The following is a 115,343-nucleotide window of genomic DNA, read 5'->3' on the forward strand; positions in this document are numbered from 1 at the left end:
ACTCTTTTGGAGAAATTATAACCAAATCATAGCTTGAAGAAGATGTAAGCTTAGAGGGCTTATCATATCTTATTTTTATTTCAAAATTGCTTGCAAAATATATTTTGCTTTCTGATGGCTTATATTTTACTGGGAATAAATGAACTGTAACAAAAGTTACACGCTCCATTTTATCATTCAGCCCGCATCCAATGCGATAGGAATACCATGAGCTTGGATAAATTTCATTGCTTGAATAAAATTCGGAATTCTTGGGATAGAAAGCATTTTCTAATGATAAAGGCAGGAGGGGCGGGGAAGGACGGATTTCATTCTCTATTCTATATTCTTCTATATTTCTGGCGAACACATCTATGCTTTTAACATTTGCACCAAATTCTATTTCGAATGTCTTGCTTATTTTTGGTAAGACAGGATAGCCATCATTCATCAGATAAGAAGAGCCATCGATTTTTAATTCAATGTATTCTTCATCGTATTTTTCAATAGCAAGCTCTGGCACTGAAAAGCTATAGCTAATCATCTTTTCTCCGCCCTTCGCTATTGTTAAGCTCGCGAAGCAGAATAAAAATACAATTCCTGTAGCAATTATCTTCCTCTTCATTTTCATCCCTTTGGTAAATAGTTTATGTTTTTATATATTTTACTAATACAAATAGCAAATTTTTTAAGTATATCAAACATTATAAACAAATGAAAAAAATAAAGCCCGCAAGAAATACATTAATACTTTTCCTAGGTATAATTTTGATAATTTTTGTTATTTTAGTAGCCCCATCTATTTATAAGAGTTATAAGGAAATATTGAACCCCAATCCAGATAGTGATGGTGATGGTATACCAGATAAGAATGATGCTTTTCCACATGACCCAAAGGAATGGAAGGATAGCGACGGAGACGGCATAGGAGATAATGCGGACTCCGACGATGATAATGATGGCGTGCTTGATGTATTTGATTATCTTCCATATGATGATGCAAAGATAAAAGTTGAGATAAGTAAGATAAGAATAAAAGATTATCCTCTTATTGGAGATAAGGCGGAAATATTTCTAAAGATATTTATAAATAATAAGGAATATAGATTTCCAGAAAAAGGTTATACTACTTTTGATATAGATAAGGATACTTATGTGGAGTGGAACGTAACTCAAGATGTGGATGACAGCATCGGTTATCATCAGGTAAGGATAGAAATGTATTATAAAACAATAATTGGAACAGATAAAAAAATTGATATAAATCCAAAAAGGGAAGAGGATATCATAAACATTTCGTACTATATAGGAAATAAAGTTGGGTATCAATATCCTGAGGGCAAAGATTATGCATGCTTTGATGGAAGCGACGATGGTTTAAAGGAGAGAGATGCAATGATTTGCTTCAGAATAATAACTGTAAGTTAATTATATATTCATGCTAATATTTGGAAGCGTGTTTGGAAGAGATAATCCAATATCCTTCAGCTTAGCTATTCTTAGAGAGAAAATTGAGGTTTTTCGAAAAAGTATTTGTTTTAATCTTTTTTATTCCAGAAAATTTTTCTAAAATAATGCTTTCCACCACTGACATTACTATATTTTGTGATATGTCTTTCGACATAAATGTAAGAAATGTTGCAATGGGAACAGTAACAGGCATAAATAGAATTTGCAAAAAATTTAGGGCTAAGTGAAGAAGACTGCTTTTTGGAAACATGATTGCAAACCTTTTACTGATTTCCTTACAAATTTCAATTTTGCTTCTCATTGAGATATATGTTTTTAAATTAACTATTGTTGGCTCAACGGTGTTAGCAACACTTTTTATTATAATTGGATTTTTTTAATGATCGGAATTAGTTTTCTAATCTCCTTACTTTCAAGAACACAGGAAGAGGCAAGCCAAATCGGATGCTGATTAATTTTCCAATGATGTTTCTGGGGTATTTTTCCCAATTACCGGAGGATGGCTTTATTATGTTTCAAGAATTTTCCCATTAACATATATAAATGAGGCTTTAAGAAAAATAATGATTGAGGGAGCAAGCTTTTAGGAAAAAATACGGAAAACTAACAGCGGTAGATGAACTCTCATTTGAAGTAGAGGAAGGAGAAATTTTTGGCTTCCTTGGCCCGAATGGGGCGGGAAAAACAACAACGATAAAAATGCCCACATGCCAAATTTTGCCCACGAGCGGGAAAGCAAAAATTTTTGACTATGACACAATGAAGGATAGAGATAAGATTAAGAAAATTATAGGTATTTTGCCTCAGGAAGGAAAATTAAATGAATTGCTGACTGCGGAGCAGAACATATATTTTTATGGAATGCTATATGAAATGAGCAGAGCGGAAATAAAAGAAAGAGCAAAAGAATTGCTATCACTAATGGAACTTGAAAATAGAAGAAAGGATCTTGTAAAAAATTTTTCTGGGGGTATGAAACAAAGATTAAATTTTATCCTTTCAATCATTCACAGCCCAAAAATAGTATTCCTCGATGAGCCAACCCTTGGGCTGGATCCGCAAGCAAAGAGTGGCAATAATCGATGAAGGAAAAATACTGGCGATAGGTAACCCCTCTGAAATTAAAAAAATTGTTGAAAAAGAGAAGATAGTAGAAATATACATAGATTATGAACCTCACCTTATAGAGGATATTAAAAGCATTAAAGATGTGAAGCATCTGGCTTATAAGAATGAAAAACTTGTTGTAACGGTAAAAGACAGGAAAGGGCTTTTGAGAGATATAACTGAAAAACTTTCAGATAGAAATATAAAGGCAATTGCTACAGTTGAACCAACTCTTGAAGATGTTTTCATTTATTTGACAGGAAAAAAACTAAGAGATTAATATATTGAATTCTTATAATTGTATGCGAGTTATAGATGGAAAGGCACTGGCAAAAAAAATTGAAGAAAAAATAAAGGAAAAAATAAAGGAAAAAGTAAAAGATAAGGAAATAAAAATTGTGACTTTTGTCATTGGCAATAATGAAGAATCACTCCTTTTTGCAAATTTAAAAGATAATGCCTGCAAAAGAGTTGGAATCGATCATGAAATCATAGGGTTTGATTTTATAAAGCAAGATGATTTTGAAAAAGAAATTGAGAAATTGAATAAGGACGGGAGGGTGAGTGGAATAAATATCCAGCTTCCATTGCCTCCGAAGCTGGATTATAATAAATTGATAAGCAAAATTGATTATAGGAAGGATATAGAAGGAATGCATCCTTTAAATATAGGAAAAATTATTCTCGGGGAAGAAGATATTTTGCCATCCACACCAAAGGCAATTTTGAAGATAATAGAAAATGAAAAGATACTTTTAAAGGGAAAAAATGTTGTTATAGTAAATCATAGCAAAATAATTGGAAAACCCCTTGCAATTTTGTTGCTTAACAGGGATGCAACTGTAAGCGTGTGTCATGTTTATACAGATGATTTAAAAAAATACACCAGGAAAGCGGATTTGCTTATAACCGCAACAGGTGTAAAAGGACTTATAAAAGAGGAGCACATAAAGGAGGATTGTATAATAATTGATGCGGGCATAAAAAAAGAAAACGGGAAAATATATGGAGATGTTGATGAGGGCGCGGCAAAAAAAGCGATTGCATTCACGCCTGTGCCGGGCGGGGTGGGGCCTGTTACAATTGCGTGCATGCTTGAAAATGCGGTAATTGCTTATGAAAAAATTCATAAATAGTTTGGTGTTTTCCAGCGATGAGGGCCTATTATTCTTTCTATGAAATGCCTGCGGTAAAGCCGAAAATGAGTTTTAGCAAGGAGGAGATAAAGCATCTTTTGATTTCAATATTTTTGCTCGGCTTAGCATTTTCCATTGCAAATTCATTTCCAATCCATAAAAATTTTTCGCTTTTTGTCCGTCTTTTGCCTTTTTCATTCCTTGCAGTTTTAACCGCATTTGCCTTTCATGAAATAGCTCATAAATATGCGGGAATAAGATATGGCTATTGGTCGGAATATAGAATGTTTCCTTTTGGATTACTTCTTGCAATTCTTTTCAGTTTCCTAGGCTTTGTTTTTGCAGCTCCGGGAGCGGTGCAAATATTTGGCTTTCCTACAAGAGAGCAATCGGGTAAAATTTCAATGGCGGGCCCTCTTTCAAACATATTGGTTTCCGCTTTATTCCTAGCAATTTCTAAAGTAACTAAAATAGAGTTGCTAATTCTTATAGCTTCAATAAATGCGTTTCTTGCGATTTTCAATCTTATACCTATTCCCCCTCTCGATGGCATAAAAATTTTGTCATGGAATATGCCTGTATGGGTTGCAATGTTAGCATCTTCAGCAATCCTCCTTTTCCTCTCCTTCCCTTTTTAACCGCAAAAAATAAAAAAGTTTTAGCCCTTATATTCAGGCCGCCTTGGCTCAGCCGGGTTAGAGCGATTCCTTGGTAAGGAATAGGTCCCGGGTTCGAATCCCGGAGGCGGCTTTTAACTTTAATAAGTTTTAAAATAATAAATTATTTTTCTGCCAACCTAAAGAAAAAAAATTTTTGCTGTGACTGAAATAGGAGATACAAAATTGGTGCAATAAAAGAAGTTTTAGGAGGATGGAAGTAGGAAAAATTTCTTGACAACAAAAATATAGAAAACTATTTATACCTATCTAAGACCCCTCCCCTCATTTATATACCACATGAAGGATTATTATCAAGAGCATGTAAATAAAGCGCCCTAATGCGGGCACATGCGTTTCAATCCCCCTCCCTCCCTCTTTTTTAATGTTTTGGTTTAGGCTATAGTTTAAAGTTTTCTATTTTTTATCCTGCCCTTCAGTAGTCTATCATTTATATGCTCCGCTATTTTTACTGCATCTTCTTTTCATCTCCACCGATCCCATGCGATACTGCTCCTACCTATTGCTCGCATTCTCGTCTTTTATCTCATTTATTAGGTTAAAAGCTTCTTCAAATCCGCCGATTCTAATTCATCGGACAATAAATCTCTTCTTCATCCAGTAATCAAAATTCAACATACCTTTCTGATAGCAATTGAGAAAATCTCTCCTCAACTCTTTCCCTCTCCTTTATCATTTCCATTATTCATCATATTCAAGCATAACAAATATAAGGAATGCAAGCCATTCTTTGATCAATATCTTCCAGCATTTCCCAAATTCTCCATAAAAGAAGCAATCTTTGCCATTGAGCAAAACCCTTTCATAACTATCTTTTCCTTCATTGTCAATCCAAAATGCTTTTTCAGCAAGTCAAAATACCTCTTTTTATTTGCAATATTAGCCAGGGATAGAGCTTCATATCTCTTTTCCTTTATATTTTTTATTTCTTTCATTGCATGTTTCAAAAGTTTCATGGCTTCTTCTCTTTCATTAACCTCGTACACCATTTCCTCCGCTTCTTTAAGCAATTTATTTGCCTCCTCGGTTTTTCTCAGGCACCATCATGCGGAGTGCGAGAAAATAAAGGAGAATAACTCCTATCCTTTTTCCTTCAGTATTTCGCGTTACCTTTCCAGTAATTCAAGGGCTTCTTTTCTGTTTTCTTCTCTTTCAAAGCCATTTTTCTCAGGCAAATCTTGGCTATATCATCAAAATTTATCATCTCAAAAACTTTCACCAATTTTATCACACAGGAATGAGGGAAAATCTTGAATATATACTTTGCAGTTAAGTTAGAATTTTTAAGGTTCTTTAATCAGTTCAAATAAGTTAAAGTAGTGATATGGTGTTGAAGAAGCTATTTTATCTCTTTCTGCAAAACTTACAACAAAATCCCCTGTTTCAGGGCATGCAATCCACATATTCCATGCTCTATTGAAACTTGTTCCTTCCGCAAGCCATATCAATATTTTTAAAAGCAAATCACTATCTCCTCTATAAGTGCTCTGGAAAATTTCCATGGAATTGTTTAAACCAAACCTTCCGTAATTATCCTCTACCATTTTGCTTACCACTTTGTAGCTCCTCCATATCACAAAAAACGGGTCATTCTCTGTAAATATTCTTATAAATCCTTTCAGCCCAGAAGGATCATAATGCTTCCTTTGAGTTTTTGCAATCTCAGGGTAGATGAAAAAATTTGTCCTCCTCACAACTTCCTTAATTTGCCAGAAAGGAGGAATTGCTTCTGTGGCATCATCATATGTTCCAACATAATAATGGCCTGCACTCACCTCAACCGCATAGCCAACTGGTATTTTCGCATCAGATAAAATAAAGTTCCATCCCGCGGTATTATTTTTTACTAAATATCCTATCGCCTCCTCTATGGATGAAACATGGTCAAGCACCATTGCAACTTTTATTACCTCAGGAGTGCCATAGAAGGTTGAATCATTGCTCCAGCATACTTGCATTCCAACAGCAATTCCTCTCTCATTAAATCCGCCTCCTCCGTGCAATGAGCCAGCAAAAGAAGGAGAAACAGATGCGTATCCATTTTTCGGTTTCCTTACTATAAGAACAGAATTTTCATGCACATATTTCCCGGTTACTGGATCCTTTATATCCATCGGTAAATCGAAGCTTCTAAAATGATATAGTTTTCCATCGGAAGTAGCATTTCCCCATGCAGAAATACCAAAGCAGCCCATTCCCCAGGTAGCAACTGACATATAAGCAACAATCACATCATTAAACTCTACTCCCGACCCATCTGCAATACCCCTCAGCTCCTCAATATATTCTTCTGGTATGTAATTTTTTGTAATATTCCACATTTCAAGTAAATACTCATAGTTTGAGCATTGACTCAAAAAAGCTCTTATATTTTCCCTTATCTCATTTCTCAATAGAAAGCCATGCTGATAACCCATTTCATAATTTGTTCCACCTATATGTAAAATTTTAACCCCTTCTCTTTCTTCAAGCCATCCGCCACAATTGCTCCTAGCAAAAAGGGGCGAGGCAAGAAGTATAACAAGCATAAATGTTATCAACTTTCTCTCACTCATGAGAGGGCATATAAAAATAATATTTAATTTTTTTCAGAAACTCAAAGGAGTTATGGAATTAAAAGCGCAAATTCTTTTAACCAATTTTCTATTATTGGTATGCCGAAATATATTGGAATAACCGGAGGGGTTTTATCAGGCTTGGGAAAAGGAATAATCACTTCTTCAATTGGCTTACTCTTAAAAAGCAGGGGCTATAATGTTACAGCAATAAAAATAGATCCTTATATAAATTGTGATGCGGGAACAATGAATCCCTATCAGCATGGAGAAGTTTTTGTTCTCTCGGATGGGGGAGAAGTTGATCTTGATCTGGGCAATTATGAAAGATTTTTGGATATAAATCTTAAAAGAGATAACAATATCACTACAGGGAAAATATATAAAAATGTTATTGAAAAAGAGAGAAAGGGAGAATATTTAGGAAAAACTGTTCAAATTGTTCCTCACATTACCGATGAAATAAAGGGGTGGATAAGAAGGGTTGCGAAAGAAAGCGGGGCGGATTTTTGCCTTATTGAAATAGGTGGCACAGTAGGAGATATAGAATCAATGCCTTTCCTTGAATCAATGAGACAGCTTTATATAGAAGAGGGGCGTGAAAATGTTCTATTTGTTCATACAACCCTTGTCCCTGTTTTGCAAGTTGTTGGAGAGCAGAAAACAAAACCAACACAGCATAGCGTTAAGGAGCTGAGAGCAATAGGAATAAATCCAGATATTATAGTCGGGAGAAGCATTAAAGAGCTGAGCAAGGAAACAAAGGAAAAAATTTCTCTTTTCTGCAATGTGCCAGTTGAAGGAGTATTTTCCTCTCCAGATGTTGGAAACATATATGAAATACCTCTTCTTTTAGAAAAACAGGGCTTATCCCATTATATAATGAAGAGATTCAACATTCCTTACAAGGAAGCAGATCTGGAAGAATGGAAAAATTTTGTTGAGCGAATGAACAATGTGAAGAAAGAGGTAAGCATAGCAATTGTTGGAAAATATACTCATCTTGCAGATTCATATCTGAGCATAATAGAAGCCTTTCATCATGCGGGCTCTAAAAATAGGACAAAAGTAAATATTGTATGGGTTGAGGCGGAAGAGCTAGAAAGAGGAAAAACAAACGCCCTTGAAGGAGTGGATGGAATTCTTGTGCCAGGGGGCTTTGGCGTGAGGGGGGCGGAGGGAAAGATAAGGGCGATTAATTTTGCGAGAGAGAAGGAGAAGCCATTTTTGGGTATATGCTTTGGGTTTCAGCTGGCAATTGTTGAGTATGGAAGGAATGTGATAGGGCTTGATTGCAATTCACTGGAAATGGATAATAAAACGAGGCATCCGATAATAACATTATTGCCGGAGCAGAGAGGAATTGATAAGATGGGAGGGACAATGAGGCTTGGAGAAGATGAAATAGTAATAAAAGAAAATACCCTCGCCCACAGGCTTTATGGAAAGGAAAAAATTTATGAAAGGCACCGCCACCGCTATGAAGTAAATCCGGATTATTTTGAAATACTTGAGAAAAATGGGATTGTTTTCTCTGGATTTTCTGGAAAAAGAGTTGAAATAATTGAGTTGCCATCTCATCCTTACTTTATAGCTTCTCAATTTCATCCTGAATTCACATCTCGCCCGTTGAAGCCATCTCCTCTTTTTGATGGCCTTGTAAGAGCATCTAATAAACAGTTACTCCCATAACCCCTCTTGCTTTCCTCAATTTTTTTATCAGCTTTGCTGGAACTGGCTTTTCTGTTACAATAAAAAGCTTTGGCTCTTCACTAATCATATAGTCATCTACATTTGCCTGCCTTATGCTTATTCCTTCTCCTGCAATTATCTCAGAAACACTTGCAAGTATTCCGGGCATTGAAGCATCTTTTGGTATTATCTCTATAACACCCCATCCCATTTTTGGAGCAAGCAATTTAAAACTGCATGTTGGCATCAGATTTGAAAAAATTTTTCTCAGCTCCCTGTTTTTTTCAATTATTTCAACGGTATTCATTACAACTCTTCTATCAACATTTATTGCTCTCGCAATTTTTGAAAAAGAAAGCTCTATGTTTCCACAATAAACTTTTCCTTTTATAACACTCAGCCCATATGAAAGAAATAGTTGAATAACCTTTTGCTGTGCTTGTCCTCCAAAATAAGAGATAATTTTTTTCCACATGCTAATAATGTCTAATAAATTAAAATAATTTGCTACCATGAACAAAAATTTTCTATTATGAACAAAAATATACTTTAATGAACAAATTTATACAAAAATGTTAAATATTACTATTTAATTCATTTTTATGAAAAAGATAATAATTGATGAGGAAGAAATGCCTGATAGATGGTATAATTTGCAGTCGGAAATTAAAGCTCCTCCTCCACTAAATCCATCAACTCTTGAGCCAGTGAAAGCGAGCGATTTAGAAAAAATTTTTCCAAGAGAGCTAATAAGGCAAGAGTTAAGTGAGGAAAAATGGATTTCTATACCTCAGGAAGTTAGGGAAATATATAGGATATGGAGGCCAACTCCTCTTTACAGAGCGGAAAGACTTGAAAAATTTTTAAAAACTCCAGCAAAAATATATTACAAATGGGAAGGAACAAGCCCTCCTGGAAGTCATAAGCCAAATACTGCGGTTGCACAGGCATATTATAATTCAAGAGAAGGAATTGAAAGGTTGACAACTGAAACCGGGGCGGGGCAGTGGGGCTCCGCGCTGGCATTTGCTTGTTCTGTTTTTGGGCTGAAATGCACAGTTTATATGGTTAAATGCAGTTTTGAGCAGAAGCCTTACAGGAGGATACTTATGGAGACATGGGGTGCGGAAGTGATAGCGAGTCCGAGCGGAAATACAGATTTTGGGAGGAAAGTTCTAGAGGAAGATCCAGATAGCTCTGGAAGCCTTGGAATAGCAATAAGTGAGGCAATTGAGGATGCTATAACTCATGAAAATACTAAATATTCTCTTGGCTCGGTTCTGAATCATGTATTACTTCATCAGACAATAATAGGGCTTGAGTTGAAAAAACAATTTGAGAAAATAGATTCCTATCCAGATATGATTTTTGGATGTGTTGGAGGGGGTAGCAACTTTTCTGGTGGAATATTTCCATTTATCCCAGATAAAATAAAAGGCAATGAAATCAGATTTATAGCTTGCGAGCCAACCGCATGCCCGAGCTTAACAAAAGGAATTTATACATACGATTATGGCGACACTGCAAAAATGACACCTCTTTTGAAAATGTTTACCCTCGGCCACTCTTTTATTCCTCCCGCAATTCACGCGGGTGGCCTCCGCTACCATGGGGATGCACCTTTATTATGTAAAATTGTGAAGGATGGAATTGTTGAAAAAAGAGCTTATAGCCAAAAAGAGGTGTTTGAGGCGGCGAAAATATTTGCAAAGAGTGAGGGATTTTTAATTGCTCCAGAAAGTGCTCATGCATTAAAAGGTGTTATAGATGAGGCAATTAAATGCAAAAAAGAAAATGAGGAAAAAACAATTTGTTTTTTAAATAGTGGTCATGGAGCTTTTGATCTATCTGCATATGATATTTACAATAGAGGAGCATTGCAAAACTATGAGCTATCTGATAAAGAAATATTTAATGCATTGAAGAAATCAAATATAAATATTGATAAATTATATACTTAGAAAACATAGTATATATACTTAATAAACTATGTATCTCAATTTAATAAACTCAATTTTACCGCGTCTACATATTCCGCAAGGAAATAAGGAAATGGTTTTTCCCATGGATTTTTTGCTATATGCGGAATTGCATTTGAAATGGTTGCAATAATGGCTATATTATCTTTTTCTATATCTGGAAATGTTAAGTTTCCATGAACTTTTTTACCATCCCATATCTTTACTTTTTCATATTTTTCCCTTATAAAAACATATTCATTGAAAGCATAGTCAAGAAAAGCATATCTAAATGGCTTGCCCGCATAGTCATTCCATCTCGAATTTATCTCCGCTATATAAACACGCAAATGCCCAAAATATGGCTTGCCTTCCTTGTTTACTAATTTTATTCCCACTTCAATTTCCGCTTCCCCCAGCCATTTAGCATTTATTTCAATTTCAACATTTCTCACAGCCCTTTTACTAGCATTCTCTATAGCATTTTTATAGTCACTATAAACTGTGCCTGGATTATAATCAACAACTTCATACCCACCATCAATATAAAGCATTGGAGCATATGCATCTCTGAGCCAAGAGCCTCGCAAACTCGCAATTTCGCTTTTATCATAAACAAGGGTAACATAGCAAAAATCAAGCTCACCTGACAGAGCCTGCAAGGCATCACTTGCCTTGGGGCAATGCGGGCACCAGCTCAGCGTGCCGAGCTCCGCAAAAACCTTCCTCGAGCTAACTTCTCCTTTTGCTGGAAAAAATAATGCAATGAATAGAATAGCAACAATTGCGATTGTTTTAAGCCTCATGTTAATAAATGCATTTTAGGTTAAAAATTTTATGATGGCCTCAGCAAATATGATTTTATAAGATCCCTTCTTTTATGATATGATATTACTTCAAAGCCGTCTGGCAATTCTCTTTTTCCAAATATCGTATCGAGGAAATCCCATTGTTTCCTGCAGATTATTTTTGCATTTTTTTTGCAATCCCTTCTTATCCTTTCAAAAACTTCATTTCTCGGCTCAACTCCAAAAGAAACAATTATTATATCAAAATCGCTTATTGGATAGCTGAGTGCATTTCCCTCCTCTACTTTTATATCAAGATTGTATTCAGAAATTATTTTTCTTGCAATCTCAATTGCTTCTCTATCTTTATCTATGCCTGTATAAATCGCTTTAATATTTTTTGCAAGAGAAATAAGTGTATTTGGCAAAGGACCGCATCCAATATGAAGAATCTTATCCTTTTCCTTTATTTTTACCATTTCAAATTCCTCAACAATCGCTCTTTCAAAAAAATTGATATATGCTTTTGCAAAAAATTTTGATAATAGCTTTTCAATGAAAATAAACATGCGGTCATGCATTCTTTTTGTTTCCATGCTTCGTAAAATTTAGCAAAATTTATATTTTTAGTGGCTATCGGTAATCCGTGAGCCACCATGAGAGTGGCAATATATGCAAGAGTTAGCACTGAAGATCAAGCAAAGGAAGGGTTTAGCCTGAGCAATCAGCTTGAAAAATTGAGAAGCTATTGCATGGCAAGGGGCTGGGAAATAGTTGGCGAGTATGTTGATGATGGATACAGCGGGAGGGATATAAGAAGGCCCGCCTACCAAAAAATGATGGAAGAAATTGATAAATGGGATGCATTGCTTGTAATAAAAATGGATCGCATCCATAGAAATACTAAAAATTTCATGCTGATGATGGAAAAGTTGAAGTCAAAAGGAAAAGAATTTGTTTCAATGACAGAAAGCCTCGATACAAGCACCGCAATGGGAAGGTTTGTAATGGACATAATCCAGCGAATAGCCCAGCTCGAAAGCGAGCAGATCGGCGAGAGGGTATATGACGGCATGCGCCAGAAGGCGAAGGAGGGAGCGGGTTTGCTTGGCTCCCCATCACCATATGGGTATGAATACAGGGAGGGGAAGCTTGTGGGGATTGGGGAGGAGATGAGGGTTGTTAAGGAAATTTACAGGAGATATTTGGAAGGGATGAGTTTGAGGGAAATATGTATTTGGCTGGAGGAAAATGCGAGGAGTAAGTATAATGGGAAGTGGGATAAGAAAACTGTTTCTAGAATCCTTTCGAATCCTGTATATTGCGGGCTGGTTGAATGGGATGATATTCTTTTCCCAGGGGAGCATGAGAAAATTGTTGATATTGAAGATTTTAATCTTGTTCAAATTTTAAAGGCGAAAAAGGCAAGGAGGAAAGGAAAAATTTTTGTTATTGAGGGAATGAAAAAAAAGTATATATGATTTATTTTCTTAGTATATTGTTTATATATACTAAATTATCTCAGTAAATGTTTTTTATATACTAAAATAGTTTTGCCTGCTGTGGAAAAATTTTTTATCAGAAAAATAGATACTTAGTAAATTCAGTATATATACTTCATTTACTCTGTAATCTTTTATTATAAACTTCCTCTGCTATCCTTCTTATTATCTCAACTTTTTTTCCTTTTTTATCAACAACTATCCTTCCTTCTTTTCTCCACCATTTTTTTGGATAACTTTTTTCCTCCTTTAATGGATTTAACCCAATTTTCTTTGCAGCCTGAAAAATCTCATCTATTGTAGGATTTTTGATGGCAAGGCTTTTTTTAACCTTCCTCCCTTCCTTTCTGCTAAACTCAATATCAAAATAAGAAGGCCATATCACCCATTTATCCTTCATTCTTTTCTTCAATCAAAACCGCATTTATGCAACCATGCTGGCCCGGGCGGGAAGTAACTTTTGCCTTTCCAATTTCTGTAAGAATTATTGCCCCCTTTGTTATTATATCTCTCCTTACATAGTGAGGATTTGCGGGATTTTCAACAACATCTTTTATCTCAACTCTTTTTGTTTCTCCTGTCTTTGGATTTGTAACATTTGCATGCTTTGCGGATATAACCATCACTTTTTGATTTCCTCCTCTTACCCTTATCTTCTTTAATTTATCCTCTCCTATTAATGGTAAAATTGGATCCCTACCCATTTCATATTTTCTTTTCTTCCTTGCGGGTCTGTAAATACCTCCTGTTTCTTTTCTTCTGCTTCTTCCATGCCACTGCATAGTTGGAATATAAAAGGTATAAATAATTTTTGCTTTTAAAAAATTAAAAAGAGGTAAAGAAAGAAGCTAAAATTATAATGTAGCTCCTAGGTTGTTATATTCATCAAGCTCTTCCGCTAAGCTAAGAATATCATCGCGATTTTCTGTATCAAGTGCGTCATTTACCATTGAAATTATTTCTTCTTCTGTTAGTGGATAGTTAATGTCTGGATGAGCAGCATTTAGTAATGCAGCAACCGCCTGGCGCAGTAAAATTCCCGCTGCATCTTGAATATCATCTCCGCCTTTGTAATTAAGAACTTGTAAGAGAGTTAGTTCGCCTATATTTGTGTATGGTGAAGAAGCGGTTCTATCAAAGATACTATTTATTTTATCATCGGGATTGTAGTCAATCCATGAGTATATATGATTCTTCCAGTAACCATGGCTTAATCCTTCATATGGCTCTGGCTCATCTGGCTCACTTCCATAAGATTCAAAAACAGTTATAGTTACGCTTGCGGTATCTGTTCTTATTTCATTGGTGTCTTTTTCTGTAAGAGTTGCGGTGGTATCCAAGTAATAAGTGCCAGGACCGGCATTATCATTAGTTATATGCTTCTCAAAGATTATAGTATCAGAATCAGTAAGTGTTACTGGGAAAGTTTGATCTGTATAAGCAGTGAAACCATCTGGTATAGTTTGCACGTCATAAATCTCTGCTTCTTCATGGATATAAAATGATTTCGGGTGGTTTAACTGTAATATAAATATAAACTGTTGCAATATTCGAGTAAGCGATTCCATTATATGCTTTATATGTGAATGAATCTTTTCCATAGTAGTTTGCCTGAGGTGTATAAATAAATGAGCCATCTAAATTTAAAACAATGCTTCCATTATTTGGACCGCTAAAAAGAATTGCATATAAAGTATTTCCATCTTCATCAAAGTCATTCATCAACACACCTGGCGCATCCACAATTAAAGATGCATCCTCATTTATTAAATAATAATCATCATTTGCATGTATTTTTCCAGTTGAGCTTATTATATTAAAGCTTGAAGTTGCGGGAGTATAATCAGGTATGCCTGCTTTATCCTTTGCCCTCACTTTGAATGTATAATTTCCATCTGGAAGATTATAATAAGTTTTTGATGTATAGCTTGTCCATTCGCTCCAGCTCGAATCATATCCTTCAAGAATGTATGAATAAACTAAATATTGTGTTGGAGTATTTCCATCTGTGCCATCCCAAGTGAAGGTTACATTATTATAATCTATTACTCCAGATGGGCCAATGGTGATAAATGTATCTGGGGCGGTTGATGAATAATTTACCCATACAACATCCCCTTCAATATTGCATTCTCCATATGCAATTCCGAAAAATCCATTACCCCATGGTCCCCATTTTGCTCCCCAGCTATTCTTGCAAATCCAATAGCCCGCATAATTTGGATTTCCTGGAGTATCTTTATATCCAACACATACAACCTGATGCCCTCCTCTATAGGAGCCACTTTGATGCTTATAGACACCATTGCTATCAAAACTTGGGCTTCCCTGATAAAAATCTGTATATACATCAAAACTTAAGCAAACTGGTCCATGATTTATGATGAGATTTTTTATTGTGTTTATATCATTTGTATAGGTATATCCATACCCACTTATTGGAACAAGTTTATATTGCCAATCAGAGCATTTATTGCTACATGGAGTAGTATCATAGCCAGTATAAGGGAAGCATGATTCTGGTATTGCTCCTCCATTGTTATAAATGTATTGGAAAGCATAATAAGCATTATTTCCATTGCATCCTGTTCCATAGCTATAGCATGATAAAATATATTGCTCAGATAAATCTAAGTCAAGATTTGCATCTCCTTCAAAAATATTGATCATTGCTTCAAGTGCTCCCATTGCTGCAAAGTCCCAGCAACTTCCACATGCTCCTTGATTTTTTGCGGGAGTTGTGTAATCTTTTCCATTTACATTTCTCCAGTCCCATTCAGAAAGCAAGGAAGCAGAGAAATATTTTTCATTTTTTGAAAAATCATTCTGAGAATTTTTTACAACTATCTCTTCCTTTACGCCTGTTAAGAGTTTAAAGCCAAGAGGAAAAATATATTCAGGATTTTCATTTGAAAGATAATATCCCTTCTCTTTCCATGCATTTATTCCCCCTTCAATATATTTCACATTTATGAAATTATTTTCAAGCAAAAGCTTTATTGCCTCTTTGCTTTTTGATCCATCTTTGCAATATAATATTATTTCTTTTCCTTTGAAATTTTCCATATTATTTATGAAACAAGAGCTACATCCTCCATATGGAACAGAAATCGCTCCTTTAATGTGTGCAATGCTATATTCTTCAGAGCTTCTTATATCTATTATTATTGCATTTCTTCCAAAAATTTCATCCGCTTTTATTGTATATGAATTTTCATTTCCTTTTCCGTGTAAAATGAAAGTAAAGCCCGCTATTATTATTCCTACTAAGAGAGCAAAAACGAATCTTTTATATTGATTTAAGATTTTTGTTTTCATCTATGCTCTCAGAAAACAATTATTAACAATTTCTGCTTTAGCAATATGGTTCCAAAGAGCCATCCTCGCTACAAAAGTTTGATGATAAGAAATCTAATTGCGGAAGGGTATGAAAAAGGAATTGTGCATGTTACCGGCCTAATTGCTCATGGAAGAGGAGAGGCATTTGATTATCTTCTTGGAGAAAAAACCCGCAAGTTTGCGGAGGAGGCATCGCTTGCTGCGGCTGCTTTCCTTGCGGTGGCGAGAAGGCCGGTTATATCTGTTAATGGAAATACCGCGGTGCTTGCTGGAAAAGAAGTTGTGAAGCTGGCAAAAGAAAGCGGGGCGAGAATAGAGGTAAATCTTTTTCATAGAAGCGAGGAGAGGATAAGGAAAATAATAGAATTGCTTGAAGAAGGAGGAGAGGAGATTTTAGGGCTTGAAGGAGATGCAAAAATAAATGGACTGGAGCATGCAAGGGGGATATGCAGTTATGAAGGAATTTATACAAGCGATGTTGTTCTTGTTCCTCTTGAAGATGGAGATAGATGTAATGCATTGAAAAAAATGGGGAAAATTGTTATTACAGTTGACTTAAATCCTCTATCAAGAACCGCGAGATGTGCAGATGTAACAATAGTTGATAATATCACAAGGGCAATTCCAAATATAAGAAAAAAATACAGAAAGATTGAGAATCCGGAAAAAATAATAAAGGAATGGGATAATAAGAAAAATTTGCAAAATGCCCTAAATTTCATCTGCAGAAGATTAAGATATATTTATAAAAGCTGAGCATTTTAGCATAGATGAAAATTGCCTGGTTTACTGATACATGGCTTCCAACGAGGGATGGGGTTGTAACTTCATTGCTTGCATTCAAAAAAGAGATTGAAAAGAAGGGTAATGAAGTTTATATTTTTGCTCCAGGAAAAGAAAATTGCGAGAATGATAATGTTTTCTACTACAAATCGAGACCATTTAAAAAATATGAAAATTATAGATTTGTTTCATTTCCATCATTTTTTTCAAAAAGAACAGAGAGGATAATAGAAAAAATAAAGCCTGGCATAATACATTCACATTCCCCAGGCTTCATGGGTGTGCATGCATTAATCGCATCATATAAAAAAGAGATTCCTCTTTTCTTCACCTACCATACATTTATAGATGATTCAGCTTATTTAATAATCAGAGACAAAAATTTTCAGAATTTTGCAAAAAAGTTGCTGTATCAATGGCTCAGATATTATATGAAGAGATGTTCATGCATTATTGCTCCGAGCAATTATACCGCTAGATATATAAATGAAAAAATAATTGAAAAAAACATAGAGGTTATTCCAACAGGAATAGATTTAAAAAGATTTGAAACCAAAAAAAACAGAAGCGGAATTAAGAAAGAAGATGGCAATAAAATAATTCTTCATGTTGGAAGGATAGTAAAGGAAAAAAATATTGATTTAATAATTGAGTCTGCTCCATATATACTCAAAAAAATTGATGCAATTTTCCTTATTGTTGGAGAAGGACCCGCAAGGAAAGAATATGAAGAAAAAGTAAAGGAGAAGGGATTGCAGAATAGCTTCATATTTACCGGTTTTGTTGACGATGAAAAACTCCTCCACTATTATGCGTCCTCTGATGTTTTTGTTTTTCCATCAATATATGAAACCCAGGGAATTGTTGCTCTTGAAGCGATGGCATCCGGCCTGCCTGTTGTGGCTGCGAGGGCGAAGGCTCTGCCAGATTTTATAAGGGATGGGGAAAACGGTTATCTTTTTGACCCGCAGAATGTGAAGGAGTTTGCGGAAAAAGTGATTAAGGCGATTGAGGACAAAAAAATTGCGGAAAGAGGTATGGAGTATGTTAAAAATTTTAGTATAGAAAAAATGGCGGAGAAACTGGTGAGCTTGTATGAAAGTAAAATGCGAGCTTAGAATTGAGTTTAAAAGTGAGGAAGAGGCAAAATGCATAAATGACGCAATAAAAATAGATAATGAAGGATATATATCTACAAGGGTGAGGGGAAAATTTATTGAAGCGGAAATTGAAGCGGATGAAATAATGTCAATAGTCCATACCTTAGAAGATTTCTTTTCCTGCTTAAAAGAAGCGATGGAGATTTTTAATCAAATATAAGGCTTTTCTTTTCAAGCTCTACTTTTGGCATCTTATATGTTTTTCTAACGCTCTTATCATATTCTTCTTCGCCTATTTCCTGCAATATTTTTCTTCCTTTTTCATCCAATGCAAGAACATTATTATTTATTTTTGCAACTGTTGCGGGCGACACCTTTAGCAGTAAATTCATTCCAGTTGCAAGCCCTAGTGGAATTGACTCTGTTTTCATTATTCCTCCAGGAATTGCCTCAAACCATATTCCAATTGAATCCTCTCCAAACTTTGTTATTGGTATTCCAGTCGCAGCCTGCCTCTCTGGAAGAGGACCAACATCCGCAACAACCCATTTTCCATCTACAAATGCCTCTCCCTCTCCATGGAAAAGGAAATTTCCCATTGCATCGTACCATTCCACCATCAGTGGATCAGGGGCAATAAATGTATCATACCATTGAGGAATCATTGAAAGAGCATATAGCTTATATCTTGCCTTTATCCCCGCAACCCTACATAGGGCTATGAAAAGAGATATTTTATGGATGCATGTTCCATATCCTCTTCTTAAAGTTTCCTCAACCCCCCAGAAAGGAACTATTTGAAGAATAACTTTCCTTTTAACAAATTCAAAAACATCATTTGCATATTCATATGGCTCTTTTTCAAAAGCTCCAAGCTCATTTGCCATTGCAATGATTTCTTTTGAGTAGGGATTGCAGAATAAAGTGGGGCGAAGATATTTTTCATCTGATTTAACAAATTTCATATTTTGGTGGTAGGAAGGTAACTCATAGACTCTTTTTGGAGGAGTATAGTTTATCCCTTCTCCTTTCCTAATTTTTTTCAATTTAAAGAAGTTTTTCAATAAAACTTTACTCAAAGAAAAGCTACCTCTTATGAACAATTTAACCATTTGCTTTTTTGGAATATATTCCTTATCTTTCCATTCTCTAAACATTTCCACCACTCATATCCATTGCAAAAACCCTTCTCATTTCTTCCGCACATCCCCTCATTTCCTCTCCTTTTGCTCTACTTACTTCAGCTTCAAGAACAGGGCTATTTCTGCTGCAAACAGGACATTCTTCAAGCATTCTTACTTCATCCCCAGAAATTATAAAGCCTGGATAGCTGAATGCAAGACCATCAATAAATGCAAATCTTCCTTTCTCACCATAAGAAACTTCTTCTCCATTCTCATCCAGCACCATTGCATGATAATAGCTTTTCGGTATATGAAGATAATGCCCTTCCCTGCAATGCACCATCCACCCATTTCCCTCAACCATTCCATATAAATCCAGGCAATTTTCTTGGGGTATTCCAAAAAATTCCTCAACCTTCTTCCTAAATTCCTTCACAGGCATCCTCTTTCCTTCATATATCTTCCATCCCCCGCCAGTAAGCACTGCCCCATTATCGCCAAAATCAAATTTCTGATCGCTGTTTTCCAATTCTTCAAGTACAAAATTTATGAGAAATGGCAGGCCGACAAGAGCAATTTTTTTCTTTTCCTTCTCTTTTTTTCTCATCCATTCAATTACCCTATTAACAAGTTTTTTTGTTTCTCTTTGAACCGCATATCTTATTATTCTTCCCTTTAAGCTGTTTTTCATTGCTTCCTGAATAACTTCAGCGGATATTTCTCTATCAAGAGCAACTTCAACACTTTTTATTGCATCAAAAAATACCTTACAGACCTTTCCTGCAAAAACATTTGTTTTCATTGGATTTGGCATAAAAAGATACCCTTCCATTTCATATTCCCATATAGGATATCCCATTCCTATAACTGATTTTGCAATTGCATATTCAGAAGCATTAAATGTTCTTATGTCGCGAGGGATGAATGTGTGGCGCCCGCTTGTCCCACTGCTATAGGAGATGACAAGTCCCGCCTCGTTGAATTTGTTTATTATTTCGTCGTAACCGTAGCTTTTCTTGATTAGTATGTTTGGTAAGTCTCCAGTGTAAATTGTAGCAAGCCACATTGCAAATTCCTGGCCAGAAGGATATGCTTTAAAAAATTTATCTGGAAGCAATGGTATTTTTTTGAAATCATCTATACTTTTTATATCATCTGGTGTGACATTTTTTTCTTTGCAATATTTTTTATAAAAGGAATTTTTTTCATAATGAATCTTGAAAGCATATTTGATTGCCTTGAATTTATAATTATTTGCTTCTTTATCCGGTATATTGAACAAATCATATGGTTTAAAAACGCTTTCTTCTCCAGGGTTTAGTTCATTTGGTATATAATTTTTTAGCCTTTTATTCATTTCATCAATGTATTCCTCATATTTTTTCATTGGTTAAAATTTAGAAATTTTATTATATTCTTTATTTAAATTTTGGTTTAACTCAGTTAAAGAAAAATTTAACTTTTCCTTATCCTCCTTACCCCTTTTTTTGTTCCCACTATGACTTCATCTGCAAGTCCAGCAAATAAGCCATGTTCAACAACCCCTGTGATTGCTTTCACCTCATCGCATATTTCCTCATCTATGGCTTCATATACGCAATCAACTATAATGTTTCCATTATCTGTTAAAAAATTTTTTCTCAACTCAGGAACTAAGCCCAATTTTTTTATCTTTTCAGAAGTTTTTTTCCATCCAAACTTTACAATTTCTACAGGCAATGGAAATGAAAATTTATCAACAATTTTGCTCTCATCAACAACAATTATCTCCTTTTTGCTACATTTTGCGACAATTTTTTCCCTGAGCAGTGCTCCTCCTCCTCCCTTTATCAGATTTAATTTCCTATCCACTTGATCCGCTCCATCAATTGTAAGATCTATTTCCTCATAATCATTTATATCTCCAATTTTTATTCCGCAATTTTTTGCAATTTCCTCACTTTCCAGAGATGTGGCTATTCCAACTATTTCAAGCCCTTCCTTAACTCTTTTCCCAATCTCAATTATTGCATATTTTGCAGTTGAACCGCTTCCAAGCCCAACAACCATTCCATCTTTTATTTCCTTAACCGCTTCCCTTGCCGCCTTCTTCTTCAAATCTTCTACAGAAATCTTTAAATCTTCCACAAAAAATATTTATAAGGCATATATATAGATTGATGGTCAGGAGTGGAAGGGCGGCCAACGGTGCTTTGCACCGAGGAAATACCCCCCTCATTCCCGGACCAGGGGCGTAAAAGCCAGGGCGAGAGCCCTGATAGAGGCGCAGAAAAGCCACAGCCAGAGGTGAGGATGATTCCCTGAGGATGACGTTGCTTCTGGATTTGGTGAGACTGCTTCTACCCTGGAGCAAGTCCAAGCACCAGGATCGGCTGCCCGGGACCGCCTGGGGGTAGGACGCTGAGACGAATGCCGCCGAAACAGAAGGGGGATTACTCTCCACACCTGACCAAAAATTTTTATTTCAAAATGGAATTAATAGCATGAAAGTTTTAGCTCTGCTGATTGCTTCTTTGCTAATCTTTCCAACTTTTAATTTTAAAGAAGAGGAAATGAGCTTTTCTTTTTATTTCAAGCCAGAATTTACAGGAAAGGAAGAGGTTGAAATAGCGATTGAAGGATGCAATAAGTATGAATATAATGGGCTCATTATTCCTGTAAAAAACCTTTTCATTCTTCTGCCCTATAAAAAAGATGTTAAGGATATTGAAGTAAATGTAAAGGAAAGGTATGCGGGAGAATATAAGATAAAGGAGGGAAAGCCAGTTATTGTTGCGAATAAAAAAATTTTGCGAGAAGGAAAAGAGATCAATGAGAAATATGAAGTTGTTGGAATTTATTATGCGAGAGGATACAAAATTCTTATTATTAATTTGATTCCTGTTTCATATAGAAATGGAAAGGTTTATTATTATGAAGAAATGGAATTGAAAATAAAGCTAAAGGAAGGAAATGAAAATGAGCTTTATAGGGGAATTGAAGAGGATAGGGATTATGTTAAGAAGATTGTTATAAATCCATGGATTGCGGAAACTTATCCGAAAAAGGAAATAAATGCACAGTATGAATATCTGATAATAACAAAGAGCGATTTTGTTCAAGCATTTGAAGAATATGTGGATTATAAGGAAAGCAAGGGAATAAAAACAAAAATAGTTAGTGTTGAGGAAATAGAAAAAAATAAGGAATTCTGGGGAGAAAAAGAAATTTTTAATGACACACAGGCAAAAATAAGGAATTTTATAAGGTATGCATATTCTGAATGGGGGATAAAATATCTCTTGCTTGGAGGAGATGCGGATATAAATAATAGCAGAGAAAATATTATTCCCGCCCGCTACTTATATGCGAGTTGCGTCGGCCTGCCTCTGGGGGAGGAGATTGAGGCGCAGATACCTTCTGATGTTTATTATGCTTGCCTTGATGGAAATTTTAATGAGGATGAAGATGATAGATGGGGAGAAAATTCCACGGACAATGAGCATGGGGTTGAGGAAGCGGATCTTTTCAGTGAGGTATGGGTTGGAAGGGTTTGTGCAGATAGCGATGAGGAGATAAAAAATTTCATCAGGAAGAGCATTTCATATCAGGAAAGCAAAGGTAATATTGAAGTGCTTCTTGTAGGAGAATTTCTTGGATTCGGGGGAATTGCGGATTGGGGAGGAAATTATATGGATGAGATAAAGCAATTGATTCCTCCTTATTTCAACATTACAACTCTTTATGAAAGGGATAAATATTGGCATAAGGAAGATTTAATTTCATTGCTGAATAGAGGTTGCAACATAGTTAATCATCTCGGCCATGGATGGACAACACATGCTTTGAAAATGAGCAACAGCGATTTGGATAATTTGCAAAACAAAGAATACTTCTTTTTATATTCCCAGACATGTCTCGCTGGATCATTTGATAATGCATATCCTTATGGAGATAGCTATGCCTACTATAATGATGACTGCTTTGCGGAGCATCTCACCCTTGCCCAAAATGGAGCATTTGCATGCATAATGAATTCAAGATATGGTCTTGGAATGGAAAACAGCACGGATTCACCTGGACAGAGATATAATATTGCATTCTATAAAGCAATTTTTGAAGAAAATATTAATGAAATGGGAAGGGCAAATCACTATTCAAAAGAGAAAATTGCATGGAGAATAAATGAAAATGGAATGAGATGGACACATTATGAAACAAATCTTTTTGGTGATCCTCAGATAAGAATAAAGCATCCTGAAGAAAAGATAAATATCAGTATAGAGATTTTGAAGCCTCTGAAAGGCATCTACTTCCTTGATTTTGGTCCTTTGCTTGGTTTTATAAATAGAACAATAATAATTGGAGCAATTTCAATTCATGTAAATGTAATTAGCGAGCCAGAGGGAAAAATAAGGGAAGTTAGATTTTATATAAATAATGAAACAAAGTTAAGCTTCGAAAATCCACCATATAAATGGCTATGGGATGAAAAATGCTATGGAAAATATAAAATAGTCATTGAAGCAATAGCAACAAATGGAAAAATAGAAAGAAGAAGCATTGATGTTTTTATTTTTAATTTTTAGCCATCATATCTTATGCCCTTCTCCTTCAAGAAGTTTTTTGGAATTTCTCTCTACTGGATACATTTCTTCTCTCCTTGCTCCTTCCGCCTCTGCAGAAATGCGAGCAAAAATTCCTGTTGTTAACTGGCGTGTAATTGTGGCATTGTGCTTTTTGACAAGAATTGCTCTTATTTCGTTAATTGTAATTAGCTTTCTCTCAGTAACTTTTTTCATAATTTCATTTACTTCAGATGGAGAAGGAATTAGCAGTTTATCTCCTTCCTTTGCTCCCCATTTCCTCGCTATTTTTCCATTTTGTTTTATTTGGGGGACTTTCTTCAAAATCTTTCACAGCTCTGTTTTCATCTCCTCTTAAAAGTTATAGATTATTCTTCTAAGGAAGGCATTTGAGGAATCAAAAGATTTGAAAGAGTGCGTTGTTTTTATATCTCTGCTTATCTTTTGCTAAAAAGTAATTCTTTTATCTTTTCCTGTCTTCTTATATTCATTATATCTTTCCGTACATTGATCATAAATTCTATCCCTTAAATTTTCGAAAAAGGATTTAAAAGCGATAAGGAAATTTTATCTATCAGCAAATGCTTGGAATGAAATGCATGTAGGTATAGGATATAGAAGAGTAATGGAAATTGTAAATAAATTTGGACAAGAACCCCAATGCTATAAATTTTTTAGCAATTGATTAAACGCCTGGTAATTTTCCAAAAATCTTAATATGATCATCCAAATTATTTTTACTCTATTTTTAGGTATACTCATTTGCAGTGTCGCCCAGTCACTTTCAGCGCCATAATAATCTATAGCCCGAACCTTTATTAGATAACTTCCTTTATCTTTCCAGCTATGACTCACGTTCTGGGATTCGTTAGATTCGAGGTATGATGTGAAATCAGAAAATCCATCTCCCCAGTGGATCTCATAAATGGTGTCGTGATTACTGGAATCTAATGATATTATTGAGTAATTGTAAATAATATTTGGTGACCCTGAATTAGGCCCGGTGACAGTTGGGACGGTTGGTACCCCATTTTGCCAAATATTTATTAACGGTTGGTTATCTTTGTTATTACCTCCCAAGATCATGTAAGGTGTGTCCCCAATACCATCACCATTTTCATCTGCTCCTTTGTAATCGTCCCAATAGTTTCCATAATAAAACTCCGAATCCCATTGATTTATACTATAATCCTTCGCATGAAAACCTTTGCTTCCAATGAAATTATTATTAAAAAGGTAATTATTACCACAATCGTGCATAATAAAGATACCCCACTGATTATTTTGAACAGTGTTTTCAAATATTATATTATACCCGGATGACTCATGTATATAAAAGGCATTTTGATTATTTTTAACAATGTTTCCAAATATAGTATTGCTATCAGATCGAATATCTAAACCCGCATCCTCCTCATATTTTCCGCTATTTTGTATTACAAAACCATGTAAAGTTACCGTGTTTGCATCAATTGTGATCACGCTTCCTCTTCCTCCACCATCAATTACGGGATGTTCATAGGTTAATGAAACCACACCAATACAACATTTGTTGATAACAATATTTTCCTCATAAACCCCGGGAAAAACAAATACTGTATCACCTTTTTTAGACGCATTAATTCCATCCTGTATCTTGTTGTATGGGTGGTCATAAGTTCCATCCCACGGGCCTTGGGTATTGTTATCATCGACAAAATGGTGCCGTTTATCATCCCAAGGAGGCAAACCTTTTTCAGGTTTTGGCAAACGAGATGGATCAACTTTATTTGATGACTTATAATCAAAATGGAAATACCATCCATCACCTCCCGCCGGAGACATCCCGTCTATATGATAAGTTTTCCATGGTTTTTTCATCTTTGGTTCTTTCCATTCGATAGTCACGAAGTCGCATATATCCATTACCTTTGTTGGTGGAGTTTTGGTATCTATAATTTGTCGGATCACACCTTTTCGACCGTCACTAGTGTTAAATTCACGTCCTATCAAATCTTCCTCACCAATTGGATTTAAAAAGAAATGGGTAAAATCATCATTCTCATCTAGATGTATTGATGTTTGTTTAGATTGCGTTGCATCTAAAAGAGGAAATGCTAAAAATATTGTTACAATAAAAATCGCTACAAATCTTTTTATTTTTTTCTCATTCGAGAGCATGATTCCTTAACAGATTCTTATTAATAAAGTTTTGTATGGAATTGTAGAATAAGAAGGAGTAAGCCTTTTCTATACCAGTTTCATTAATAGCAGTGGTTCCATTTTTCACAGAGCTATCCTCGCTCTAAAATTTTCCAATAAAGTTAAATACATAAAGGTGTTATAGGCGGGTGATAAAATGGAAGGAATAGTTAAAAGATGGGTAACCTCTTATGGATTCATAGAGGTAGAAGGAAGAAAAGATGTTTTTGTGCATCAGTCGGATGTAAAAGGAAACCAGCCACTAAAAGTTGGACAGAAAGTAAAGTTTGAGATTAAGAAGGGGGATAAAGGAGAAAGAGCGGTAAACGTTGAATTGATATAAAATTTTATATACAGCATTTTTCTATAATAAGAAATGTTGCCAATAGATGAATGGATAGAAAGCAAAAATTTTAACACAACCGCAGAAATAAGCATTCCAAAATTGCTTATAGAACAGGTAATAGGGCAGGATCATGTAGTAGAAGTAGTGAGGCAGGCAGCTCGCCAGAAAAGACATATAATGCTTATTGGTGAGCCAGGAACAGGTAAGTCAATGCTCGCAAGAGCGATGACCGAATTTTTACCAAAAGAAGAGCTAGAAGATATTTTAGTATATCCAAATAAAGATGACCCAAATACTCCCCTTATAAGAGTTGTTCCCGCTGAAAAAGGAAAGGAAATTGTAGAAAAAATGAAAATAGAAGCGAGGAGGAGGGAGCAACAGCAGAGCCAATTTGTTACAATTATTGTATCTTTCATAATAATTCTCTCCATATTTGGAGCAATATACTATGATTTAACGCTTGCATTTTTTGGATTGATAGCAGCTGCAATGATTTATCTTATAGCGGGGAGGGGAAGCATTATTCAAAGGAGAGAGGAGGCAAATATACCAAAAATACTTGTTTCCCACACAAAAGATGATACCCCTCCATTCATTGATGCAACCGCCGCCCATTCTGGCGCCCTGCTGGGAGATGTGCGCCACGACCCATTTCAGGCGGGAGGGCTTGAAACTCCTCCTCACCTCAGAGTTGAGGCGGGAGCAATTCATAGAGCGCATAAAGGAGTGCTTTATATTGATGAAATAAACACGCTTAGCCTTCAATCCCAACAGCATTTACTCACCGCCATCCAGGAGAAGAAATTTTCAATAACAGGACAATCTGAAAGAAGTGCGGGAGCAATGGTAAAAACCGAGTCTGTTCCCTGTGATTTTATTCTCGTATGTGCTGGAAATCTTGATGCAGTTGCTGGTATGCATCCTGCTTTGAGGAGTAGAATAAGGGGCTACGGATATGAAGTTTATATGAACAATGTGATGGATGATAATGAAGAAAACAGGGAAAAACTCATAAGATTTGTGGCTCAGGAAGTAGCTAAGGATGGAAAAATACCTCATTTTGACAAAAAAGCGGTCGCTGAGATAATAAGAGAAGCACAGAGGAGAGCGGGGCAGAAAGGAAAATTATCTCTAAGGCTTCGTGAATTAGGAGGACTTATAAGAGTTGCGGGGGATATTGCAATAAAAGAAGGAAAAAATGTTGTTACACAGGAGCATGTCCTTAAAGCAAAGGAAATTGCAAGGAGCCTCGAACAGCAGGTTGCAGATCGCTATATAGAGAAGAAGAAAACATATAAATATTTTGAAACAGAAGGAGCAAAAATTGGAACAGTTAATGGGCTTGCGGTTATGTCAGCGGATCCTTCAATGAGTGAATATTCTGGCTTAATTCTTCCTATAGCTGCAGAAGTAACTCCCGCTGGCTCGCAGGCGGAAGGAAAGGTGGTTGCAACTGGCAAGCTGGGAATAATAGCAAGGGAAGCGGTTCAAAATGTTTCCGCAATAATAAAGAAATACATAGGCGAGGATATATCTAAGAAGGATATTCATATTCAGTTTATAGGGACATATGAAGGCGTTGAAGGCGATTCCGCTTCAATATCAGTTGCCACTGCGGTTATTTCTGCAATGGAAAGAGTTCCAGTTAGCCAGGAAGTTGCAATGACTGGGTCATTGAGCATTCATGGAACAGTATTGCCAGTAGGAGGAGTAACCGCAAAAATAGAAGCTGCTGCAAAAGCGGGAATAAAAAAAGTTATAATACCAAAGGCAAACTTGCAGGATGTTCTGATTGAGGATAAATACAAAGATATGATAGAAATCATACCTGTATCAACACTTAAAGAAGTGCTTGAGCATGCTCTCGTCGGAAAAAAGAAAAAAGATTTGATAAAGAAACTTGCTTCCTTAGAGTAACTTTTATTCAAGAATAATTATTCAACCCATCCCGGCCCTACCTGAGCATAAACTTTTGCTATATTTATTGCAAATTCAACATCATTAAATCTAAACTCTCCAGAGCTTTCAATATATTCATATTCAATTCCACTTTCATTAAATGTTTTATTTAAAAATCTATTCCATGAATAGTTATAATTGCTTTCAACCTTTATTGTCACATTTCCAAAATATTTATAGCTTGCGGAACTTGAATAATTTACCCTCACAAGATATGTTCCATAGCCCGCCACCCCCGCCTTCCCTGGCATTGCAATAACATCAATTAATGTAAGATTAACTATGCGGGATGAATTCTCTATCTCCAAGGAAGGAGGGAATAGAATTGTGTTTCCATCATGCTGGCTCAAGAAAACTGCCCCTCCTTCATATACGTAGCTCTGGTCAACAAAATAGGCATTATCCGCTTTATATATTATTGTTCCAAGAGGGAAAGATAATTTCTTATTTTCTGTAATATATCCTTCATAGATAATGCAAAAGTTGCCATTTGAAACCGAAAATGTTGCATTAAATGGCCTCGCCATATAGGGGAAAACTTTTTTTGAAAATGCGTAGTTTTCATTCATTAAATCTATAAAGAATGAGCTTCCTATATCAAGCCCAGAAAATATTGTTTGGTTCAAAATTATTTCATTTCCTCCTTTTACTGTTAAATTTATTCTGCAATAATCACCATATTCATCTACCTTTATGGATATGGATGAATTGTCTGAAAATGAAATATTGTAATAGTCTCCGATATTGAGTTTGTTTATATTCAATTCCAGGGATTTTACTGAAATTATATTTGATAGAGTTCCATTGCCATATGTTACATTTTTTTCTTCATATCCATAACCATTTATTTCTAACACGAAAGTAAAATTACTGCCATGGCTTGATAAAATTTGTAAAGAGTCAAAGGAGCGGGAGGAAAGAAAATATGGCAATTCTTTGCTTCCTAGAGTAATTGAATTTGTTATAGGCGAGGAAATTTTTCCTATTGAGATTAAATCAACTGCATATTTCAGATTTGCAAATTGATTTGTAACAACATCCATATGCTCCGCTTCTCTTTCCTCCATCCATCTTGGCACATAGTGGAGCTGGATAACTGCGAGAACTGAAACTAATAAAACAACAACGAGTATTGCAACAACGACTCCTACCTGTCCCTTATTTTGCATCATTTGATATATTCACCTTTTATTAAATAACTTTGCGATATTTTCTGATTATAAGTATTACTATTGCTGATATTGCCAGTCCTAAAATTATATATGGATAGATGGGCTTTTTCTCTATCTTTACTATTTCTATTTTTACATAATCTTCTTCACTATAATCAATTCCATCAAAGCTTCTTACATAAATTAAATGCTCCCCTTCCGCAAACTCGCTGATATTTAGCAAATAACTCCATGAAATTTTACCTTCAGCATCCTGCCAATGCCCACTATCAACTCTTATTTCCACCTTTTGTATTGTTTCATTTCCATCTTCATCGCTTGCAAATCCCTGAATAATTATATTTTCGGATGTTTTTGTGCCATTTTCTGGGCTAATAATTTTTATAATTGGTTTATGATTTTGAATTACCTTTATCATTACACTTGATTCCGCTTTTGCTCCTTTATCATCAGTAACAGTCAATTTTGCAGTATAATTTCCAGTATTATTATAAGAATGCTGCTTTGTTGAAGGAGGGGAGCCAGAGCCATTATATTCTGTAATTCCATCATTATCTATATCAAGCTCCCAGTAAGCTATGTAGCCATCTTCATCACTTGCATTAATTATGAAATTAACCACAAGAGGAGCATATCCCTCGCTGATATTTACTTGAAGTGAGCATTTTGGTGGTTTATTTTCTGGAGGAGGTGGAAAAGGAGGAGATGGAGGTGGAGAAGGAGGAGAAGGTGGAGTATATACAATAGTTGTAAATATCCATGTGTCAGATGAATTTTCATATTGTCCATCACTTGCAACTATTCTCCAATAGTATGTAGTGGAATAAGCTAACTGCAAGGTATAGGTTGTTGAATTAGTTGTTGCTAATTTTGGTGGATCTGGTGATTTTCCAAGATAAACATCATAAGTTAAAGCGGATCCATCTGGATCAGAGCAACTCCATGAGAGAGTTAATGTTATGGCAACATCTGTTGCCCCATTTGTTGGATATATCAATGCTGGCTTATTTGGAGGATGATTTACAAGAGATTTAGTTGTAAATCTCCATATATCAGATGAAGTTTCTGCTATGCTATCATTTGCAATTGCATACCATTCATATGTTGTGTTATAAGCCAAATTATACCATGTTATTGAAGTATCTGTATTATTTGCAACATTTGTTTTTGTTCCTATTAATTGCCATGTTACATTTCCTAATTTACGGCCATAGAAACTAACATTCATCAAATTTCCATCTATATCAACAACATGAACAGTAAGATTTGCATTTGTGCTTAAATTTAGAGAGTTATTTGCTGGAGTCACTAGCAAAGGCTTGTTTGGCACATCATTTACCGGTGTTATATTGATATAAACTGTTGCAACATTTGAGTAATCTTTTCCATCATATGCTTTGTATTTGAATGAATCTGTTCCATGATAATTTAGAAATGGTGTATAGATGAATGAACCATTTGAATTCAATGTTAAGCTTCCATGGATTGGATTGCTTACAAGAATTGCAGCTAAAGTATCATTATCAGCATCGCTATCATTTGATAATATTCCAGGAGCATTTACAATTAAAGCAATATCTTCATCTGTGCTATAATAATCATCATTTGCAATGGGTGGATTATTTAATTTACTAACATTTATTTGCTTTAATATGCTACTTTTTGTCCCTAAATTATCTGTAACTGTTAGATTTACATCATATGTTCCAACACTACTATATTGATGAGTTGTATTTTCTTCATAAGCAAAGCTTCCATCTCCAAAATTCCATGTCCAATTTACTATGTTTCCATCTACATCATAAGAAGTGCTGTTGAAATAGATTGTTTGCCCTATAACTGGATTTAGTGGTTCATATATAAAGTTTGCAACAGGAGCATCATTTATGCTATTTATTGTAATATGAACTGTTGCAATGTTTGAATAATCTTTTCCATCATATGCTTGATATGTGAATGAATCTGAGCCATGGTAGTTTGCTTGAGGCACATAAACAAATGAGCCATCTTCATTTAGTGTTAATGTTCCATGAGATGGATTGCTTACTAAAACAGCAGTTAAAGTATCTCCGTCTGCATCATAATCATTTTCTAATACTCCAGGTGCCTCTATAATTAAAGAAATATCTTCATCTGTTGTGTAATAATCATCAATTGCAACAGGTGAGGAAGAACTTATCAAAATTGTTTTATTAACTAAATATACAAATATTTCCTCCCCGTAAAAATTACTTATTGTAACATTTGACATATTTATGCTAGTTGGCCCTAAATTTATTCCCTTAAATTTTATTTTTGCCATGCACCCGCTTCCGCTCGCATTTGTAAGAGCAACTATTTTTATTCCATCTTCAATTTCCGAAAAATACAAATTAACCCCGCTTCCTTCAATAGAGCCATTTTCAATTTCAACAAATTCAACAAAATATTTATCAAAAAGAAGATCAAAGGTTATTGCATTCAAAAAGCTCACATTCGAAATATTAAGAAAAGCATAAAATTCCCCGCTCGCTCTGTCGGGTGCCTCCACCCGCAGGCAAGTGGAAGTGGAAACTATTTTCATTCCATTCCATGAAATGTTTATTTCATTTCCATCAATGTCGCTTATGTTGCCCTGAATTGAGATATATGAAGAGCCATTGGTTAAGCTTTTAAATTTTATTTTTGTGAGATAGCCAGAGCCATTTACAGCATTAAGAGCCATAATATCATTTACAATTTTTATCTCCCCTTCTTTTAAGGAATAAATGCAAGGAATTTCAGTCCCATTTATACTTCCATTTTCTAATGATTCAAACATGAAAATTGATGAATTATAAAATATGGAGTAGTCCGCTGAATTAAACCACCCAACATTTTCAACATTTACATATATAAAGAAGCTATCTTCAACTAAAACCACTGGAGGGGCGGATATAAATACATATCCTCTTGCAAGAATTGGAATAAAAAGCAGAGCAAGAAAGATTATTTTCTTCATTTTCCCAATATCTTATTTATCAGCAGTTGCAAGTCCTCCAAATCTACTGTTCCATCTAAATTTAAGTCAGCTGGCGGGGTTTTTTCATCCAGCAGTGCAATTATCCTTCTTATTTTTGTTATATCAAGTGCATTTATTTTTCCATCCATATTTGCATCTCCTCTTGAAAAAACATTTATTATCTTTTCTTTTGAAGCACTTTCCCCATATATATCAGTTACTGTAAGAGTTACAATATAACTCCCAGCCTTATCATATACATGGCTTGCATTTTTTTCATAACTGAAACTTCCATCTCCGAAATCCCATAGCCATGAAATTATTTCTCCAGAAGAAGAATCATTGAAATATGCTATCTCTTTTTCAAATACAAAAGAATTTGTAAAATTTGCTTCAATAGCACTCTTTGTGCTGAAATAATAAATTTCTGATGAAATATTTGCCTTTCCATCACTTACTTCCGCATACCATGAATAATTTTTTCCATGTTCGAGAGTTAAATTAATGCTAACCACTCCATTTCTAGAGCTTATAACAAAAACATTCCCATTTAAATAGAATTTTACGCTCATCACATCATTGTCTTCATCATATATCTCTGCCATTAGAGAAGTCCTTACATCAACCACTGAGCCATTTTCAGGATAAATGATAGTTATGCTTGGCTCATGATTTTCTTTTTCAGGAGTTGAGAAATTCTTTCTTTCTCCATATGCTATTCCTCCATCTGAACCAACCGCAATTGCTCTGTAAGAATAATTTCTACCGCTTTCAAGCCCCTCAACTGTACAATTTACCACTCCATCTTCTTCAACAAGCATAACCTCAGATGTAATATTTTTTCCATTCCCTACCTCAAACCACAGATAACAGAATTCATTGCTACCAAGCGAAACATTACACTCAAGCTTAACACTGTTGAATGAAGGAATTGCGGAACTCTCGCCAAGCACTGGAGCAAGAGGCGCAGAGCTTGTTAAAAAGGAGAGATTTGTTCCATATGAAATTCCTTGGCTATTCCTTACAACCGCCCTGTAATAATATCTTGTATTCTCTTCTAAGCCAGATATAGTTTCCTCAAAAATTCCTGGTAAGCTCATCATTTTTTCATCTGTTCTATAAATTGTTTCATTTCCTTCTTTCCAGTATTCGAAGCATACATAGCATGCCTCCCCTCCTGTATCAACCAGGTTTGCCCTCAATATTATTGCATAATTTGCAAAAGAAGTTTCAATGCTTGCTTTTGTAGAATTTGTTTTAAATGTTTTATCCATTCCATAAGAAATTCCCTTGCTATTTTTTGCAACCGCTCTGAAATGATATGTTTTTCCAGATGTTAAATTTTCAATTTTAATTGAAAATTCTTCATTTTTATTTATTGTTAAAATGCCCGTAGCAAATCCATATGAAGTTGTTTCTCCATATTCAAACCATACCTGGCAGTATTCATCCCCCCCTCTATCATCCAGTTTTCCTTTAAGATATGCGGAATTGCTCGTTATATTTTCAGCTGAAAGAGTTGAAACAGATGGAAGAATAACTTTAGTTGTGAAATTTTTTTCCTCTCCATATGCAATACCCTGTAAATTTTTTGCAACCGCTCTGAAATAATATGTTTTATTCACTTCCAGCCCGCTTATCTTTGAAGAGAATGAGGAAGGAGATGTTTTTACAATATGAGAAGTGTTATATCTGTAATCTTCAATTTTATCATGCGGGGCATCATCATAAACAAACCACACCTCGCAACTGCTCGCCCCCACCTTGCTCAAATAGCCATTTAAATTTGCCTGATTATATGAAACATCGCTTGCATCATTTGTTGCTACCTCTGGAGGAGATGGAGATGTTTTAAATGTGACATCGTTTCCATAAAATGTTTTTCTTGAGTTTTTTGCAACAACCCTGAAATGGTAAGTGGTGTCTGGTTTAAGTCCGCTCAATGTTGCGGAGAAATTTGCTGGGCCATAATAAGTGTTTTTAGTTGTTGAATTTCCATAAGAAATTGTTTCTCCATATTCAAACCATACTTGGCAGGAAGTATCGTTTAAATGAATCAACTCTCCATTGATTTTTGCTGAAGAGCTTGTTATATTTTCCGCACTCAATGTTTTTGCATATGGCACACCAACAAGGTTAAAGCTAACATTTTTTGAAGTAAGAGATAAATCAAGCACAAATGTTCTGTTGTTATCTTCATTATTGTAATAGCAATATACTTCTATAGTATCACCACTCTGGCATTCTGGTAAATTGCTGAGATCAGCCTGATAATATCCTTGCTCATTTGTATAAACAACTATTTGTGTTAATCTTGTTAAATCCTTTATAATTACTTGAGCTCCGGAAACAGCATTTCCTTTCGAATCCTTTATGTAGCCATATACTGGGAATGGCTGGTCCAATCCAACGCTACTCATTGCGGTCATTATCATCAAAAAACACACTACTATACTTTTTATTTTTCTCATTTTCTCACCTCAATTAAAAATTCACCACTTTTCTCAACTCTTAAAACAACCGCATCTCCTGGATAAACCATAAAATCATAAGAAGGAGGAGAGATTCCAACTACATAGCTATCAAAACCTCCTTTGCTAACATTCCATTTAGCTATTACACTTCCAACAGGCATTATATCACTCCCTATAATCTCAGCAATTTGGGAAGCATTTATGGAATAGAAAGCACTCCAACAAAAATGATTAACAACATTTTTTTCATTTTTTGTAACATTTACAAATCTATTTTCTATAGGAAAAGCTTTTTCAATAAAATATCCGCTTTTTGCCACTCTTAAAACAATTACATCATATGGAGAAACCATAAAATCATAAGAGGGAGGAGAGATTCCAACTACATAGCTATCAAAACCTCCTTTGCTAACATTCCATTTAGCTATTACACTTCCAACAGGCATTATATCACTCCCTATAATCTCAGCAATTTGGGAAGCATTTTTTTCTTCTCCAAACCAGGGCAAATAATTGACAACATTTTTTTCATTTTTTACTATTTCTATTTTTGTTGCTACTTGAATTATTTTTGATACACTTGCATTTTTGCTTCCATCAGATACAATTAGAGTTACATTGTAATAGCTCCCTATTTGATAAATATGTTTTGGATTTCTTTCATAGCTAATGCTTCCATCTCCGAAATCCCATAGCCATGATGTTGTTCCCTGTGAGAGATCAACAAAAATTATTTCTTCTTTTGAGCAGGGATTTTCATTTATCACCATAAATTCCGCAAATAAAACTTCTCCTACATAAATTTCTTTTGAAATTGTAGAATTTTTTCCTTCATTATCAATTACCTTCAAAATCACATTATATTCGCCACTTTCATTATATTTATGACTTGCATTTTTTTCATAAGCAATGCTTCCGTCTCCAAAATTCCATGTCCAATTAACAACGAACCCATCTACATCATAGCTTAGATCTATGAAAAGGACTGTTTCATTAACTTTTGGGTTTGAAGGTGTGCATTCAAAATCCGCAAATGGCTCATCATTTACTGAACTTATTGTTATATTTACCCATGCTTCATTGCTCCAAGCGTTGCTATTATCCTTTACTTTATATTTGAATGAATCTGAGCCATGATAATTTGCGGATGGTATGTATGTTACTGTTCCATTTGCATTTACTGTTACATTTCCATAAGATGGATTTTGGGTTATTGTTACACTGCTTGCATTTATTGTTCCATCTATATCATAATCATTTGCCAATATTGCTATTATAACAGGTGTATCTTCATCTGTTGTTGCATAATCATCAATTGCAACCGGAAAATATGTAACAATAAAATTGAATGGAGTGGTTTGATTTGTGTTATTCGATAAATCTTCTGCCAGAATATAAAAAGTATAATTTCCGCTCGATAGATTTTCTTTTATGTAAAATGTATTTCCATAATTGCTCATAATTCTTTCCACTCCATTTATATTTATCCTTACTTCTCTTACCCCTCTATTATCAAAAACACTGCATGAGACATTTACTTCTCCAGCCTCAACAATTTCCTCAAAACCTATATTTTCTATTTCAGGAGGTAAAGTATCGACAATTTCAAATGAATAATTTCCAGATATGTTAAAGAAGTCATTTACATCTACCGCATATATGAAAAAAGTATGCAGTCCTATATCAAACGTTGAGTTATAGTAATAAATTCCATTTCCCTTATCATCAGTAATCCCGCTCATTGAGAAGTTCCCAAATGAAAAAACTATTTTCACTTCCTTAACCTCCACATTATCATGCACAAAACAGGAAATATTTAATGGCAATCCATACTGCCCGCTGGCTGGAAAAGTAACATTCTCCATGCTCGGCGGCTCGGGCTGGACAATTATTGTAAAGGTTAATATCTCTGAGGTATTTGAGTTATTGCTCGCATCCTTTGTAAAGATGAAGAAGGTATGATTTCCTGGCTGATGGCATTGAATTTTGTAATAATATTTTTCTCCTGAAAGCATGCTTTCATTTATGTAGCCCCCGTTTGGAAAAGTTATATTTATCTTTGCTTCCACTACTTCAACATCATCAAAAATGTTGCAGGAAATGTTTACTTCTTCTCCCACTTCTTGAGGATTTGGATAAGCGAATAAATTTTCTATTGAGGGAGAGGAAAAATCATTAACTGTTATTTGCTTAATTGTTGTGTTTTTTGCATAGTCATCATCATAAACAGTTAAAGTAACATTGAAAATTCCATTTCTTCTGTAAGAATGCTTTGGGTTCTTATGCTCCTCCTTTCCGCCAGATATATTTGTTCCATCTCCAAAGTCCCATTCCCATATTTTTATGCTTCCATCTAAATCATAGGATAAATCATAGAATCTAATCTCTTCCCATACTGTTGGGCTATCTGGCTCAAATGTGAAATTTACAAAAGGAATTATGTTTGAGACATTTATTTCCTTTTCAATAATTGAAAAAGCACCATCATTATCATACACAGTAAGCTTTACTTTATATTTTCCATCATCGCTGTATCTATGCTCAACAAATTTGCCATATCCAACACTTCCATCTCCAAAATTCCATGTATAATTAACTATGTAGCCATCTATATCATAACTATTGCTTGCATTAAAAGTAATATTATCTAAATCTGTTGGCTCCTCTGGCTGGAAAGTGAAATTTGCAGATGGAGGAAAAGCTATTATAAAATTTTTTATTGATGACTTTCTTGAATTATTGTTAACATCTTCTGTCCATACATAATAATTATATACACCCTTTTTCTCAAAAGAAATTACAAAATAATAGGCATTAGTTGAATTTATATTTATTAAGCTTTCATTTATATAATTTCCTTCTGGAGTAGTTATATTTATAATGGCTGAGCTGACTCCTTCCTTGTCCAGAATATTGCATGTGATATTCACTTCTTTTCCTGGTTCTTGAATTAATGGAATTGCCCGCAGATCAACTATATCAGGGGGAAATATATCTATACCTCCATATTCTTCCATAAGTGGATAAAAATCAAAATTTCCTTTAATAGGTGGCTCTATTGGATATGGCGCATCCCCTATTCCATCTCCATCAGCATCTGCCCCGCTGTATTTATCCCAATAATTTCCAACATTTAAATGGCTCCAGTTATTCATGATGCTCTCATCATATGCATCTTGCAAATTAGAAATAAATGTGTTATAAAATATTGTATTGTTTATGGTATTCGCACCAAGTAATATCCCTTTCCTATTCCCTATAAAATAATTTTCTTTTATTATACTATCTCTAAAACCAACTCCAGATATTGCATATGAATTATTGTAGAATATATTTTCTGCTACAAGTATATTTTTCCCTCTAAAGATATATACTCCTCCATATAAAAAAGAAAAGTTGCAATTTTTTATTTCACAATTATCTCTGTTAGGCAGATATATTCCAAAATAACCATCGCTTGAACCAACTATAGTAAACCCTTCTATACTCACTGAATCAGAATTAATAATTATAGCATGATTTCCATTCTGACAATTTATTATTGTTCCATTTCTTTCACCAATCAATTTTATATTTTTATCTATAGCTATACTTTCATTATATACACCCTCGTATACATAAACCGTATCGCCCGGCGAAGCAGCAGAAATTGCATCGCTTATTCTTGTGAAATCACCGCCTCCATCATCATCTACATAGATAGTTTCTGGGTTTGCTTTTTCAATTCTAAACAAACCTAACAGTAGCAAAAGTATAATGAAGATAATTCTTTTCAATTTTACAGCCACCATTCTCTTACACTACTCAATGGATATCTGTCCTGTGCAGAATATGGAGGAATATTATAATATGTTTGCTCAGGTGGTCTATCACTCCAGTAGTTTCCTTCTGTTCCTGCATACCAGGAATTGTTTCCTTCATCCCATGCCTGGAGAGTATTATTTAAGAAATTGTTATGATATATTTCATTGAAATTGCAATCAGATGATGAGATGTTAATTCCAGCAGAATTTTCTGTTATATTTGTTTCATATATTTTGTTGTTTGTAGATGTTCTATTTATTAAAATTCCATAAATATTTTTCTCAATTATGCTATATCTTATTTCGTTATTCCTCGATGAATTATTTACAATTATCCCATACGTATTATTCCATATTTTATTTGGTGTACTTTTTTCTCCTAAATAATTGCTTTCTGACGAATCCATGATTATTCCACATAATGTGTTATTCCATATTAAATTCCCCCTTATAGGATATGAATCCCCCTGCGATGATTGCATCATATATATTCCATTTTTATTAAAAGAAATGTTGTTGCTCTGCAGGTAGTTGCTATTTGACGCAACCATATAAATTCCATTGCCATTATTTGAATATATATTATTTTGCTTGATTGAGTTTGTATTTGATGCAAATAGATAAATTCCATTGCCATTATTTGAATATATTGAATTCTGCTGTATGGAATTGATATTTGATAACTTAAGGAATACAGCATCCATTCCATTAGAATAGATTTTATTTTTAATTATCTGATTATTTCCTGCTATATCTATTTTTGAATTTTCCATATATATTCCATATTCAATACTGGAAAATATTTCATTTTCCTCTAGGTTGTTGCCTGTTCCTCCACAATCAAATAAATAAATACCATTTTTATTATTTCCAACTATATTTTCATCAATAATGTTTGCATCGCCCCAGATAATATATATTCCATAGCCATTTGCATTTGAAGAAATGTTATTTCTATAAATCTTGTTGTTATATCCATAAGAAATATTTATTCCATCTTCATTGAAAATTATTGAATTGTTTGATACATTATTGTTATTTGAATATATTATTTCTAATCCTTTCTTATTTTGTTTTATTGTGTTTAAGTAAAGAGTATTTTGGGAAGAATAGTCCAGCATGTATATTCCACTTTCACTGCTATTTATTATTGTATTATTTTCCAGTATATTATAGCTGCTCATTTGAATAGATATACCATATTCATTTCCATCTATTAAATTGTTTGAGATATTATTCAGATCCGACCTTGATTTTAGCTTTATTCCTTCCATTGAATTGTTATAAATCTGGTTATTAAACAGTATATTTCCACTCGCTGAATAGATAAATATTCCGCATTCAGAATTTGAATAAATAGAATTGTTCATAAGAGTATTATTATCACATACATCCTCATTTGGTCTTTCAAGATAAATTCCGCTATTTCTGTTTTTATACAATGTATTGTTTTCTATTATATTTTCTCTTGATTCACTAATTCTTATGCCATGGGTAGCATTATAAATTACATTTTCAGAGATGAAATTTAAATCAGAAGATATGATGTGAAATCCTTCATTTGTAATAGATGAAATGGTGTTATTAAAAATTATATTTGTACCGCTCGACTTTAAATAAATTCCATTATTTTTGCATAAAGTAATATTGTTTGAAGAAATGTAATTATTGCTCGAAGAGGAAAGATATATTCCAAAATTATTATTCCATATCTCATTGAACCAGATTGTATTCTGAGAAGAGCCTGAAACTAAATAAATACCATCATTTGTATTTGAATAAATATCATTTCCTTGAATTATATTTCTTGTTGAAAGATCAAGATAAATCCCATATCCATTTTCATGGATAGCATTATTGGCAATATAGTTATTTTTTGGGGTTGATATCATTTTTATCCCAAAATTTGTGTTTGAATAAATATTGTTATCTCTTATGATACTGTTATCAGATTTGTAAAAATGCAATCCCTCGCTGTTTGAATTTATTTCATTTCTTCTTATATTAACTCTAACAACATTTTCTGCCCATATTCCATAAATATTTTCATGAATTTCATTATCAACTATGTCTATAAATGAAGAATATCGGATGATTATTCCATAAGTGTTATTGGATATGGTTGTATTTGATATACTGCTATTATAAGAGCCATAAAAACTTATTCCATATGTTGCGTTTGATATAGAGCAATTGTTTACATAAATTCTTGAACAATTATCTATAAATATTCCACTTGTAGCATTTATTTTAAAGCCCTCTATTATTACCCAGTCAGCAGTGATTCTTAACCCACCCATGCTTATTTTTGGGTTGCCCATTCCAACAAGATTAACTGATTTGTTTATTAAAGCTCCATTATAATTTCCTGAATATACATAAACTGTTCCTCCGACACATACCGCATCTACTCCTTCTTGAATTGTCCTTAAATGCTTTTCATCGTACCATTCAAGAGGGGCATCATCATCAACCCATACTACTGTTGTATATCCAACTCCCTCAGCCATCCAATTTAGAACATTTCTCAAATATGCTTCTCTGCTTTCATTTGTTATAGCATTAGAATTGAGATCAAAACCAAGAACAATTGAGCGGTTTGCACCTCTTAAGGCGTCTATCGCATACTCACCTACAGGAACATATCTTGAATAAACTTTAATGTCATCAACCGCCCACTCTGCGCCGTCTCCTCCCTTATAAACAAATGCAATACAAACATTTTGTCCGGCATAATAGCTTAAATCAATTGTTCTTTTTACCCAATTCTGGTTTGTTGAAACACTCATCTCTGCTAATTCAACAAAGTCTGTTGGAGGAACTCTGCTTCCTGTTGAAATCCATACTCCATGATAAGTATAATAGCTCATATATCTATTCCATTCATAAAATTCTAATATGCCGTTGCTTGGAACCACAAAAGATGGGCTTACAAGCCAGTCATTGCAATTCTGCCACCAGTGCACTGTCTCATCATGATATGCACATTTTCTACCACTCAAAGTAAGTGATTGCCATCCAGGATTGCTAAAACCAAGAATGTATTCTTCCCATCCATTTGGTGGAAAACTGCTCTCAAAACTTTCATTTATTACCTCATTTTTTCCTTCAGAAATAAGAGAATAATTAAACAGAGCTGAGCTATTTTTATTCAGTTCATAAATTTTCATAGGCGAAGTTATGACAATATTTGCTAGTCCATAAGTAGAGGAGTATGAAGATGTTCCAATTACTCCTTTTAATATTCCTCCAGATATATTCATAGGGCCATATGAAAAAGTTCCTGGATTTGGATAATAATCATTTGCAAAGTATCCTGTTATACCTGAATGATATCCTGAATTTATTCCTCCAATTGGTTCAATCAGACCAAGAGTTTCTCCAAGCCATATTTCATGCTCATTTACTCTATTTCCAGAATAATTCTGTAAATCCCTGACAACATAAGTTCCAGTTAAAAGAATTGTTCCATTGTGATTTAAATGCTCTTTTATTTCATAAACATGGTCTGAAGTATCATCTGCTCCTTCTGTCATTGAAGTGCTCCATGTATTGTTTATTCCGTCATTAATTGCCTTTCCTCCATCCCCGGGAAAATCTCCGCAACTCCATATAACTATGTCATACTCATCAAGCAATGTTGCTGTTATATTTTTCCCTTTTTCAGAGCCGCCTACAAATTTCCAGCTATCTATTGCCTTACCTGTAGAGTAATCCACTCCTAATCTTGAAAGAGCTACAAGTATATTACTAATTCCATCCCAGTTTCTTGGGCTTGCTGGCGTGTTATCAACAACAAGAACACTTCTATAAGTAAATGGAGAAGATATAACAATTGTTTTGTTTGCTATTCCTATTCCTCCCTCATTATCCATCACTTTCAGCTTTACAGTATAGTTTCCTGAGCTGCTGAACATATGATATGGATTTACACCAATTGCATCATCAAACTCGCCATCATTATCAAAATCCCATGAATAGCTTACAATTTCACCATCTCTATCATATGAGCCAGATGCATCAAAAAATACATAATTTTTTGTTGTTGGCTGCTGAGGAAAATAAGAAAATATTGCAAATGGCAATATATTTGGAACAATTATATTATAGCTTGTTGAATTTGTAGCACCATTATTATCTGTTACAACTAAGGTTACAGTATATGTTCCACTTCTGTTGTAATAATGAACTGGATTTTGCTCTGTGGAGGTTGCTCCATCTCCAAAATTCCAGTAACAGCTAACTATATACCCATCTGTATCAAATGAACTATCAAGAAAAGATACAATTCCTTCGCCACTATTGTTATCCCAGCTGAAATTTGCTACCGGTTTTTGATTTTCTGTAACATTTACTGGTGGATTTTCAAAACCATATCCACTTGTTGCTGTTGCTGTTTGATATTCATCGTCAGTAACAGTTAAAGTAATGTTGTATATCCCACTGCTTGAATACCTGTGCAAAACAACTTTCCCATAACCAATGTTTCCATCTCCAAAATCCCATCTATAAGAAATTATTTCTCCACCATCCGGGTCATAACTTTGGCTTGCATTGAACTCAACAATTTCCAGAGTTTTAGGACTTAGAGGGGCATATCTAAATTTTGCAACAGGGGGAACATAATTTACAATGCCTTCTCTTAATATCCCAGCAAAAATAATTGAATTGCTTTCTTCATCAACAATAATTGCACTTATCTGCCAAAATGTTATATTCCCGAATATCGCATTTCCATTTATATCTATATATTCACCTATATTCCATCTATCATTTCCATCTCCTTTAAAGGTTGCATTTTCCCCTATCAAATTTCCTTCCGAGTTAAAGGAGTATTGCTTGCTTTTAATCTCTCCTTTCCATATCACTATTTTTAATTTATCAAGATTTAATTCACTCCCTCCTCTATGCTCTATTATTATATGTTCTGCTTCATTTATATAGCCAACAAAAGTAACATTTGGAGTATTTTCTGGCTGATTTATTGAAAAAACATATATTCCAACAACTGAAAATGTGCTTATTGCTATTGCAAGAAGTAATATAGTTCCAACTACCTCCGATACTCCACTATCCCCGAGCCAAACAAACTTTTTATTCCTCATTTTTCCACCATTTGCTAACTTTTTGCTAACAATATATATTTAACAAATATATAAAGATTTTGCTGGATAGATTAATCGTAAACCTGAATAAAGCCTGAAACAACCATAAATTATATAATTCATTTTTTAATAAGGGAATGTGAAAATGAAGTTAAAAACATTTATTGTTGTTATGCTGTTAGCATTACCAACTACATTGCCACTTATAAACGCACAGGGAAAACCTGATCTCTATATTGTCAGATACCGTTATTCCCCGGAAAAAATATATGAAGGAGACCAGTTAAGAATAAATATTACAGTTGGAAATAGAGGGAATGAAAAGGCGGAAAGCATTGCAATCGCTCTTTTTGTAGACAATTCAACAAATAAAGTAGATGAAGCAACAATTCCATTGCTGAATGCAAGCGAAGAAAAGGAAAAAGCATTATACTGGCTCACACAAAAAGGACAACATACTCTCTACATCTTCCTTGATTACACCTCAACAATAGACGAGCTCGACGAGGACAACAACATCTTAACCCTCCAAATAGAGGTGCATGAGCCCCAGTACCCGCAATTCCCGCCCGCGCCTGAGCGGGCGGAATGGTGGGATGGGAGATGGCATTACAGGGTGCCAGTTATTTTTTCGATGATCGGGGAAAGGGAAAATTATCCTTTTGAAAATAAGATGGTTTTCTGCGAGGTGAATTTTACATATCTGATGGATAAGATATATGAACTGCAGGCGGGTAGCTTTTCAAAGAGGACTTTTTATCCCAACTCCATAAGAGTTGTTGAATATGAGCTGAAAAATGATACATGGGTTGTTAAAAGGGTTGTGGGCAGAGAGGTTATTTTTAGCGATGAGTATGACGCATATAAAAATGCAAAAGTGAAAATAGCATGGGTTATGGAAGGGGAGGCGAGGCCACATGAAAGAAGATTCTATTATATTTACTGGGATACTGTTGAAAATGGATTTAAGGAAGGAGATTTTGGAAAAATATATTCTGGAATAAAAAATTGTGAGTTTGAGGAGCAAACTTCATGGAAAAATGTTACTGAAGGAACAATAAAATGGAATATGAGTTATTATGTTGACCCTGTTGAAGGAGATGGTTGCTACAGGATATATGCAAAGGGAATTTATGGAGCGGGCTATTTATGGAGTCCGAGCTATTCAAAATTATATCAGGATTTTAGAATTCCGGATGGAGGACTGAGTTATTATATCCTTCATTCCAAAATTTACTTTTCATCAGATATGGATGTAATGTGGAAAATAACAATTGATGGACAAACGATTGAAGCTGGCTACTCTACAGGGGGATGGAAAGAAATAACAAAAAATATTACAAGCTATTTAAAAGGAAAAAGCTATGCAACTCTTTCTTTCATAATAGATGTCCCATCCACAATATTTGATACAAAAGAGCATGAAATTTTAGCTTATATCGATGCTTGCTGGATAGAAACTCAAAATTTGGAATATGAATTATTTGAAAATAAATCCTATGGATGGAGTGGAAAAGTAAAAGAAATAAAGAAAAATTATGTAATAGGAGTAGCTGGAAATGATACAATAGATAGAATAGAAGTAGAAAGTGATGCGGAGCTTGATGAGGTTGTAGCAATTCTTTACTCACCAGAAGGAAAAATTGAATCATATTCAATGCCAATAAGTGATGCAAGCTTTGAAAGAGACGGCTCAACATCTCTTTTCTCAAATAATGAATGGACCTCAAGCTCAAGAACAACAAATATTGCCCACTCTGGAACAAGAGCAATCGAATTAAAATTGAAGAATTATATAGGAAAATGGGAATTCCAGAATAGAAAAGTTAATTCAAATGATTCTTGCGGGCTCAGGCAAAATATTACCTATGAAATACCCTTATCAAATATCCCTTCCCTCTATTTCTGGTATAGAATTGATAAATATAATTCAAAAAGCTCCCTGATATACACCCTCTATATATATGGCTCATCTCCTAAATCAATTGAAATACCAATAAGCTCACTAACTGCAGATAAAGAATGGCACAAATATGAAATACCAAAAGAAAAAATAGATGAATGGCGCCAGAGTGGCGGATCAGTGAGCGCAATAGAAATAAAAATTGTTGCGAGGGCGGAGGAGGCGGAAAATACAATTTATATCGATGATCTGGGCTATTCTTTTGTTCCATCAGATGGCAGGAGAGCATGGTATATAGAAAACTTCTATAGATTTGTTAATAACCCAGGGAAATGGAGAATTGATATAATATTGGTAGATGGCTCAGATTATAGAATTGAGAAAAATATCTTCATTGATGTTGATACCGCTCCTGATTTGACAATAACAAAAATTGATTGCCCCAAAAATGTTAAAGAAGGGGAAAAAGTAAATTTTGCTGTTTATGCGAAAAATAGCGGGGTAAAAGATATAAATGAAAGTGTTCCTATAAATGTTTCCCTATTGGTATATCAGGGAAATAGTTCATATAGATTTGTTAAATCAATAAATGGGCTAAGGGTAAATGAGATAAAGAAAATAGATTTTGAATGGAGTGCAATATATGGAATGGAAGAATATAATGGTAGATGGGAAGTGGTTGCAAGGATAAATGAGAAAGGAGAAATTCTTGAAAAGGATATGAGCAATAACTGGTGGCATACTTACCTAATTGTTGAACCAATGCCTGATTTAGAGATAAACATGGATGATGTTCTTTTTGAACCTTCGAATCCATCGGAAAATTCAACATTTAATGTATCAATAATTGTTCATAATGTTGGATACAAAAATGCAACCGCAAAAATATCTCTGTATTCAAAAAAGATTGGAGATGAAAAATTCATTTTAATTCAAAATACAACAATTGAGAAATTTGTAGAAAAGAAAAAGTGGGAGAGAGTAATTATACCCTGCAAAATGGGGGGAGGAAAATATAATATAATGGTTGAAATAGCTTGTGAGGGAGAGGTAAATCTAGAAAACAATTTTGTTATAAAAGATATAAAAATAGGAATAGTGGAAGATTTTAATTCGCCATTAATAGAAGGAGTAAGAGCGGAGCCAGAATTGCAGGGAATTGGAAAATATGTAAATATTTCCGCAAGAATATATGACAATGAAACATCCGTGGATAGAGCATATGTTGTTTTAGGAGAAAATGAATATATAATGAAAAGATTCGGTTGCACAGATATATATTATGCAAACCTGAGATTTAATGAAATCGGTTTTTACGAGTTCTTTATAATGGCTTTTGATACTTCAAGCGAGGAAAATTATGCGGAAAGCAAAGAGCTAAAATTCAGAATCATCTATGAAGGAATAGAAACATCTCCGCCGAATATAACAGGTATAGCAATAAATCCGCCGACCGCCAGGCAACTTATCGGGGAAAAGGTGAATATTTCCGCATATATAGAAGATGAAAGTGGAATTAAGGATGCTTTTATTGTTATAGATGGCTCGGAATATAATTTATCAAAGGGAGCGGGGAAAATATATTATTATGAAGGATCCTTTAATAAATGTGGTAGATATTCATTCTTCATAAAGGCAATTGATAATTCTGCAAATTTAAATACCGCAATCTCTGAAACATATTATTTTGAAATTCCTTATGACTATGATTTAGATGATGTTCCTGATGAAATAGAAATCTCCATAGGTGGAAATCCAAAGAATGCGAGCCAGACGATAAATGTGAGCGATGGAAATGTGAATGGCTATCTTATATGGATAGAAAGTGAAGGAACATACATTTATTGGAATAAAGATAGAAACGAGACATATAAAACAAAAGAAGTTGATGTTGATGGAGATGGATTGCCTGACTATGTTTTTGATAGAGATGGGGATGGAGAAATAGATTCATGCTATAATAGAATAATTAATTCTTTAACTCCATATAAAGAGATAAAGGAAGAGAAAGTTAAAACAAACCCTTCATGGCTTATCCTTCCTTTACTGCTATTTCTGGTTGTTTGCGCACTTTTTATCTTCATAAAGAAGAGAAAATAAGGCGAATATAGGGAACAAATATAATCGACAAAATCATGAATAAAATCAGTATGGATACAAATTTTGATGCTATAGAAGAAATTTTTTCCGCTTTTTTACTCCTTGAAAATAAAAAAGAGATACTATCTTTAAGTATATAACCTCCATCAAGAGGTAGCAGGGGCAATGAATTAAATGCCCCAAGGGCAAAATTGAGCCAGAAAATCCAGTAAATTAGATTATATGAAATCCAGAATACTGGGGTGCAGGAAAAGGCTTTTGCCAGATCTTCTGGAAAAGGAGATAAGCCATAAAAGGGAAAAGTAATGAAATTTAGAAATTTGTTCAAGTATGAACCAAAATTACTTTTTGTCAGAGGATTCAAAAGATTTTTGTAATAATTTGGTTCAATAACAATATCATTTAACCCTAAAACTGAAATTCCTAAAAATCCTTTTCCTTCATCCTCGCTTTTGTGGGTATAATTATATTTGTTTTCAAGAATTACGATTGCATTTCTGAAATCATTCAAAAAATATTTAATTTCTATCTCTTGATATGCCTTTGTTTCATTCATTACCCTATAAAAATCACTCCAATTTTTTATCTTATTTCCATTTATTTCATAAATTATGCTTCCTTCAACAATTCCATATTTTTCCGCTGGATAATTTTTTTCCACCCTATTTATATATGCACCAAAAACTATTTTTTTGTTGGAAATGTTGTAAAAATTTCCAGGTACCATTTCTTTCTCTATTTCCTGAAAATCTTTCAAACTCTTTATCTTGCTCCCCTCTATATTGGTTATTATATCTCCTCTTTCCATTCCAAATGCGGGGTTGCTTACAATCAATCCTTCTTCCTTAGCAACAATATTCATTGATAAAAATGAGAGCAGGATTATGCAAACTATTGCAACAATTATATTTGAAGTGGGCCCAGATGCAAAAACCCTGCCCCTCTTTATTTTTTTAGCTCTCTTCAACCTTTCTTCATCTGGTTCAACAAATGCCCCGATTGGAAGAATAAGGAAGATAAGGCCAAGAGATTTTATTTTTATCCCCCCATACCTTGCAAGTATCCCGTGGGAAAATTCGTGTATTACCATCGCAATTGCTAGCGCTATTACTCCATAACCAACAGGTATAATTGGATTTATTCCAGGTATCCCAAGCATCAGCCGGGGGGATGGCGCCCTCTCCACGGGGAGAGAAAAAGAAATAATTGCGTTTCTTAAGATAAGATAAGTGGTTATTGTCATGGCAAGGATGCATATTAAGATTGAGATATTTCCATAATATTTCCAGTCAAATTTTTTTGATATTCTGTCAATTAAATTTTTACCCTTTTCTGTTTTCCATATTAAGAGGGGAAAAGATGCTTCCAGGCCATATTTTTTACCAATTTTTTTCAACATGTAAAGTAAGATAAACCAGGAGGCAAATACGACGAGAATATAAAAAATTATTTCACTCCTTTCCATAGATATCCTCTAAAATATGATATAGCACGCTTCCTATAAAAGCAACTAATATTCCAGCGGTTATTTTTGCAAGAAATGGAACTGATAAAACATATTCAGTAAATATTGACTGTATTGATTTTTCTCTTATTATTTCAAGCAGGATTGTAAGGGATGCGGAGAAAATTAATCCAAATGCTGCAAGCGAGAATGGAACTATTGAATAACTCCATAAAACTCTCTTTTCTTTAAAATAAACATCTATAAATCTTCCCAAAGCAATGTTTAATATAGCTATGATGATCCACCATATTATATCATTTAAAAATTTTATAACATATTCAGAAGTTTTTAAGTTAGCATTTTTAAGCAATTCTATTTCAGATATAACCGCAAGGATTATTATAAAAAAGGAAAGTATTGTGGAAAAAACTGTCATTCTTCCTATCTTTAAGCCCAAAATAAATTCTTTAAAAGCTTTTAAAATGGTTTCTTCAATATGTAGAACTCTTATGAGTAAATATACTCCAAGAACAATAAATATGGAAGAAAGGCCAAGAGAAAAGGAGCCAAATATTATTGCAAATCCCCAGATGAGCAATATTATTGCAATCGGTAACATAATTCTTCTTTGCAATTTTTCCTCCCTCAGTAGTTTAGTGAGCAGATAATATGTTCCTTCGAGTGTCTCACTTTGTTTAACAACAACCCTTTTTAAAGAATCTATTTTTACTCTTGAACTTATTATAGGGATTATATATTCATCCTCCGCCCCATCTGTAACAAGAATTACTTTATCCGGCTTCACTTTTTCAAGAACTTCATCTAATTGCTTTGCAATAATTGAATCTGATATAACACCCACTCTCTTATCTCCACATATTGTTGCAATTTCCGCATTTTCCATGCTTTCATAAGTAGCAATAGCGGAAAAAAGGCAATTGGAATCCGTATCCTCAGGATCTTTAAGTGCCAGTTTTTGCGCAGCTTCCAGATTTGCTTTTTTACCTACTATAGGCGAATTTACGCCCGCCTTTTCTCCGAAGTCATTGTCCCTGTCTATGCATAGGATAAGTGTTTTCATCTGAATAAAATTCATTTACTAATAAATAACCTTTTCCATAATTTTAACTTTTTATTTTTCAAAAAATTAAACCACTAAATATATTTAAGTATCGTTAAAAGGTATACTTAACTCAAAAATTGATTGTGGGCTATCAAACCAGTATCTCTTGTAACCTTCAGCTAGAAGGTTTTTATCGTCGGTAAATAAGCACAAGTAAGCTCTAATCTTAAGATTTTCGAATTCAAATATTTTTGGTGAATCAAATTTACCAAAAATTCTTACAAATCCATCAACCTTATACTCAAAGTCAGTATGTTTTATACCTTTAGGATCAACAAACACAATAAAGTAATCATCGCCTCTCTTTAGCCAGAATATGAAATCTGGTTTGAAGCTTCTAATAATGTTACTTTCTGGATCATAATATGGTATATAAACCTCATCCAAATATTCGTCTATTTTACTGAATATCCACCAATCTACTCCTAATTTATCTCTGTTATTTTCAAGAAAATTCTCCAAATTATTAATGAAATTAATTTCGCTCTTTGTCTTAATTACATGCTTGATATAATCTATTTTTTCCTTTGTTGAAAGAATCAATGGTGTAAAGTAATGCTCTGCGACATACTTTATTCTTAAATCTTTAAAAGTTTCTTCTTTCGAATATTTTTTAGAAATCTCTTCATATAATTTACTATACTCTTCTGGAGAAACTTTCCCGTATATATCCTTCAACTTCTTTTCTTCTTTCTGCTTTTCTGGATAATTTGCTACTTTCCTTATCTTCTCATCTAATTCTTTCTGTTCTTCTGGCTTTTCGAAGAAAACTCTAATTTTCTTGAAGTGGATTATTTCATCCTCTAAACATTTGAATTTATCCAAGTCTTTGAGATTCAGGTTGAAATGACTTATAATTTTGGATATGATTGTTTTAAACTGTAAACCTTCAATCGCAGATAATTTATAGTATTTATCCTGATTTTCGAAGCTCTTTTTTATATGTTGTAAAAGTTCTGGAGAGATATCGTGTGAAACAACAATTACTCTATCGTCTGTACTATTAAAATACTCCCTCAGAACATCCAAATGATTTTCTGAGATTGGAAATTTTTGTGGTTCTCTTTCCAAGTATAATTTTCTTGACTCTTTGTATACAGGAATAAGTAATGTATAACTCTGAACATTTTCGTTTATAGTTAAATCCAAAACACCTTTTAATTCTTTTTCAACTCTCAGTGTATTTATGACCTCCTTCAAAGCGTTTCTATTTGTGCCAAAAACAAATAGAGTTTCTAATGGCTGAATTGCCGTATCACTACCAAATTTACGTAATATGCCATCATCTTCATTTTTATTGGATAGATTTTTTAACCGTTTTCTTTTGTTCTTAAGAGGTTCTATTCTTATTCCTCTACCTATTGATTGTATGACAAATTTTTTGGCGTCTGTTCCTGTCCCTATGTTAATAAATAAAATCAAATTTGGTCTGTTAGAGTCCCAGCCCTCATAAAAAGCTCTAGAACCCATCAAAATGCTAATTTCTCCCCTTTCTTCTATCCTTTCAAAAATACTTTTATTTTCATAGCTTTCATTAACCTCATAACCCTTTAGATTATCTTTTATCCACTTTACAGCATCCCCTATTTTTATTAGAGCAAATGGTTTATCACTAGTTTTAAGTTTGAATATTACCTCCTGACGTTTTTCAGGAATAGTTAAAGCTTCAATACTGCCAAAACTATCGGAATTGTAGATAGTGCTAAGAATACTCTTTAATGTAATTGATTTGAGCAGGTTTTCATCGATGGTTACAGGAATATTTTCATAAACAAATGATGGATTCTCAGAAAATTCTTTTAATAGCTCTTCTATTGATTTTTTTAGCAAGTTTTCGTCTACATCACCCTTTCCAATACTTTCTAATTCATTGAAGAATAACTTTAGGTCAGGTTCTTCCTCTTTCACTTCAGAAAGATTTACGGTATTGACTAAAGTTAACATCAATGGTTCATGGTAAATACCCTTTACAATTCCAACTGCATTTTCATGAACCTTCTTTATGTAGGTTAATAGAACCAATGATTTTAAAACAATCTTTTTCTTTTCTATACTATTGTAATCTTCTTTTTCTTTGAAAGCTCTGATTTCTTGCTTGAGAATATGGATATGTTTTCCGTAACCTTCTGAAACAAATCTTTCTAGGTTGAAATTGAAAACAGTTGTTATTATATCACTATTATCAACAAAGGTAGCTGAAAAATTAAATAAGAACCCGTTTCTTGCCATGATAGAATAAAGCATCTGCCTTTTTGACTCTTCCTTATCTCCTTTGTGTGCCTCATCAAGAATTATGTACCAATTACCACCATTCTCATAGTTTCTGAAATCAATTATTTTCTCCTTTTGTTCATCACTTATCAAGTCTGATCTATAATAGAAGACTGTTATTTCATTAGAGAAAGGCACCAAGCTCTCTCTTTTCACTGTTTCGTATTCTGTTAATTCTATCAGTTTAATTCCTAAATCCCTTTTTGCTAATTCATTAAATTCATTAACATGCTTTTTGAATTGAGCAATCAAATCTTCTCTATGTGTGAGAAAAAGAATATCTCGTTTTGGAATCTCTCCAGCATCCATCAGTTTTTTCAAAATTTCAATTAGCTTTATTAATACCAAAGATTTTCCTGAGCCAGTAGCCATCCAGAAAGCGGATCTGTTGATAAAATTTTCAAAATTTATGATATCATTTTCAGAAGGATAATATTGTTGTAGTATATCTGCAACTTTTCCTTTAAGTTTAGAAAGCTTAATGCTAACATTCTTTTCTAAATTTTTCTCTAATCCATTGGCAATATACCTTTGATAAAATTTAGATTTATCTGCATTATCAATTTTGAAAAACAAGTATAAGCATTTAATAGCATTTTTTAAAGCATCTTCTTGAAAATCCCATAACCTCTTGCTATTTGAAAAACTTTTTGTATCTAAAGAGCTCCAATTGTAAGGCAATTCTTCGAATTTAATATCTTCAACTATTGATTCTAGAATTGGTCTAACTATCATGCTGTCCACCAAATCAGAGGTTTAACTAATTTATAATCTAAATCCTTTAGGTTAACCTTTTCTCCATCTTCAAATTCAACTTCATCAACACTTATTCTTTTAATCCATTTTCCAAGAAAGCAAGATAGAGTTTCAGCAATATCTATGTTCTTGTAAAGCTTAGACAAATCAACTTTTACTTTATTTTTCTCATAATCAACTTCTAAAGCCTCCAACAACTTCAAATCTTTCATAAAAATGTATTGATTGTATGGATCTTCACCTGGAGCTAAGAAAGGATCAGAATCCTGATATTTTACATTTCTTAATGTTTGTTCGAATTGCTCTAATTCAAAATATTTGAAAAAGCCACCTGCATTATTTTCATTGTATTTTTCTTTCACATCTTTTTCCTTTGAAATCCCTGTTTTATCATAAGCCAATACCTTTTTCATTCTCGGCAAAACCACAGTGTAAAAATGCTCTCCCATCTCAATGCCAATCCATTTTCTTTTAAGCTTGTGTGCTACCGCAGTTGTAGTGCCTGAGCCAAGGAAGAAATCCATAACTAAATCTCCTTCATTGGATGTAGATTCTATGACACGCTTTAAGAGGATTTCGGAGTTTTCGGTGATAAATCCCCAACTTCGTGAATATCCCGGAATATCTGTCCAATTATTCTTTAAAGTAGTCCATAATGGTGCATATAATATTTTTTCCTTTTCTATCTTTATTCTTCCACTATTTTCTAATTCCTTAATTTGTTCTTGTTTTAACCCCCATATTCTTCCTTCGGGGGCCTCTATTTTCTTACCGAAAATAATTCGATATTTATCTTCTTCTCTTCTCCCTTTTCCAGGTAAAAATGGTTCCCACCATTTTTCAATTTCTCTTTTTATTCTAATTTCATTAAATAATGCTTTATCTGTTTTAGCATAAAAAAATAGAGTATCAATATCAACCATAAATTTATTCAATCCTTTAGCATATTTAAAAAATTCTTGTGTTCTATTTACAACAATCTCATTCCTAAAATTCTCCTCACCAAAAATTTCATTCATCAAAAGCCGGACATACATATTGCCGTTGTAATCGCATCTTACAAAGATACTTCCTTTTTCATTTAATAATTCTTTTTCTTTCACCAATCTCAATCTATTTTCTAAAATTGTAATCCAAGTAGCATCTTTGAATTTTACATTATAGAAATAGTCAGCATCTTGCTCTTTGTTGAAAGGAGGATCAATGTAAATTGTTTGTATTTTTTCTTTGAATTTTGGGAGGATTGTGTTTAATGCTTGGTAGTTTTCGCTTTTGATTAGCCAACCATCTAAAGCTTCATCTAAGTTATCAAACAAAGAGAGAATTTCCAATTCCAAATCTTTGAAGTATTTTGTATCTATTGGCAAGAAATTGTATTTAGAATTAAGAGTCTTTCCATCCAAAGTATTAGTGAAGAAATCCTCTGTTTTGAAGTTTTCATCAACAATACCTAAATCTTTCCATTCTTTTACTTGCTTTTCAAAATTTTTGTGTTTCAAAATCTTTTCAATTACTTTAATTCCTTTCTTTGCTATCCTATCTAGAGTTACAACATAATTTGAATTCAATACAAACTTTGGCTTATTCCAAATTCTTACCAACTCATCTTCAAACTGGGAAATGAAATCAATTATCTTATAAGCAATCTCTTGTAGCACTTTCAATTGCTTTATTCTTTTCTCACTAAATTCGCTTTTATCCGAGAATTCATACTGATAAAGCCACAAATCAAATTGTTCTTTCAGAAATTTCTTAGCATTTTTGGTTATGAAATAGTCCACTTCGCTTTGTTTTTCAAATATTCTAAAAGCTTTCTCTAAAATCTCCTCATCTAATTTTATGCCTTTTTCTTTAAGCTTCTTTATGATTTCATTTAGTTTTGTTTCTCTTCCTCTTTCTGAATACATAACATAGAAAGAAATTGTACCGTCTTTTCTTACCTCTTTTAATTCATAAATGATCTCTCTTTTCTCCCATGCTTTTTTGTGTTCTAACTTTGAAACATCAAAGAAGAACTTGAAACCATCAGTTTCAATATTTATGCTGTTGAATATTCTATCAGTCTTAACATAATAAAGCATATTAGTTTTCCAGAACAAGCTTACATCTTTCCTATCAGTATAAACTTTTTCATAAATTCTTTCAGAAAATGGAGTACTAACAAAATAAACCGAGCCACTCTCGCTGAAGTATCGCTTGAAGAAACTATAAAGTTTGTAATATAATTCTTCTTTAAATTCTGGGAATTCCTTAAGTTTTTCTTCAATTTCTTTTTTCAATAAAATAAATATCTTGTCGAAGTATCTAGATTTAATCTTCATTAAGTTAATGTAACCAGAAAATCCTTCGATTTTTGCCCCTATAAAAATACCTTTAAGAGATTCATAAAACCTGCTTTCTGAATTATTTTTAGCTTCCATTTTATCAACCTTTGGAATTTTTATGTTTTCCAAACATGAATAGAGCAAACACCACTAAAGAAAATAAGAAAAAAGAGAATTTAAATCTTTTCCTGAAGAATGGCTATTGCAGTTTAGAGAAGTGCAAACTTGGCTAAAAACTGTTAGCGATAGCTTTTGTTCTAAAGAAAGACAGCGAATTGATTGGTGAAAGGATAACACCAGAGAGTTCACTATTCGTTGGTAGAAAAGAGAGGAGTTAAACCAATAATTGCACAAAGATTTAATGAAACAATTAATATGGAATTATGAGAGTTCATTGCCTTAGAAATTTCATCAAAGAAGTTTTTAGCGAAGAAATGAAAAATAAAATATCATCAAAACAATATGAAAGCAAGATAGTTTTAACTGAAGAAGTAATTGAACTTAGTAATCTTGGCTATGAATGCCAACCTTTAGTAAAAGGGGTGGCTGATGAGGCGAAAGGCAAATATAATGTTAAAAGGTAGTTAAATATATATTCTTTTATTTAATCCACATCCATGATTTCAGTATCCAACAGGGTAAAAAATATATCATATGCGATAAGAGAGGTAGTTGTTTATGCCCGTGGGCTGGAGAAGAAGGGTATAAAAGTTCTTAAAATGAATATCGGTGATCCAATAGCATATGATTTTGACACACCTTTGCATATAAAAGAAGCTCTTTATAAAGCGGTTTTAAACAAAAACAATGGCTATGCTCCATCTGAGGGCTATGTAGAGTTAAGAGAAGAAATTGCAAAAAGAGAAAAAAGAAGGAATGGAATGAGCTATAATGTGGATGATATTTGCATAACTACAGGTGTAACTGAGGGTTTGCAAATTTTCCTTTCCGCATGCCTTAATGAAGGAGATGAGCTTCTTGTTCCTGGCCCAACTTATCCTCCCTATAATTTAATCACATCTTTTAATGGAGCAAAACCTATTCCTTACGCTACATTAGAAGAGCACAATTGGCAGCCAGATGTTGATGATATAAGGAAAAAAATAAATGATAGAACAAAAGGAATTGTTGTTATAAATCCAAATAATCCAACAGGAGCCCTCTATTCCAAAAAAACTTTAAAGGAAATAATTGATGTTGCGGGGGAGCATAATGTGCTTGTTGTTTCAGATGAAATATACGATGACATACTTTTCGATGCCCCTCACACCTCCACCGCTTCTCTTGCAAAAGATGTTCCTGTGCTCACGCTTAATGGTTTTTCAAAAGTTTATCTTGTGCCTGGATGGAGAGTAGGTTATGCTCTTTTCCATAATCCAAATGGTGAGCTCAATGAGCTTAAAGATGCTTTCTTAAGAATTGCTAGGGCAAGGCTCTGTGCAAATTCTGTATGCCAGCTTGCAATGGTTGAGGCATTGAGGGGAAGCCAGGAGCATATAAAGGAAATGGTCGAAAAATTGAAGAAAAGAAGAGATTTTGCATATAAAAGGATAAATGAAATAGAGGGCCTCTCAACAAGGAAGCCGGAGGGCGCATTTTACATATTTCCAAAAATAGAAAAGAATGCATGGAAGAGCGATAAAGAATTTGTCCTTGATGTTCTCAACGAAGCGCATGTTCTTTTCGTTCATGGCTCTGGCTTTTGCGAGAAATATGGGAAAAATCATTTCAGGGCGGTAATATTGCCTCCAATAGAAATGATGGAGGAAGTTTTTAATAGGTTAGAAGCATTTATGAAAAAAAGGTGAAATAAATGAAAGAAATAACAAAAGGAATAGTTGCTCTTGTAGCCATTTTAGCGATAATATCGGGGATTTATGGATATACTCTCATAGAGAAAAGCTATTTAAGAGAAGGAGATTTTGCGGAAATTTATTATATTGGCTATTTTGAAAATGGAACTGTTTTTGCATCCTCTTTCAATGAAAATGTGAGCTTCGATACTCCTTTTGATGATAAAAATTATAATTTAACTCCCTTAAAAATATATATGGGAGACACAACTAATCTTTCAGAAAAAATAAAATATCCAGAGGGATGGAGCTATACGTCTTTAGGAAATATAAAGGACTGGAAAATTAATGAAATAGAAGGATTGTATGAAGCATTGAAGGGAATGAAGAAAGGAGAGGAAAAAATAATAGAGCTTGAGCCAGGTAAAGCATTTAAAAATAAAGTTGTAAATGGGACAATTTTCATTTCATCCTTGGCCTTTGGATTTGATACAAAATTCAAGATTTCAAACATAAGCGATGATGCCGTGGATATAGAATGGATGCCAGAAATAGGAGAAAAATTCACTTTCCCGGATTATCCCCATTTACTATGGGAAAATTGTACTGAAGTAGTTTCTTACAATAACACAACTGTAATATTGAAAACAACACCTGACAGGCTGGATAATTTAACTCTTTATCCATGGTGGGAAAATGCGAGCACCGCAAGCTATAATGATACGCATATATTTATAACAACTACTCCTCCTTTAGGAAATTTTACCGCTATTATATATGGAATGGAAATAAGTGGAAGTGTAAAAAATATAACAGATGAAAAAATATATCTCGAATTTTATTATGGCGGGCAGACATTCAGCGAAGAAGTAAACAGGACAGAAACCTTCAATAGGACAGCGGAATATCCAAAAGTTTTTGAGGGAATCCAAAAAGCGGTTTTGGAAGAAGAATTGCTGAAAAATGGATATAGCTTCCATGAGCTTGCGGGAGAGAAAGTTATTTTCAGAGTAAAGGTGGTGAATGTCTATAAAGCGAGTTGATTCCTGATCTCTATTTCAAAAGCATACAGGAAATCATTTTCTCTTCCTTTTGGAATAATTGCTCCTGCCGCTGAGCAATGGCCTCCTCCTCTTCCCCCCAGTGAAATTGCTACTTTTTGGATTGCCTCAGATAAATTAATTTTTTTTGCAAGAATCAAAGGAAGCCTCGCAGATACTTTTATTCCATCATTTGTTGCTGCAAAGCCAATAAGGGGGGATTTTATTTCCTCTTCTTTTAATAATAGCCCAGTCACTGTACCGATTAAATTTTCATTTATATGGCCATCTCCATGAAAATAGAGTAATTTTCCATATTCTTCAATCTTGTTTTTTGCAAATGAAATGCATTTGTATAAATTTCTCCTGTATTTTTCCAGTATTTCATCGCATTTTTCATAATTTCTTTTCATGCATATATCAACCGCGAAATTTGCTTCTCCATTTCTTGCCATTGCATTTAAAATTGTTGTAATATCTCTTAAATCTTTTCCATCTATTTCATATACTTCTCCAAATATCCTGCTTATTTGCTCGTATGTGAAACCCTGGCTAATTAGTAACTTTATTAGAGAGGATAACAATATTTTCTTCTCTTCCCTACTTAGCTCATTCCAACTTTTTTCATGATTAATTCCAATTTTTTTAAGAAATGAAATTGAGCTACCTATTCTTTTAAATAATCCTGGAATAAAAGGGTCTGATGCATAGGCAAGCATTTTATAAAGAGGCTTTTCTCTTCCATAAATCCTTATATCCTTTTTTATTTCAACTCTTGAACTGGCTAAAAGTTCTCTATTCATTCCAACAATCCTGCAGTATTTCAAATCCTGCAAATCACCTATTGCACCAACAATTGCTAAATCTGAAGTACAACTGAAAAAATTTGATGAAATTAGGTAGGATAAGCCCGCAGCGGAAATTTCCACTTCTCCATCTATTCCATAAAAAAAGGGATTTATAGAATTCTCATGAAACTTTTTGCTAAAATGATGGTCAGAAATAACACAGGAAATATTCTTTTCCTTTATTTCTTCAATGCTTCCATTCCCCAAATCAATAAACCATACGAAATTATCTTTATTCTCTTCAATTACTTTTTCATCGAGATAATTAACAAATTTAACCTCATTTTTTATTCCTCTCTCCTCTAAAGCATTACTTGCGATAGCGGCGCCTGCAACCCCATCCGCATCGTTATGGCTCAAAATAGTAATCATATCCTGCTTTTCTATTAACTTTGAAATCTCTTTTGCCTTATTTTTTATTCCCATCCCCGCTGAGAAATGAAAAGGGAGTAATAAATTTTTTCAAATTTTTAGGGCCTTATTTGCAATTACAGCCTGACCAAATGAAATTCCCCCATCTCCACATGGAACAAGAGTATTGATGAAGAATCTATATCCTTCCTTGATTACTCTTTTTTCTATTTCTGTAACTATATGCTCATTATAGGCACATCCTCCCGCAATAACAATATTTTTTGTGCCAACTTCATCCGCTTTTTCAATTGCAAGAGATGCAAAAGAGTCAGCTAAGTATTGCTCCGCAGAATAAGCCAGATCCTCTTTCCTTTTTTTAATATTATCCAGAATATTTACAAAAATTTCCTTCGTTTCTATAATCCCGTTTTTAATAACCGGCTCGATCTCTAAAACATTATTTCCTCTTCTTGCTAGGCTTTCAAGCTTCATTGCTGGTTCCCCTTCATATCTCATAACATGGCACACATCAAGCAATGCAGAAATCGCATCTAAAACTCTTCCACAACTACTTGTCTTTATTGAGCCTTTTCTCTGTCTAAAAATTATCTCTATCTCCTCTTCACCGTGAGGGAAGAATTTCTTTCTCTCATAAACAAAATCCTTTATTTTCTCTCCTAAAATCCCACACAGCATTCTCAAAGGATATTTAGTTGCCAAATCCCCGCCAGGCATCGGATAATAGCGGAGATGCCCCAGCCTCTTATATTCATCTATTGTTGAATATATTACCTCTCCTCCCCATGCATTTCTATCTTCGCCATACCCAAATCCATCAATTGCTATTCCTATCGCTTCATCAAGATTATTCTCCTCCATCGCCTTTGCAGTATGTGCATGATGATGCTGTATCTTAAAAACAGGAATATTTTCAGCCAGCTCTTCAGCATATCTTGTTGTAATAAAATCTGGGTGTAAATCACATGCTATTCCATCTGGTTTAAATTTCAGAATTTTTGAAAAATGTTCTATCGTTTCTTTTAAAAATTCAAAAGTTTCATAGTGAGTTAAATTTCCTATATGCTGGGTAAGAAAAGCATATTTATCTTTTAAAAAGCAGGCGGTAACATTTTCCTCTGCCCCAAGAGCAAGTATATTTTTTACTTTAAATTTTAAATTTATTGGAACTGGAGTATATCCTCTGCTCCTCCTTATCAAAACTGGCCTTTTACCAATAAATTTCACTATTGAATCATCGCTCCTCTGGTAAATTTTCCTGTTATAATAGAGAATGAAATCCGCTCCAATTTTCATTATTTCCCAATCATCCTTTATTATTGGTTTTCCGGGAAGATTTGCAGAGGTCATTATCAAAGGGTGATCAACTTTTTTGAATAAAAGATGATGAAGGCCAGTATAAGGTAACATTACTCCATAGTTATGCAATCCTGGAGCAACATAAGGCAATTCTTTTTTCTTTTCAAGCAATAAAATAGGGTGGATATAACTTTTCAAAATTTCTCTCTCTTCTTTCTTTAAATAGCATATCTCCTCTGCCATCTTCTCATCTTTTACCATCAACGCAAAAGGCTTTTCATCTCTTCCCAGCAATTTTCTCAATCTTTTTACCGCATTTTCCTTTGCAACACATGAAAGATGATATCCTCCAAGCCCTTTTATCGCAACTATTTTTCCATCTAAAAGCATCTTACAAGCCACCCAAATTGCTTTTTCTCCCTTTTCAACAATCTTGTCTCCCTTCAAAAATATTTTTGGACCACATTTTTTGCACGCATTTGTTTGAGCGTGAAATCTTCTATCCGCAGGATTTTTATATTCTTTTCTGCATTCCTCGCACATTTCAAATTCATCCATTGTTGTATTTGTCCTATCATAGGGTAATTTTCTTGTGATTGTAAATCTTGGCCCGCAATTCGTACATGTTGTAAAAAAATAGTTTTTCCTCCTCTCATCTTTTTCTATATCTGAAACACATTCATCGCATATTGCAATATCTGGAGGAAGTGAGGATAATCCCTTTCCTTCTCCCTTGCTTTTCTTTATTTCAAAGGTTCTGTAATTTTTTTCCTTACCATATTTGATTTTAATTGAATCAATTTTCGCCATCGGAGGCTTTTTTTCCTTTAAAAGCAAAATAAATTCATCGATTTTCTCTTTTTCTCCTTCTACTTCTATTTCAACCCCCGCCTGCCCTAAATTTAAAACATATCCATTAAGCCCGCAAATCTTTGCAATTCTATAAACAAATGGCCTGAAGCCGACGCCCTGCACAACCCCCTGAACAATTATTCTGGCGAGCACAAGAAAAAATAAATGGCATATAATAATTTTGATTGGGATAAAGTTATTTATTTGAAAAACATTATTCTTGATGGAGGAATTTCCTGTTGTTACTATAAAAAGAGGGAAAATTAAGAGGGAAAATAAAATATGGAGGAAAAAGGAAAGAATTGATTTGATAGATGGTTTGATAGAAAAACATGGTATGGTTTATATAATCGATATGGATGGTAAAGAAAAGGGCTCGCCGAATTTAAAACTTTATAAATCAATCGGGAAAAATATATGGGCGGATACATTTCCAAGAAGCATAGATGATGTGATTGACCTGTTTGTATGTGGAGTGGAAAGAATAACAGTTCGTTCTATTAGAGAGGAATTTTTTGAAGAAATAAAGAGCATAAGTGAAAACGAGATTTTTGTTTTTGAGAATATAGAGAAAGCGGAAAAATATAAACTGGCTGGAGTTGTTACTGAAAAAGAGCTAAACTTTGATAGCAGATTTCAGATATGGAAAATTGATAAGGAGAACGAGGTTATAAGGAGGTTAAAATAATGGATGATTTAAAAATACTATTTGCTTTCTTGTTCAATAAAAAGGGGGATAAAATAAGAGAAGAGGATGTTTTCAATGTTCTTTCATTTGAAATGGGATGGATGACCCCAAAAGAAGGCAAGAAAATAATAGAGAAAGGGCTGGAAAAAAATTATATAAAAATAGAGGAAAATTTAATAAAACCAAATTTTGATTATAAAGAAGTAGAAATACCTCTTGGCTTCAAATTCGATGAGAGTAAAATCAGTGAATATGAAAAAGATATATTTTCTAGAATTGTCAGCAGAATAGAAAAAAGTTTAAATATAGGGAATAAAAGGATAATGGAGGAAATAGAAGAAATGAGTAAAAATATGGAAGTCTATCCAGAAGTAGCAGCTCTTCTATATGCAAAGAAAAGAGGAATTGAGATAGATGATTTCGTAGAAGAAATAGAAAGAATGATATTTTCAAAGAAGTGATATTATAACTGGAATCATTAAAAATCCCATGCAAACACTTCTCCTTACTCTTAGTTCAAGGCATAATATTCCAATAAGAGAGGAAGTTAATAATATCAGCAGTCCCACTGGCCCATTTGATATTATAACCATTACTATTATTATCAGTAGGGAAATTTTCAGAATTAATTTATAAGAAATTTTGGATATGTTAATTGCAATTTTTTTCCCTATATAAATTGTAGCAAAATATGAAAAGATGGCGGAGATTATTACCGCAATCATAAAAAGATTCAGAGGATATGGAAAAATAATTCCTTCCCATCTTTCAATATAAATTAATTCCTTTATTGCAATTGCAAAACCACTTCTTGCTTTTAAAATAATAAAAAGAGCAATTATAACAAAGAAACTTGTTGCGGTGTTTGTTGCAGAAAGAATAGATATAACCTCTTCATTGCTTCTTTCTTTTTTGATTGTCATTACAATTGTTGTTGCAATTGCAGAGCTTATTCCTGGCAAAATCGAAACTATTCCTCCTGCGACTGCGCCCTCGCAAATAGCCCTTTTGCTCAAATCTCTCTTCTTGCTTTCCACTAATTGCTCAGGGATATCTGTTTTATAGGAGTAAATCAATGCGGGCAAGCCGAACAAACCAGTAAGGGCGGGGAAGATCGGCGAGGATTTTATAAGAAATGAAGAGCTCATGTCCCAAACCGCAAGCCCCAGCAAGCCGGAAATAAAAAATATCAGCAATGCGGAAAGAAAGTTTTTGTTTGTGAAAATCACTAATATTGAGATGCATATAAGAATCCATGGAACAACTTTCTCTATTGTGTAATAAAGATTAAGAGGACTTGTTAGGATAAATTTGAAAGGATAGAGAAGAATCATGCATATTATAACTGATAGCAAACTTGAATATGCGGATATTTCAACCGCTTCATATCCCCTTCCCTCCATAACCATTGAATGAGCGGGCAATGCAATCAAAGCTTTATCCTCATCTGGAGCTCCTATGAAAGTAGATGGTATAATATTTAAAAAAGTGTGAGCAATTGCAGCTGATATAATTAGGATGCATAAATAAATGGCAAATTCATTTGAAATAATAGAAGAGATAAAAATCATAAGGATGGCTATATTGTTTGTATGCAATCCTGGCAATAGTCCAGTTATTATGCCTATAAAAGAGCCAATTAGGGAAAAAAGAACTGCAAGAAAAAAATCAATCATATTTTTCTACCCCGTGATATGGTTTATTCACTTTTATGAAAAATGATGCCTGATAAGAATCATAATAGAAAAATCCTTTTACAAAAACCTTATCTCCTTTATTCACTGATATATTTTCAAAATATACTTTTATTTTGTAATCAAGATATTCATCTGTTAGATAAAAATAGCTTTTAGAAGTTGAATAGATATATCCAGTAACATTCACATCCAATCCAACGTATTTTTCATAGTTCTCCAGCAAATAGGGCAAGGAGATTGATTCTTCATACCATTTCCTACAAATTTTTAAAGAGCTTGCATAAAGAACAAATTCATCTTTATATTCCCCGATTTTCCCAATTGCTTCTATCTCATCTCCATAATTAATTTCTTCATTTTTTTCATAAAAAATCTTCCCTATTGCATTATAACTTGTAATCTCTATTAAGCTACCTATCTTATTTCTGACAATACCCCTCACCCTCACCTTTTCTCCATTATATTTATAAAATTCGTCAAGGTTTATTTCAGCGGGCTTATCCATAAAAGAAATGAAATATAAACATAATATCCCTAGCATGGCAAATGAAAACAATAAAATTTTCCTCATAAAATTAAATATTTGAAAATAAAATAAATTTTTCTATTCAATCCCATCTGGCGTTATAAGGAAGGTGGCGCTTTTCCCCTCCGGCAGGCTCCTGTGCTTCATTATCGTTGCCTTTCTTATCTCTTTCCCGTCTCTGTTGCCGACTTTCTCGAGCATTATTATTGTTTTTGCTATATGGTCCATGCTTCTTCCCGCAAATGGCTTTACTTCTTCACCAACAGAATAAACCTGGCTTGTTATTATAACCGGTATATCTCTCTTTCTTGCTTCAATCTGCAGTTTTATCAATTGGTTTGTTAAATAACGGGTTGCTTTTGCCTCATCCTCTATCATTTCAAGCCTGTAGAAGAGGTTTGCGCTATCAAGAATTATTAACCCTGAATCTATTTTTATAGCTTTTGAAACCATTTCATCCTGCTCTTTCAGAGAAAATGGAGAAAATAAGAGAAGTTTTTCAAGAAGTTTTTTTTCTTTAATAACCTGTGCAATTCTTTCCCTTGATATTCCTTCCGTATCTATATAAACAACTTTTTTCCCCTCCATGGCACAGCTTTTTGATGCTTGGATGCAAATATTTGTTTTTCCAGTACCTCCTTCACCATATATTTCTGTTACAATACCATGCTCTATACCTCCTTCAAGAAGATTATCAAGAGAACAATTCAATTTCAATTTTTTATCCACATTTGTAATCTTTTATAATTAAAAATATTTATTGCTTTAATTGCTGTGTTGCATAAATATTAAAATAGCCTAAACTTATTTAATCTTGGGATGGTTATGAAAAGACAAAGATGGGGTAAAAAATATGTCGATAAAAGAGATTGGCGGGTATATAACGAAAAACTTATGGCTCGTGGAGAAGCGTATATTTCTCTAGATTTTATTAACTCTTGAGACAAGTTAGAAAAATTAAACAAAAACAAGGTTGGTGCACCCTTGGTTAGCTGGGTTCTGGAAGGATTTTTAAGGGGTATCTAAGTTAGTGAGTTTTAGTGTGCTGAACTATTCTACGATATGCAGAAGAGTAAATAGAGTTAAGCTCTAAATAAGAAAGACCTTAACTCAATACGAAGAAAAAGAAGTTGTATATCACTTCTCTCTAGTGGTGTAAAGGTAACGAACAAGGTGAGTGGATGCGACATAAATGGAAAGTTCGCAGAGGCTGGATAAAAGTCCATAATTTTCAAAAACTTGAAAGCGTTGTATTAGGGCAGGAATAAAAATCAGAAGAAATGCATGTCCTACATTTAAAAATAAAAAAACCAAGAAAAAGTATGCAAGCGAGTTCCTTAAACTAGGAAGAGATGGTATACTGAAAGCATTTTCTCTGAGTCAAACGTAAATCTGGAGAATATGTTCCATGAGGTGGAATTAAAGTATCTTTTCTATAATGCCTTGATACAGTATGGTATAACTAATAGGACGCTATGGACAGATCCATAAGAAAATCTAAAAAATAAAAACATAGATTAAATGAAAGACTAAAAATTGGTTAATTATGCAACAAAGCAGGTTAATACTATTTTGAATAAACAACCACCATTTTAATTTGTTTTTGCTGCTAAACTCAGAGTTTTCAGTTTACTTTTGCCATTTCATCCTTGAGAAGAAATAGATTAATCACTCTTTATCTTTTCAGACAATGCTTACAATGCCTTACTCCTTTATGGATTAAATATCCATACAATTATTTTATCAGTTGCAACTCCTCCAGCTTTTCCATAAAAAGCTCCAACAGTTACTTCATATAATCCAATTCCAGTCCTCCATCTCCATTCATATGGTGGAGAATAATCTATTTTTCTAGGCTTATATTCATACCAAACATCTACAAGTAAAAGGTAAAATTCTACTCTATCTATTATGTTCATGGGATCAAAAGCATCGCATTTTACAGATATATCTCCTAAAATTATTGGAATTTCTGTAGGAAAAATTTCTCTTCCAAATATATAAAAATAATTTTTTGGCTTAACAATTTTTATTTTTGGAGGAGAATAATCTGCGCATTTAACAACCCATCCTCTCCAATCAACACTAGTGTGAGTTTCATAAGCCTTATCTCCAACTATGATATAGTGATTCTCATCTAAAATTTCAATTGCAGAAGCTACCTCGGGTGATCTTGTTCCAAAGCTTTTATTCCATATTTCTTTTCCTTTCTCATCTATTTTTAAAATCCACATATCCGCTCTTCCTACTGCAAATAGAAGTGTAGAACCTGCTAAAATATATCCATCCTTGATTTTTTTACCATCACATAGCACGGCAAATCCTCCTCCATATCCTTTCTTCCATATCTCATTTCCTTCCTTATCTATTTTTATAACATATGCACTTCCCCCAGGTGCATATTCAGTTCCTCCATATATTATATATCCATCTTCACCTTCTGTTATATAAGTCCTAATCTCGATCAACGCCCATCCATATGTTCTATTCCATATTTCATTTCCTCTTTTATCTATTTTAATCACCCATGAATCCGATTCTCCTTGTATTGAATAAGAGGAAGTTGTTCCAGAAATAAGATATCCATCTTCAGTTTCCAGAATTGAATTTCCATGCTCTATGCCTTCTCCACCAAAAGTTTTTTCCCATTCTAGATTCCCATTTTTATCTGTTTTTATCACTAAAATATCAGGGTTATCCCTATAAGCATTTCCAACCATCGCATATCCTCCATCTTTTGTTGCTATAATTTTTTCTCCATAATCCTCAGTTGGTCTTACATATGTTTTATTCCATATTTCATTTCCTTCTTTATCTATTTTAATTATCCAGTAATCATCTCCACTATATCCTCCAATAACAAATCCATCTTCAGTTTCAGCAATGCTTTCTCCAATTTCCTCCACTCGCAAATTTCTTCTAAAAGTTTTATTCCATATTTCATTTCCTTCTTTATCTATTTTAACAACCCATACCTTCCATGCTTCTTCCTCTATTTTCCATATTCCCCCCAGCAGAACTATTCCATCATCTGTTACAATTCCATCCTTAAAAGTAGAAGTTGTTGCTCCAAATTCTTTATTCCATTCTTCATTATTTTCTTTTTTTGCTGAATTAAAAGAGTTTATAGAAATAGTTATTAAAAATAGAATTAAAGCAGAGATTCCAAATATTTTTTTCATATTGTCTTTAATCATTTTTTATATATAAAATTACCTAAAACAAAAAGAGAAATTGTATCAAGAGCAATTCTCTGCAAAGGATGAATTATAGCTATCAGTTGAAGAGCAATTCTCTGCAAAGGATGAGTTATAGGTATAAGAGGAATTCACTGCACAGGATGAGTTACAGATATCAGTTGGCAGGCAGTTCTCTACATAGGATGAGTTATTATCACCTGGCGAGCAATCCTCTACATAGGGTGAGATATAGATATCAGTTGGCCAAACTGCGCCAGGAGTTGGATCAAGATCTATTCTGTTGTCCGTTGCCCACATCCATGCTGCCCATACTAATTCAGAGCAATAGTACCCAAACCCAAGAGAATTTGGGTCTGGATCATCTACTTGTTTTGTACGGTAAACCCAGCAAGAGAGATAATCAAAAGGTCTGGGTTTATTTGATTCATTTCCCCATATACGAGATGCTCTAAGAACTCCAAAGTCAGCAGCTGCCTTTTTTAAAGTTGGAGAAGCGCCTTTTACTCTTTTGTAGGCAACAGCCTTGCTATTAAATATTTCTGTCATGTTATCTATTTCAACTCTTCCATAATCTTCATTGCCTGAATATGATTTGTTGTGTAGTGATGCAGCATTGAATGGATAGCTTATTCTCTCTTCTTCCGTCCATTTTTCCATATGAGGGTCTGCTTCTATTACATATCCTGCTCCCTTGTATAAAGCAGCATGGTCCCAACCGGTTATGATAGGTTTCATAGGCATTTCATCTGCAAATACAATGTCTCCTGGTTCAACATATGGAGGAGGGATTGGGTGAGTTTCTTCTTCTATATCTCCTTCTTCTATAGCTGCAAGTACGAAGCCTTCTGATGCACCATATGAAGGAGGGATTGGTTGACTTTGTGCTATATCTGCAAATATATTGTCTCCTGGTTCAACATCTGAAGTTGATAGATTTTCTCCTTTTATTGTTGAAATTGTTGTTATAAGAATTACTAATCCCACCAACACTATTTTCCCTTTCATTTTTCTCACCAATATGTAAATTTTTTTTTTTTATATATAAAGCTATCGGTTAATATGCTTTGTTGCATAAATATTAAAATAGCCTAAACCTATTTACTCTTTGGATTGGAACATGAAAACACGCGGAGTAAAAAACATAGATTAAATGAAAGACTCAAAATTGCTTAATTATACAACAAAGCAATGTTTCCAAAAACCTTTAATAATCGATTTTAATTTAACTTTATGAAAAAATTTATATTTATTATTGGAGCTATAATTTTGCCTATTGTAATTGCCCAACCAGTGATAAATTCTGTAAGTGATTCTCCTGATCCAGTAGAAGTTCCAGGATATAATAATATCACCGCTGATATAACAGGAGCAATTTCTGCATATGTTGAAATATATTATCCAAATTCAACATTAAAAGGAAATTATTCAATGACAAATATTCCTCCAACAACCTGGTATTATAACTCAACATATGCTTATCCAGCTCCGCTTGGCACCTACACATATATAGTTAAAGCTTATGATGGAGTTGATTGGGCTGAGTCTTCATCTTATACTTTTACATTGCAGGATACAACATCTCCTTCTTCAAGTGTAGCGGTAATATCTCCTTACTGGAGGAATTCTTCCGTGCTAATAAATGCGTCTGCAACAGATAATTATGCTATCTCAAATGTTTCCTTATGGTATAGGTACTCAACAGATAATTCTTCATGGGGAGCATGGACTTTCTTTGAAAAAGATAATTCCCCACCCTGGCAGTGGAATTTCAATTTTCCAGATGGAGAGGGATATTATGAATTTTACTCAATAGCAAACGATACTTCCGGAAATACTGAAAGCAAAACAAATGCGGAGGCAATCGCAGGCTATGATGCTTCACTTCCTTCTTCAAGCGTCAACTCAATGGCATACTGGTATTCAACACTTCCGGTAGTAATCACAGCAACCGCAAATGATGCCCTATCTGGAGTTAAAGAAGTTACCCTGTATTATAGGTATAGCGCAAATAATGCAAGCTGGGGAACATGGAATGTTTTTTCAACAGATAACTCTCCACCCTGGCAATGGAATTTTAACGCTCCAAATGGAGATGGCTATTATCAATTTTATAGTATAGCAAAAGATAATGCAAATAACATCGAGACCATTCCTCCAGCAGCAGATGCGGGAATAGGCATAGATACTCATTCTCCAACCACAACAATTAATCCATCCGGAGGCTATGTTTCACCATCCTCCCCAATAAATCTAACAGCAACAGATGCAGTATCTGGTGTGAATTCCACTTATTATCGCATATGGAACGGGAGCTGGAACCCTGCGCCTGGAAGCGGGGTGGGTAATGGGAGTAACTTTTATCTGTATTCTGGCAACTTTACTCTTGTCACTGCTGGAACAAATTATGTTGAATTTTACAGTGATGATATAATTGGAAATGAAGAGACAATCCACAATGTTACCTTTACAGTTGATAATGTGCCCCCTTCAATATCTGGTGTTTCAATAAATCCGCAAACGCAGGTTAGTGGTGGATATGTAAATATTTCATGCAATGTTGCAGATGTGGGGGCGGGCGTGGATAAAGTCTATGTGGTTATAATTTATCCGTGTGGCTTGGGAGAATGTAATTTTTCGATGAATTATATTGGCTGTCAGACATATTATTTAAATCAATCATACATAACTATAGGAACATATCAATTCAGAATAGTTGCTCATGATAAGGCATGCAACTGGGCACAGAGTAGCATATATAACTTTACAATAACAGGCCCGAATAGCCCACCAATCACATCCTGCATTCTGGATCCATCTACTCCAGATGGAGAAAACGGATGGTATCTAAGGAATGTAAATGTAACGTTAAATGCAACTGATCCAGATGGAGATGCAATTGCCTATATCAAATATAGAATAGATGGAGAGAGCTGGATAAACTATAATGGAACATTTACTATAAGTGAAGAAGGAGATCACCTATTGGAGTTTTATAGTGCGGATAACAAAGGAAACATTGAAAATATAAAAAGTGTCTATATAAAGATAGATAAGTCCAAGCCATTTGTAACTCTTGAAAGACCAATGCCTGGCTATCTCTACTTATTTGATAGAGCAATATGGCCTCTAGCAACAGGCAATACTGTTATAATTGGAAGAATAGTTGTAAGAGCAATTGCTATAGATACTCATTCATCAATTGCAAATGTATCATTTTATGTAAATGGATATTTGCAGAGCATAGATCCAGTTTATCCATATGAATGGATATGGCGTGGTTGGATTGGATATGCATATTTGCATGTTGTTGCATACAATAAAGCGGGTTTATCTGAAGAAACAGAGCCATTGATGGTTTATATGATTAGCCTGTAAATGGATTGCTTTATAATAGTTGTTGAGCCAAAATATGCGGGCAACTTAGGAGCAATTGCAAGAATAATGAAAAATTTTGGATTTAAAAAACTAATTGTTGTTTCTCCTTCATTTGATATAGATAGCGATGATTGCAGAAAATATGCAATGCACGCTCAGGAAATAATTGATAATGCAAAAATTTCTGGAAGATTTGAAGATGCTATAAAAGAGATGGATTATGTAGTTGGAACAACATCAAAAGAAAGCAAACACGAAAAACACCATCTCAGGAAAGCAATTGATTCAAGAGAATTTGCAAAAGAAATTTATAAGATAGAAGGCAATGTTGGAATTGTTTTTGGCAGAGAAGATTATGGTCTGTTAAATGAGGAGTTAAAAAAATGCGATTTGATAGTTAAAATTCCAACGAGCAAAGAATATCCATCTCTTAATCTTTCTCATGCAGTCAGTATATTGCTATATGAACTTTTCATTCATAAAAGAAAGCAGAGAAAAAGAATTTTGGCGGATGGAAAGGAAAAGGAAAAGCTGTATGAATTTTTCAGAATTTTATTGGAAGAAGTGGATTATCCAGAGCATAAAAAAGAGAATACAGAAATTATGTTCAGAAGAATAATGGGAAGAGCAATGCTATCAAAGTGGGAATATCATACTCTAATGGGTGTGCTTAAGAAAGCAATAAATGCGGTAAAAAAATAATTATTTTGATAACTCCTTTATGCTCTTTTTATATTCTTCAGCAATTCTTTTTGCTTCTTCCTCGCTTTTGCTCTCAACATATATTCTTATTATTGGCTCTGTTCCAGAGGGGCGTATTAAAATCGAGTAATCTTTGCCAATTATTTTAATTCCATCAGTAAAATCCACATTTCCACTTACATTTTCCTTAATTTTCTCTATCACTTTTTCTTTTTCCCTGCATTCTACTTTTTCCTTCACTATAAAATATTTTGGCAAATTTTTAACCATATCTGATAATTTTTCGCCTTTTTCAGCCATTAATTTAATCATGAAAACGCTGGCCATGCCACCATCCCTGCAATATTGATGCTCCGGAAATATCATTCCACCATTTTCTTCTCCTCCAAAAATTGCATTTATTTCTTTCATCTTTTTTGCAACATTTCTTGCCCCTACTTTTGTGTAAAAAACACTTCCTCCCTTCATCTTTACATATTCCTCAACACATCTTGATGTAGATACAGGAACAACAATTTTCCCCTTCTTTTTTTCAAGTTTATATCCAGCAAAAATTGCAAGGGAATAATCCCCGCCAATATATTCTCCATTCTCCGCTATAAATATTGCCCTATCTGCATCCCCGTCATAAGCTATCCCTAAATCCGCATCAACCGCCTTAACCGCTCTAATTAAATCGCTCACGTTCTCCTTAACTGGTTCATAATTTCTCACAGGCAAACCCCTCGGCTCGCTATTTAGAGTAATTGCATCCGCAACACTCGCCACAATATAGGGCATAGCCAGACAACCCGCCCCGTTTCCGCAATCAATAACCACTTTTAGCTTTGTTTCCTCCGCCTCCGCATTCTTGAGCACACCTTCAATATAAAAGTCTATTATGTCTAAATTATAGATGCTACCAATTTCGTTCCAAGGTTTTTTTCTGAACTTTTCTGAGTGGGATATTTTTTCTATCTCTTCCTCAACTTCTCTCTGCAATTCTTCCCCTCTGTTATCAACTACTTTTATTCCATTATACTGGGGTGGATTATGGGAAGCGGTTATGATTACGCCTGCATCGAAATCGCTATTCTTCAAATAATATTGCAAAGCGGGCGTGGGGGCTATATTTGCATCATATACATTGCAACCAACGCTTACCAAGCCAGAAATTACTGAATTCTTTATCATCTCGCTTGATATTCTTGTGTCCATTGCAATCGCAATATCTCCTTCAAAATAGCTTCCAATTGCTTTTGCTATTTTAACCGCAAATTCGGGGGTAATTTCTTCATTTGCCACCCCTCTAATTCCATTTGTCCCAAATAATGGCATGTTCATAAATACCAAATAATATATTAAACTAATTCATAGAAAACCAGGCCGGTAAGCAATTTTGGATCAAACCATGTCGATTTTGGAGGCATAATTTTTCCCGCATCCGCAACCACCTCTACTTCATAAATGCTTGTTGGATGAAGGTAAAAAACTAAATCATTTCCTTCCTCATCTACAAGCTTTTCATATTCTTCCCTACTCATCTTACCCCCAACAAAGAATATATTTGGATCCTTTCTCACATCTTTTATACCAAATACAGGAGTGATAATTTTATCATGCAATATACTTACATCCAGCGAAGCCACAACATCATCTGGAATTTCTTTTGGGATAATTTTCCACCATTTTTTATTCCAGTAAATTTGTATTTCATGTTTTTTTGGCTCCTCGATTTTATCCATTTCCTCTATTTCAAAATCTTTTTTAATTTCCTCAAGAAAATCTTTTTTTGCCTTCCTTATTACCCTATTATACGGCAAAATTCTTACTTCATCATCATTTGCTGAAAATACCATTGCATATCTTGCCTTTTCCCCTCCATATTTTTTAAAATAATACCAGCTGGCAGCCATTCTATGATGGCCATCCGCTATGTAAAGATCGAGGGGCAAAAACAATTCTTTTATTTCTTCCACCTCCTCCACCCCCCATAGCCTTTGTTCATAACCATATTTTTCAAAAGAGGTGAGAGGATTCTCTTTCATTATTTTATCCATCATTTTTTTCAACTCTTTATTTTTCTTAAAAACAGTCCATACAAGTCCTGTTTGCACTTTCAGCTTCTCAATGATCTTCATTCTATCTTTTAAAGGCTCTTCCCTTGTTTCCTCGTGCTTCTTTATTTTCCCATTTTCATAGTCAAGCAGGGAGGCACAAATAATAAAGCCCCTCTGGGAAAATTCCTTGCTTTTTTCTTGATATAAATAGATGGATGGAGGATCTTTTAGCATATCCTTTCTAAAATTTTCATATGCCTTTCTTGCATTTTCATATTTCTCCTCTCCCTTTCCAGTAGGCAGTATTATATGAATTGCGCTTCTTGGATTCTTCCTCAGTTCAATTGCCTCCTTTTCACTTATAACATCATATGGCTTTGTACAAAATTCTTCTGGATAGGTTATTCTTAAACCCTCGAATTCTCTTATATCAACCATGCATGTAATTGCACACCCATTTTTTTATTTTTCTTCTATAATTGGCTTATAGAAAGAAATTTTGTCTATCGCTTCTTCTATATTCTCAACTTTTGTAATAAGATAGTAATCGATCTTATCATCTTTAGTTACTTTGAGTATATAGCCATTCTTAGTTGAATACACAATTTCTTTTTTTATTTCTTCCTCAAATTTCTTCTCTTCTTTAACTTTTTTCTTTCTTTCAATTCCTTCATCAATCATTCTCTCAATTTCTTCAATACTCTCTTTAGCGGTTTTCTCCCATTCTTTTTCTACAGCAATATCTTCGTATCCTTTAAAAAACTCTTCTTCCATTCTTTTCTTTTCCTCATGCTTCAAAAAGTTTTCTTCCAGTTTGAATTCAGGCATAAATTTAATTTTGTTTCTATTTAAATATTTATTGGTTAAAATTGCTGGAGAGTTCTCCTAAAATTATTCAAAAAATATTTATCCAGAAAGATATATAAACTATGGATTCAAAAAAATCTTTAGCAATAAAACTGATAATAATTTTTGGGATAGTCAGTTTATTCGGGGATATTATATATGAAGGAACAAGAGGGGTCACTGGCCCTTATCTAAAAATATTGGGAGCAAACGCTTTGATAGTTGGATTTATTGCGGGTTTCGGGGAATTTATGGGTTATTTATTTCGCTTATTTTCGGGTTATTTTTCTGATAAAACAGGGGCATACTGGTTTTTTACCTTTATTGGCTATAGCATGATTGCCTTCATTCCTTTGCTATCAATAGCAAACATGTGGCAAATAGCGGGATTTTTTATAATAATGGAGAGAATTGGAAAAGCATTAAGAAGCCCAGCAAGAGATACAATTATTTCTCATTTAACAAAAAGAGTTGGCTCCGGCTTCGCATTCGGGTTGCATGAATTACTTGATCAGATAGGAGGAGTTATTGGACCATTAATCTTTACTTTTACTTTGCTCAACAGGGAAGCTTCGGTTGGAGATTATAAAATAACATTTGCATTTATGTGGATTCCTTTCATCTTTCTTATTTTTGCGCTATTTTTTGCCTACTTTTTTTCAGGAAAAATAGAAAAAGAGGAAGAAAAGTATGTGGCTAAAAAAGGGCTTCCAAGAATTTTCCTGCTATATACAATTTTTACATTCATCACAACTTTTGGCTTTATAAGTTTTGCAATATCCGGCTATCACTTTAAAGCAAAAAACATCTTCCAGGATTATCAAATTCCATTAATGTATGCTTTCGCGATGGCGGTGGATGGGATTGCAGCAATTTTTATAGGAAAAACATATGATAGGATGAATAAAAAAGGCAGTGGGCTGAGATTACTTCTTGTTATTCCTTTCCTAACCTTATTTTCATCCATCCTAATTTTTTCAAATTTTAAACTTTTAATAGTAATAGGAGTAATTTTATGGGGAATTGTAATGGGAGCACACGAAACAATAATGAGGGCTGGAATATCTGATATAACGCTTGCAAATCAAAGAGGAACTGCATATGGAATATTCAATTTTTCATATGGGGTTGCTTTCTTCCTCGGCGCTTCTCTGGCGGGCTTCCTTTATGAATATTCTGTAAATGCTCTTATAATTGTAATTGTTTTAATCCAGATTTTTGCTATGATTTTCTTTCTTGCACAAATAGAAAAAGCTAAATTACAAACCTATTATTTACATAGATGAGTATAGCGGAAGAGCTTGCAAAAAAGCAGAAGGAAATATCTGTTGCGGAATTCTTTGAAAGGAATAAACAGATACTTGGTTTTGATAATCTTACCAGAGCTTTAATAACATGTGTAAAGGAAGCGGTTGATAATGCTCTGGATGCCTGCGAAGAGGGAGGAATATTGCCGGATATATTAGTAGAGATAAAGGAAATAAAAGAGGATGAATATAGAATAGTTGTTGAGGATAACGGGCCTGGCATAGTTAGAAGCCAGATTCCGAATGTTTTTGCTCGCTTGCTATATGGCTCACGCTTTCATACTCTAAGGCAAGCAAGAGGACAACAAGGAATAGGGATATCTGCGGTGGTTCTTTATTCTCAACTCACTACTGGAAAGCCAGCAGTTGTCACCTCTAAAATAGGAGAAGGTTTCCCAGCCCATAAACTAGAGGTTTTTATCGATACCAAAAGAAATCTACCTAATGTAGTAAAGGAGGAGATGATTCACTGGGAGAAGAAAAGCGGTACTAGAATTGAGGTTTTTGTCAGAGGTAAATATATAAAAAATAGAAAACAAAGTGTTTATGAATATCTGAGGAGCACTGCAATTGTTGATCCCCATGCCTTTATAACCTTAATTGAGCCAGATGGAAATAAAATAGTTTTTGAAAGAGCGACAAATGAAATGCCACCTCTACCAAAAGAAATAAATCCACATCCTCACGGAATAGAGATAGGCATGCTTCTCAGGATGTTGAAAGAGACAAACGCAAGGAAGATAAGCACTTTTCTTGCAAATGAATTTTCATCAGTGAGTATGCAGAAGGCAAAGGAAATTTTATCAAAAGCGGGAATAAGCGAAGATGCAAGGCCAAATGAAATAACTCTTGAAGAAGCCAAGAATCTTATAGAAGCATTCAGGCAAACAAAATTTCTCCCCCCTCCAACAAACTGCCTCTCTCCAATAGGAGAAGAGTTAATAAGGAAAGGGCTGAGAAAGGAAACTCAAATGCTTTCTCCAGAATTTATAGCGGTTAATACAAGAAGCCCGAGTGTATTTTCTGGCACCCCATTCATGGTTGAAACAGGAATAGTTTATGGAGGAAACTTACCCGCTGAAGAAAGAGTGGAAATTTTAAGGTTTGCAAATAGAGTTCCATTGCTCTATCAGGAAGGTGGATGTGTTATAACTGAGGCAATAAAAAACATAGACTGGCGCAGGTACGGGCTGGAGCAAAAAGGAGGAAAAGGCCTGCCGTACGGGCCAGCCATAATTCTTGTTCATGTAGCTTCTGTAAATGTCCCATTTACTTCTGAGGCAAAAGAAGCGATAGCGAATATTGATGAAATAGAGAAAGAAATAAAATTATCCCTCCAGGAGTGTGCTAGGAAAATGAAAATTCATCTTTCAAAAAAAGAAAAGAAGAAAAGAGCTAAGGATAAATTCATTCTTGTAGCTAAAGTACTCCCTGAAATTGCAAAAAAGTCGGCTAATATGCTCAGCAAAAGCATTCCTGACGTCAGTAAAATAATAACAAAAATAATGAATATTATATGGATTGAAGATGAAGTAATAACAAAAAATGGAAATGTGGAGAGCAGAGTTTATATAACAAATTACAAGAATAAACCATACAGCTTCACAATTTATTTGGAGGCTCCTAAAGAAAGAATAATAAGCGTTTCTCCTCCACCTGTTGAAATAAGGGATAGGGTAGTAAAATGGGAGATAAAGGATATAAAACCCACCGAAAAAGTAGAGCTATCCCTTGCTCTTAGAGGAGATGAATTTGAAAATAATATATATGTTGGAAAAATAGATCCTATAAATGTGATAGGAGCAGAAAAATGGGAGGGTGAAGAATGAATGCGCAGGAAAATCTTAAAAAAATTGTTGAAAAAATATACAATGATATGATAAATACAAAAATTCCATCTGTTGAGTTGCCAGCAAGAATAAAATCAAATATAATATTTGATGAAAAATATAGGGTATGGAGATATGGAAATGAAAAAAGTTTGCGCTCCGCGGTTTCGCTGGCGGGGGCGGTTTCTTTGCTGAGGATGCTATATACAATAGAATTCATAAATCAGATGATTGAGCAGAGAAAAAGCTCAACTCTGAGGGAAATGTATTACATCTCTGAGGGGTGGGGTGAAGCAAAGTTTGAGAGTCAGGATGAGTCTGATAAGCTAGCTGAAGACCTTGAAATATTAGCGAGCGCTTTAAGGGAAGACTTTAAGCTTCGTCCTGAAGAGGATGGGGCGAGCATAATTGGAGATATTGTAATAGAAGAAGTTACAAGAAAGGGAGAGAGAAAAAGAATTCATTGCCAGGATGATGTGGGTGATAGTGGCTACTCAATTCCATATAATGTGGAGAAGGATAAAATAAAATTTATTGAAACTGGAGCAAACAAGATAATAGCAATTGAGACAGGAGGTATGTTTGATCGACTTATTGAAAATGGGTTTGATGAGAGAAGCAATAGTATTTTAATTCATTTGAAAGGTCAGCCCGCAAGAAGCACAAGAAGGCTAATAAAGAGGATGAATGAAGAATTGAATTTGCCAGTAATTGTTTTTACTGATGGAGATCCATGGAGCTATAGAATATATGCATCAATAGCATATGGTGCAATAAAAACCGCCCATATATCTGAATATTTAGCAACTCCATCCGCACAATTCTTAGGAGTAACCCCATCTGATATTCTTGCTTATGATCTCCCATCTGATAAACTTACAGAAGAAGATATAAATGCTCTTAATGCAGAGCTAACTGATCCTCGCTTCCAGGATGATTTCTGGAGGGAGGAAATAAAATTGCAGTTGGAAATAAATAAAAAGTCAGAACAGCAGGCTCTGGCAAAATATGGGCTTGATTATGTAACTGATGTATATTTGCCAGAAAAAATGGCTGGGATGGGATATGAAGTATAATTATAACTTATATGTTTATCATTCAAATGATGATGACCCAAAGAAATGCACCGCAAAAAAACTGGCGAGATTTGGTCTGGTAAAAATTGTTAAAAACTTAAGGAATTTGCCTGGAAATGCGATTTTACTTGATCCTTTCTCAGAAAAATCTCTATCAAAAGAAGATTCAAAATTTAAAAATATAGTTGCAATTGATTGCTCATGGAAAAATGCGGAGCTATTTTTTTCCAGGATAAAGCACAGCGAAAGAAGAGCATTACCATACCTCATAGCGGTAAATCCTGTAAATTATGGAAAGGTATGCATGCTGAGCACAGTAGAAGCTTTATCTGCAGTTCTTTTTATTTTTGGAGAAGAAGAGCATTCAAAAATTTTACTCAGTAAATTTAAATGGGGATTAAATTTCCTTGAATTAAACAGAATGCCTCTCGAGGATTATAGAAAGGCGAGCAATAGCAAGGAAGTCATTGAGATGATGAACAGATATATCTAGACCTTCTTTATGGCGCTGGCGGAAATTGGCACTGGGGCATGCTGGGTGAAATCCCATCCTTCTTCAAAAACTTCTAAATCGTATGTCTATATGGTAGTATTTACCGCTTTTTTAAAATGGTCTTTCTTTATGTGCAACTTAACTTCCACATGGTCTCCTTCTTTTAAATCGGTTAGGTTTGCATCAAAATATATTCCATAATCTGGTGAGGAAGCAAAAGAGATAAATGTGACATTTTCTTGTGACATTTTTCCAGATATGTTGTCATCTATTATAAGAACATCTCCTTCTTCAAGAGATTTATAACCATAGTAGTAATAAAATGATTCATTATAAACTTCTTTTTCCGTGTCATTTATAAGTTCATTCATACTCATTCTAACCGTTTTCCTTTCAACGCATCCAAAAAGTAAAAAAGATGCAAAGATAAATGCTATAATTTTTTTCATGAAATAAAAGGCATGGGGATATAAAAATATATCTCTTAAGTTGATGCAGAAAATTTTAACTCAGTTGTTATCAAAAGGATGAAAAATGAAACAAAGATGATATGCTGGAAGGATAAAAAACCTGAGAAGTGAAAAGGTTTCGATTGAGTTATTTCGCTTTAGAATGTTGCCTAGCATAGATAGTTTGCTAATAAATGACAGGCATCTTTTCTTGGGCACCATCGGTTGGAGAACTGTAAGTGGAAAACCTGAATTATGTGGAGGACAGATATCACATTTTTATTATCCGCGGGATCCTGAACATGAATGTTATTTCCATTGTTTAAAACTTGGTTTGAATTGGCAAAAAAGAAAGAGTGGAAATAACTTTGCCTGAAGACTTCGACAAGTTCTTGAAATATCGATATCGTCGAGAGAGGAAAAGCTGAGGCTTCAGCATTCAAGATTGGAGGAGAGGAGATATTATCATATTTGGTTCATGAAGGAGTGAAAATCGCCATAGTAAATGGGAAAGAAAGGATATATATTTCTTGTGGAAGATGAAATTGAAAAAGCCGAGTCTAAAGTTAGATGCTAAGGGCTTCACTGGAGCAGACATATTTGGTGCAACTTTTTAGCAATATATATGGATAATCTCACTGTGAGGAAGGCTATAAAATTCGCATCAATATCTGCGGGATTAAAGATAAGATACATAGGATTGGAAGGATTTCCAACAAGAGAGGAAATATTGAGCTATGCCACACAGATTTAACGCCTTAATATTAAGGTACGGAAGAGGAATTATTGGGAGTGGCTTCTGGGCAACGCTTCATCGCTTCGCTCCTCGTCCTCACTTTGTTCGGGTTATATAACACTGGCTATACGGCTCAGCCACTTCATGGCTTTGCCCAAATTGCCTTTAGCAACTTCACTTACCCATCAGCCGTTAAGCGACATTGCAAAACCAAAAGTATTTAAATATGCAACACTTAAAAATATAAAAGAGGGAATTAAATGGAAAAGGTGATAGAGAAGGTTAGGCTTACAAGTTTGTTTGATCCAGCAAAGTCAATCGAAGTAGAAGCAGTTATTGATACAGGAGCAACGATGCTCGTTCTACCTCAAAATATCATTGCCGAACTCAATCTGAAAAAGATGAGAGAGGCAAGAGTAAGATACGCAAATAACAAAACGGAGATTAAATCAGTCTACGGTGTTGTAACTGTCGAAATGTGCGGAAGGGCGGGCGAGTTCAATGTTTTGGGAGAACCAGAAGGCACTCAACCTCTTGTGGGGCAAATAGTGCTTGAGCAATTAGACCTCATAGTTGATCCCAGCACGAGAAAGGTTATTCCTAATCCAAGATCGCCTGAAATGCCGATGGTTGAAATACTTATGGCAACAGCGTATAATAGCGGAAAAGACTTTCGTCCAAACCTAAGGACTTCTTTTATCCGCGAAACGTTAGGCGAAATGCTCGCTCGAAACTTAAGCAAAAGGGGCTTTCAAAATGACTTACACACAATCCAAGATCAAAGTGATTCTTGAGGTCTTTTTTGTTTTCCTTGTAACCTTTCTGATCATTTGGGCTATGCAAATTCCACTATTAGGCGAGTGGAAAAGTCGCGTTTTGCAGCGGCCTTTCCTAGAGTATGCCGTGATGATTGCCATGCCTTCGGTTTTTCTATTAGTGACTCGAAGGAACTTCGCTGCCTACGGGATTTCGTTTAAGAATCTCAAGTATCATTTGGACGTGGTATTGACGTGTTTCCTCCCTGTGGCGGTGTCCTGTGTGCCATTTGCCTTTCTAAATTGGACGCGATGGGACGGCGCATTGCTCTTGGCGGTGATAGAGTTGGCGGTACTCTTTGCAATAGCATGGATGTTAAGGAACAAGCCCACTGCGAGCAATCTGGGTACCATCAGTGCGTTCTCATTCCTTCTGCTTGGCATTTCGCCATCATTGGGACCGATGATTGGAAAAGCGTCTTCAGCTTTCATCTTCTACTTTGCGTTTCTCGGCCCTGGTGAGGAGATACTGTTTCGGGGTTACATCCAGTCACGACTAAATGAGACTTTTGGTCGTCCTTACCGCTTTTTCGGCGTGAATTGGGGCTGGGGAGTAGTCATTACCTCTCTGATCTTCGGATTTATGCATGTTTTGAATCACTTCAATCCATTCTTAGGGAATTTCGAGCTGATGTGGTGGTGGGGTCTTTGGACGTTTTTCAGCGGGCTTGTCTATGGATTTATCCGAGAGAAGACCGGCAGCGTCGTGGCTCCAGCCATCCTGCACGGATTACCGCAGGCGATTGCATATGCATTTCTGGAGTTGTAATTACACGGGTTCACCCCTTGGCTCGCACTATCGCCAAACAGCGGATAAAAGGCATCGCTACGCTTCGCCCAAATCCAGCCCTCTATACGTATGCATTATGTAAACATTTTGAAAAACAATAGGACAGAAAGGATTTACATAGGTTACACCAAAGACATAGAAAGAAGGTTAGTTGAACATAAGAAAAAAGATGTTGATATAGAATTGGTGTACTACGAAGCTTACAACAATGGGAAACAAGCACAACTAAGGGAAAGAAGGTTAAAGTTGTATGGTAGTGCTTGGCGAGGATTAGAAAGGAGGTTAGGATTATAGCGCTTAGAGGGCTGGGCTTCTTTTATCCGCAAAACGTTATACGCAATCAGCCTCGGGGCGCTATTTTAGAAATATTTTTATACATTTAACTTTTGTATCTGTTATCATGGAAGTAAAAGAAATAAAACTAGACGACATTAATTTATCAGAATTTAATACTCGTAAAGATTTAGATGCTGGAACTGAAGATACAAATCTTGATGATTTAGCTAATAGTATAAAAGAGAAGGGACTGCTGAATCCTATAATAGTTATGAAAAGACAAGACGGAAAGTATGATTTGATTGCTGGTCAAAGACGATTTCTTGCGTGTAAAAAACTCGGATGGAAAACCATTCCTGCTATCATAAGAGACAAATTAGATGACACAGACGCTACAATAATATCACTCGTTGAAAACGTACATAGAGCCGATATGAACCCTGTTGATAAAGCAAGAGCATATCAAAAAATTTATGAGAAATATAAAGATTATAATAGAGTTGCCAAAGAAACAGGTGTATCGATTTCTACAATCAAGAAATATTTAGCACTTCTTAATCTTGCGCCTTCGATATTAGAAAAACTAACAACCGCTGAGGGGCCAGCTGGTATTAGTACTTTATCAAAACTAGCTGAAACTTTCTCACCAGAAGAACAAGAAGAGGCGCTTGAAGAAATTAGCGGATTTAAACAAAATATACAACTTGAACTTATAAAAAGAAGTGGCGGTGATTTGAATAAATTATCAGAATTGAGAGAACAAGCCCTTGAGGGAGCTTTTGATACCCATCTTTGTCGAAGTATTGATGAATGTCCATTCATTCCAAAAGAATTAATACCTTCAGTCAAAGATGCTATAAAGAAATTTAAGGAAGATGAACAACCGCTGAAAGAAGTTATCAAAAAATTAAAGTGGAGATGGTAAAATGGCTATTTTGTATCTCGATGTAGAAACTTTCTCTGATGGAGAATTCAAATTTGGTAACACAAAAATAATTTCAATTCAAGTTCAATATGAAGACAATAATGGAAGGATCAATATTTCGAAAGAATGGAAGGATGGAGAAGAACAAATATTGAAGGGTTTTTACGAGTATCTGAAAAATCTCCTCCAAACTGGGGATGTAACGATTATAGGTCATAACCTGCTTAGATTTGATATTCCAATGTTAATTCATAGAATGGCTCATAATAATATTGATTCTTATGAAAACTTAATGGATTTATTTCACAATTTTTTTGTAATAGATAATATGCAGTGTTCATTACCAGAATTCAAATTTAAAGGACTCGGTGCCGAAGAGGAAAAACGGTTTATTTTGTATCTAGATATAGAAACTTTCTCTAAGAGAAAAAAATTCAAATTTGGTAACACAAAAATAATTTCAATTCAATATAAACGTAGTAAGGGAAAGCTCAATATTTTGAAAGAATGGAAGGTTGGAGAAAAACAAATATTGAAGGATTTTTACGATTATCTGAAAAATCTCCTCCAAACTGGGAAAAGTGTAACGATTATAGGTCATAACCTGCTTAGATTTGATATTCCAATGTTAATTCATAGAATGGCTCATAATAATATTGATTCTTATGAAAACTTAATGGATTTATTTTTTCACAATATTTTTATAATAGATACTATGCAATGTTTATTACCATTTAACAAATTCAGATTTAAAGGACTCTGTGCCGAAGAATTAGCTAAAAAATTGAAAATAAGCAAACCAAAATATAAAAACTCCGAAATCCCAGATTTTTACAAAGGAAAAGAGTTCAATAAAATAGAAGAACATATAATTGCTGATATGAAGTTCATAAAAGATTTATGGCGGATATTAACAAAAGAGCCGGATAAATTAAAATTATTATTAACAGAAGAGCCGGATAAATTAAAATTGTTAAAATAAATTTCGGTACCCCTCAATTGACTTTCTCCTTGTCTCATTCGTTGAACCCCTTGCACTTTCAGTCGCTTCGCTTCTTCAAAGCGCATAATAACGGTTAGTAGAAATTCACTCCACCTCACCTATCTAAATTTAAGAGAACCTGTGTGTTTAAAATAAATCTTAATTGGTTTATTGAACTTTTTACTTAATTCTTTAATCTCCTTTTCTTTTTCAAACCAAAATTCCTTTGATAAATTCCTGTATTTATCTTCCAACTCAGGAAAATTCTTTTTTATCGCTTCAAAAACTTCTTTTCTACATTGATTCAAATTCAAATCCTCAAAAATAAACAAATCAACAAATGGAGAAACTTTCTTAAAAATCTCTTCCAAATCTGTTAAATATGGGAAAATTGGACCAACAAAAACATAGGTATAAAATCCTTCTTGTTTCAATTTCTTCGAGTTTCCAATCTTGCATCTGAATTTGGAAAAAACAGCTCAAATACTTTTTTGATATTTTCATCTAAAGTTGTTATTGTCGAATCTAATTCTATGTTTTTGAAGCATTTGAATAAATCATGTCTCGTGTGATTAAATCGGATTTCGTTAAAATTGATAATTTTAGGTTTGGATTTAAGTTTTGAAGAAATTTCCTTGTTAATTGGTATTTTTATCGATTGGTTGGTATGCATCTCCACCATTGCATAAGATAGCTGTCCCTTCTTTATCTTTGCTTTCCTTGACAACCAATTCAGGTGCATTTATTTTTACATCGACAAATCCACCCCATTTTTCTTTTTGTTTCCTCCATCTACAAAGAAATTTTAGATAACAATAAATGCACCTATGAGTACAACCACGATAATAATTAATGCCCCAATCTGCACCAGGAATTTTGGTTTATTACACTTCTTGCTTTTACTTCTTATATTTTAACCATACCTAAGAATAGATAAAAGATGCATTTAAATTATACCATTTCGGGGCGAGGCTTCGTGAACTCAAAATTTCTACGAAATTTTGGTGCTATCGCACTCGCACAACATTGGATAAAAGGCTTCCTACCTTTAGCAACTTCTTTTATTCGCAAAACGTTATACATCATTTCGATTTGTGCTAAAAAAGTGATTAAAGCCATGTTATTCAAATCACCCTGAAAGAGTTTGGAAATTTCGCATTGAAAGAAAGCAGTAAAGTAATGAAAAAACAGCCCTTTTAATGGAAAAAGGGAGATTTCTCTCCTGAAATGCTTTTGCTGAAAAAACCCTTAAATGTTAAATATTCTTTATCTATTATCTACATGAATGGAAGGCATTTAGCATTTGCTCTAGCAATATTATTTTTTATAATTTCACCGAGTATCTCCTTTTATTTTGTTCCTTCAATGAAGAAAATACCATCCAGCCTGAATGAAACCATATTTTATGAAGGAGAGCTCGGAATGCTCAACCCAAAAACCGCTTCTCTTGATTATAAAAATGTTGAAATTACAAGGAAAATAAGGAGCATAGGCTATGAGGGAAAAGTTCTTCTTATAAAAGAGGAAATAGAGGTTTTTGATAGATATAGCAAAGAAAAAATAAATGATTTATGCACGACAAATTTATATGGCATTGACCCCTACACCGCAAAAAACATTGAGGGTTTTGGAGATTTAGATAGAAGCGGCCAATGGATATTTCCAATAGGAGTGGAAAAAAGGGATTATCTTGTATGGAATACAGATCTCGATACCCCCTTCAGAAATGGCTACATCACGAAGGAGGAGGCGCAGGCCCAGGGGAAATATGCAGGAGAGGAAAAGAGAGGAGGTATAAAGACTTATAAATTTTCGGGAGGACAGGAAAATGTGTTTTTTGGATATCTTCCTGATCTACCTGAAGTAAAAGTTTTTTATAGTGGGGATCTTACCGCCTGGGTTGAGCCAACTACTGGAACAATAGTTGATTTACAGAAACATATATGGCAATATGCTCATTTTCCAAATCTAAGGAAACTTCCTTCTAACCTTAATACAAGTGTTTTTTTGGACGGAAAAATTGTTATTTTAAATACTTCAAATGCTCTTTATGAGAAAAGGAATTTGAGTGTATGTAACCATATAGAAACCCTGAAGAACTTTGAAAATTATTATATAATAAAAAATGAGGTAATTGCAACTGATGAGAATGGCAAAAGAGTAGAGGACTTATGCTCTTATTCAGAAGATGCGGTGAATCCATATACAATGGAATTGATTGAGTTTTTATGCGGAAAAAAAGGATTGCTTACATTTCCAATAGGTGTTGAAAAGAAAGATTACGGGTTATGGAATCCTGATATAAAGGATGTATCGGATGTAAAATTTGTGAGGGAGGAAGATATAGGAGGGCTAAAGGTTTATAGATATGAAAGTGAGGTGAAAAATTATTTTATGGGCAATAGAAGTGTGGAAGGATTAAGTGATAGAGATATAAAACTTTACTACAGTGGAAAAACAAATTACTGGGTTGAGCCATCCACCGGTTTCATAGTTTATCTTGAAAAAGAAGGATGCATAGATGCAAGTTTTCCTGATTTACACACCATACCAGAAAATTTTGAAGCAAGCATAAAGATGGAGGGCAAGCTATGGATTGCATCTGTTATGAAGGATATAGAAATGGTGAGAAATTTAAAAGCGGAAAACTTGCATTGGGAGGATGGGAAAAAAGTTATTGTTATAAAGGATATAACTGAAACCAGGGATAAAAGAAATGGTGAGAAAATTGAAATGGCCTGCAAGGAAGAATATCATGGAGTTTATGCAGACACATGCGAGGAAGCAAAAAATTATGGAGATATGGAAAGAGAGGGGTTATTTACATTCCCGCCAGGCGTTGAAAAAAGGGATTATCTAATGTGGAATACTGAAATAAATTTGCCATCGATAGTTTCATTTATAAGAGAAGAAGATCATGAAGGAATTCATACCTATCTTTTCGAAACAAAAGAAGATAGATTTTTGTATGATTCAACACTTGGAATTAATTTAAGATATATAACTGAAACAAATTATTGGGTTGAACCAAAAACAGGGCTCATTATTGACATGAATAAGAATTCGATTAAAAAAATAAATCCTCTTGAATTAATAGCTGGAATCAGAGGATTTCTGTGGGTTGATATATATAAATTAGAGTTATCTTTTAGTGAGGAAACAATTAAGGAAATGAGGGAGAAATCCGCTACTATGGCCCGCCTGCTCAATTTTTCATCCTCAAATAGTAGCATTGTCAGGATAAACCTGAAAACAAGGGATATTTTTGAGAATATTGAAAAAGCAAAAGAGCAAAAAAATCAGGTAGAGAAATTATCTGAAAATAAAGTAAAGGTGCTTGATTTAAGATACTGGATGAAGGAGAGGTCAGTAAATGAAATGGTGGAAGAAGCAAAAAAGGCGTCTTTCCTGCTGATTTTCTTACAGATTGTAATTCCTTTGCTTTTAATTTTATTTGGTATAATTCTTCTAATTTATTGGATTAAAAACAGATAAACTTATCTAAATCTCGCTCTCTTACTCAGCATAACTGGAAGTGAAAGAGGTCTGAAATTAAAGCCCTTCATTTTTTCCTTTATTAAAAGATTTAAATCCTTTAAACTTACTTCTTCTTTATCGCATTCAAATCTATATCTTGGCCTGAATTTTCCTTCTTTCTCCTTCTCTCCATATACAATTATTATCGGTATCCATTCCTTCTCTGCGTCTCTTATCTTTTTTGAAACGCTCTCATCCCTGTCATCTATATCTATCCTTGCCTTTATCTTTCTAGCAATCTTTTTACAATCATCTAAGAAGGTTTCATTTACTGGAATTATTCTAACTTGAGTTGGAGCAAGCCAGAATGGAAAAGATGGCTTTATTCCTTTTTTAATTTTCATCGCTTCTTTTTCTAAAATTGCACAAACACATCTATCAATCCCCCCAGAAATTGATGCATGAAGCAAATATGGATATTTTCTCTCCCCGTTTTCATCTATATAGGTGATTTCAAATGATTTTGGATTATCAACATCTATCTGAACGGTTGAAAGAGCAAAAGATTTGCCAACTGAATCATTTAAATTTATTTCAAATTTTGTTACAAAATAGAAATATTTTTTATCCCACATTTCAACAAGCACAGGCTTCCCCCATATTTTAACAAGTGATACGAAAAAATCCTTATTTTTTTCAAAAAAATCCTTTACAAACCTCATTGCAACTTCCCCCTCTATCTCAATTAATTTTGCCCACTCCATAGATAAAAGAAATTGCTTTTTAAACTCTTCCAAGGACTGCTTTTCATCCTTGCATATGGTATGCATATCAGGCATTGTAAATGCCCTCAACCTCTTAATTCCCGCAAGCTCACCATGCTGTTCCCTCCTGAAAGATTTTGCCAGCTCAAAAAACCTTATTGGAAGATTTTTATATGATATATGCATCTCGTGTGCCATCAGATATTGCCCAAAGCAAGCAGCAAACCTCAAGAAAAATTCATCTCCTTTATCCCCCCTTACAACATACTGACGAGCTGGAAACTTCTTTATATATTTGCTCAGCGAGGGATGGCTTATATCATACATGATTGGCGTCTCCACCTCCATGGCGCCCGCGGAAAGGCACATCTCCTCGACTTTTTCTTCAAGCAATCTCTTTATCAGATAGCCTTTTGGATACCATTTCATATTTCCGTAATCTGATGCATTTTCATAACCTACAAGCTCATGCTCCTTCATCAATTTTATATGAGCGGGCTCCTCTTCTGATTTTCTGCTGCCAAAAGCTTCATACTCATAAAATATTTTTAGCTCTTCATGATTTGAAAAATCAAATTTTTCTGCTTCAATCAATTCTCCCTGAGGGGTGAGAATATACCATTCAGATTTTACTTCTTCTCCTTTCTCTTCCTTTTTGCACTGGATATGGCGGGATAGCTCAGATAAAGGATGGCCCTTACAACTTATCTTGAAAGATTTATACCATCCAAATGGTGCCCTTTTTACATTGTAATCTCTTTTCAGCTCTTCCTCCATATTTTTCATTATTTCAATTGCAATTTCAGGAGGAGCAAGCTCACTCGATAAATGCGCATAAGGATAGAGCATTATGTTTTTTGTATTAATCATCATTGCAACATTTCTTATTTCATTGCATGCTACTTCATAAGCTTCATCATCTTTTTCAACAGAAATAAAAGAAACAAGAGCATCTTCCATCCTGTCTTTTTTCTTATCTGTTTCTTCCGCTTTTTCAATCGCTTTTTCTTTAATCTCGTATTCCATGAAATCAGCGTGAATGAATAATATCCTCATGAAGGTAAAAACTTGAGTCATATAAAAATTTAAGCAAAACTTCACAGCAAAATAAATAAATTGTTTTCTAATTATGAAATATGAAAATAGAAATAAAGATAGAGGGGGAAAGCATACAGGAGCTGGTTGGAGAAATAAGGAAGCTTGTGGAGATGAATAGAGAAGAAATAAAAAAACTTCTGCAAATTATAGGAGAAGAGGCAATAGCGGTTTTAAATGATGAAAAAATACTTGAAAAAGGAGCGGAGCTATATATAAAGCTGAACAGAGAAATAAATTTAAAATATAGAGAAGAAAAGTGATATGATTATTATTTGTGCTGCTGATTTTCACGGCAAAAAGGAGAAATATGAAAATTTTATCAAAGGGATAAAGAATGAGATGCCAGATATTGGTATAATAGCTGGGGATCTTGGATTTATAAATGAGGAAATTTTTAATGGGATAGATTTGCAAATTTATGCGGTTTATGGAAATACAGATTCGGAGCTAAAATATAAAAAAATAAAGTTCATTGATGAAAAAAGGCTAGAAATAAATTCTATGAAAATTTGCGGGGTAAAGAAATTTTTCACGGAAAAAGAAGGAATAGATATAGTTGTAAGCCATTATCCTCCTTATAAAACGAAGGATAAAGCATTTTTTGGGATGCATATTGGAGACAAAAGTTTAAGAAAAATTATGGAAGAAAAAAAGCCCTCATATATTATATGTGGACATGTACATGAAGATGCAGGATATGGAAAATTTGGAGATACAATTGTTGTAAACAGTAGTGTTGGAAAATCTGGAGAATATACAATTATTGATACAGAGAAAAAAGAAATAATTATGGTTGGATATGATGCCTGACTTTTACAGCTTCTCCACTCGAGCTTTCCACCATCTCCTCTGAATTCATTTTTGCAACCCCAACCGCCCTCACTTCATTTTCATGAAAAACAATCACTTCATCCCCCACCCTTATCTTTTCGTCCGCATCCACCACCCCGCAGGCAAAAATGCTCCCTTTTGGATAAAAATCCTCTATCTCCACCCAATAATTTTTACCCATTTTCTTTCCTCCTTCAATAGTTAAAGAAAAAAGACCTCTCTCTGGAACAAATGAAGCAATTTGTTTACCCTCATAATATAACTTATAGTGTGGAAAATTACCTCTTACAACACACTTCTCCATGAACTTTTCTGGATTTGAAAACTGAAAATAAAGCATTGAAAAAACATTTTCATAATCCCTTCTCTCTTTACTTACATATTCAAAATTCTCGCAGATTTTCAAAGCGTTTGACAAATTTTTAAGCGAAGAAGGTGAAACAGGATGATCAATACAGGTATTGATTGCATCTATTTCAAGAATGGATGATATAGGGGGCGAGAGGTGATTTATTATTACTTCATAATTGTTTTTAAAAATGAATTTTTCAAAGCATTTCTTTATTATATCAATTTCTTCCTTATCCCAGTGACCGATTGTTGAGATATCATAATGAGCGGATGGGTATGTATATTCAAGCTCTCTTGGAACAATTGCAAGAGGAGAGGTTACTATAACTTCATGTATAACATTTCTATTTTTGAATGAAGAGATCAATTCTATAAATTTTTTATGAGACTTTGATTTTGAATAAGGTTTTTTTGAAGAACATGGGAGAAGCAAAAGTATTTTCGCTGATTGCGGTTTCCTGTAAATATTGCAAATTCTTTCTCTAAATCTCAAAATATCCGGCCTATAAAAGGAGTATAGAGAGGCAATTATTTTTTTTCCATTTATCGGATATCTTTTTTCCTGATAGGAATATTTTTCAATATCCATAATTCTTATTATTGAAGCAAGATGCGTGGAAAAATGAATTTTTGATTCAACATATTCCCTTAAGTTGCCATTTGCTATATACTCCCTTACTTTTATCAGCTCATTTTTCATTACTTCATAATTGTGAAAAAGCAAATCTTCAAAATTTTCTATACCATTTTTACAGTATGCACAGGAACAAGGATATTCTTTTAATTCATCTAAATTAAATTCACTTTCGGAAGTAAAATATATTTTCTTTCTGCTTTTAAAAATTAAATCAACAGAATCAAAAAGATCAATTCCACAGTAGGAAAGAATTGGAAGATTTAATGGATTTGCTATCGCAGGCGCATATAGAACTTTATAACCTATTTTACCTCTTATCTCAGCCAAATAATCAACAAAATCTCTTGGATTTGAATAAGCTTCCTTTGAATTTGCCATCACATATATCTTTTCTTCTTTTTGGCAAGAGTTTTTGGATACAAAACTAAAGAAATCATTTTCCGCCAGAAAACGGGGGAAATCCTCACCAAAAAAATAAGGGTAGGATAAGGAAGGAGGGATGCAGAACTTGCATTCTTCAGGATAAAAAAAACTTCCTCCTAACCCTATTTCTTCCCCCAGTTTAACTTCCGAAAATTCAGGTGGCTTTATTCTCTTTGAAGAATACCATAGAATATTTGGAATCTTTATTTTTTTATTTTCTATTTCAATATAGCCCGCTCTTGTATTACAACTTCTTGCTTCTATTTCAAGTTTAAGACTCATCTCTTAATTAAATTTTTGTTCACCCAGTAGTCAGGCTCCTCCCCATCCAGCGCTTTTAATATTTGCTCCGCGCAGATTATACCCGCCCTCTCCTGCCCTTCAATGGTGGATGCTCCTATATGAGGAGTGAATATAGCATTTTCTAGCTCAAAAAGAGGGGATTTTTCAGGGGGCTCTTTTTCATATACATCAATGGCAGCTCCCGCTATCTTTTTTTCTTTCAGGAATTTATACAATGCTTCTTCATCCACAATTCCTCCTCTAGAGCAATTTATGAGGAAAGCACTTTTTTTCATTAAAGAAAGCATTCTTTCATTGACCATATGGTGGGTATCTTTTGTTTTTGGGATATGAATCGAAACAAAATCTGCCTCGCTGAAAATTTTTTCAATGCTCTTCAATTTTGCCCCCATTTTCCTTGCTTTTTCTTCAGTGCAATTCGGACTATATACAAGAACATTCATTCCTATGGCATTTGCAATTTTTGCTACTTCCTGAGCAATATTTCCGGAGCCAATTAAACCGAGAGTTTTTCCATATAGCTCTATCCCTTCCATTTCCTTTTTTGCCCATATTCCTTTCCTCATTGTTGCATCGCCATAGCATATTTTTCTTGCAAGTGCAAACATAAAGCCAATTGTTAATTCCGCAACTGAGTGAGTTGTTCCAGTGGGTGAGTTAACAACAATTATTCCTTTCTTTGATGCGGTTTCAACATCTATGTTATCAACTCCTATCCCCGCCCTTCCGATAACCTTCAGCTTTTTTGCATTTTCTATGATTTCCTTTGTAACCTTTGTTGCGCTCCTCACCATCAAAGCATCATATTCTCCTATTTCTCTTGCAAGCTCCTCGCCTCTCAGCTCTTTGAAATACACTTCATGCCTCTCTCTCAATTTTTTAATTGCCTCTTCCGATACCTTATCAGTAACTATTATTTTCATTTTCTCACCTTTCACTAATCGATAATTTCTTTAAATTTTTTACTGCTCCAAGATTTGTACCATCTAAAAGATAAACGCAGGAATTTTCAATATCCGCAATTTTCGGAATCGGCCCATCCAGCTTCTCCATATTTACGGCGGTGCCGCCGCACAGCAAATTGAAGGAGGGCATTATTATAAAATTCATTTTTTTATTCCATCTAATATATCTATTTAAATTTTTATTCAAACTTCCTCTTACCCAGCATGGTTTTGTGTAATATCCATAATTGCTTTTAATTTTTATTACAGGATGAAGATGTGCAAAAATAATATTTTTTCCGCTCATTAAATCTTGCGATGGCCAGGCGTGCCCGTGAGCAAATGAAATTTTGCCCATTTTGAAACCTCTTGCATTGTATATATCAGCTCTTTTGCTTCTTAAAAATGCATCGTGATTACCTTTAACAATTATTATCTCGACAAGTTCGCTCAATCTTTTCAAAAAAAATCTGACTTCTTTTCTTTCTTTTTCCATAAAATACTTATTTTCTCCGCCAGAGGAAGCGGATATCACATGTTTTAAATCCCCAACAATTATCAGCTTATTTGCATTATTTTTTTCAATTAAAGACTCTATTCTTTTCAAAATATTAGATGTCTGGATTGGAATGTTTATGCCATGGAGGTGGTATTCAAATTCTATACCTAAATGTAGATCTGCTATCACAATTGCCTTTTCCTTTTTTATATAAAGAGCCCTTTCATTGATTAAGGGACATATCATGTTAACCTCACAAATTGTAAATAATATTTGAGAAAAGGAGATAGAGTGATATTCATAAGAAAAGGAAGAAAAATTATTCCCAGTATAAAAATCATCGAGAAGCCAACAAAGCGTGCAATTGCCCTTCCAATATTGTGCATTCCAAAGAATTCAAAAATTGAGGAAATTGCAATTCTTATAGGAAAGCCAATTAACGCAAAGGTGAAAATATAAAGGATTAATGAAAAGGAAAATTTTATAAAATTTTTTAAATCGAAGATATCAAGCCCAACAATTCTTTTAATTTCGCAATTCCAGAGGAATATTGAAATGCAGAAAAAGAAGATAGAGGAAGTTATAGAAAAACCGAGATAATCTTTATCTTCTTCAACCTGCTCTTTCTTAAAAAATAAGGAAAATATAAATATTATGAAGGAAAAAATCCAGATATAAATAAGCCATCTATAACTGAATTTTTCATAAAATTTATTATCTATGAAAATAGCTTTTGCTTCTCCATAGAATTTCTTTTCATTTGTACTATATTTTCCTTCTCCAGTGAAAAAAATAAAGGAAAAATTTTTGTTCTCTTTCACAAAAAAATTTCCATTTTTTGCAAGAACAAAACTTTTTGGCTCAATAGGCATCAAATTTTTTATTTCCATTTCCTTCTCGCTTTCATTCAAATAAATTATTTCATAGGGAAAGATAGTAATCTCTCCTTCAATCTCTCCCCTGATTATTTCATAAAATTTTTTTTCATCATCGAATGTGACATAGCATTCATTGCCTTGAAAATATGTTCTATTTGTAATGAACTTATCCGAAATAAAAATTTTATCGCATTTAAAATTTATTTTTTCTTCAAGATAAATCTCCTTTGTAGAATTTTTTATCTCCATGTTATTATAAACAGCGGTGAAATTTTTGGAAGAAATTGCGGAAGCAATGCCACTTATATTTCCAAAAAGCATCATTTCGCCTTTTATTTCAATTTTTGTAGAAGGATAAAATTTAATTCCCTCAGGAAAAACCTTTATGAAAATGAAGGAAGAAATCAGAAATATAAAAATTGATAAAGTTGTTATTTTAGCTCCTTTGCCCATGAAAATATATGTGTGTTTATAAATAAACTTAACTATTGGTTTAAAATTTCAAAAAAGAATTTATATGAGAAAAATATTTAGCAAAAAATGATAGATAAGCTATTTGGATTATATCAGTTGTCTTCGCAATTGATGCTTGCAAACTCCAGTGATGAGTTATATGAAACTTTCTCATCTATACTAAAGAATGTATTCAATTTCGATGCTTTTGAATTATTAATAAAAGAAGGAAATGAGTTAAAGGAGGCGAAGGTTGTTGGTTTATTTGAATTACCAGAGCCCTTGCTACTGAATGGCAATAAAGGTATAACTGTAGCATGTACAAAAGAGAAAAAAACGATATATGTGCCAGATGTATCTAAAGATAGCAGGTATATTGAGGGAGCAAAAGGAATGAAAAGTGAAGTTGCGGTGCCCATAATTTATAAAGATGAGTTGATCGGAGTTATAAATGTTGAGAGAAAAAAGATAAATGGGTTCACTGATGAAGATATAAAATTGCTTGAGATTTTCTCGAATATTTTGGCTACCGCGATTAAAAATCTTGAAATAAAAAATAAATTGGAGGGTTCTGAAAGAAAATACAGGAGCATTTTTGAGAACTCGGTTGAAGGAATATATAGAATTAAAGAGGGAAAACTTATCGAAGCAAACAAAGCGCTGGAGGAATTTTTTGGATATAGCGAAGAGGAACTAAAAAACATGGATCTGGAAGAACTGTATAGGAATCCAGAGGATAGAAAAAATTTTATTGAAAAATTAAAAAAGTATGGTTCAGTGAAGAATTATGAAGTTGAATATTTAAAAAAAGACGGCGAGATTGTAATAGGAAATGAATATGCAACACTTGTGAGGGAAGGAAATGAAGAATATGTAGATGGCATAATTCATGATATTACAAGCCTGAAGAAGGCACAGGAGGAGGCGGAATTCTTCAATGCCCTCCTGCGCCATGATGTCGCAAATAAGTTGCAGTTGATAATTGGGTATCTCGAAATAATGATGGAGGAAGAATTAAAGGAGGAACACAGGGAAATGATCGAGGCTGCTTTAAATTCCGCACTCTCCGCAAGCAAGATAATAGATAATGTGAGGAAATTGCAATTTTTGGAGAAGGAATGGGTAAAAAAGGATTTTGATATTGATAAATTTGTGGAAGATCTGATAAAAGAATATGGCAAGGATGCCAGGGAGAGGAATATAAATATAGAGCATGAAAAATATGGAAAAAAAATATTTTCAACGGAGCTTATCGGTGAAGTAATTTCAAACTTGCTCGGGAATGCGATATATCATTCAAAAGCAAAAAATATAAAGATAGGGGTTAGCGATGAAGGAAAGGAGATAAAAATATATGTGCGTGATGATGGAATTGGGATAAGTGAGGAATTGAAGAAAAATCTATTTAAAATGGGTGCAAAAGGAAAGGAAAGCAGGGGTAGCGGTTTAGGATTATATTTATCAAAAAGAATTGTTGAAAAGATGGGCGGGAGAATAGAGGTTAGAGATGCAGTGAAGGAAGGAAAGAATAAAGGAACCATATTCGAAATATATTTACCAAAATGATTTTTAATTCTCATACACATATAGGTGATGCCTTTATTTCTCTTGAAAAAAAATATAGTATAGAAGAACTTTTTGCTCCATATGGAATTAAACATAGAATGCTTGAAAAAGCAAGCGGGGAAGAGATTTTGAATGGTATAAAGAAAGCAATTGATATAATGGAAAAATGCGGAACAGATTTTTTTGTGGATTTCAGGGAAGGAGGAATTGAAGGAGTAAAAATACTCAAAGAAGCATTAAAAGGAAGGAAAATAAAAGCAATTATTCTCGGGAGACCAAAAAATTTTATTTATGACGAAAAAGAAATTGATGAATTGCTTGATATAAGTGATGGGATTGCTCTGAGCAGTGTATATGATTGGGATAAAAATGAAATTGAAATGGTTGCAAATCATGTTCATGAAAGAAAGAAAATTTTTGCAATTCATGCAAGTGAGGTAAGAAGGGAGGATGTAGAGCAAATAATTTCTTTAAAGCCAAAATTTGTTGTTCATCTATGCAAGGCAAGTGATGAGGACATTAAAAAAATAGTGAAGGAAAAGATAGGTGTTGTTATTTGCCCTCGCTCAAATTTTAATTTCAATTTATCCCCGCCTTTAGAGAAGCTAATTGAATATAAAGCAAATATAATGCTTGGAACTGACAATGCAATGATTGTTGAGCCAAATATATTTGAGGAGATGAAATTTCTTATAGAAAAATTTGATATTGAAGAGGAGAAAGCTTATGATATGATAAGCAAAAACCCATGTAAATTTTTTTTAAAATGAGGAAATTTTAAAAAAGATGATGTATTACATAAGGTAATGAATAAGCCAAAAAAGGAGCTTAAAGTTAAGGACTTAATGAATAAAAAGCCGATATATGCGGAGATACCTGGAAGTAGGGAAGATGTATTGAGAATATTTGGAAAGTATGAAGTAAGCAGTGTGCCTGTTGTTAAAGCGGGAACAAAAAAATTTGTTGGTATGATTACAAGGAATCGTATATTCGAAAATCCTGAAGAACAGCAACTAGCTTTGCTTGTGGATAAAAATCCTATTGTGCTTTCACCAGATGCAAGTGTTAAAAAGGCGGCGAAAATATTCTATGAGAATAGATTGCATGGTGTGCCTGTTGTAAAAAAAGATGAGCTCGTTGGAATGATCTCTCCCCCACATTTACTCTCCCTCCTAAAAGAAAAAACCGATAAGGTTGAAAAATATCTCTCACCCTTATGTGTGCCTCTATATCAGGAAACTCCTCTGCCAGCGGTTATGAAAATATTCAGGATAACAAACGCTCCCGCCCTGCCTGTTGTGGATGAAAATGGGGAACTTGTTGGGATAGTTTCAGATGGTGACCTTTTCACTTTCTCCCATTTGCAGGAAAGCGTGAAGAAATCAGACCTTGGCATAGGAGAAGACGAAGATATGTGGACTTGGGAGGGTATAAGAGATGTTATGCGCCTGTATTATGAAACTTCAAAAATTCAGCTCCCGCTTGTGCCAGTTAAAGAAGTGATGGTAAAAAAAGTAATAACCGCTTATATTAAATCAAAAATTTCTGATGTTGCAAAGAAAATGCTGGAAAATAGGATTGACCAGCTCCCGGTAATAAATGAAAATGATGAGCTAGTTGGTATGGTATATGATATAGATTTGATGAGTTCATTAATATGAAAGATATGACAGAAAAGACGGATATATATGAAAAAATAATGGCTTTAGCAAAAAGGAGAGGGTTTATATACCCATCTTATGAAATTTATGGAGGGGAAACAGGCTTTTATGATTATGGGCCACTGGGTTGCTTAATGAAAAACAATATAGAAAATGAATGGAGAAATTTCTATGTGATCAAGGAAGGATTTTATGAAATATCAACACCAGTCATAACTCCCTATGCGGTGCTAAAAGCATCCGGACACGTTGATAAATTTATAGATGAAATTGGATATTGCAAGAAATGCGAGTTGAGCTTTAAGGTTGAGGAGTTGAAAAATGGCTTATGCCCCATATGCGGAGGAAATGTGGAGAGGAGTGAAATAAATCTAATGTTTGAAACAGGGATAGGGAGAAAAAAAGAAAGAGCATTCTTGCGCCCTGAGACCGCGCAGGGAATATTTGTCAACTTTCCTTTCCTTTATGAATTTTCCAGGAAGAAAATACCTTTTGGAATCGTCCAGATCGGAAAGGGTTTCAGAAATGAGGTTTCACCGAGACAAGGAATGATAAGATTAAGAGAATTTTCCATGGCGGAGGCGGAAATATTTTTCGGTGAAGAAAATAAAAAACATGCCAAGCTCAAAGAATTTGAAAATGAAGAGATAAAAGTGGTTTATGAAGGAAGAGAAGAGAAAATAAAACTTATGGAAGGCATTGGAAAAATATTTGGGAATGAAGCAATTGCATACTATCTCGCATTAACAAAAAAATTTTTGGTGAAAGTTGGGATACATGAAAACAAAATTCGTTTCAGAAAGCATGAAAAAAATGAGCTTGCTCATTATGCAAATGAATGCTGGGACGCGGAAGTTTATTCAGAAAGATTTGGATGGATTGAATGCGTTGGAATCGCAGATAGGCAGAGCTATGATTTAGAAGCTCATATGAAGGCAACTGGATTTGATATGAATGCAATTGAAACTTTTGATGAACCTATAAAAGTTAGAAAAAAAGTGGTGAAGCTAAAAATGGATAAAATAGGGAAATTATTCAGGGAGAAAGCGAAAATCATTAAAGAAAAGTTTGATGGGGCGGAATTTACTGGAAAGTTAAGCATTGAGATAGATGGAGAAATTTATGAAATAGGAGAAGAATTTTATGAGATAGTTGAGAAAGAGGAAAATGTATATTTGAGAAAATTTTTACCCCATGTAATAGAGCCATCTTATGGAATAGATAGAATTTTCTATTTTATAATGGAGCATAATTACATGGAAAAGGAAAAAGAAGGAGAAAAATATGTTATTTTATCTATTCCACCAAATATTGCTCCAATAAAAGCGGGTGTCTTTCCTCTCCTGCCCAAAGATGGTTTGCCGGAAATAGCAAAAGAAATTGAATCAAGCTTAAGAAGAAATAAAATAATTTGTTTTTATGATGAAAGTGGAAGTATAGGGAGGAGATATGCAAGGATGGATGAAATCGGGACACCTTTCTGCATCACAGTTGATTATCAGACAAAAGAAGATGATACAGTCACAATCCGCTTTAGAGATACTTCAGAACAAATAAGGATAAAAAGGGAAGATGTTGCCAAATGGATAGAAGAAAGGATTAGATAAATCCTTTCCTCTTCTTTTCAAGCTCTCTTAGCTCCGCCCTCTTTATTTTTCCGCTTATTGTCTTTGGCAAACTTTCCACAAATTCTATCTCACGAGGATATTTATAAGGAGCGGTTTGCTGTTTGACAAATTCCTGCAACTCATTGATTAGTTTTTCACTTGGCTCGTATCCTTTTGCAAGAACAACAAATGCCTTAACAATGTTTCCCCTTATTTTGTCTGGAGATGCAACAACTGCTGCCTCCAGCACCGCGGGATGCTTTACAAGAGCATCTTCAACTTCAAAAGGACCTATCCTGTAGCCTGATGATTTTATTACATCATCCGCTCTCCCTTCAAACCATATATAGCCATCCTCGTCTTTCCTAGCTAAATCTCCCGTGAGATAAAACCCATTAATCGCAAGCTCCTCAATCCTCTTGCCATTCCAGTAGCCGACCATAAGTCCTGGATGATCTATCGGGACCGCAATCTGCCCAACCTGGCCAGCTGGCAAAACATTTCCATTTTCATCTACTATTTCAATGTTGGCGCCTGGCATCGGCTTACCCATTGAGCCTGGCAGGACTTTTATACCATCGTAGTTGCAAACCAGCCCAGTTGTTTCTGTTTGACCATAGCCATCATAGATTAATAAGCCATATGCCTTTTTGAATCTGTCAATTACTTCCCTGTTTAAAGCCTCTCCAGCGCTCAAAAATTTTTTCATATCTTTTAAGTCATAGCTTTCCAAATCTTCTTGAGCCAAAAGCCTGTATTCAGTTGGTGTGGAACAGAATCTATTTACACGATATTTTTCCATCAGTTCAAGATATTTTTTTGCATTAAATCTCCCATTGTAAATTAGTTGAGATGCACCAACTGCAAGAGCTACTCCTACTGGAGACCAAAACCATTTTGCCCATCCAGGGCTGGTAGTTGCCCATAACAGCTCATTTGGTTTTGCATTCCACCAATAAACCGCATTTGTTTTTGCCATGCAATAAATCCATGCATGATTGTGCATCACTCCTTTTGGTTCGCCAGTTGTACCTGATGTATAATTTATTGTCATTATATCAGTTGATTTTATCCTTTCATAATCAAAATACCTTGATTCTTTTCTTATTTCCTTATAGCTGATCCATCCGTCCTTTTCTCCATCAACTATTATATAATTTTCTACATTTATTTTATCCCTTACTTCATCGACAAAATCTGTTGAATTTCTGTGGGCAATTATTGTCTTTGCCCCACTATTATTTGCTCTGTATTCAATATCCTTTGCCCTAAGCATGTCAGGACAGGGAATCACTATCGCGCCTGCCTTAAAGCTACCTATCTGAGCAACAAAAACCTCTGGCAAACGAGGCATTATTACAATTATTCTATCTCCTTTTTTCATTCCTAAGCCTCTTAAAAAATTTGCAAATCTATTTGAGTCATCCCTTAACTCCCAATAAGTCATTTTTTCTTTATTTCCATTTTCATCTTCATAGTATATTGCTACCTTGCCCCTCTCCTTAGCAACCTTATCAACAACTTCACAAATTGAATAATACTCCGGCACATCCCACTTAAAATTTTTTATCCATTCTTCATATTTGTCTTTCATGTTTTTTGATATGTTTTAGATATTATTAATAATTTCGGCTTTAACCAATGTCGTGGATGTTTATAAATAACGATTTAAACCGAGGTTAAAATCACACTAAGTGAGGATTTCTCATCAAATTTGACATTTTAATTCGACATTTTTATATATGCAAAAAACATGTTGCAGTAATGAGCTATATAGTGGGATACGGGGCTTATGTGCCAAGATATAGGATAAAAGTGGAAGAGATAGCTCGTGTATGGGGAAGAGATGCAAAAGCAATTTCATCGGGACTAAATATTTTTGAGAAATCGGTTCCAGCAATAGATGAAGATACCGCAACAATTTCGGTTGAAGCAGCGAGAAAGGCGGTAAAAGCAAGCAAAATAAATCCAAAAGAAATAGGAGCAATTTATGTGGGCTCTGAAAGCCATCCATATGCGGTTAAACCAACTGCCACCACAGTGGCGGAAGCAATAGAAGCGGTGCCATATCTCACAGCAGCGGACTATGAATTCGCTTGCAAAGCAGGCACTGCAGGCATGCAAAATTGCATCGCCTTGGTTAAATCTGGCATGATAAAATATGGTATGGCAATAGGGACGGATGTAGCTCAGGCTGCGCCTGGGGATGCTCTTGAATACACTGCCGCTGCGGGAGGAGCTGCTTTTATTATTGGAAATGATGGAATAGCAAAGATAAATTGTACTCTTTCATTTACAACTGATACACCTGATTTCTGGAGGAGGGAAGGAGAGCCTTATCCAGGGCATGGTGAAAGATTCACTGGCGAACCCGCTTATTTCCGCCATGTTACGAATGCTGCAAAAATGCTTATGGAAAAAATGGGGACAAAAGCAAGTGACTACGACTACGCTGTCTTTCATCAGCCAAATGGGAAATTTCCAATGAGAGTTGCAAAAATTCTTGGATTTGAAAAAAAGCAAATTGAGCAAGGCCTGCTATGCCCTTATATAGGAAATACATATTCTGGCTCAACAATGCTCGGGCTCGCTTCAATTCTTGATGTTGCTAAAAGCGGGGATAGAATATTTGCGGTATCATATGGTTCAGGTGCTGGCTCAGATGCTTTTGATATAACCGTTACTGATAAAATAGAGGAATATGAAAGGTGCAATATAAGAAAGATGATAGAGAATAAAAAATATGTTGATTATTCAACTTATATGAAATATAGAGGTGAAATATGAGGGAAGTTGCGGTTATAGGAGTTGGGATGACTGAATTTGGCGAACTATGGGAAAAATCATTCCGCGAACTGGTTGGAGAGGCGGGAATAAAAGCAATTGAAGATGCGGGAATAGAAGGGGAAAGAATAGATGCCTTATATTTAGGAGGAATGTCAGCGGGTCGCTTCATCGGGCAGGAACACATAGCGAGCATTGCGGTAGAAGTGGCGGGATTGCATGGCCTGCATATTCCTTCAACAAGAGTAGAGGCTGCTTGTGCATCTGGAGGAGTGGCAATGCATCAGGCATATATAGCGGTTGCAAGTGGAATTTATGATATAGTTGTTGTTGGAGGAGCAGAAAAAATGACAGATGTAGTGGGAGGAGAAGCAACTGATATACTTGCCTCTGCTGCAGATCGAGAATGGGAGGCATTTCTCGGCTTAACCTTCCCTGGCCTATATGCCCTTATGGCAAGATATCATATGCATAAGTATGGAACAACACAGGAACAACTTGCAATGGTTGCGGTAAAAAATCACTATAATGGTAGTTTAAATCCGAAAGCTCAGTTCAGGAATAGAATAACTGTTGAAGATGTGCTGAATTCACAGATTGTAGCGGATCCGCTGCATTTGCTCGATTGCAGTCCAATAAGCGATGGCTCCGCCGCTGTGGTTCTCGCCCCCCTAGATTTTGCAAAAAAGCACTGCGAAAAACTAGTAAAAATTTCCGCGAGTGTGCAGGCAAATGATGCGATTTCATTGCACAGGAGAAAAGTTTTTGATGGAATACCCGCAGCCCAGCATGCAGCAAAAAAAGCATATAAAATGGCGGGGATTGAAGCAAAAGATATTGATGTGGCGGAGGTGCACGATTGCTTTACAATTGCGGAAATAATGGCTATTGAAGATCTGGGATTTTTTGAAAAAGGTAAGGGGGGAAAAGCGGTTGAAAATGGCTTAACAGAGCTTGAAGGAGAAATTCCGATAAATACTTCTGGAGGACTTAAAGCAAAGGGTCATCCTGTTGGAGCGACTGGCGTGGCTCAGATAATTGAAATTGTTCAACAATTGCGAGGCGAAGCAGGGCAAAGACAGGTTAAAGAAGCTAAAATCGGGCTAACCCATAATATAGGTGGGTCTGGAGGAACTGCGGTTGTACATATTTTGGAGGTGGTATAATGGGAGTTGCAAGGTACTGGAGAGAGATTCCTTCAAGATATAATCTTATAGGAAGTAAATGCAATGTATGCAATGAAATATTTTTCCCCCCGATAAAAATATGCCCGAATTGCAGGAGAAAATCGATTGGAAAAATTGAAGACTATAAATTGAAAGGTGTTGGAACTGTAGAAAGTTTTACAATAATAAGGAATGCTCCTCCCGAATTTGAAAGAAATGTCCCTTATGTTATTGCTCTCATAAAAATGGAGGAAGGTTGCTACATAACCGGTGAAATAGTAGATTGCGAGTATGACGAAATCCATATAGGCATGAAAGTGGACGCTTGCTTCAGGCGCATTCAGCAGGATGGAAGCGCGGGAGCAATATATTATGGCTATAAATTCAGGAAGGCAGATTAAGATGTTTGGAGTATATGGGCTGAACTTAAATATTGAAAAAGGGGGTGTAAAAATAGAAGTTAGCGGAGGCGGGAGGGAGAAAAATTATTTCAGAAAAGCTGGGGATGAGGTGATTGAGAAAAAAATTTATGCAAATAATGGGGAGATTATTATTTCTCCTGTTCCTCCGGTAAATCTGCCAATCCATGCCTCAAATCATTTAATGATAGAGTTTGATAAAAGCATTTTTGTTGAGCCAGGTGTGGAAGAAAAAATATTTATTAAATTTCCAGTTGAAATAGGTGTATTTCTATCTGATGAAAAAGATATTGAGCCATTGGACATTTTTACAAAAACAAAATTGAAATATACATTATATGGGCGCCCTGAAGATGGCTTTGTGTGCAGGTGGTGGAGAAGTGAGATATATAAAGAAATTCCGAATGTTGATGAGCTTTATGAAGGAATTATGGAATTGAAGATTAAAAATAGCTACAGCGAGTGGACTGAAATAAATAAAATTGTTTTTAATACTCTTACCATGAAAATTTTTTACAAGAATCATGCATATTGTTCCGCAAATCTTGAAATAATTAAAAAGAGTATGGGAAAAACATCCTTTAATGAAAAGGTTGAGGGAATGAATGAAGCAATAGATTTATATTTAGCAAAAAGCAGAAAATTAGGAATTTCTCTTGCAAAAGAAATTGGAAGAGAATTTTTTATGGAGCGTGGTTTCAAATGACAATCTGGGATATATTTAAATATAAAATAGCGGGAATCGAAGTCGAGGCAATATTAAAGTTTATAGGAGCAATTCTAATTATAGTAATAATAGCAAAAATAGTTAGAACAAACATAAGGAGGGGTTTAAAGGATAAATTGCCGGATCCAACAGTCAAAAATATTGAGAGGTTTTCATATTATGTTATAATAATAATTGGTTTTATTGCTTCTCTTTCCATTATAGGAATTTCGCTATCCGGCCTGCTTGTGGCGGGAGGAATTTTGGGTATAGTGATTGGTTTTGCAAGCCAGACAGTTGTTTCAAATTTTTTGAGTGGGATATTTTTGATTATTGAAAGACCAATTGGAATAGGAGATGCAATAAAGATAGAGGATGTTGAAGGGATTGTTGAGGAAATAAAGATTTTATCAACCACAATAAGGACATGGGATGGAGTATATGCTCGCTTCCCGAATGAAAAAGTTTTTACTTCAAAGATATACAACTATTACAGTAGCCCTGTAAGAAGATTTGAATATAAAATAGGGATAAGATATAGTGATGATGCAAATAAAGCAATAGAGATAATAAAAAGAGTGCTTGATGAGCATCCTTTTGTGCTCAAGGAGCCTGCTCCAGTTATTTTTGTTGATGAACTTGGAGAGAGCAGTGTAAATTTATCTGTTAGAATATGGGCTCCATCAAATGTATGGTTTTCAGTAAAGACTGAAATGCTATGGAAATTAAAGGTTGCACTTGAAAAAGAAGGAATTCAGGTTCCATTCCCACAGCGTGTCATATGGATGGCAAAATAATATTTTCAATAGGCCATTCAAACAGAAGCAAGGAAGAATTTCTGAGTTTGCTTGAAAAATATGGAATTGAAGCAATCGCAGATGTAAGGCGCTTTCCATCTTCAAAGTTTGAAATTTATAAAAAAGAAAATATCAAGAAAATTCTGGGCAAGATAGAATATTTGCATTTTGAAAATCTTGGCGGATTCAGGCATGGCTATGCTAAATGGATGGAAACAGAAGAATGGAGGAAAGATTATGAAAAATTGAAGAAAATCGCAGAAATAAAGAAAGTTGCTATCATGTGCGCGGAGAAATTTCCTTTCAGATGCCACCGCAGGCACATATTAAGGAAGATGGAGGAAGAAGGATGGAAAGTGATAAATATAATATAGAAAAACAGAAGCTCAGGGAGGAGATATGGAAAAAGATGGATGCATTAGGAATAGCAATATTTCCCTACGCTTATGGAAGAATACCAAATTTTGTTGGAAGTGAGTTAGCGGGAAATAAAGTTACTACTCTTGAAGAATGGAAGAAGGCAAAGATTATATTTTCAAACCCGGATTTTGCACAGCAAAAAGTGAGGGAAAATGCTCTAAAAGAGAATAAGATTTTAATAATGGCTTCACCAAAATTAAAGCATGGATTTATAAAAATTGATCCAAAAGATGTAAAATGCAATGAAAAATTTGCAAGCACAATTTCCGGGGCATTTAAATATGGAAGAAAAATGGATGATCTGATAAAACCTGATTTAATAATCACTGGATGTGTTGCGGTTGATGAAGAAAATTTTGTCAGGCTGGGAAAAGGAGGAGGATATGGGGACAGGGAGATAGAAATGATCGAGGAAAAATTTGGAAAAATTCCAGTGGTAACAACCGTTCATGATATTCAAGTAGTTAAAAATATTCCTTTTGATGAAAAAGATACAAGAGTTGATATAATAGTTACTCCAACAAGAATAATAAGGAGAAAAATTTAAACTTATCAAAACATTTTTATCCTCCTGCATATAAAGGGGTGATGAACTACACTCTCTTGCTTCTTACCGCTCTTCTCGCATTTACATGGGGAATGCTCTTCGCCTTCTGGCTTGTATTTGCAAGAACCGCAAAAAAGCTATCTCGCCTAATAGAGGAAATAAGTAAAGGACAATTAACTCTTGAAGAAACCTATCAACTGGTTAAGAGAATTATAGATAAAGCATATGAGGAGATAAAGAAGGACAAGAATGAAAATCGTTGAAGCAATAAATGAGGTTTATAAACAAATTCAAAAGGCAAAACATAGCTTAACCCATCTTTATAAAATTCTTATTTTTATAACGCCTTTTCTCACAATAGCATTTTATTTCGCATTTGTTTTTGATTATCTTCCACCAGAAACATGGGCAAAATATGCCAGCCTTGCTGTTGCATATCTATTCCCTCCTCTTGGAAAGGAGTCTGTAATCCCGCTCATGCTGTCAAGCAATGTGCCTGTATGGATAGTTGGTAGTACAATAGTGATGATGGATATAATTTCATCCGCAATAATTGCATATAACTGGTGGTTTGCGGAGCTCATAATTTATCATATCCCTTATCTAGATAGAGGATATGAGAAATTGAAGAAGAAATCGGAGAATTTCAGTAAAAAAAAGTTAATTACATTTGCTCTGATAATTTTTATGATAATACCCTTTCAGGGCACAGGAGGAATCAGCACAACAATAATATCCCGCCTTATCGGTTTCAAACCAAAGAAAACGATTGCAATAGTTTCAGTTGGATCATCAATAACAACTTCTTTTATTATAATGGCTTATTTTGGGCTACTTAATTTCATTTATTAGCCATTTCACCGCAAGCTCAACCGCCTTTCTGCTTGAATTTTTTGGCCTCCAGCCTTTCTGCATTATTTTTGATATATCAAGTGTCATGAATTTTACATCCCCTCTCCATCCTCTTCCATTTATTCCTCCAGTGAAAACATATTCCGGCTTTAAACCCATTTCCTTGCTTACTATATCCGCTATTTCCTTTACTTCTATGCTATCAAGTGAGCCAATATTGTATATTTCTATTTTATCCTCCCATCTTTCCATAGTGTAGAAAATTGCATCTATGCAATCATCTATATAGAGATATGATTTTCTTTGAGTTCCATCTCCCAATATTTCAAGCTTCTCTTTATTTGCTCTCAATTTTTTTATAAAATCATATATCACGCCATGCGTTGATCTCGGTCCAACAACATTTGCAAATCTGTAAATTATTGCTTCAATGTCAAAAGTATGAGAATATGAGCAAATCATTGCCTCACAGGCCAATTTTGTCGCTCCATATATGGAGATTGGAACCAAAGGAGAATAATCTTCTGGAGTTGGTATTTTTTTAGCATCTCCATATACCGCTGATGAGGATGTGAATATAATTTTTTTAACTCCTTCTTTTCTCATCCCTTCAAGCAAGTTATATGTTGCAACTATGTTATTTTCAAAAATTGATTTTGTATCTTTTTCTCCCGCTCTTACATCTGGATTTGCAGCAAGATGAAATACAATTTCGCAATTTTTTACCGCATTTCTTGCGTCTCTTTTATTAATTAAATCCCCTTTTATCAATTCAATTTTATAGAGATGAGCTTCAAGAAATTCTATTTTTCCAGATGAAAAATTATCTACGCATTTAACTTCATAACCTTTTTTTAAAAGATGCTCCACCAAGTGACTACCTATAAATCCCGCTCCACCTGTAACCAAAACTTTCATGAGATGAAATATAAATCAATTAGAAATATTTTCCTATCTATGCATAATGCAAGGAAAATGCTCTATAAAAATTTAAGTATAATGTTTTCTTTTAAAGTGTGAAAGAAAGGCAAAAAATTGCGCTAGAGAGAATAAATCGCCTTTTCATTGAAGCGGAGAAAATGGCAAAAGAGAATAGAATGAATTTATGCAATAGATATGTTGAAATTGCGAGAAAAATATCAATGAAATATCTTGTAAGAATTCCAAAAATTTATAGGATAAGATATTGCAAAAAATGCCTTTCATATTTTGTTCCGGGCAAAAATTGCAGGGTGAGACTTAAAAAAAGAAAAGTTGTTATAACATGTCTCAACTGTGGAAATATGAAAAGATATCCTTACTTAAAGGAAATAAAAGAGAGGAGAAAATGGAAATTAAAAAAATAGAAGAAGAAATAAAAAATTGCAAGAAATGCAGGCTGTGGAAAGAGAGGAAAAATCCTGTTCCAGGGGAGGGAAATTATAATGCAAAGCTTATGCTAATTGGGGAAGCCCCCGGAAAGAATGAAGATGAGGAAGGGCGCCCTTTTGTAGGGAATGCGGGAAAAATATTGAATAATGCTCTTGAAAAAAATGGGATAGATAGAAAGAGTGTTTATATAACAAATGTTGTTAAATGCCATCCCCCAAAAAATAGAGCTCCTTATGAAGATGAGATAAAAAAATGCTCTCATTATTTGCAAAAGCAGATAGAGTTGATAAATCCTGAAATAATAGCTACTCTTGGAAATTTCAGCACAAAAACAATATTTAGATTTTTTGGTTTTAAAGAAGAGGCGATAAGCAAGCTACATGGCAAGATTTTTGTTTCTCCTCTGCACAATATAAAAATTTTTCCAACATTTCATCCCGCAGCCTGCATTTATAATCCTTTTTTGCTCGATAAATTTGAAAAGGATATAGAAAAGCTTGCAGAAATTTTTAAAAGTTTATATAGAGTATAGTTATAAATTTCATGAAGGTAGTAGTTGCCCTTGGAGGAAATGCATTAACTGGCAAGGATAGAAAAGTAGATTATGAAAAGCAGATGGAAGCGACAAAAAATACCGCAAGCTGTATAGCAAAGATGATTAAAAATGGCTGGAAAATAGTAATTACACATGGAAATGGTCCTCAAGTGGGAGAGCTATTATTACAGCAAAAAATGGCAAAAACTTCAATGCCTCTCCATGTTTGTGTTGCATTAACTCAAGGGCAGATTGGATATGCTATTCAACAAGCTCTTCTCAATGAATTAAAAAAGAATAAAATAAGCAAGGAAGTTGTAACTGTAATAACTCAAGTAGTAGTAAGCAAAGATGACAATGAATTTTTAAATCCAACCAAACCAATTGGACCAGTTTATTCAGATGATGAAATAGAGGAGATTAAAAAAAATTATAAGGTTGGGAAATATGAAAATGGATGGAGAGTTCTTGTTCCTTCTCCAAAGCCAATTTCAATAGTTGAAGCGGGAATAATTAAAGAGTTAATTGAAAGAGATATTATTGTAATTGCGGGAGGAGGGGGAGGAATACCTGTAATAGAAAAAAATGGAATGCTATATGGAGTTGATGCGGTCATAGATAAGGATTTAGCCTCCCAAAAACTGGCAAGCGAGATTGGGGCAGAAATCCTTTTAATACTTACAGATGTGGAACATGTTTTTCTGAATTATGGAAAGAAAAATAGCAAAAAAATAGAGGAAATTACTGTAGATGAAGTGGAGAAATACTATAAGGAAGGGCATTTTCCAGCTGGCTCCATGGGGCCAAAGATAGAGGCGGGAATAAATTTTTTGAGGGATGGAGGAAAGGAGGTGATAATTACTTCAATAGATAAGGCATGGGATGCGTTAAATGGAAGGACAGGAACACATATTAAGCCTTAACATCCCCGCCAGAAATGCTATTAGCCCAAAGAAAATTGCAAGAAGAGTTAATTTTCTTGGGGTTGCAATTTCTTTTCCCTTTATTAATAGATAAGAGGAATAGATGAAAAGGAAGGAAGAAAAGCAAAGGAATAAGAAAAATAGGGGGTTGAGATAATAGGAAGAATCTATTTCCACAAAAAATGGTATAAATGCTATAATGGATGAAAAAATGAAAAGCAAAGATGATAAATACCTGGAATTTTTTTCTCCTATATATAGGGGAAATGATTTTGTCCTTCTTTCCATATCTCCATAGAAATCCATTATATCCTTCATTATTTCCCTTCCCAGTCCAGACAAAAATGCAAGAATTGCAAAAAATATTATTATTTTAGAAATCTCTTCTGAGTATGCAAGGGCTCCAAAAACAAAAGGTATTGCCATTATAAAGGCGATGTAAAAATTTCCGATAACCTTTATTTCTTTAAATTTTACATCATAGAATGTTGCAATTATTAAATTTGTCAATGCTATCAAAAAACATGTTTTATTTACAAATATGCTGAATAAAATACCAATTGGAGAGGTGATAAAGTATATGGCTAAGGCGGTTTCCGGTTTTATATCCCCTCTTACCAGAGGTCTATCAAACCTTTTATTCTTTTTATCCACTTCATAATCAAAATAGTCATTTAGGGCAAATGTTCCCGCTTCAAGAAAAAAAGCGGTAAGAAAAGAAAAAATTATTTTCTCATGGAAAAAAAATCCTTTTGCGGAAATGATGAATCCAACAACTACTGCAATACCTAGCATTAAACCATGATCCGCCCTTATTAAATCAGCAATTGCCTTTATCTTTTTCACAATGTTAAACAAGAACAGGAGAAATATTTTTTGCTGGCGAAGAATTTTTTTATATCTTCCGCATTTCTTTTTAGGGCCGGCGTAGCTTAGTCTGGAGGAGCACCCGGCTGTTAACCGGGTGGTCACCGGTTCAAATCCGGTCGCCGGCGCTCTTCTCCCATTTTTTCAATTCAAGAACTTTTCCCAGACTACTTCCTCTCTTTATCTCCTCTCTTATCCTATTTTCCCTTTCCATTACATTTATCGCCCTATTTGCAATTTCCTGCTCCTCCTCTTTTGGAATTACAACAACTCCATTATCATCCCCGACAATCCAGTCTCCTTTCCTTACTATTTGCCCACCACAAACTATTTCACATCCTATTTCTCCATATCCTTTTGGCTCACCCGCCTCTGGAACAATTTTTTTAGAGAATGCGGGGAAATCGAGCTTAATTATTTCATGCACATCTCTTATTGCTCCATCAACAACAATTCCTGCAATTCCTTTCCTGATTGCACTTAAAGTGGCAAGCTCCCCCCAAACCGCCTGCTTGCCCTCGCCCGCCTGCACAACAATTACATCTCCTCTTTCTGCGATGTCAATTGCCTCCACTACTTTTGCCCAATCTCCATCAATCGTTTTTACTGTAAAAGCCCTTCCAACCATCTTATACCCTCTTTTAAGAGGAAATATATCTCTCATTGCCCCTCTGTTGTGCATTGCATCACATATATTGCAAGTTGATACTTTTATCAATGCTTCTCTTATTTCCTCCTTGCCATATTTCTTGAATAGCTCGCTTTTAATTTTTTCTCCTTCCATTGCCCTCTTTATATCTTCAGTCGCTTTTTTTGCATCCTCCGCCTTTATTATTGCCCCTCCAACTATAATTATACTCGCTCCTTTGCTTATCGCAACCCCAGCATTTTCCGCATTTATTCCACCCGCAACCGCCAAAGGCAAGCTACATACTTTCGAAACCTCTTCAAGATGATAAAAAGGACTTTTTCCAGCCATCTGCTCATCAATTGAAGTATGGATGCATATATAATCAACTCCCATTTTCTCCAGCTCTTTAGCCCTCTCAACCAAATTTTTTACACCAATCATATCCACCATAACCTCAATACCATATTTCCTCGCAGACTTAACCACCTCTTTTATTGTTTCATCACTTGCCACACCCAGAACACATATCACATCCGCCCCCGCTTTTGATGCCATCTCCGCCTCAATATCTCCAACATCAATTGTTTTCATATCCGCAATAATTTTTTTTCCAAACTTTTTAAAATTCTTTATTACATGTATTCCTTCCGCCTTTATCAGAGGTGTGCCAATTTCAATCCAGTCCACCCCTCCCTTAACACTCTCTTCAGTAACTTTTATTGCACGATGCAGATCAACAAAATCAAGAGCAACTTGCAATATTGCCATATAGATATATATTTATTATATTTACATTTTCATCTGTAACTGGCGAAGCAATTTTGCCTGCATTTTCTTATTTGATAAGCTTTTCATCATCTTCTTTGAGATATTATACTGGCGGAGAAGCTCTTTAACATCTTTTTGCTCAACTCCTGCACCTCTTGCAATCCTTTTAATTCGAGAAGAATTTATTATTGAAGGCTCCTCCAGCTCTTTTTTTGTCATCGAATCCATTATAACCTTGAATTTCTTTAGCTTTTCCTGCATTGCATGCATCTCCTCATCTTTTAATGTTCTTCCAAAAGGCAAAAGATCAGCAATTTTCTGGAAAGGCCCCATCTTTGTGACAATTTCCATCTGCTCGTACATATCAAGAAGTGTAAACTTACCACTCATAATTTTTTTAGTTGCCTCACTAACTTCTTTTTCTTTTGCTACTTCCTCAACTTTTTCAATTAAAGTCTGCAAATCACCCATTCCAAGCAAACGGGAAAGGAAGCGCTTCGCATCAAACTTCTCAAAATCATCAATCTGCTCACCAGTACCTATATAAAGAATTGGCGCCCCCGTTTCCGCAACCGCAGAAAGAGCCCCTCCTCCCTTTGCGGAACCATCTATTTTTGTGAGTATTACCCCTGTTATTCCTATTGCATCATTGAATGCCTTTGCTTGCTTGCCCGCCTGCTGGCCGATTGAGGCATCCAAAACCAGGATTTTTTCATCTGGGTTAAAAACTTTTGATATTTCTTTCATTTCTTCAATTAACTCATCTTCCAGCGCATGTCTTCCAGCGGTATCAACTATAATAACATCATATTTTGCAAAAGCTTCCATTCCCTTTTTAACAACATTTATTGGATTTCCATTTCCTAGGATAGGAACACCTATTTTTTCTCCAATTTGCTTTAACTGCTCATAGGCAGCGGGACGATGGGTATCTGCAGCAATCATTGCTACTTTAAGCCCTCTTTTCTGGAAATATCTTGCAATTTTTCCGCATGTTGTTGTTTTACCCTGTCCATATAAACCAACCATCATTATTTTTTGCTTTTTAAGAGGCAAATCCCTTCCTTTTCCAAGAATTGAAGATAGCTCTTCATATAAAATTTTTAATACATGGTCTCTATTGCTCATTCCTGGCAATGGCTTTTCTTCCAGCGCTCTTTTTTCTATCCTTTTTGAAATTTCAAGAACAAGTTTTACATTCACATCTCCAGAAATGAGAGCTCTCTGTATATCCCTTACCACTTCCTGAATCAACTCTTTATCAATGAAAGGGGCATTTGCTATTTTTCTGAATACACTTCTCAGTGCTTCCCCAAGATTTTTAAGCATTTCAAAAATTAAACAAAGAGGATATATATTCCTTTTGCCATTATTTTTTAGGGCTAAGAAATACTTTTTCAAAAATCCAAAAATCTACCAAAAACTTTATATATCATAATGCTTTTATGTTACCGAAAAATTTAAAAAGGGATGAAAATGGTAAAGAAAAAAACTGAAGTGGAGGAAATTGAAAAATGTCCTGAATGTGGTTCAACACATCTTGTTCAAGATTATGAGAGAGGAGAGCTTGTTTGCCAGGACTGCGGGCTAGTGGTAGATGATGCATATATTGATCAGGGGCCAGAGTGGAGGGCATTTGATCCAGAGCAAAGAGAAAAGAGGGCAAGAACAGGTGCACCGCTTGATTATACAGCAGCTGATAAAGGACTTAGCACAGTAATTGGATGGAAAAACAAGGATAGCTATGGAAAATCAATTCCAACAAGAAATAGAGCACAATTATATAGGCTCAGGAAATGGCAGAGGAGGATAAGAGTAGGTGGCTCCTCGGAAAGAAGCCTTGCATCAGCATTAACAGAGCTTGACAGGATAGCAACTGATATGAATCTGCCAAGAAATGTAAGAGAAGCTTCCGCAATGATATATAGAAGAGCGGTTGAAAAGAACCTTATAAGAGGGAGGAGCATTGAAGGCGTAACTGCAGCCGCAATCTATGCAGCTTGCAGGCAATGTGGGGTGCCTCGAACCCTTGATGAAGTGGCAATATCCTCAAAAGTTGATAGAAAGGAAATAGGGCGCACATATCGCTTTTTAGCTAGAGAGCTATGGCTCAAACTAATGCCTACTTTCCCGCAGGATTATGTTGAGAGATTTTGCTCCGAGCTTAACCTTGGAGAGGAAGTGAAGACAAAAGCACTTGAAATACTCGAACAAGCGGAGGAAAAGGAGCTTACTTCTGGAAGAGGACCGACTGGAGTAGCTGCAGCAGCAATTTATATTGCTTCAATACTATGTGGCGAGAGAAGAACACAGAGAGAAGTTGCGGATATTGCAGGAGTTACAGAAGTGACAATAAGAAACAGATATAAGGAGCTTGCGGAAGAGCTTGAC

The 115,343-nt window shown here is 34.5% G+C and carries 98 protein-coding genes, 2 tRNA genes and 1 other RNA gene (1 of these 101 running past the window's edge); 54 read left to right on the forward strand and 47 right to left on the reverse strand.

All coding sequences use genetic code 11. The annotated features are described in order from the left end of the window. A partial coding sequence (locus tag H5T44_00005; protein MBC7080628.1) for a hypothetical protein occupies positions 1-610 on the reverse strand: 610 nt, incomplete at its 3' end. An 83-nt stretch (positions 611-693) separates the two neighbouring features. Here H5T44_00005 and H5T44_00010 point away from each other — a divergent pair. The 6 genes from H5T44_00010 (at position 694) to H5T44_00035 (ending at position 4,442) form a co-directional block, all read left to right on the forward strand. After that, positions 694-1,407 carry a hypothetical protein gene (locus H5T44_00010; GenBank protein ID MBC7080629.1) on the forward strand — a complete coding sequence of 238 codons (714 nt, stop codon included), beginning with the start codon at positions 694-696 and terminating at the stop codon, positions 1,405-1,407. Between the two features lie 609 nt (positions 1,408-2,016). After that, on the forward strand, positions 2,017-2,535 hold the full coding sequence (locus H5T44_00015; protein MBC7080630.1) for an ATP-binding cassette domain-containing protein: 519 nt from the start codon (positions 2,017-2,019) through the stop codon (positions 2,533-2,535). Then, positions 2,519-2,836, forward strand: a complete 318-nt coding sequence (locus H5T44_00020) for a DUF4162 domain-containing protein (GenBank protein ID MBC7080631.1) — start codon at positions 2,519-2,521, stop codon at positions 2,834-2,836. Before H5T44_00015 ends, H5T44_00020 begins: the two co-directional genes overlap by 17 nt. A gap of 22 nt (positions 2,837-2,858) precedes the next feature. After that, entirely contained in the window at positions 2,859-3,692 is an 834-nt protein-coding gene (locus H5T44_00025) for a bifunctional 5,10-methylenetetrahydrofolate dehydrogenase/5,10-methenyltetrahydrofolate cyclohydrolase (GenBank protein MBC7080632.1), read from the forward strand. Between the two features lie 17 nt (positions 3,693-3,709). Continuing rightward, positions 3,710-4,330 (forward strand): site-2 protease family protein, encoded by a 621-nt coding sequence (locus H5T44_00030; GenBank protein ID MBC7080633.1) that lies wholly within the window; start codon positions 3,710-3,712, stop codon positions 4,328-4,330. A 37-nt stretch (positions 4,331-4,367) separates the two neighbouring features. Continuing rightward, a tRNA-Thr gene (locus H5T44_00035) sits at positions 4,368-4,442 on the forward strand. A 661-nt stretch (positions 4,443-5,103) separates the two neighbouring features. On the opposite strand, the gene H5T44_00040 is transcribed toward H5T44_00035, so the two are convergent. The 3 genes from H5T44_00040 to H5T44_00050 form a co-directional block, all read right to left on the reverse strand. Continuing rightward, entirely contained in the window at positions 5,104-5,358 is a 255-nt protein-coding gene (locus tag H5T44_00040) for a hypothetical protein (GenBank protein MBC7080634.1), read from the reverse strand. 104 nt (positions 5,359-5,462) lie between these two features. Continuing rightward, positions 5,463-5,600 (reverse strand): hypothetical protein, encoded by a 138-nt coding sequence (locus H5T44_00045; protein ID MBC7080635.1) that lies wholly within the window; start codon positions 5,598-5,600, stop codon positions 5,463-5,465. Positions 5,601-5,652: 52 nt separating this feature from the next. Then, positions 5,653-6,924: a hypothetical protein gene (locus tag H5T44_00050; protein MBC7080636.1), complete on the reverse strand. Its 1,272-nt coding sequence runs from the start codon at positions 6,922-6,924 to the stop codon at positions 5,653-5,655. A gap of 99 nt (positions 6,925-7,023) precedes the next feature. Between H5T44_00050 and pyrG the strand changes: the two genes are divergently transcribed. Then, on the forward strand, positions 7,024-8,616 hold the full coding sequence (gene pyrG / locus H5T44_00055; GenBank protein ID MBC7080637.1) for a CTP synthase (glutamine hydrolyzing): 1,593 nt from the start codon (positions 7,024-7,026) through the stop codon (positions 8,614-8,616). Here the strand turns inward: pyrG and H5T44_00060 are convergent. Continuing rightward, positions 8,594-9,091 carry a hypothetical protein gene (locus H5T44_00060; protein MBC7080638.1) on the reverse strand — a complete coding sequence of 166 codons (498 nt, stop codon included), beginning with the start codon at positions 9,089-9,091 and terminating at the stop codon, positions 8,594-8,596. The two genes, pyrG and H5T44_00060, sit on opposite strands and share 23 nt — an antisense overlap. A 127-nt stretch (positions 9,092-9,218) precedes the next feature. On the opposite strand from H5T44_00060, the gene H5T44_00065 reads away from it, so the two are divergent. Beyond that, on the forward strand, positions 9,219-10,577 hold the full coding sequence (locus H5T44_00065; GenBank protein ID MBC7080639.1) for a TrpB-like pyridoxal phosphate-dependent enzyme: 1,359 nt from the start codon (positions 9,219-9,221) through the stop codon (positions 10,575-10,577). Positions 10,578-10,612: 35 nt separating this feature from the next. Here H5T44_00065 and H5T44_00070 read toward each other — a convergent pair whose 3' ends face one another. Next, a complete protein-coding gene (locus H5T44_00070; protein MBC7080640.1) occupies positions 10,613-11,380 on the reverse strand; it encodes a hypothetical protein in 768 nt (255 codons plus the stop codon). 29 nt (positions 11,381-11,409) lie between these two features. Beyond that, a complete protein-coding gene (locus tag H5T44_00075) occupies positions 11,410-11,958 on the reverse strand; it encodes a class I SAM-dependent methyltransferase (protein ID MBC7080641.1) in 549 nt (182 codons plus the stop codon). A 60-nt stretch (positions 11,959-12,018) separates the two neighbouring features. On the opposite strand from H5T44_00075, the gene H5T44_00080 reads away from it, so the two are divergent. Next, positions 12,019-12,843, forward strand: coding sequence for a recombinase family protein (locus H5T44_00080; GenBank protein MBC7080642.1), 825 nt, complete (start codon positions 12,019-12,021; stop codon positions 12,841-12,843). Between the two features lie 136 nt (positions 12,844-12,979). Here H5T44_00080 and H5T44_00085 read toward each other — a convergent pair whose 3' ends face one another. The 4 genes from H5T44_00085 to H5T44_00100 all read right to left on the reverse strand — a co-directional run bounded on the left by H5T44_00085 (position 12,980) and on the right by H5T44_00100 (position 16,182). Continuing rightward, positions 12,980-13,264, reverse strand: a complete 285-nt coding sequence (locus tag H5T44_00085; protein ID MBC7080643.1) for a signal recognition particle protein Srp19 — start codon at positions 13,262-13,264, stop codon at positions 12,980-12,982. Beyond that, on the reverse strand, positions 13,254-13,646 hold the full coding sequence (locus H5T44_00090; GenBank protein ID MBC7080644.1) for a 30S ribosomal protein S8e: 393 nt from the start codon (positions 13,644-13,646) through the stop codon (positions 13,254-13,256). The genes H5T44_00085 and H5T44_00090 overlap by 11 nt, the downstream gene beginning before the upstream one ends. 72 nt (positions 13,647-13,718) lie before the next feature. Further along, positions 13,719-14,333 (reverse strand): hypothetical protein, encoded by a 615-nt coding sequence (locus tag H5T44_00095; GenBank protein MBC7080645.1) that lies wholly within the window; start codon positions 14,331-14,333, stop codon positions 13,719-13,721. A 19-nt stretch (positions 14,334-14,352) separates the two neighbouring features. Then, complete coding sequence (locus tag H5T44_00100; protein MBC7080646.1) at positions 14,353-16,182, reverse strand: cadherin-like domain-containing protein; 1,830 nt, start codon at positions 16,180-16,182, stop codon at positions 14,353-14,355. 45 nt (positions 16,183-16,227) lie between these two features. Here H5T44_00100 and H5T44_00105 point away from each other — a divergent pair, with 45 nt between their 5' ends. The 3 genes from H5T44_00105 to H5T44_00115 are packed head-to-tail and all read left to right on the forward strand — an operon-like array spanning position 16,228 to position 18,306. Beyond that, entirely contained in the window at positions 16,228-16,959 is a 732-nt protein-coding gene (locus tag H5T44_00105) for a phosphopantothenate/pantothenate synthetase (GenBank protein ID MBC7080647.1), read from the forward strand. Between the two features lie 14 nt (positions 16,960-16,973). Beyond that, entirely contained in the window at positions 16,974-18,104 is a 1,131-nt protein-coding gene (locus tag H5T44_00110; GenBank protein MBC7080648.1) for a glycosyltransferase, read from the forward strand. Further along, complete coding sequence (locus H5T44_00115; protein MBC7080649.1) at positions 18,082-18,306, forward strand: hypothetical protein; 225 nt, start codon at positions 18,082-18,084, stop codon at positions 18,304-18,306. The genes H5T44_00110 and H5T44_00115 overlap by 23 nt, the downstream gene beginning before the upstream one ends. Here H5T44_00115 and H5T44_00120 read toward each other — a convergent pair. From H5T44_00120 to rpiA, 3 genes are all read right to left on the reverse strand, one after another. Further along, a complete protein-coding gene (locus H5T44_00120; protein ID MBC7080650.1) occupies positions 18,293-19,243 on the reverse strand; it encodes a transglutaminase family protein in 951 nt (316 codons plus the stop codon). The genes H5T44_00115 and H5T44_00120 overlap by 14 nt on opposite strands. After that, positions 19,236-20,597 (reverse strand): hypothetical protein, encoded by a 1,362-nt coding sequence (locus tag H5T44_00125; protein ID MBC7080651.1) that lies wholly within the window; start codon positions 20,595-20,597, stop codon positions 19,236-19,238. Before H5T44_00125 ends, H5T44_00120 begins: the two co-directional genes overlap by 8 nt. 68 nt (positions 20,598-20,665) lie before the next feature. Then, positions 20,666-21,322, reverse strand: a complete 657-nt coding sequence (gene rpiA, locus H5T44_00130; GenBank protein MBC7080652.1) for a ribose-5-phosphate isomerase RpiA — start codon at positions 21,320-21,322, stop codon at positions 20,666-20,668. A gap of 53 nt (positions 21,323-21,375) precedes the next feature. Between rpiA and rnpB the strand changes: the two genes are divergently transcribed. After that, positions 21,376-21,657: RNase P RNA component (rnpB, locus tag H5T44_00135), an RNA gene on the forward strand. A 36-nt stretch (positions 21,658-21,693) separates the two neighbouring features. Further along, the gene (locus H5T44_00140; protein MBC7080653.1) at positions 21,694-23,778 is read left to right on the forward strand and encodes a hypothetical protein; all 2,085 of its coding nucleotides are present in this window, start codon (positions 21,694-21,696) and stop codon (positions 23,776-23,778) included. Positions 23,779-23,781: 3 nt separating this feature from the next. On the opposite strand, the gene H5T44_00145 is transcribed toward H5T44_00140, so the two are convergent. Then, positions 23,782-24,099: a hypothetical protein gene (locus H5T44_00145; protein MBC7080654.1), complete on the reverse strand. Its 318-nt coding sequence runs from the start codon at positions 24,097-24,099 to the stop codon at positions 23,782-23,784. 339 nt (positions 24,100-24,438) lie between these two features. Beyond that, positions 24,439-25,935: a hypothetical protein gene (locus H5T44_00150; GenBank protein MBC7080655.1), complete on the reverse strand. Its 1,497-nt coding sequence runs from the start codon at positions 25,933-25,935 to the stop codon at positions 24,439-24,441. Between the two features lie 178 nt (positions 25,936-26,113). On the opposite strand from H5T44_00150, the gene H5T44_00155 reads away from it, so the two are divergent. Beyond that, entirely contained in the window at positions 26,114-26,299 is a 186-nt protein-coding gene (locus H5T44_00155; protein ID MBC7080656.1) for a cold shock domain-containing protein, read from the forward strand. Positions 26,300-26,332: 33 nt separating this feature from the next. Then, on the forward strand, positions 26,333-28,219 hold the full coding sequence (gene lonB / locus H5T44_00160) for an ATP-dependent protease LonB (protein ID MBC7080657.1): 1,887 nt from the start codon (positions 26,333-26,335) through the stop codon (positions 28,217-28,219). A 17-nt stretch (positions 28,220-28,236) separates the two neighbouring features. On the opposite strand, the gene H5T44_00165 is transcribed toward lonB, so the two are convergent. The 5 genes from H5T44_00165 to H5T44_00185 are packed head-to-tail and all read right to left on the reverse strand — an operon-like array spanning position 28,237 to position 43,795. Then, positions 28,237-29,433: a hypothetical protein gene (locus tag H5T44_00165; GenBank protein ID MBC7080658.1), complete on the reverse strand. Its 1,197-nt coding sequence runs from the start codon at positions 29,431-29,433 to the stop codon at positions 28,237-28,239. A gap of 19 nt (positions 29,434-29,452) precedes the next feature. Then, a complete protein-coding gene (locus H5T44_00170; GenBank protein ID MBC7080659.1) occupies positions 29,453-32,413 on the reverse strand; it encodes a tandem-95 repeat protein in 2,961 nt (986 codons plus the stop codon). Further along, the gene (locus H5T44_00175; GenBank protein ID MBC7080660.1) at positions 32,410-34,884 is read right to left on the reverse strand and encodes a PKD domain-containing protein; all 2,475 of its coding nucleotides are present in this window, start codon (positions 34,882-34,884) and stop codon (positions 32,410-32,412) included. The genes H5T44_00170 and H5T44_00175 overlap by 4 nt, the downstream gene beginning before the upstream one ends. Further along, a complete protein-coding gene (locus H5T44_00180) occupies positions 34,881-38,678 on the reverse strand; it encodes a PKD domain-containing protein (GenBank protein MBC7080661.1) in 3,798 nt (1,265 codons plus the stop codon). The genes H5T44_00175 and H5T44_00180 overlap by 4 nt, the downstream gene beginning before the upstream one ends. After that, positions 38,666-43,795 (reverse strand): right-handed parallel beta-helix repeat-containing protein, encoded by a 5,130-nt coding sequence (locus H5T44_00185; GenBank protein ID MBC7080662.1) that lies wholly within the window; start codon positions 43,793-43,795, stop codon positions 38,666-38,668. Before H5T44_00185 ends, H5T44_00180 begins: the two co-directional genes overlap by 13 nt. Positions 43,796-43,940: 145 nt before the next feature. Here H5T44_00185 and H5T44_00190 point away from each other — a divergent pair, with 145 nt between their 5' ends. Beyond that, the gene (locus H5T44_00190; GenBank protein MBC7080663.1) at positions 43,941-47,798 is read left to right on the forward strand and encodes a hypothetical protein; all 3,858 of its coding nucleotides are present in this window, start codon (positions 43,941-43,943) and stop codon (positions 47,796-47,798) included. Here H5T44_00190 and H5T44_00195 read toward each other — a convergent pair. The 4 genes from H5T44_00195 to H5T44_00210 all read right to left on the reverse strand — a co-directional run bounded on the left by H5T44_00195 (position 47,779) and on the right by H5T44_00210 (position 55,815). Further along, complete coding sequence (locus H5T44_00195) at positions 47,779-49,263, reverse strand: site-2 protease family protein (protein MBC7080664.1); 1,485 nt, start codon at positions 49,261-49,263, stop codon at positions 47,779-47,781. The genes H5T44_00190 and H5T44_00195 overlap by 20 nt on opposite strands. Then, entirely contained in the window at positions 49,250-50,326 is a 1,077-nt protein-coding gene (locus H5T44_00200) for a DUF373 family protein (GenBank protein ID MBC7080665.1), read from the reverse strand. The genes H5T44_00195 and H5T44_00200 overlap by 14 nt, the downstream gene beginning before the upstream one ends. Positions 50,327-50,410: 84 nt before the next feature. After that, a complete protein-coding gene (locus H5T44_00205) occupies positions 50,411-53,371 on the reverse strand; it encodes a DEAD/DEAH box helicase family protein (GenBank protein MBC7080666.1) in 2,961 nt (986 codons plus the stop codon). Beyond that, a complete protein-coding gene (locus H5T44_00210; GenBank protein ID MBC7080667.1) occupies positions 53,371-55,815 on the reverse strand; it encodes a site-specific DNA-methyltransferase in 2,445 nt (814 codons plus the stop codon). The genes H5T44_00205 and H5T44_00210 overlap by 1 nt, the downstream gene beginning before the upstream one ends. A gap of 287 nt (positions 55,816-56,102) precedes the next feature. Here H5T44_00210 and H5T44_00215 point away from each other — a divergent pair, with 287 nt between their 5' ends. From H5T44_00215 to H5T44_00225, 3 genes are read left to right on the forward strand one after another with little or no spacing between them, the layout of a single operon-like run. Then, positions 56,103-56,303 (forward strand): hypothetical protein, encoded by a 201-nt coding sequence (locus H5T44_00215; protein ID MBC7080668.1) that lies wholly within the window; start codon positions 56,103-56,105, stop codon positions 56,301-56,303. Between the two features lie 33 nt (positions 56,304-56,336). Beyond that, on the forward strand, positions 56,337-57,527 hold the full coding sequence (locus H5T44_00220; protein ID MBC7080669.1) for an aminotransferase class I/II-fold pyridoxal phosphate-dependent enzyme: 1,191 nt from the start codon (positions 56,337-56,339) through the stop codon (positions 57,525-57,527). 5 nt (positions 57,528-57,532) lie between these two features. After that, positions 57,533-58,555: an FKBP-type peptidyl-prolyl cis-trans isomerase gene (locus H5T44_00225; GenBank protein MBC7080670.1), complete on the forward strand. Its 1,023-nt coding sequence runs from the start codon at positions 57,533-57,535 to the stop codon at positions 58,553-58,555. Here the strand turns inward: H5T44_00225 and H5T44_00230 are convergent. Both H5T44_00230 and hypF read right to left on the reverse strand, forming a co-directional pair. After that, a complete protein-coding gene (locus tag H5T44_00230; GenBank protein MBC7080671.1) occupies positions 58,540-59,826 on the reverse strand; it encodes a DHH family phosphoesterase in 1,287 nt (428 codons plus the stop codon). The genes H5T44_00225 and H5T44_00230 overlap by 16 nt on opposite strands. Positions 59,827-59,862: 36 nt before the next feature. Then, positions 59,863-62,076 carry a carbamoyltransferase HypF gene (hypF, locus tag H5T44_00235; GenBank protein MBC7080672.1) on the reverse strand — a complete coding sequence of 738 codons (2,214 nt, stop codon included), beginning with the start codon at positions 62,074-62,076 and terminating at the stop codon, positions 59,863-59,865. Between the two features lie 70 nt (positions 62,077-62,146). Between hypF and H5T44_00240 the strand changes: the two genes are divergently transcribed. Both H5T44_00240 and H5T44_00245 read left to right on the forward strand, forming a co-directional pair. After that, positions 62,147-62,611, forward strand: coding sequence for a hypothetical protein (locus tag H5T44_00240; GenBank protein MBC7080673.1), 465 nt, complete (start codon positions 62,147-62,149; stop codon positions 62,609-62,611). Further along, on the forward strand, positions 62,611-63,072 hold the full coding sequence (locus tag H5T44_00245; GenBank protein ID MBC7080674.1) for a DUF2240 family protein: 462 nt from the start codon (positions 62,611-62,613) through the stop codon (positions 63,070-63,072). Before H5T44_00240 ends, H5T44_00245 begins: the two co-directional genes overlap by 1 nt. On the opposite strand, the gene H5T44_00250 is transcribed toward H5T44_00245, so the two are convergent. From H5T44_00250 to H5T44_00270, 5 genes are all read right to left on the reverse strand, one after another. Beyond that, positions 63,061-64,287, reverse strand: coding sequence for a tripartite tricarboxylate transporter permease (locus tag H5T44_00250; protein MBC7080675.1), 1,227 nt, complete (start codon positions 64,285-64,287; stop codon positions 63,061-63,063). The two genes, H5T44_00245 and H5T44_00250, sit on opposite strands and share 12 nt — an antisense overlap. Beyond that, positions 64,280-64,879: a hypothetical protein gene (locus H5T44_00255; GenBank protein MBC7080676.1), complete on the reverse strand. Its 600-nt coding sequence runs from the start codon at positions 64,877-64,879 to the stop codon at positions 64,280-64,282. The genes H5T44_00250 and H5T44_00255 overlap by 8 nt, the downstream gene beginning before the upstream one ends. Positions 64,880-64,912: 33 nt before the next feature. Further along, on the reverse strand, positions 64,913-65,563 hold the full coding sequence (gene radB, locus H5T44_00260) for a DNA repair and recombination protein RadB (protein ID MBC7080677.1): 651 nt from the start codon (positions 65,561-65,563) through the stop codon (positions 64,913-64,915). Between the two features lie 983 nt (positions 65,564-66,546). Then, positions 66,547-68,016, reverse strand: a complete 1,470-nt coding sequence (locus H5T44_00265; GenBank protein ID MBC7080678.1) for a hypothetical protein — start codon at positions 68,014-68,016, stop codon at positions 66,547-66,549. Positions 68,017-68,073: 57 nt separating this feature from the next. Further along, positions 68,074-69,039: a hypothetical protein gene (locus tag H5T44_00270; protein MBC7080679.1), complete on the reverse strand. Its 966-nt coding sequence runs from the start codon at positions 69,037-69,039 to the stop codon at positions 68,074-68,076. A gap of 225 nt (positions 69,040-69,264) precedes the next feature. On the opposite strand from H5T44_00270, the gene H5T44_00275 reads away from it, so the two are divergent. Both H5T44_00275 and H5T44_00280 read left to right on the forward strand, forming a co-directional pair. Next, the gene (locus tag H5T44_00275; GenBank protein ID MBC7080680.1) at positions 69,265-71,409 is read left to right on the forward strand and encodes a hypothetical protein; all 2,145 of its coding nucleotides are present in this window, start codon (positions 69,265-69,267) and stop codon (positions 71,407-71,409) included. Next, on the forward strand, positions 71,410-72,111 hold the full coding sequence (locus tag H5T44_00280; protein ID MBC7080681.1) for an RNA methyltransferase: 702 nt from the start codon (positions 71,410-71,412) through the stop codon (positions 72,109-72,111). On the opposite strand, the gene glmM is transcribed toward H5T44_00280, so the two are convergent. Genes glmM through H5T44_00295 form a run of 3 tightly spaced genes read right to left on the reverse strand, consistent with a single transcriptional unit; the run spans position 72,112 to position 74,978 of the window. Next, positions 72,112-73,428, reverse strand: a complete 1,317-nt coding sequence (glmM, locus tag H5T44_00285; protein ID MBC7080682.1) for a phosphoglucosamine mutase — start codon at positions 73,426-73,428, stop codon at positions 72,112-72,114. It abuts the gene before it with no gap. Between the two features lie 23 nt (positions 73,429-73,451). Beyond that, positions 73,452-74,588: a DUF1015 domain-containing protein gene (locus H5T44_00290; protein ID MBC7080683.1), complete on the reverse strand. Its 1,137-nt coding sequence runs from the start codon at positions 74,586-74,588 to the stop codon at positions 73,452-73,454. Between the two features lie 24 nt (positions 74,589-74,612). Next, positions 74,613-74,978, reverse strand: a complete 366-nt coding sequence (locus tag H5T44_00295) for a hypothetical protein (protein MBC7080684.1) — start codon at positions 74,976-74,978, stop codon at positions 74,613-74,615. A 101-nt stretch (positions 74,979-75,079) separates the two neighbouring features. Between H5T44_00295 and H5T44_00300 the strand changes: the two genes are divergently transcribed. From H5T44_00300 to H5T44_00315, 4 genes are read left to right on the forward strand one after another with little or no spacing between them, the layout of a single operon-like run. After that, the gene (locus H5T44_00300) at positions 75,080-76,282 is read left to right on the forward strand and encodes an MFS transporter (GenBank protein MBC7080685.1); all 1,203 of its coding nucleotides are present in this window, start codon (positions 75,080-75,082) and stop codon (positions 76,280-76,282) included. Then, the gene (locus H5T44_00305) at positions 76,279-78,132 is read left to right on the forward strand and encodes a DNA topoisomerase VI subunit B (GenBank protein MBC7080686.1); all 1,854 of its coding nucleotides are present in this window, start codon (positions 76,279-76,281) and stop codon (positions 78,130-78,132) included. Before H5T44_00300 ends, H5T44_00305 begins: the two co-directional genes overlap by 4 nt. Then, positions 78,129-79,208: a DNA topoisomerase IV subunit A gene (locus H5T44_00310; GenBank protein ID MBC7080687.1), complete on the forward strand. Its 1,080-nt coding sequence runs from the start codon at positions 78,129-78,131 to the stop codon at positions 79,206-79,208. Before H5T44_00305 ends, H5T44_00310 begins: the two co-directional genes overlap by 4 nt. Continuing rightward, on the forward strand, positions 79,198-79,701 hold the full coding sequence (locus H5T44_00315; protein MBC7080688.1) for a DUF367 family protein: 504 nt from the start codon (positions 79,198-79,200) through the stop codon (positions 79,699-79,701). Before H5T44_00310 ends, H5T44_00315 begins: the two co-directional genes overlap by 11 nt. An 86-nt stretch (positions 79,702-79,787) precedes the next feature. Here H5T44_00315 and H5T44_00320 read toward each other — a convergent pair whose 3' ends face one another. Further along, on the reverse strand, positions 79,788-80,150 hold the full coding sequence (locus tag H5T44_00320; protein MBC7080689.1) for a hypothetical protein: 363 nt from the start codon (positions 80,148-80,150) through the stop codon (positions 79,788-79,790). Positions 80,151-81,146: 996 nt separating this feature from the next. Here H5T44_00320 and H5T44_00325 point away from each other — a divergent pair. From H5T44_00325 to H5T44_00345, 5 genes are all read left to right on the forward strand, one after another. After that, positions 81,147-81,680 (forward strand): hypothetical protein, encoded by a 534-nt coding sequence (locus H5T44_00325; protein ID MBC7080690.1) that lies wholly within the window; start codon positions 81,147-81,149, stop codon positions 81,678-81,680. Beyond that, positions 81,643-82,470: a CPBP family intramembrane metalloprotease gene (locus tag H5T44_00330; protein MBC7080691.1), complete on the forward strand. Its 828-nt coding sequence runs from the start codon at positions 81,643-81,645 to the stop codon at positions 82,468-82,470. Before H5T44_00325 ends, H5T44_00330 begins: the two co-directional genes overlap by 38 nt. Positions 82,471-82,578: 108 nt before the next feature. Next, the gene (locus H5T44_00335; GenBank protein ID MBC7080692.1) at positions 82,579-82,785 is read left to right on the forward strand and encodes a GIY-YIG nuclease family protein; all 207 of its coding nucleotides are present in this window, start codon (positions 82,579-82,581) and stop codon (positions 82,783-82,785) included. A gap of 106 nt (positions 82,786-82,891) precedes the next feature. Beyond that, positions 82,892-83,692 carry a ParB/RepB/Spo0J family partition protein gene (locus H5T44_00340; GenBank protein ID MBC7080693.1) on the forward strand — a complete coding sequence of 267 codons (801 nt, stop codon included), beginning with the start codon at positions 82,892-82,894 and terminating at the stop codon, positions 83,690-83,692. 1 nt (position 83,693) lies between these two features. Then, positions 83,694-84,674 (forward strand): hypothetical protein, encoded by a 981-nt coding sequence (locus H5T44_00345; GenBank protein MBC7080694.1) that lies wholly within the window; start codon positions 83,694-83,696, stop codon positions 84,672-84,674. Between the two features lie 119 nt (positions 84,675-84,793). Here H5T44_00345 and H5T44_00350 read toward each other — a convergent pair whose 3' ends face one another. Further along, the gene (locus H5T44_00350; protein MBC7080695.1) at positions 84,794-85,108 is read right to left on the reverse strand and encodes a hypothetical protein; all 315 of its coding nucleotides are present in this window, start codon (positions 85,106-85,108) and stop codon (positions 84,794-84,796) included. Positions 85,109-85,901: 793 nt separating this feature from the next. Between H5T44_00350 and H5T44_00355 the strand changes: the two genes are divergently transcribed. Next, positions 85,902-88,169 (forward strand): DUF3068 domain-containing protein, encoded by a 2,268-nt coding sequence (locus H5T44_00355; GenBank protein ID MBC7080696.1) that lies wholly within the window; start codon positions 85,902-85,904, stop codon positions 88,167-88,169. 2 nt (positions 88,170-88,171) lie between these two features. Here the strand turns inward: H5T44_00355 and H5T44_00360 are convergent, their stop codons facing one another. Further along, positions 88,172-89,971 carry a threonine--tRNA ligase gene (locus H5T44_00360; protein MBC7080697.1) on the reverse strand — a complete coding sequence of 600 codons (1,800 nt, stop codon included), beginning with the start codon at positions 89,969-89,971 and terminating at the stop codon, positions 88,172-88,174. Between the two features lie 80 nt (positions 89,972-90,051). Here H5T44_00360 and H5T44_00365 point away from each other — a divergent pair, with 80 nt between their 5' ends. Both H5T44_00365 and H5T44_00370 read left to right on the forward strand, forming a co-directional pair. After that, positions 90,052-90,273: a hypothetical protein gene (locus H5T44_00365; GenBank protein MBC7080698.1), complete on the forward strand. Its 222-nt coding sequence runs from the start codon at positions 90,052-90,054 to the stop codon at positions 90,271-90,273. Position 90,274: 1 nt separating this feature from the next. Further along, positions 90,275-90,823, forward strand: coding sequence for a metallophosphoesterase family protein (locus tag H5T44_00370; GenBank protein MBC7080699.1), 549 nt, complete (start codon positions 90,275-90,277; stop codon positions 90,821-90,823). Here H5T44_00370 and H5T44_00375 read toward each other — a convergent pair. The 4 genes from H5T44_00375 to H5T44_00390 are packed head-to-tail and all read right to left on the reverse strand — an operon-like array spanning position 90,801 to position 95,332. Further along, positions 90,801-92,537, reverse strand: a complete 1,737-nt coding sequence (locus tag H5T44_00375; GenBank protein ID MBC7080700.1) for a DUF5591 domain-containing protein — start codon at positions 92,535-92,537, stop codon at positions 90,801-90,803. The two genes, H5T44_00370 and H5T44_00375, sit on opposite strands and share 23 nt — an antisense overlap. Beyond that, positions 92,534-93,481 (reverse strand): phosphoglycerate dehydrogenase, encoded by a 948-nt coding sequence (locus H5T44_00380; GenBank protein MBC7080701.1) that lies wholly within the window; start codon positions 93,479-93,481, stop codon positions 92,534-92,536. Before H5T44_00380 ends, H5T44_00375 begins: the two co-directional genes overlap by 4 nt. Positions 93,482-93,485: 4 nt before the next feature. Next, positions 93,486-94,247: a metallophosphoesterase gene (locus H5T44_00385; protein MBC7080702.1), complete on the reverse strand. Its 762-nt coding sequence runs from the start codon at positions 94,245-94,247 to the stop codon at positions 93,486-93,488. Continuing rightward, on the reverse strand, positions 94,244-95,332 hold the full coding sequence (locus tag H5T44_00390) for a hypothetical protein (protein ID MBC7080703.1): 1,089 nt from the start codon (positions 95,330-95,332) through the stop codon (positions 94,244-94,246). The genes H5T44_00385 and H5T44_00390 overlap by 4 nt, the downstream gene beginning before the upstream one ends. Positions 95,333-95,419: 87 nt before the next feature. Between H5T44_00390 and H5T44_00395 the strand changes: the two genes are divergently transcribed. Genes H5T44_00395 through glyS form a run of 4 tightly spaced genes read left to right on the forward strand, consistent with a single transcriptional unit; the run spans position 95,420 to position 100,166 of the window. Further along, positions 95,420-96,898: a PAS domain S-box protein gene (locus H5T44_00395; GenBank protein MBC7080704.1), complete on the forward strand. Its 1,479-nt coding sequence runs from the start codon at positions 95,420-95,422 to the stop codon at positions 96,896-96,898. Continuing rightward, positions 96,895-97,668, forward strand: a complete 774-nt coding sequence (locus tag H5T44_00400) for an amidohydrolase family protein (GenBank protein MBC7080705.1) — start codon at positions 96,895-96,897, stop codon at positions 97,666-97,668. The genes H5T44_00395 and H5T44_00400 overlap by 4 nt, the downstream gene beginning before the upstream one ends. A 36-nt stretch (positions 97,669-97,704) precedes the next feature. After that, on the forward strand, positions 97,705-98,559 hold the full coding sequence (locus tag H5T44_00405; GenBank protein ID MBC7080706.1) for a CBS domain-containing protein: 855 nt from the start codon (positions 97,705-97,707) through the stop codon (positions 98,557-98,559). A 5-nt stretch (positions 98,560-98,564) separates the two neighbouring features. Further along, on the forward strand, positions 98,565-100,166 hold the full coding sequence (gene glyS, locus H5T44_00410) for a glycine--tRNA ligase (GenBank protein ID MBC7080707.1): 1,602 nt from the start codon (positions 98,565-98,567) through the stop codon (positions 100,164-100,166). Here glyS and H5T44_00415 read toward each other — a convergent pair. Continuing rightward, positions 100,159-101,760: an AMP-binding protein gene (locus tag H5T44_00415; GenBank protein MBC7080708.1), complete on the reverse strand. Its 1,602-nt coding sequence runs from the start codon at positions 101,758-101,760 to the stop codon at positions 100,159-100,161. The two genes, glyS and H5T44_00415, sit on opposite strands and share 8 nt — an antisense overlap. Positions 101,761-101,930: 170 nt before the next feature. On the opposite strand from H5T44_00415, the gene H5T44_00420 reads away from it, so the two are divergent. From H5T44_00420 to H5T44_00460, 9 genes are read left to right on the forward strand one after another with little or no spacing between them, the layout of a single operon-like run. After that, positions 101,931-102,953 (forward strand): hydroxymethylglutaryl-CoA synthase, encoded by a 1,023-nt coding sequence (locus H5T44_00420; GenBank protein ID MBC7080709.1) that lies wholly within the window; start codon positions 101,931-101,933, stop codon positions 102,951-102,953. Continuing rightward, a complete protein-coding gene (locus H5T44_00425) occupies positions 102,950-104,116 on the forward strand; it encodes a thiolase domain-containing protein (protein ID MBC7080710.1) in 1,167 nt (388 codons plus the stop codon). Before H5T44_00420 ends, H5T44_00425 begins: the two co-directional genes overlap by 4 nt. Continuing rightward, positions 104,116-104,517: a Zn-ribbon domain-containing OB-fold protein gene (locus H5T44_00430; GenBank protein MBC7080711.1), complete on the forward strand. Its 402-nt coding sequence runs from the start codon at positions 104,116-104,118 to the stop codon at positions 104,515-104,517. Before H5T44_00425 ends, H5T44_00430 begins: the two co-directional genes overlap by 1 nt. Next, positions 104,489-105,241, forward strand: a complete 753-nt coding sequence (locus tag H5T44_00435; GenBank protein MBC7080712.1) for a DUF432 domain-containing protein — start codon at positions 104,489-104,491, stop codon at positions 105,239-105,241. The genes H5T44_00430 and H5T44_00435 overlap by 29 nt, the downstream gene beginning before the upstream one ends. After that, positions 105,238-106,038: a mechanosensitive ion channel family protein gene (locus H5T44_00440; GenBank protein ID MBC7080713.1), complete on the forward strand. Its 801-nt coding sequence runs from the start codon at positions 105,238-105,240 to the stop codon at positions 106,036-106,038. Before H5T44_00435 ends, H5T44_00440 begins: the two co-directional genes overlap by 4 nt. Continuing rightward, positions 106,023-106,412 (forward strand): DUF488 domain-containing protein, encoded by a 390-nt coding sequence (locus H5T44_00445; protein MBC7080714.1) that lies wholly within the window; start codon positions 106,023-106,025, stop codon positions 106,410-106,412. Before H5T44_00440 ends, H5T44_00445 begins: the two co-directional genes overlap by 16 nt. Beyond that, the gene (locus H5T44_00450; protein MBC7080715.1) at positions 106,346-107,005 is read left to right on the forward strand and encodes a 5-formyltetrahydrofolate cyclo-ligase; all 660 of its coding nucleotides are present in this window, start codon (positions 106,346-106,348) and stop codon (positions 107,003-107,005) included. The genes H5T44_00445 and H5T44_00450 overlap by 67 nt, the downstream gene beginning before the upstream one ends. 41 nt (positions 107,006-107,046) lie before the next feature. Next, positions 107,047-107,268, forward strand: coding sequence for a hypothetical protein (locus H5T44_00455; GenBank protein ID MBC7080716.1), 222 nt, complete (start codon positions 107,047-107,049; stop codon positions 107,266-107,268). Then, entirely contained in the window at positions 107,255-107,857 is a 603-nt protein-coding gene (locus H5T44_00460) for a small multi-drug export protein (GenBank protein ID MBC7080717.1), read from the forward strand. Before H5T44_00455 ends, H5T44_00460 begins: the two co-directional genes overlap by 14 nt. Here H5T44_00460 and H5T44_00465 read toward each other — a convergent pair. Continuing rightward, positions 107,837-108,775, reverse strand: a complete 939-nt coding sequence (locus tag H5T44_00465) for an NAD-dependent epimerase/dehydratase family protein (GenBank protein ID MBC7080718.1) — start codon at positions 108,773-108,775, stop codon at positions 107,837-107,839. The genes H5T44_00460 and H5T44_00465 overlap by 21 nt on opposite strands. A gap of 161 nt (positions 108,776-108,936) precedes the next feature. Between H5T44_00465 and H5T44_00470 the strand changes: the two genes are divergently transcribed. The 3 genes from H5T44_00470 to arcC are packed head-to-tail and all read left to right on the forward strand — an operon-like array spanning position 108,937 to position 110,686. Then, positions 108,937-109,203, forward strand: a complete 267-nt coding sequence (locus tag H5T44_00470; protein ID MBC7080719.1) for a hypothetical protein — start codon at positions 108,937-108,939, stop codon at positions 109,201-109,203. Continuing rightward, positions 109,185-109,760: a uracil-DNA glycosylase gene (locus tag H5T44_00475; GenBank protein ID MBC7080720.1), complete on the forward strand. Its 576-nt coding sequence runs from the start codon at positions 109,185-109,187 to the stop codon at positions 109,758-109,760. Before H5T44_00470 ends, H5T44_00475 begins: the two co-directional genes overlap by 19 nt. An 11-nt stretch (positions 109,761-109,771) precedes the next feature. Beyond that, on the forward strand, positions 109,772-110,686 hold the full coding sequence (gene arcC / locus H5T44_00480) for a carbamate kinase (GenBank protein ID MBC7080721.1): 915 nt from the start codon (positions 109,772-109,774) through the stop codon (positions 110,684-110,686). Here the strand turns inward: arcC and H5T44_00485 are convergent. After that, a complete protein-coding gene (locus H5T44_00485; GenBank protein MBC7080722.1) occupies positions 110,651-111,532 on the reverse strand; it encodes a UbiA family prenyltransferase in 882 nt (293 codons plus the stop codon). The genes arcC and H5T44_00485 overlap by 36 nt on opposite strands. A gap of 75 nt (positions 111,533-111,607) precedes the next feature. Between H5T44_00485 and H5T44_00490 the strand changes: the two genes are divergently transcribed. After that, positions 111,608-111,681 (forward strand) — tRNA-Asn (locus H5T44_00490). Here the strand turns inward: H5T44_00490 and H5T44_00495 are convergent. Both H5T44_00495 and ffh read right to left on the reverse strand, forming a co-directional pair. Next, a complete protein-coding gene (locus H5T44_00495; GenBank protein MBC7080723.1) occupies positions 111,663-112,952 on the reverse strand; it encodes an orotidine 5'-phosphate decarboxylase in 1,290 nt (429 codons plus the stop codon). The genes H5T44_00490 and H5T44_00495 overlap by 19 nt on opposite strands. A gap of 21 nt (positions 112,953-112,973) precedes the next feature. After that, positions 112,974-114,281: a signal recognition particle protein gene (ffh, locus tag H5T44_00500; GenBank protein MBC7080724.1), complete on the reverse strand. Its 1,308-nt coding sequence runs from the start codon at positions 114,279-114,281 to the stop codon at positions 112,974-112,976. Between the two features lie 147 nt (positions 114,282-114,428). Between ffh and H5T44_00505 the strand changes: the two genes are divergently transcribed. Beyond that, a protein-coding gene (locus H5T44_00505; GenBank protein MBC7080725.1) for a transcription initiation factor IIB crosses the window boundary here: on the forward strand, positions 114,429-115,343 show its 5' portion. 18 nt of this gene lie beyond the right edge of the window; 915 of the gene's 933 nt are visible here — the first part of the coding sequence; it begins with the start codon at positions 114,429-114,431; its stop codon lies off the right edge, out of view.

This window comes from Thermoplasmatales archaeon (genome assembly GCA_014361195.1).
In the GTDB taxonomy this organism is placed as follows: domain Archaea; phylum Thermoplasmatota; class E2; order UBA202; family JdFR-43; genus JACIWB01.

Bases quoted from the DNA above. Each gene is read 5' to 3' on its own strand.
- H5T44_00010 (MBC7080629.1), top strand. From the start codon at position 694: ATGAAAAAAATAAAGCCCGCAAGAAATACATTAATACTTTTCCTAGGT.
- H5T44_00025 (MBC7080632.1), top strand. From the start codon at position 2,859: ATGCGAGTTATAGATGGAAAGGCACTGGCAAAAAAAATTGAAGAAAAA.
- H5T44_00030 (MBC7080633.1), top strand. From the start codon at position 3,710: ATGAGGGCCTATTATTCTTTCTATGAAATGCCTGCGGTAAAGCCGAAA.
- H5T44_00040 (MBC7080634.1), bottom strand. From the start codon at position 5,358: ATGGTGTACGAGGTTAATGAAAGAGAAGAAGCCATGAAACTTTTGAAA.
- H5T44_00050 (MBC7080636.1), bottom strand. From the start codon at position 6,924: ATGAGTGAGAGAAAGTTGATAACATTTATGCTTGTTATACTTCTTGCC.
- pyrG (MBC7080637.1), top strand. From the start codon at position 7,024: ATGCCGAAATATATTGGAATAACCGGAGGGGTTTTATCAGGCTTGGGA.
- H5T44_00060 (MBC7080638.1), bottom strand. From the start codon at position 9,091: ATGTGGAAAAAAATTATCTCTTATTTTGGAGGACAAGCACAGCAAAAG.
- H5T44_00065 (MBC7080639.1), top strand. From the start codon at position 9,219: ATGAAAAAGATAATAATTGATGAGGAAGAAATGCCTGATAGATGGTAT.
- H5T44_00070 (MBC7080640.1), bottom strand. From the start codon at position 11,380: ATGAGGCTTAAAACAATCGCAATTGTTGCTATTCTATTCATTGCATTA.
- H5T44_00075 (MBC7080641.1), bottom strand. From the start codon at position 11,958: ATGGAAACAAAAAGAATGCATGACCGCATGTTTATTTTCATTGAAAAG.
- H5T44_00080 (MBC7080642.1), top strand. From the start codon at position 12,019: ATGAGAGTGGCAATATATGCAAGAGTTAGCACTGAAGATCAAGCAAAG.
- H5T44_00085 (MBC7080643.1), bottom strand. From the start codon at position 13,264: ATGAAGGATAAATGGGTGATATGGCCTTCTTATTTTGATATTGAGTTT.
- H5T44_00090 (MBC7080644.1), bottom strand. From the start codon at position 13,646: ATGCAGTGGCATGGAAGAAGCAGAAGAAAAGAAACAGGAGGTATTTAC.
- H5T44_00100 (MBC7080646.1), bottom strand. From the start codon at position 16,182: ATGAAAACAAAAATCTTAAATCAATATAAAAGATTCGTTTTTGCTCTC.
- H5T44_00105 (MBC7080647.1), top strand. From the start codon at position 16,228: ATGGTTCCAAAGAGCCATCCTCGCTACAAAAGTTTGATGATAAGAAAT.
- H5T44_00110 (MBC7080648.1), top strand. From the start codon at position 16,974: ATGAAAATTGCCTGGTTTACTGATACATGGCTTCCAACGAGGGATGGG.
- H5T44_00115 (MBC7080649.1), top strand. From the start codon at position 18,082: ATGAAAGTAAAATGCGAGCTTAGAATTGAGTTTAAAAGTGAGGAAGAG.
- H5T44_00120 (MBC7080650.1), bottom strand. From the start codon at position 19,243: ATGTTTAGAGAATGGAAAGATAAGGAATATATTCCAAAAAAGCAAATG.
- H5T44_00125 (MBC7080651.1), bottom strand. From the start codon at position 20,597: ATGAAAAAATATGAGGAATACATTGATGAAATGAATAAAAGGCTAAAA.
- H5T44_00140 (MBC7080653.1), top strand. From the start codon at position 21,694: ATGAAAGTTTTAGCTCTGCTGATTGCTTCTTTGCTAATCTTTCCAACT.
- H5T44_00150 (MBC7080655.1), bottom strand. From the start codon at position 25,935: ATGCTCTCGAATGAGAAAAAAATAAAAAGATTTGTAGCGATTTTTATT.
- H5T44_00155 (MBC7080656.1), top strand. From the start codon at position 26,114: ATGGAAGGAATAGTTAAAAGATGGGTAACCTCTTATGGATTCATAGAG.
- lonB (MBC7080657.1), top strand. From the start codon at position 26,333: ATGTTGCCAATAGATGAATGGATAGAAAGCAAAAATTTTAACACAACC.
- H5T44_00165 (MBC7080658.1), bottom strand. From the start codon at position 29,433: ATGATGCAAAATAAGGGACAGGTAGGAGTCGTTGTTGCAATACTCGTT.
- H5T44_00170 (MBC7080659.1), bottom strand. From the start codon at position 32,413: ATGAAGAAAATAATCTTTCTTGCTCTGCTTTTTATTCCAATTCTTGCA.
- H5T44_00175 (MBC7080660.1), bottom strand. From the start codon at position 34,884: ATGAGAAAAATAAAAAGTATAGTAGTGTGTTTTTTGATGATAATGACC.
- H5T44_00180 (MBC7080661.1), bottom strand. From the start codon at position 38,678: ATGGTGGCTGTAAAATTGAAAAGAATTATCTTCATTATACTTTTGCTA.
- H5T44_00185 (MBC7080662.1), bottom strand. From the start codon at position 43,795: ATGAGGAATAAAAAGTTTGTTTGGCTCGGGGATAGTGGAGTATCGGAG.
- H5T44_00190 (MBC7080663.1), top strand. From the start codon at position 43,941: ATGAAGTTAAAAACATTTATTGTTGTTATGCTGTTAGCATTACCAACT.
- H5T44_00195 (MBC7080664.1), bottom strand. From the start codon at position 49,263: ATGGAAAGGAGTGAAATAATTTTTTATATTCTCGTCGTATTTGCCTCC.
- H5T44_00200 (MBC7080665.1), bottom strand. From the start codon at position 50,326: ATGAAAACACTTATCCTATGCATAGACAGGGACAATGACTTCGGAGAA.
- H5T44_00210 (MBC7080667.1), bottom strand. From the start codon at position 55,815: ATGGAAGCTAAAAATAATTCAGAAAGCAGGTTTTATGAATCTCTTAAA.
- H5T44_00215 (MBC7080668.1), top strand. From the start codon at position 56,103: ATGAGAGTTCATTGCCTTAGAAATTTCATCAAAGAAGTTTTTAGCGAA.
- H5T44_00220 (MBC7080669.1), top strand. From the start codon at position 56,337: ATGATTTCAGTATCCAACAGGGTAAAAAATATATCATATGCGATAAGA.
- H5T44_00225 (MBC7080670.1), top strand. From the start codon at position 57,533: ATGAAAGAAATAACAAAAGGAATAGTTGCTCTTGTAGCCATTTTAGCG.
- H5T44_00230 (MBC7080671.1), bottom strand. From the start codon at position 59,826: ATGGGAATAAAAAATAAGGCAAAAGAGATTTCAAAGTTAATAGAAAAG.
- H5T44_00240 (MBC7080673.1), top strand. From the start codon at position 62,147: ATGGAGGAATTTCCTGTTGTTACTATAAAAAGAGGGAAAATTAAGAGG.
- H5T44_00245 (MBC7080674.1), top strand. From the start codon at position 62,611: ATGGATGATTTAAAAATACTATTTGCTTTCTTGTTCAATAAAAAGGGG.
- H5T44_00250 (MBC7080675.1), bottom strand. From the start codon at position 64,287: ATGATTGATTTTTTTCTTGCAGTTCTTTTTTCCCTAATTGGCTCTTTT.
- H5T44_00255 (MBC7080676.1), bottom strand. From the start codon at position 64,879: ATGAGGAAAATTTTATTGTTTTCATTTGCCATGCTAGGGATATTATGT.
- H5T44_00265 (MBC7080678.1), bottom strand. From the start codon at position 68,016: ATGAAAAAAATATTTGGAATCTCTGCTTTAATTCTATTTTTAATAACT.
- H5T44_00270 (MBC7080679.1), bottom strand. From the start codon at position 69,039: ATGAAAGGGAAAATAGTGTTGGTGGGATTAGTAATTCTTATAACAACA.
- H5T44_00275 (MBC7080680.1), top strand. From the start codon at position 69,265: ATGAAAAAATTTATATTTATTATTGGAGCTATAATTTTGCCTATTGTA.
- H5T44_00280 (MBC7080681.1), top strand. From the start codon at position 71,410: ATGGATTGCTTTATAATAGTTGTTGAGCCAAAATATGCGGGCAACTTA.
- glmM (MBC7080682.1), bottom strand. From the start codon at position 73,428: ATGCCATTATTTGGGACAAATGGAATTAGAGGGGTGGCAAATGAAGAA.
- H5T44_00290 (MBC7080683.1), bottom strand. From the start codon at position 74,588: ATGGTTGATATAAGAGAATTCGAGGGTTTAAGAATAACCTATCCAGAA.
- H5T44_00295 (MBC7080684.1), bottom strand. From the start codon at position 74,978: ATGCCTGAATTCAAACTGGAAGAAAACTTTTTGAAGCATGAGGAAAAG.
- H5T44_00300 (MBC7080685.1), top strand. From the start codon at position 75,080: ATGGATTCAAAAAAATCTTTAGCAATAAAACTGATAATAATTTTTGGG.
- H5T44_00305 (MBC7080686.1), top strand. From the start codon at position 76,279: ATGAGTATAGCGGAAGAGCTTGCAAAAAAGCAGAAGGAAATATCTGTT.
- H5T44_00310 (MBC7080687.1), top strand. From the start codon at position 78,129: ATGAATGCGCAGGAAAATCTTAAAAAAATTGTTGAAAAAATATACAAT.
- H5T44_00315 (MBC7080688.1), top strand. From the start codon at position 79,198: ATGAAGTATAATTATAACTTATATGTTTATCATTCAAATGATGATGAC.
- H5T44_00320 (MBC7080689.1), bottom strand. From the start codon at position 80,150: ATGAAAAAAATTATAGCATTTATCTTTGCATCTTTTTTACTTTTTGGA.
- H5T44_00325 (MBC7080690.1), top strand. From the start codon at position 81,147: ATGGAAAAGGTGATAGAGAAGGTTAGGCTTACAAGTTTGTTTGATCCA.
- H5T44_00330 (MBC7080691.1), top strand. From the start codon at position 81,643: ATGACTTACACACAATCCAAGATCAAAGTGATTCTTGAGGTCTTTTTT.
- H5T44_00340 (MBC7080693.1), top strand. From the start codon at position 82,892: ATGGAAGTAAAAGAAATAAAACTAGACGACATTAATTTATCAGAATTT.
- H5T44_00345 (MBC7080694.1), top strand. From the start codon at position 83,694: ATGGCTATTTTGTATCTCGATGTAGAAACTTTCTCTGATGGAGAATTC.
- H5T44_00355 (MBC7080696.1), top strand. From the start codon at position 85,902: ATGCTTTTGCTGAAAAAACCCTTAAATGTTAAATATTCTTTATCTATT.
- H5T44_00360 (MBC7080697.1), bottom strand. From the start codon at position 89,971: ATGAGGATATTATTCATTCACGCTGATTTCATGGAATACGAGATTAAA.
- H5T44_00365 (MBC7080698.1), top strand. From the start codon at position 90,052: ATGAAAATAGAAATAAAGATAGAGGGGGAAAGCATACAGGAGCTGGTT.
- H5T44_00370 (MBC7080699.1), top strand. From the start codon at position 90,275: ATGATTATTATTTGTGCTGCTGATTTTCACGGCAAAAAGGAGAAATAT.
- H5T44_00375 (MBC7080700.1), bottom strand. From the start codon at position 92,537: ATGAGTCTTAAACTTGAAATAGAAGCAAGAAGTTGTAATACAAGAGCG.
- H5T44_00380 (MBC7080701.1), bottom strand. From the start codon at position 93,481: ATGAAAATAATAGTTACTGATAAGGTATCGGAAGAGGCAATTAAAAAA.
- H5T44_00385 (MBC7080702.1), bottom strand. From the start codon at position 94,247: ATGATATGTCCCTTAATCAATGAAAGGGCTCTTTATATAAAAAAGGAA.
- H5T44_00390 (MBC7080703.1), bottom strand. From the start codon at position 95,332: ATGGGCAAAGGAGCTAAAATAACAACTTTATCAATTTTTATATTTCTG.
- H5T44_00395 (MBC7080704.1), top strand. From the start codon at position 95,420: ATGATAGATAAGCTATTTGGATTATATCAGTTGTCTTCGCAATTGATG.
- H5T44_00400 (MBC7080705.1), top strand. From the start codon at position 96,895: ATGATTTTTAATTCTCATACACATATAGGTGATGCCTTTATTTCTCTT.
- H5T44_00405 (MBC7080706.1), top strand. From the start codon at position 97,705: ATGAATAAGCCAAAAAAGGAGCTTAAAGTTAAGGACTTAATGAATAAA.
- glyS (MBC7080707.1), top strand. From the start codon at position 98,565: ATGACAGAAAAGACGGATATATATGAAAAAATAATGGCTTTAGCAAAA.
- H5T44_00415 (MBC7080708.1), bottom strand. From the start codon at position 101,760: ATGAAAGACAAATATGAAGAATGGATAAAAAATTTTAAGTGGGATGTG.
- H5T44_00420 (MBC7080709.1), top strand. From the start codon at position 101,931: ATGAGCTATATAGTGGGATACGGGGCTTATGTGCCAAGATATAGGATA.
- H5T44_00425 (MBC7080710.1), top strand. From the start codon at position 102,950: ATGAGGGAAGTTGCGGTTATAGGAGTTGGGATGACTGAATTTGGCGAA.
- H5T44_00430 (MBC7080711.1), top strand. From the start codon at position 104,116: ATGGGAGTTGCAAGGTACTGGAGAGAGATTCCTTCAAGATATAATCTT.
- H5T44_00435 (MBC7080712.1), top strand. From the start codon at position 104,489: ATGGCTATAAATTCAGGAAGGCAGATTAAGATGTTTGGAGTATATGGG.
- H5T44_00440 (MBC7080713.1), top strand. From the start codon at position 105,238: ATGACAATCTGGGATATATTTAAATATAAAATAGCGGGAATCGAAGTC.
- H5T44_00445 (MBC7080714.1), top strand. From the start codon at position 106,023: ATGGATGGCAAAATAATATTTTCAATAGGCCATTCAAACAGAAGCAAG.
- H5T44_00450 (MBC7080715.1), top strand. From the start codon at position 106,346: ATGCCACCGCAGGCACATATTAAGGAAGATGGAGGAAGAAGGATGGAA.
- H5T44_00455 (MBC7080716.1), top strand. From the start codon at position 107,047: ATGAACTACACTCTCTTGCTTCTTACCGCTCTTCTCGCATTTACATGG.
- H5T44_00460 (MBC7080717.1), top strand. From the start codon at position 107,255: ATGAAAATCGTTGAAGCAATAAATGAGGTTTATAAACAAATTCAAAAG.
- H5T44_00465 (MBC7080718.1), bottom strand. From the start codon at position 108,775: ATGAAAGTTTTGGTTACAGGTGGAGCGGGATTTATAGGTAGTCACTTG.
- H5T44_00470 (MBC7080719.1), top strand. From the start codon at position 108,937: ATGGCAAAAGAGAATAGAATGAATTTATGCAATAGATATGTTGAAATT.
- H5T44_00475 (MBC7080720.1), top strand. From the start codon at position 109,185: ATGGAAATTAAAAAAATAGAAGAAGAAATAAAAAATTGCAAGAAATGC.
- arcC (MBC7080721.1), top strand. From the start codon at position 109,772: ATGAAGGTAGTAGTTGCCCTTGGAGGAAATGCATTAACTGGCAAGGAT.
- H5T44_00495 (MBC7080723.1), bottom strand. From the start codon at position 112,952: ATGGCAATATTGCAAGTTGCTCTTGATTTTGTTGATCTGCATCGTGCA.
- ffh (MBC7080724.1), bottom strand. From the start codon at position 114,281: ATGCTTAAAAATCTTGGGGAAGCACTGAGAAGTGTATTCAGAAAAATA.